We start from the raw sequence: 110,477 nt of genomic DNA on the forward strand, positions 1-110,477 counted from the left end.
ACTTATCACGTGCCTCCCGGTCGTTGGGGCCGGGAAACGCAGCTTGACCACCGTCCATCTGAACGAAGCCGGCGATAACGTTCGTAGCGCCCTGCTCGGCCATTACGTTCGCGCGCTGCTGAGCACCCGTGAGCTTCGCAGGTGTTCCGGCCGCAAGCCAGCCCGCATCAACCTTGAGAATTTCGGCCAGTGGGATGAGCAATTTCGCTCGCGGCACCGTCATGCCGGCGAACCACTTCCGGATGGTCTCCATGGAAACCTTGTGTCCGCGCTGCTCGAACTGCTCTGAGAACCAGCGGAGGCGACCTTCGTTGGGTGCCGGAACCTGGTAATTGCTGTCAGCAGCCTGTACCATTCGACGGGCAAACTCAGGATGCACCTGTTTGTCAGGTGTCCGGAAGGGAACGCTCACAGTGAATCCTTTCAAAACGGAATATCAAGACGTCAAGCGCCCCGATTCACCGTCATGAAATGTCACATCTAATGTGAAAGTCAAGGTTTCATTGCAAATGTTTGAATGATGTGGTCTTGCGTCGATTCCTTGCGGCTAAGGACTGAGAGCGCTCTTTCATCATATGTCCCGCGTGCAATTATCGGATAAATCAAGACTTGGCGCGTCTGACCGGGTCGCGGAAGGCGCATGTTCGCCTGCTGCCAAAGCTCGAGGGAGAATGTCAGACCATACCAGGCGGCGATATGCCCACCGTACTGAAGGTTGGTACCATGTCCGATCGACGCTGGATGCGCCAGCAGCTTCCGGATCTTTCCCTTGTTCCAGTCGCCGACGAGGTCACCCTTATAGTCGTTGGCGACCACCGCATCAGGATACCGGGTCTTGATTTTATCCTTGTCGAATTTGAAGCTGTAGAAAATAAGCAGGTTCTCGCCGTGTGCGGTTTCGACGAGTTCTTCCAATGCCGCCAGCTTGGCGTCATGAATTTCCACAACGCTGCGGTCTTCGCGGTAGAGACTGCCGTTAGCAAATTGCAAGAGTTTGTTCGCGAGGACACCGCTCGAAACTGCCTCCACGTCGTAAGGCTCGGTGTAAAGCGTTCTCTCGAAGTCTTTGTATTCTTCGAACGCTTTCGCCGGCAGGTCGACCGGCATCGGAATGAACTGAGGTTCCTCCGTCACTTTCTCCTGCGGGATCGTGACGATGAGATGGTCGATCTTCGAAAGGATCTTCTCCTCGGCTCCGGGCTTGATCGTCACGGCATGCGTGAACCGGTCTTTGTCAAAATACTCTTTCTCGAAATCGGACTTGCTGCGGCCGAGGGCTTTCCCTTGGTCGAGCAGATATGACTGCGCCCATAGGTCTATAACACCCTGCGGTGCAGGCGTGCCGGTCAAAAGGAAAATCCGTTCGATCTTTCTGCGCGCCGTCGTCATGATCCCAAACCGGGTCATGTTGCCACCCTTTGAGGCGCGAACAGTCCCATCAGCACGCTTGGTCTTGGTGGCCTTAGTTCGCGCTTCACCTGCCTTGAATCGGCTGGACTCGTCGATGATGACCGTGTCCCAAATCCAGTTCTCGACCGTGCGAATATGCTTCGCCAACCATGACAGGTTCTCCGGATTGATGGTCGTAATCTCGGCACCCTGCGCGATTGCGGCGGCACGCTCGGAAGCGTCGCCCACGGCGATAGCGCAGGAGATGGCCTGCGTGTGCGCCCACGCCTTAACCTCGTCGTGCCACGTGTTCAGAGCTACATAGCGAGGGGCGATGACAAGGACGTGCTGAACGTCGAAACGGTTCAGCAGGTAGGTCAATCCATCAAGCGTGGCGCCAGTCTTGCCAGAGCCCATGCCGCTGATGATCAGTTTGGCCTTTTCGGTGCGAACGATGCGGCTAATAGCCTGCTGGCCGGCACGCAAGGCTGAGCGGGTGCGGAGAGACATCAAAGGCCGTCGAGCAAGTCCGATGCTGCATTAGTCGGAGTGCTCCAACCCGCAGACGACGACGGCAGAGAGGTTTGCACCTGTGAACGACGACGTAACCCTTGCCAGTAAACGGAAACCCATTTCGCCTGATGCTTGGCGTCATCGAGAGCTGTATGTGCGGTCCCCTCGAGTTTTTCGTCGAAAGTAACTATGCCGTCAGCCAATCGCTTGATCGTCCGGCAGTCGCACACATTCCAGAATTTCCACGGAGCGGGGCGCTCAATGATCCGTCCGAACGCATATTCGAGGATCGAGATGTCGAACGAAGCGCCGTTGCCCCACGGCTTCACGTTATCGCCGTGCTTCAAACAGAACTCATGGAACTTCGTGAAAACGAGGTGTGACGGATGCTTGCCGCGAACGACCTTCTGGCGCGCTGCATCGCCCTGCCCGAGCCACCAGCGAATGGTCGAGCCCGACGCCTTGCCGTAGCGCATTGCGTCTTCGACATCGATCGCTGCATCGAAGGTCTCGCCGAGTTCACCGGTCTCAGGATTGAAGAAAACGGCGCCGATCGCAACGACAGGTGCGTTCACGGCGGTTCCAAGGGTTTCAAGGTCGATCATGAGGTCGGTGAATTTCATAGGAGGTCTCCTAGCAGGTCGGCGATGGGTTCGAGGTCGGGTTCGATTCCCCACTCGATGCAGCTTTTCAGATATTCGTGCCGGTCAACCTCCATGCAGAGGCCGTCTCCGGATGCCAAAACCACCTCTGGAGGGACTTCCGAGGAGAAAGCGCACCCACTCTCGGGATGAACGTAGTAAAAGCGGCTCACAGCAGGTCTCCGATCAATTCTGCCGTCACGCGGCGAGCATCCAAATGAGCAAAGAAGTCGGCACAGGCTTGGATGAAGACGCGCGTCGCTTCCGCGTCGACGGCGTTCCCGTAACCTTTGAGCATTCCTTGGCGCGACTTGCCTTCAAAGGCGCTGCCTGATCCCACTCGGGAGGCAGCGCCATGAGCCAGCGGGAATGTGCCGGGTTCAACTGGCCGCCACTTTCCATCCCGGCAAAAGAGCCAATCAGCATCTCGCCAGAAACCGTTAGTCGGGCTGGTTCCGACAAATTCTGCATCAGTTGCTGTGGACCCATTTCGTCTTTGCGATCCCCGCCACGGGACCGAAAGTTGTCCGTCGTCGGCGTCTGCCATCCCGCCAAATTCGCCTGACGCGGGAGTTGGTCGAATCGATCTTTCCCCGTGTCGGATCGAGGCTTGATGTCCGCCCCTGAATCCTTCCAGTCCCTCGTCGTCGTCGTCGTCGTCCATCCAGACAGACTGACCGCGTCCGCCAGATTGAGGCCAAACCCCTTCGCCTTGCGCGCTTCCGGTGTCTCGCCCTTGCCGTGGTTCGTGACTGTCGCAGTCGGCCGGCCGGCGAGCGATGTCACTGTCACCAAGTCGGAATTGTGGGAATCGTGATCCCTTCGTTTCAAATCCGCTCCCCGGCCGGCGTCCGACGCTCTCGGCGAGGGAAACCCTGCTTGCGGCAGATCGTAGATCGTAGGCATGGAACCGGAGTCTTTGCCGGATGTGCGGTGCGCCGACGCTCGCACTGCAGGTATCAACCGCCCCAAAGGCGTAGTCCGATCCTTCCATGTCATTCGATACAATGTCGAGCCAAGTAAGTCCGTCCTTGCTTGCAACCTGCTCGCCATAGACTTTTGCAGGGCGGCACTCTCGGATGAGATGGTGGGCGTGCGGCCAAAGGTGCCGCTCGTCATCCACCCCTGCTCCTTTGCCTGCCGCGGAGAAAGGTTGGCAGGGACATGAGAGGGACCAAATTGCAGTGTCATCCGAGACGCCAGCGCGACGGAAGGCGTAACTCCAAACTCCGATGCCAGCAAAAAGATGAACCTGTCGAAATCCTCTAAGGTCATCCCCACGCAAATCTTCAACGCTTCGTCGATCGACAATGCCCGGCGCAATGACTCCAAGGGCAATAAGGTTTTCGAGCCAGTCGGCGGCGTATTCGTCAATTTCATTGTAGAGGGCATACGGCTTCGCACCCATGGCTCAAGGAATTCCTCTCAAAAGTTGAAACTGGCGACACAGTAATGCCGCCAGTTCCGCTGGATCAGAAGTCGAGGAGATCGTCGTCAGACGAGGACTTGGTCTCTTTTTCCGAGGAGGTCGACGGGCCGCTATCGAAGCTGTCGTCTTCTTCAAGATCATCGAAGTCGTCGGCGTCGACGTAGATGCCGCCGCCCATGCGCTCGCCTTCTTCGTGAGAGCGGATAGCTTCCGCCGAAGCGAAGATGCCGCGAGAACCCTTGTCCGTGCCGAAAAACGATACGATCACGTCCGCGTAAACGCCGCCATAGAAGATATCGAGGATTTCAGCCTCCTCAAACACCTTGTCGGCCTTGACCTGTTCCGCGGAAGCCTGATCGCGCAGACCACGTTTGCGACGATCGAGAAGCTTCGGGCGTTTCTGCCCTGCCGAAGGACCAGACGCCGAGAAGGCGTAGTTGCCCTCGTAACCAGCGTAAGGTTTGCCCTCTTTGTTCTTGAACTTCTCGCCTTTGCGGAAGCAAACCCGCTTCGGATTGTCTTCGAGAATATCCTTATAGGCGTCGGGATTCTTCCACTGCTTCTCACCGGCCGCACGAATAGCTGCCATGATTTTCTTGTGGTTCTCCTCATAGTGAGGCGAATCCTTTTCATTGATGATATTCAAGCCGTGTTTCGGCTTCGCGTTGGGATCGTCGCTCGTCTTCTTTTTTTCCTTCAACGAGTCGGTGAAGGACAGACGAACGCGCTTCAACTGGACGGTGCGACCGTCGGATTTTTCTTCGATTGCCATTTGTCGGTTTCCTTTTTCTCGGTAGTTCGGTTGCAGCGGCTGTGGTTAGTCGAGGTCTTCAAATTGATCCGCAATCGGCGTGACCTCTAACGCCGGCTTTGGGTGGTCTACGGGAACCAGTTTCGGTTTCCCGTCTGGTCGGTCGACCAGTTCCTGCAGAGCGTCCCACGGTTCGGGCATACCCTTCTTTCGCTTGCCCGGCTTCATGAGCCGGTCGATGTCCGTGAAGCCGATGAGTTGGCGTGGCTTGTAGGCCTTCTCACCCAGTGCCCCGACCAAAATGGCCTCTGCCTCGGCAGGCGCGGTGAAGTATCTGTTTCCGAGCCCGCCATCGATGGCCTTGGAACCGGGGTCGGGGTCGCCATCCAGCGCCGCCTGCAGCGACTGCTGGTGCAGCTCGGTGAGCCAGGCACGTGCGGCCTTGGAATGATTGACGATGTAGAAGCGCAGGGCGCGCGGCATCTGCGCGGGGTCCGTGAACTTCGGCTCAGGCTCGCTCGGGTCGAGCAATGCACTGCCAAACATCTGCATGAGCCACTGATTGCGCGCCGCACAACCGCGCTTCGTCTTGCGCACGGGGCACCAGCGGCAGCCCTTCGTCGACGGAACGAATTCCACGTCGCCCCGCTCGATCCGCGAGAACACCCGTTTCACTTCCTCGCCAAACTCCAGCAGCTCGGCGAGCGTGATTTCCCAAAACTTCATCCCACCCGCGCGGGGCTGGTCGATATTCAGAACGACATCCTCGACCTGCGGGCGACCAAGGTGCTCCCAAGCGCCGAGGGCGTAGAGACGGAGCTGCCTCGTGCCGACAACCTCGACTGGCTCCCCTGCCCCATCCTTGTAGTCGCTGACGCCGAGCATCTTTCGGTACAGGAATGCAGTGTCGCAGGTGCCAAACTGACCGGGCAGCCAATGCGACAGGTCAACTCGTATCTCAACGAGCGGATTGTTTGTGTGCTGGCGGATCCAGTCGATACCCGCAACGAGACGATCAGCCATATGGTCGTCAATCTTGAACGAATGACCGTCGGCTGTCAGCGTGGCGCCGACGAAATGATGCGGGTCGCATCCAAGATCAAGGCAATGCTCCCTGATCTCATGCATAACGGTCCCTTCGGCCGAATAGGCGGTGGAGTCCCTGCTCAGGTCAAGCGTCTCGCCCTCATAGGCCGAATAATCCTGCTCATCCTCATCGTCGACGACGGGCGCATCGCAATCTTCATCAAGATCGCTTTCGCTCAACTCACCCTTGGCGACCAAATGGTCGATCAGCGCGACCGAAGCCGTGCAGGTCATCCACCGATCCGCCGATGAGGGTGATAATCGAGCGTGCGCCTTCATGGACGTATCTCCAAAGCACGGCCAACAGGCCAGCCATCACGCAAGCGTCGGCGAAGTCGCGTATAAGGTATACCTGTACGTCGGCTCCATCCGGCCATGCTGTCGCTGATGCCGTTGCATTCAATGTTGCAGACTGTAGATCGGTTAGCTGCTTGGACAGCAGGCAACGCCCACTCGCAGTTTCCTGGACGATAACCCTCGTCGTTGTCCTTTCGCTCGATCGAGTGACGCTTGCTCGGGCGAGGTCCCATATCGCGATAGAACGTTTCGAAGCTCTCTTGCCACTCGGCGCAGATCGTAATCCCTCTACCACCATATCGATGGTAGAAACGGTTCTTTGGATTAAGGCAGCGGGTTTTCATCTGCGTCCAGGCGCGATACTCCGCGCTGCCTTTCAGACCATGTTTTGTGAATTGTGAGACTGCAAATTCCCGCCGAAAACACCCGCAGGATTTGACCATGTTTCGTCGTAATGCCTGAGCATCGACAGTCACGGAACCGCCACAGTCACATCGGCAAACAAACCGCGCCCGACCGTGGCGATTATTCTCGGCGCGTTCAACGGCAACAAGCCTCTCAAAACGCTCACCGGTGATGTCGATAAATTTGACCATCGTACTAACTGTCAATCCATCTTCGAGCGAACAAAACAGTCCTTTGCCTGCAACAGGAGTCGCAGGCCGGCAGACTTCTCCGGGCCGTCAGGAAGTTCTTCTTCCATCGCGCGTGCGAGAGACGCGCATTGACGCGAGACCTCCTTGAGACCCGGGTCGCGAAGATGCTCGAACGTGAAATACTTCATAATGGGGGAAGGCATGTCTTTCTCCTAAAGGCGTTTGGGGAGGAAGCGCAGAGGTGGGAGGCGGTGGGAACCTGGACCACTCTGTCGGGAGGAGGAGAACATTGCAGTCCTACTCTGCGCTTCCCGCCGAAACGCCCCCGACCGAAGTCGGAGAGCGTTGGCGCCGGATCAGTCCAGGAGGTCGTCTTCAGCCTTTTTCGGCGTCGTGATGTCGCCCTTTTCCTTGAGCTTCGCGATCTGAGACTTGAAGAGATCGTGAGCTTCGGGCTGGATTGTGCTGAAGAGGCCCTTGCCGGCTTCAACCTTCGGATCGCGGATTTTTTCGTGGTTGAGAAGCGCCTTGACCTTCTCCTTACGGGCAGCGCGCTCTTCTTCGCGATCGCTGGCGCCGATATAGTCGCTGGCGGCATCGGTCAGCGCCTCGATCGGATTAACACGGTCCTCGGGGCTCTCGCTGATCGCACCCTTGTCGGCGGCGGGCTTTTCAGCCTCTTTGGTCTTCGTCGCCGACTTGGACCCGGTCGCGGCGGCTGCCGTGGTCTTTTCGATGGCGTCGGCGCGCAGATCATGCAGTGCCTGGGTAATAACGGTCAGCTTGCTGACGGCAGCAGTCAGTTCGGAAATGGTTGCTTCTAAGCTCATTGATGTCTCCATTGGTTCGGCGGTCAATTACACTTCTCTCGTGTAATTTCGATTTTTATGGCACGACACCGGGCAACTTGCAACACTTTGTTGGAATTATTTCTCACCTATGTTGAAATTTAGAAATGAGGCGACTAAGGTGCCTCCATGTTTCATTAGGGGTTCGAATATGGATCAGCCTGCCAATACCAAAGAGCTGTATGAGGGTGAGCTTTACAGCCTCCTGCGCGATAAGCTGCCGTCGGAGTATGTTCACGACGGCAAGGTAAACACGCGCCTTTTAAGCGAAGCCACTGAAAACGCTCGCTTCACCATTTATCGCTGGTTCCACGAGAACAAGTTATCTCCGAAGGCGATCAAGTCGCTTCTCGAAGTTTCAGCGAAGGCCGATCGACCGGACGAAAAGGACCGACTCACCAAGAATGACCTGATTCCGTTCCTCCCCATCCCCTGATCGAACGGGACAGTAATCCATGCTCACCGAAAACCTCGCTCTCATCGAAGCGGGCGCCGCGCTGCATTGGCTGCGACCTCGCGACAAGATGCCGATCGAAGATCACTGGTCCTCCGCACCGCGCTACTCGGCCGAGCAGCTTCGAAACAGCTACCGTCAGGGCAACAACGTAGGTCTTAGAACCGGCGAACCGTCTCGGATTGACGGGTTGTATCTGCATGTCATCGACCTGGACATTCGCAAGCCTGAAAAAGCGAGTGAGGCATGGGCAGCGCTGGTCGAAATGATGCCGGCAGCTAAATCCCTGCCACGGGTCATCTCAGGATCAGGAGGCGAAAGCCGTCACATCTATTTCCTCTCGACCGAGGCGCTCGCCAGCAAAAAGCTGCACAAATCCGACGGTTTCGAGATGGTGTTCGATCCAAAGAAGGGTCGCGACGTAAAGAAGAACGACTGGGAAATCGACCTCAAGGGCACGGGCACCCAAGTCGCCATCCCACCTTCCATCCACCCCGACACCGGGAAACCGTATCGATGGGAACGCCCGCTTGATCTGGATTTCACCGAGCTTATGGTCGCGAAGATCAGCGGCGCGCGCGCTGTTGCAGCGGAACCTGATGACGACGACCTGTTCGCGATCGTCCGCGCCGACCCGCTCGACATCGACGATGAGGAAATTCAAGCCATCCTCGACGACCTTCCCGAAGACTGGGTCGAGGATCGCGACTACTGGCTCACCGTCGGCATGGCCTTCCATCACCAGTTCCGTGGCGAAGATGAAGGGTTCGAGGCCTGGTGCGACTGGTCAGAGCAATCGGCCAAGTTCGACCGCAAATATTCCGAGGTCAGGTGGAATTCCTTCAAGGGCAAACCGCACCCAGTCACCTTCCGCACGCTGATCCAGGCCGCCAACAGCAACCGCATGTCACAGGATCTCGATCTCGACATCGAAACTGACTTTGACAAGCCTGCCGTCGATCTGTCCGACCTCTTAGGCGACGCGCCCTCCCCAATTCCCGCGAAAGCGGAGATTGTCGACGAGATCGACCCCAACTGGATGCAGCGCTTCCATCGCAATGAAGAAGGCGAGTTAAAAACCACTCTTCCGAACATCAATCTGATTGTCGAAAACGACCTCCGCGTCCGCGGTATCGCCCATTTTAACGAGTTTTCACAGGAAGTGGTGCTCCGGGCTTCGCCGAAGCGCGCGAAAAAGAAACGCGACGCGGCCTACGAGCCGGTCAATCTGGACAGTTCGATCTGGAAGGTGAAGGACGAGCTGAACGGCGACAACTGGACCGATAGCCATGATATCGCCATCCGATCGCTGATCGAGACCAAAACTCAGCTCCAAGGCTACGGCATCAAGGTCTCCGACCGCGACTTACGTGGCGCGATCGACATGGCCGCCCACAAAAGGACGTTCCACCCGGTTAAGGAAGTCATCACGTCAGTTGAATGGGACGGGGTGCCGCGAGCAGAGACGATGTTCGTCGACTATCTCGGCTGCGAGGACAACACCTATAACCGACAAGCCGCCCTTCTCACCCTCGTTGGCGCGGTGGCGCGCATATTTCAGCCCGGCCACAAGTTCGATTTCGTCCCGATTCTTGAAGGTGTCCAGGGTAAGGGTAAATCCACCTTCATCGAGGTCCTCGGGCTCCAATGGTACGGTGAACTGACAGGTGATGTCGGTGATCCGAAGCAGATGATCGAGGTGATGCAGGGCAAATGGATCCTCGAATTGGGCGAGCTTTCAGCCATGCAGCGGTCAGAGGTCAACGACCTGAAGGCGTTCGTCAGCCGCACGCACGACAAGGCTCGTCTTGCATGGGAGAAGCGCGCGAAAGAGTTCGGCCGTCAGTGCATTTTCATCGGTTCGACCAATGATCGCGAGTACCTGCGAGACCAGACCGGTGGCCGGCGTTTCTGGCCGATTGTCTGCAACCTCCCCGGTGACAAGCAGATCGACAACCTGAAATTCCGCGCCAACGTCATGCAGATTTGGGCGGAAGCGGTATCGATTTATCAGCAGATGATGAAGCAATACGCCTATCTGCCGACCCTACCGCTCTACATGCAGGACGAAGCTGCTCAGATAGCCCACGAGATGCAGGAAAGCCGTCGTGTCGAGACTTCCGAAGAGACACTGGCTGGCGAAATTGCCGCCTGGCTGGACACTCCGCTAGGGGCCGAATTCGAAGACCTGGACGACGATCTGCCAAAGATCTACCGCGAAGATACCTGCATCGCCCAGATATGGCGAGAGATGATGGGACGCGACGGTTCCGTTCCTCATACCGAAACGATCAAGATCGGCCGCGCGATGCAGATCGTAGGTTGGGACAGATCAAAGGGAATGGTGACAGGTCTCGAGATCAATAAAAAATACGGAAAATGCCGCGTTTATACGCGACCCGACGAAATTGATTAGGATCGAACTTCGATTTTATCGCATTTGACCCCGCTACGGCGGGGTTTTTGCTGAGATGCGCTGTATCCTATTTCCTCGACAAATGCGCTGTATCGCATCCTTAAACGACCGATACAGTAGGGGCTAAGGCAACTGTATCGGGCAACTGTATCGCAAATACGCATTAAAAATCAGTATGTTATCTCGTCTGATACAGTTGATACAGTCAATACATACGGATTCCTATATCTTTTCCTTATTTACCCCTTTTTGCTTTTACCACTGGTTCGTGCTCCGCACTGATTATACCTCTCTATAAACAACTATATAGAATCCTACTGTATCAACTGACTCACTGTATCAACCATTGATTTTAAAGGGAAATTTCCGATACAGTTGCCCGATACAGTCTAAATCCAACTGTATCAGCCGCTTCATCGATCGATTTTATCCCATTTTCTCGCCTGAACGTTACAACATTACGCCTCAAAAGTCGTTTCGTTGCCGAAATTTTCAAATTGCGCGTGAATCGCGGTCGGTGCCTCCCGCCCCCTCGGCGCCACCCCCAGGAAGGACCCAAAGCCACTATGTCATTGTTTTAATTGATCTTTTAGCGATAATCGATCCTATCACATGATGCGATACAGCCCATTTGCACCTTACCGAGACGCATTGAGACACGCTGCTCCGCTGCAGTAACGATGAGACGCACAGAGACAATGACGACAGCTCAACACACGCACAGACGCATTGAGACGCAGCGACACGGTTTCGTCGATGATGTAAGCAGGAAGGCGGGCAACAATGGCCCTCAATGTATCCGGCAGCCGTGAACTAGGCCGAACAAACTAACTTTCACTTTTAATGTGAATGTCTCTTGCACTTCGCATATTTCACGTTTAGATTGGAATTATCGAAACGAATACGAAACGGAGACGCACCAATGACCGATTTCTGGACACGCTTTAATGAAATGGCCGCTGCAGCCGAATTGACGGATACGGGCAAGCTATTTGCAGATTCTAATTTCCATGTCGGTCACAATGGTGGCGGCACGTCCGCATGGGAACGGCAGGTAGGTGAAACCGGCTGGAAAGTGCTTATGACTGACATAGGTGGTTGCGACCATGTATCAGAGGACGGCACATGGATTGTCGGCGCGCATAATGACAATGGTGACTATGTGGATCGTTGTGTAGAGGCCGCAACTGTTGCCGAAGCCTTGGCAGCGGCGGACGCTTTTGACCTTGCGTTGGGTGGTCACGTCGTGACACCTGCCGCCACAATCGGCGAGAAGATTATCCTAGCCCGCGAATTCGGCAGCAAGGTGCAAGAGGAATTGAGCCGTGCGGACTTCCGCTCCGTTCTGGAATTGAACCGCAACGACTCTGCCGCATGCCACACGCATGACTTTTGTGACGCTAACATGCTGATGCTTGAAGCGTTCAAAGTCACTTTCGAACGTGATCCGGTATTCCTTACCAATCCCGAAGATGTGGCAGATTTGGCCCTTTGGAATGACGCATGGCAGATTGCCAAGGCGGCTGAATTCTTCGCTTAGGCGCTGCCATGATCCACCCGCTTTTATTACCCTTCACCCTCCCTGCAGTCCTGTTGGCCGGTCTCCAGTTTGGCCAGCTCATAGCACCGCTCTTTCTGTAACCACACTTTCAACTTAAAAGAGGAATTCAACCATGAACGAGTTATTATTATCGGCGTATCGCTTTCACCGTTCGGACATGCTTTCGCGTTGGAACCCTACCCGCCACGGGCTGAAGGGTATTCCGACGACGTTTGCTGTTGCTGCCCTTGATAAGGCGCGCCGTGATGCTGTGAATTCGGTACGCCGTTATGCAGCAAGCCCTTGGGCAAAGCCCGTCACCAACGGCAGCACGGACAACGGCTGCAGGTGGATCGAAAACCCGGCTGCCATGGGTCTCCGTTTCGTCGGATATTGCGACGTTCTCAGCGACTCCATTCGCCACACGGGATGGTTCACAGACCCGCATCAGGACGGCAAGATTCGCGGTTGCGTCTACCGGTTGCCCGGACGCGGCGGCAAGGCGCGCTTTGTGGCCGCCCATGACAATGAGGACAATGGCGCGGCAGATTGCGGCGGTCCTGCATATGTCGACTTTTCCACGGTTTACCGGTCCGACTTCGTGGCTGAAATGCGTTCAGCATTGCGCGACATCGGCAAGTGTTACCAAACCTCCGCCATGCTGAACCCCAGTTACTGGGCGGAAGCCGCGCATGAGACGGCGAAGAAAGAAGCCGCACGCGCCGCAAATGACTTTGCAGAGTCAGAGGCCGAAAAGGAACGGGAATATCAGACCGCATGGCAGGCCGGTTCTCAATATGCCGATTGCCTTCAGAAACTGGCCGCAATCCGTGAATCGGTTCGCCAGACTATCCGCGACATGAAAGGTGCATGCGCCACGTTGCGCGCCCTGCCTGATAGCCTGAAAGCCCGGCTGCGTTCGTCCATCAAAGCGGAATTGCGGCAACGGGAAACCATTTTCCAGCGGATGGAACGCCTCAAAGGTGGCGAAGCGGACTCGCTCTATTTCTGGCCGGGCGATGAACGCCTTCAGGCTGCTTTCAACGAAGGCGCCGATTGCGTCGTTTTGCGCTAATTTTCACGTTTTAAGAGGAATTCGAGATATGACTTACGCAATCGGAACCCCTGTTATCGACCCTTACGGCACGCGCGGATTCATCGGCGCGGCGCTCGAACCCGAGTCAAAGATTTTCATCATCGGCGCGGGCATGTCGGAAGTCCGAACCGAATATGAAGTTTACTTTGAGAACGGCAGGGTGTCCCGCCTGTCTGACGGCATTGTCGCGCCTTTCATCGACCGCGCTAGTCACCTGCCCAAAGTAGAAAACATCGAAGAGCGAAAAACGGAAATTCGCGCTATCGAACGCGCGGCCAAAGATGAACAGCGACGCGCCGCGGATGAGGCGACCGAGCGCCGGGCAGCCTTCAAAGCCGAAGCCCGTGAAAAGACTCCCAAGTGGGCACAAGCCGTTATCGTTGCGGAACTGCAGGCGGACCGGTCCGATAGCATGACAGATTATTTCCACTCGCAAACCATGCGCACCGTCATTCTCGGATTTTCGCGACATACCCGTGACCTGTTTCCAGAAATGCGCAAATTTGCCGCCACGTTTGAGGAAACGGCGCATCTGGCAGACGCTCCCGAGTCGGCTGAACACCGTGAAAAATGGTCTATGGGCGCGGGATACTATCTTAAGGCGGGCTATCGTCATGCTGACGGTTGGCAAGTTCGCAAGCTGCGGCTCCATAACGGCGCGGACTCCATGCCGGACTATGCCGAATGGCACATTTTTACACCTGCCGAAAACGTTGCGCCTGCTACTGAAATCGCCAACGTCAAAGGTATGCGGCTCGAAGAGCACACGCACACGACAAAGGGTTTTCAGATGTTCATTGCGATCATGCCCGGCCGCGTGGAACGCGACGAATTCAGCCGCTTGCTTGACGCCGCAAAGCTTTTGGGCGGCTGGTATTCCCGCCCATGGAACGGCACGCCGGGCGGCTTTGCCTTCAAGGATCGCGCTAAAGCGGAAACATTTGCGACAGGGCAGCCAGCCGCAGAGTCGAGCGAAGCAGCGTCGCGCGCGGTCCCCGGCATGGGTGATAAGCTGCGGGAGATGGCGGACCGCCTGCAAAGTGACATCGATCATAAATTTGCCAGCCGCCAAACAAACACCCCGAAGCGGCGGCGGGAGGCAGACTCGGCACGACTCGAAGGTAACAGACTGGAACGGACACAACAGGCATTACGCGCTCTTGCCGCTCATCATGACGCGGGCACGGTTCCGGCTATTCTCAGTAAGGTGACAAGCAAGGCGAAAGCGTTCGAGCTGATGGCGTCTGTTATAGACCGCACGAATGCCGGTTACTATGACGCCGGAATCGACACGGGTAAACCGGCGATAACGACACCCGAAGCACTCGCCTTGTGGGCTATGATCCAAGGGCAATCGGAGGAAAAGAAGCAAGCGGAAGAGTTGCGCCGCAAGGTGAATTCCCTGCAGTTTGCCAACATTCCCGGTTATTTCCCGACTCCTGTCGCCATTGTTTCCAACATGATCGAAGCTGCTGAGATTCCGCATAGCGAACCGGTCGACGTGCTCGAACCTGAAGGCGGGAGCGGCGCGATCCTGGACTGCGTTAAAGTCGCCTGCCCGATGGCCCGTCTTACGACATATGAACGGCACGAAAGCCTGCGGGAGGTTCTGAGGCTCAAAGGCTATTCGTTGGCCGGTTCCGACTTTCTCGAAGCTGAACCCGTGCGGACCTTTGACCGCGTTCTAATGAATCCTCCCTTCGAAAACGGGCAGGACATGGCGCACGTCCGACATGCGTTCGATTTCCTCAAACCGGGCGGCCGATTGGTTGCCATCATGTCGCCCGGTCCGTTTTTCCGTAAAGACCGCAAAGCCCAAGAATTCCGCGATTGGTTCGAAAACCTTGGCGGATACAAAACGGACATTCCGGCAGGGGCTTTCAAGGAAAGCGGCACGGGTATTGCAACCGTTATGATCGTGCTGGAGGCGTAAAATGGCACGTCTCACTTACTGGGAAGCGCGGGCTTTGGCGTCGACATTCGGTTTCAACCCGCTCGAAGATTTCCACGCTATGAGCACGGCTAGCAAAGACGCCGTCGTTCGCGCCGCCGACTCCGTGAAATATCGGCAGCCCAAGAATGCAAACGGGAGTCGTGGGCGGTACTTCGCCGCCTATATTCGCCGCATCATTGAAAAAGGGGATATTTAAAATGACAAGCACACTTGAAGCAATGCGCGCCGATAGGCCGGTTTCCGGTCACACCGCCGAATGGCACTTTTTCCGCTCCTATGTCGACACGGCGCTATGGTCCAGCGTCAGCGACCACGACTCGGAAGGTCCCGTTATCACAGATGAGCACGATATCCATGACGTGTTTTGCTTCACACTCGAAACCATGCTGCAGGATTGCGCCCGTTTCTATGACGCCAATAAGGAGCATATCCATTGCGACGGCGCGCCGCTTTCCCGCGAATTTGAAGGCTCGATTGCAGCACGTGAAGCCGCCATGGCAGGTCATGATTTTTGGCTAACGCGTTGCGGACATGGTGCAGGCTTTTGGGATGGCGACTGGCCGGAACCGGCTGCAACCGCGCTCGATACCGCAAGCAAGGAATTCGGCAACATCGATTTGTACGTTGGCGACGACGGGCAGATTTACGCCTAAAGTTTCACGTTTAAAGAGGAATTACACAATGTTTCGGGAAGTCGACAACACACAACGGGCAGAATGGGCGCGGGTAGCAATTGACGCCTTTATAAGGGTAACCCGCACTGATGAGGGTGACGCGATATCGGACCTGCTTTGCAACCTCATGCACTATTGCGCGGAAAGCGAAACGGACTTTCTCGCCGAATTGAATCGGGCAGCGCTGCATTTCCAGGCTGAAACCGAGATTGAGGAAAACGAAGACTCGGACCCTTCGGCCATGGCCGAAAACCCGCACCACTATCAACGCCATGACGGCATGGCCGATTGAGGGGCAACCATGAAACAGGTAACTTGGCATATCGCAAACTTCGCTATCACCTCATATGGCAATGGGCTGGCCTATGCCGTCACCAATGAAGCGGACGGACGCGAATTCTTTTTGCAGGGCGACGACGCCACCACATGGCGCGATCAATATGACGCAGCGGACGAGTCAAGCGATGAAACCGCCCTGCCCGCCTTCCTTCACCAAAGCATGAGCGACTACGCCACGGCGTGACGTTCCTTGAACGGCTGGCGCAATCCGGCCGTTGCGGGAATTTCACGCCAACGGAGTCAGAGATATAGCCTTGCCATGGTCAGATATGAAAATAGCGTTCCCCTGCAACAACCCTGAACGTCTCTGGAAAGCGACGGATACCGGTAAAGCGGTTTTCCCGTCCAACTGGGAACTATCCGAGACAGATTGTTCCGGCACCCGCTGCGTTGCCATTTTTCGTGTTGAATTGACAGGCGAACCCCTTGTTATTCAGGGCCGAGACGTTGCCGCGCAAGTCAGACGTTGGGGGCGGTAATGACTTACGCCCTTTCCATCGGACCAGGCGCACAGATTCCATATCGGTATCTGTCGCGCCATGTCGGCATTTTTGGCGCTACGGGCACGGGTAAAACCACGACACTAGGAGCGATCGCGGAACGCTGCCCGTGTCCGGTTTTGGTGCTGGACGCGAAAGGCGACTTGGAGTCGCTAGGCTCAACTCTGATATGCCCGCAAATGCGCATCGATGATTTGGGGGCGGACTTGATCGCACGTGCCCTTAATCTGTCTGAGGCGCAAGCGGGCGCGTTGGCGATTGCCCTTGCATGGGCGGAAGATATCGGCCGCGCCGTCGCCACGCTGCAGGACTTGCGCCAGCTATTGAATGACGCCACGCGGGCGAACCTTTCCGACTCCTATGGCCTGATATCGCCTGTTTCGGTTGCTGCCGTTCAACGTGCCATGTTGCGTCTCGAGCGCGGCGCTACGTGGGCGTTCGGCAATGCCCGGCATGATCCACGCGACACGAAAGCTATAACGGTCTATGCGGCCTCAGGACTAACCCACCTGCCCGGCCTCTATGGTGCATTTGTCGCGCATGTGCTGGATTCGCTCTATCGCGGCCTTGGCGAGATTGGCGACGCTGGCGCGCCTGGACTCATGGTTTTGATCGATGAAGCGCATTTGGTTTTCGACGGCGCAAGCCCGGCCATTGTGCAGCGGATAGAGCAAATCACGCGGCTAATTCGATCCAAGGGAGTCGGCCTCATTTATGTGACTCAAGCGCCGTCGGACCTGCCGCACGTCATTAGCGGGCAATTGGCGACGCGGATTCAGCACGCCTTGCGCGGCGCGACTCCGGTCCACCAAAAGGCCTTGAAGGCTGCAGCCGATACCATGCCGGGCAATATCACGGCTGCCGACATTGCAGGACTTGGAACTGGGCAAGCGATTGTGTCTGTTCCGAATGCTGCCGGCGCTCCTATGCCGGCTTGCAAGGTTGCAGTGTCGCGCGGCTCCAAGCCGCTGCACAGCGTGGGCGTGTCGCGGCCTGTCGTTCAGCCTGCAACCGCGCCAATGGTCTCGAGCGAAGCGACGTATGCGCCAGATCCAGGTCTATGGGAACGCTTGCGCGGGAAATGGTATTTCATGCCCGTGTCGATTGGCCTTGTGTTGTATGGGCTTGCGGCGCTATCGAACGCTATGAGTTAAAGAAAAGCCCGGCTTCAAAGGCCGGGCTTAGTCTATTTTGATTGGTCCGTGGTTTCAGCAATCCATTTCTCAATGTCGCTGCTTTTCCAGACTGCAAACCGCCACGAGATGCGGGTTTGTTTGGGAAAGGTTCCCGCACGAATGCGACGGTAAATCTCGGCGCGGGATAACGTGGTGACTTTCGACACGTCGCCGACTCGCAATAGGCTCGTCTCCATTAGTAGCCCCTGATGTGACCCGTGGGCACAATCTGCCGTGCGTTCTGAGGTTCGCCAAAGGCCGCTATTTCCAGATTTTGCAGCCGCGTCATGAGCCCGGCCATGAGTTCTTCGGTGGATTGAGTGCTGGCGTAAACCGTCTCCAAGTTCTCCTCAAATGAGAATTGGATTTGATTCCGTCGCCGTTGCGGCAATGAACGGCGATGTTCTTTGACGTGAACAAGTTTGCCCTGCCGGTATGCCATGAAAACGTCAATCAGGAGCTTGCGGACTTGCGCGGCCTTCGGCGTGCGGGATAGTGCGCATATTACAAGCGCCTGCCCTTCGTTTAGATAATAGGCCGTGAATGCTTGCCCTCTAGACTGCCCGCGCCGTACGGGTAGTGGGCCGTACATCCCAAGCTCCTCTCGATTGCGGTTGATTAGTTCCCGGATATCGTACGAACGTTTGAATTCGAGATGGGAAGCCAATTCGGTATCGAGAAGACGCGGCTCATCGTCAAAATCAATGAGGGACTCTGCAGGGATAAGAACGTTTTGCATAGTGAGTTCTCCAATTGAGGTGAACCCGGTTCCACGCTCTCAATCGTGGTGGCCGGGCGTCAACGGGTTGAGAGACCGGAATTGGAGTACCGGCAAGCCTCACGGCTTCCCATTGCGCCCGACCATAGAAAAAGCGCCCGTAGACGGTTCTCTAAGGCGCTTGTGCGCTCCAATTTGGCGGCTCTCAACCCGCACCGCGACTCCGTCACGGCACGATTAGGGAAACGCAAATCGGCGCATATTACAAGCCCTATCATCTAAGAAAATAAATTTCAACTCTATCGTGAAATTTTTATTTCATGTGTTATGTTATCACATATCATGGCGGATTTCGTCGCGAAAAACCGGTCGCTCTACAACACCTGTATCCGACTACGTTAAAACGCCCTCGGAGAAATCTGCACCTAGGAGAAATCTACATATCACTCGAAAGCTGTTTCCAGTCTCTTCACCAAGAGACCTAGGGCCAACCTTTTTGCGCCTTGTATCGCGCCGGCGTCTTCCAGTTTTTTCATTTCGGTGTACTGGTCGGCCGTCAAGAAATTCAGTTCGTCATCCAGCGCCCTCACGCCATCCACGTCACCGGAAAACGCTTTCGCAACACGGCGCGACGCCGTTCTCGTGGAGGTTCGGTCCATTGCACTTAGCAGTCCCGAGGCAAGTACGAGGTTGCTCATATCTGCCGGATCAAAAGGAAGAAGTGTTTTAATGGTCGCATATGCGTCGTCCTCGGTGGCCCCATACTTCACGAGAATGTTCGCCATCTTTGAAAGGAAGGCAGGATCATGAGCGGGACCGTCCACCGAAAATTTGACCATGGGCGAAAAATCTGATGCCGAGAATGGCTCCGCCGCCAAGGCGGAAGTGGAAACAACTGTTGCCAGAAAAACCCCTCGGAGAAATCTCATCATTGGGCCAAGGCCTCCTGAAACACCGATGCAGGCATTTTAGCCACAAAGCTGCGGTTTTTGCCGACTAGTTTGAATTCGAAACCTGTCTTAGCGGCTTGCTCGAACTGGTCCTTGGTCAATTCGATCGACCCCTCTTCAATGATCGAACAATTTCCACCGCCGCAGCCAGCCAACTGCTCGCGTACTACAGCATAGGGTAACTTTTCACCGAAGGACCAGGCTTCATGGAAGGATGCCCATCCGACGCCGGTTGACGTGTAGCGGACGGCGATCCCGTATTTGGTAACACCTTTCTGAGTGCCTATAATTGCCGCTGCGTTCAGGTTGTCCAGAAGGCCTGTATGAACGGAATAGAAAGCGGAGTGCTTGCCCTTCATACCGGTGTGGACATCATCCACGGTGCCCGGCGTTGACGTGCAACTTGCGAGAAGTGCGACAACAAGCGCACCTCGGAGAAATCTGATCATCCCTGTCTCCCTGCCCTCGGAGAAATAGGGATACCGGGGCCTCGGAGAAATATCAATTATTTTCACTTCTCGATTGACTTCCTGCAATATCGTGCAATATTGCTCATTAAACGTGAAATTCAAAGGAGACGTGACCATGATGAGACGATCGATTTTTTCCGCAGCAACCGCCCTCCTCGCCTCGTTGGGCTCCACTATCGACTTGGCGCGCGGCATGCAGGTCGTTCCACTGCACCGGGCAGCCGATTTCAGCCGCCCGAAAACCCGTCGCACGGGTCGAAAGTATCCGCATTCGTCAACGAGGCAGAATAGCCGCATTGCTCGTCAGCTTGCAGCCGGGCGGCTCAATTTCGCGCCCTGACTTTCACGTTTTACGAGGAATTCGAAATGAGCATGCTTCTTTACGCATTCGCAACCGGCGCTCTGACCGCATTCCTCTTTGGCGTGCTCAGCGGCCGTTTCGAGAGGGATCAGTGATGAGCCTTAAACGCGATGTCCGCGACGCACAGTTACTTCTCGAACGTGCGACCGCCTGTTTCGACCGTCATCGGGGCGCAGCAGATCGCATCAACGCGGTGATCGAAAGCACGGTGACGTTACTCCTCACCCTCTCCGTCGCCTCGGCTGCCTCGATCATGGGGCTGCTATGAGCCCTGAACCAAAAACAGCCGAGGAGCTGCTGGCGCGCTATGCCGATGTCCGTCGGCGCATCTACGGCGCACCCAAGGTCGTCAACATAGCCGCGAAACCGAAGTTGGCCGCACCCGTCGTCGAGCCTACGCGCCTGATGACGACGAAGGAACGCATCCTCGCACTGTTCTGCAGGCGTACAGGGCTTTCTGCCGACCTGATAACGAGCGACCGCATGCAAAGGCACGTCGTCCTCGTGCGGCAGGCCTGCTGCTATTGGATGGTCCGCAGAACCACGTCGAGCCTTGTCGAGATCGGCGCCTACCTCGGCAGTCGTGACCATACCACCGTTCGTCATGCAATCCGCAGCTATCCCGCCAAGCGCGGGGCGACCGGCCGCAACCTCAGACCGGTGCGGAGCATACGATGACTTCCAACCGACAATTCAACCCAACAGGAGACAACATGAGGAAGCTTTTCATCGGAGCGGCGCTCGCGCTCGCTTGCATGTTCACCAGTCCGGCCGCCGCACTTACGCTTTGCACTGGCGCCGCCGACCAGCCCTATGCCGCAGCGGGTGAAATGATCCGCGCCGAAGCGAAAGGAGCAGGCCTGACCGTTGACGTTGTCAAAGACACGGGTGGTACCTGGGGCAACATCCAGCTCAGCCTTCAGGGCAAATGCGATGCCTTCGTTGGTCAGCCTGACGGACTGGCCTATCTCAAGCGCACCGAGCCGGCCAATGCTGCCAAGTTCGTACCCGTCGCCGATCTTCACCGTGAATATCTGCACGCGCTCTGCGGCAAGAACTCAGGAGTCGACGACATAGGCGACCTCGAGAGCGACCCGAAGAAGTATTCGATTACACTCGGCGAACGTGGGTCGGGCGCTTGGCTCATCTGGCAGAACTTCATTTCGGAAGACGCTGATTATGCTCCGGTCCGTCAGACTGACGAGTCCGGTGATATTGCACTATCCTCGGTGAGCAACGAGCAGACGACCTGCATGTTGGTGCCGGCAGCACTCGGCAACACACTGGTTCGATCGGCTGACGAGTTCTACGGCGAAAGCTTGTCACTGGTCGGCGTCAACGACCGGGACTTCGACGATGCTGTCGATCCGCAGGGCAAGCCGCTCTACGCCTACGCTGAAATCCCGAGCAAGACCTACAAGAAGAACCTGCAGGGTTGGTTCTCCGACAAGTCGACGCTGACATGGCTGGCGAAGGTCTACGTCAACAAGGACGCTGTCGCTGACCAGGCCGAACTGAAGACATTCATCCGCTCGGTCATGAAGGCGCGCGGCGGCATCGTCTCCAACTTCGGGAGCTGACCGTGGTCATCGCCCTCCTCAACAATCTTCCCGATCTGATCCTCGGTTTCTGCTGGAGCAGCGTCCTCTTCTACGTCGGCCGGCGCTTTGAGCGCTGGATGGCGAAATGAGCCTCTTTGGTTTCCGGCAGGTCAGAGATGCCGGTTTCCCAACAGGTTCGTTCAACGGAGAATTTTCATGCCAACTGGATTCACTGCTGCCGTTGAAAGCGGCGAAATCACCACCTTGAAGCAGTTCGCTCTCCAATGTGCCAGAGGTATGGGAGCATGCATTACGATGCGTGACGCTCCTTTTGATGCGCCAATTCCAGATCAGTTTGAGCCGGAAGTCGAGTTTTATCAGACACGTCTTACGGCAGCACACGAGCTTCTCAAAGTGTTGGAAAATCTGACGCCTGAGCAGTGCGACTCGCGGGCCGCCAATGATTTCAGAGAACTCACAGCTAATTTTGAACAGCGGGAAGCTGAGCGGAAGGAACGTAACGCTCGTTACGAGAGCATGTTGCAAAAGGTCCGCGGCTGGACAACAGAAGCCGAAGGCATTCGCGATTTCATGCTCCAGCAGCTCACCATCTCGATTGACACATACGCTGGTGAGCCACCGGTCGAACTTACCGGAGCCCAATGGTTGGTAAAAACACGAAAAGAAGCGCTTCGCGACATCAGTTACTACGAAACACACATCGCCGACGAAATCCATCGTGTCGCACTACGGAACCGGTGGCTGGCCGATCTCCGCCGCAGTCTTGCAGATGTCAGGGGATAGGATTCGTTGATGATCCCCGACAAACAAGTCAAAGCGAAAGAACTCGACGAGGTGCCGGCAGGCTATCGCGGCCTCGGCCCGTGCCTCAACGAGACGCACCGAGCATACCTCTTCCAGTATTACGGCCACGAGGTCTGGATCCCGAAGAAGGTGCTCGTGAAAGCCGAAGGCGGCTTTTGGGCGCCAGCGTGGTCGATCGAGAGCAGCAAGAAATTCAAATCAGGATCAACGGTGGACTATGACAAACAGAGACGAAATCTCGAAAGACGTGGATGAACTGCTGGCAGGCTGGTTTGATGGCGAACGCTATGCTGTCGACAAGAATGACATCGTCGAGCTGGTGTTGAAGCACAGCGCTGTAGCAGCACAATCTAACACAACTCTCGTTGACCGAGTGGGGCGAGCGATAGCTAAAGCTGATCCTGAATTGCGCGGTCAATTCGATGAATCCGAGATGGGCGATTACTTTTGGGAGAAATGGTCACACGCCTATCGACCTCAAGCCGAAGCGGCCATCGTCGAAGTCAGCAAAGCGGCTCCCCCAACTCATCGACACAAGAAGCGCGGCACCGAATACGTGCTGCTCGGCGTCGGAAAGATGCAGGCGGAGAAGTGGTTCGAGTACGATACCGGCGCATCTGCTGACATGCGCGAGGTCGCAGTCTATCGCAGCATTGATGACGGCTCTTTGTGGGTGAGGCCGGTTGAGGAATTCAACGACGGACGCTTTGAGCCCCTCACCTCTCTCCTCCCAACTGTCTGGATAATGAGAACGGCTGACGGCGGGTTCTATCCGATCCAGCCGAGCGACAAATGCAAACCTGAGGACCACGGCCGGCTGAATGACCACGTCGTCAGCATTGAGGACTTGGAAGGCAACGTTCTTTGGAAAAGGAGCGCGCTATGAACCGCAACAAGCTACAGATTGCCGATTTGCGGAGACCGGAACGATGATGACCACCGAAACGCAAGCATCAGAAACGACCGTTGACGATCATCTTCGAAACCTCATTCAGCTTATGAAGCGTGGCGCGCGCCTAAAGCTATTTGATCTCCCTGACGATCCATCGTTTCTTAGCTCGAATATCGGTGGCGGTATGTCGCAGGCCATTGCCGACCGCCTCGAAGCCGCCCTGTCCGCTGCGGAGCCCGTGGGTTGGCAGTGGCGAAACCCGCGATGGACGGTCGGCGACCAGTGGCAGCATTGCCCCGATGGGCCAAGAGAGGACAAGCTTCCTGGCACCGAGTATCGCCCAGTCTACGCCGCCCCAACCGCGCCATCCGTGGCTGTGAAAGCCATTCTTGCGGAGTTGGACAATGTTCTGGTTAACGACGAGCAGGACCGGGAAACCCTCGCCAAAATTCGAACGATGGTTTCCGCCCTCTCCGCACAGGTGCAGGACGTGGCGGAAGGTTGGCAGGTGGCGTCAAATAGCGGTTCTGTTCTCATCTACTGCTTGAAGCAGGACGGATGGCGTAAAGGCGAGCCGGTGATGGTGAATGACATCATGATCCGCGTTGAAAACGCTAATAGGTCATCTAACGAATTGCAGCCTATTGTTGACGCCATTATGCGCGCTCTCCCCGCAGCACCCGCAAAGCAGGAGGGCTAGATATGAGCGAGATTTTAAATCAGATTTTGTTTCCGCTCGGCCTGTTGGCAGGTTTCCTCGGATACAGAATCTTGTCCTATTACCTCAGGACAAAGGAGATTGAAGGCGACAAGTCTGCGTCTTACGGCACCGTCTATAAAATCGATGGTCCGATACAATACGTGGAAACAGCACATCACGAGGAGATTCCTCCCCGCATTCTCCACAAACACACCAACATCAGGAGTGGGGAATGAAGTTCCATCCTGATGTCCTAAAAGCACATGCTCAGTTCGGCGGCGACCTGCGATCGATGCAAAAGTGCTACGAGCATTCTGATCTCGTTGCGGAAGTGGAACTGCTTCGGGAAGCATTGGGACCGTTGGCAGCGGTCGTTTCCGATATCCCTGCGTCTTGGGATGACGACCATCAATGCGTCACCGCGTGCGGGCATTTCCGCCGCGCAGCCAGCGCTCTCGAGGAGTCTGTTTTACGGGGAACCTGCCGATGACCTCCGTTCTCCTCTGCATTATTTACGCCGGCATCGCTGACGGCTTCGCCGAAAAACACGGTTTCTGGAAATCACTCGTTTGGCCCTATTTCGCAGGCTCTCTGCTGGCAGACGCATTTGAACGGAAGAAACTCGATGACCTTTAAACTGACGCCGGAAGCGCAGGCACGAGCGCAACAATACGAAGACTGGTCACGCAGGAAACGAGGTGAGATGCGCGCGCTGTCAGACGAGAACCTGGTTGCGACCGCGAAATTCTACATGTCGCACATGGCGCCGATGCAATTCGCACCGGGTGAACCGGTCTACGACGCCACGATGTGGCACATCATCTTGCCCGAGTTAATGGCCCGTGTCGCCAGCCGTTGACTAATCCCTCGCCAGCTTCCCGATGATCCAGTTGTTGTTGCCCTTATTCCCGCACTTCATGCAGCGCAGCTTCGGACGCAGCTGGTTGAGGAACACGTTGTTACCGAAGCGCCGAACCAACTCCCGGCGATCGAGCCACCCTTCCCGCTCACAACGGGAGCATCGGCCTCCGAACACGTACCACTCCGGATAGGCATTGAGCGTCGGATACAGATCACGACTCACCGTCCCTTCGTAGATCACCCGAAAGGAATCCGGAACCAGGTTTATGCCGCGACGGTGTTTCATGTTCCTATTTTGTTCACGTTGAATGTGACAGTCAAGAGGACGCTCGGATGAGCCCACAGAAACAGTTCTGGTTTGCCGTCGGTCGCAGTCGCAAGACATTCGAGGTCTCAGCGCCGAGCGCTTATGCCGCCAAGAACGTCATGTCCAAGTTCATCGCCGATCCAAAGAATGGACTTGGCTGGAATACCCAGTTTGAGCGGTTGCCCGCCTGCCCCGTCAAAAGGCCTCAGAAGATCAGTTCAAACGCATAGAATTTCACTTTTAATGAGAATTACAGTTGACGCGATTTAATTTCACTTTTATCGTGCAATTCTGTTTAGGAGACGATGAAAATGTTTACCGTCCACAAGGCCACGATTAATTTCGAAGATATTGCCGACTGCGTAGAACTCGATTGCCCGGCTCAATCCGAAATCCTCAGCGCCGCCGTTCAATACCCTGGGCAGATTGCGATTTGGTATCGATGCGATCCGGGTCGTCCCAAAACCCGCCGCACTATCCACGTCGTGGGAACCGGATTTCCAGCGCTTGCTGACGCTCGCTTCATTTCGACACTTCTTCTGCGGAACGGCACCCTCGTATTTCATCTGTTTGATGGGGGAGAAGCGTGATGAAAAAGGTCACCATTTCCCAAGCCTACGAAGTATGGAACGATCGCGCAAATGGTGCGGACGAAGGACGCAGTACCAGCAAGGGCGGCCGAGCATGGCTGTCAGACGAGTTCCAGCTTTGTGAGCTTGAAGCCCTTTGCATGATCCTGCGACACGAAGCCGGAAAGCTCGCCGAAGGGCTGCCTGAGTTGCTTCGAAACATGGAGTCCGTTCCAAACCTCGCCTCCCTGTCAAAGCGCCAGCAGGACATCGCCGTGACACTCTATGCCCTCGACCCCGACTTCGCTGTCACCTTCAAGTGGATATCCAGCGAGGCTGGCATCCACAACGACGAAACCGCTCGCAGCATCACCCGCGCATTGGCACGCAAAGGTATCACCGAGCATGTGCGCGGTTTGATGACTGATGAAGGTGAGGTCTGCGGGTCGGGTTACCGTTTGACCAACATGGGTCGACAGATGGTCAAAATCGCAGAAGGCGGTGTGTGATGGCTGATAGTTTCCTTGGCTTTCACACCATCTATGGCGATGAAGGTGAACGGCGAACCTCGTACATGACACGGGTTTGGATCGGGCGACTGCGCTTTCACGTATTCCATCGCGGCGACGCCGACCCCGACTGCCACGACCACCCGTGGGACTTCTGGACGTTCCCACTCACCAGTTATGTGGAAGAAGTAGCCGAGCCGATATGGATGAGCGGCCCGCTCCCCATGCAATATCACCTTCGCCGTCAACTAGTCCGAGCCTTTCGGCTCCATTACAGACCTGCGACCCATTGCCACCGCGTTGTCGGACGCTCAAGCGGTCAAGGCCTCCAAACCGAAAACGGACGGATTTACACCCTCGTGTGGCGGGGCAGCTCCGGGCGCGCGTGGGGCTTCCTGAAAAACCGGGATGGGCAATGGTGTTGGACGCCATGGCGCGACTACATACTCAGCAGCGGGAAAAACGTGCCGTGCGCACCGAGCGAAGGCGGTGACGCATGATGACCGAAGCCGACATCGCTCGTAGCGCTCGAGATATTTGCACCCATTCTAGACGTAACCCCGCTTACCGCCAGTGGATACATGAAACCGCCGTTCCAATGCGGGATGAAGTCGCCCCTGGCACACCTCTGTCCGAGTTCCGTGGCGAGCTTCTCGAACGCTTCGTCGACGGCAGCATTCGTTGTTTAGTCGAGGAGACCGGTTTACGGGCAAACCAGCAATCGAGGTACGCGCGATGAGGGCTTTTCTCGTTTGCGCAGCGCTTGGGCTCGCCGCGTGGTTCCTGCTGCTGTCAACGCTTCGGATCCTTTTACTGATCGGGGTCTTGTGATGGCAGCCGAAAACCGCCCCAACACACTATGGCCGGTCGGCACCAAGGTCACCTACCTTAACGCCTACGGGCTGGAACCTATCGATGGCGTCGTGATCAAACACTACGGCGAAACCAATGTGCTCGTCGAGGATCCTCGGGGCGTCAGGCATTTCGGAGCCACATGGCGGATCTTCACCGCGCCACCTTCCCCTAAGCGGACCGTCGATTTGGATGACCTGATCGACTCTCCCCCTGTCAAACCGAAGCCGGTCGATCTCGGCGACCTGCTCGTGTGAGGAAACACGCATGACCGCTGCATCAAACCAAGGCGTCATCAAATCGCTCGCCGTCGGCCGCTCCGACATCTACCGCATGGACCCGCACGACCTGAACGTGAAGGTCGATTGGAATTGCCGCTCGATCAACTTCAATGCCGATGATCCCGAAGACTTGGCGCTGGCGGAATCCATCTCGCAGGTCGGCATCAAACAGCCGCTCACCGTCTACACGGAAGATGGCAAGGCTTTCATTTCCGACGGTCATCGCCGCCACGGCGCCACCATGTACGCGATCGAGCATCTCGGAGCCGAGATCAAAAGCGTACCGGTGCAGACGGAGGATCGGTATTCGAGCGAGGCTGATCGTGTATTCAGCCAGATCGTCCGCAATTCCGGCAAACCGCTGACACCGATCGAACAGGCGCGCGTCTTCAAGCGTCTCATCGACCTCGGCTGGACGGAAAAAGACATCCAGCAGAAGACCGGGCTTGCTCGCCAGTGGATCGTCGAACTTCTCGAACTGCAGGCCGCGCCGGCTGCCGTCACCAACCTGGTGGCCACAGGCCAAGTCGCCGCGACGCTCGCCATGGCCACGTTGAAGAAGCACGGCGGCGACGGTGTTAAAGCCGCTGGCGATCTGACGCGTGCAGTCGACAAGGCGCAGGCGGAAGGGAAAAAGCGCGCCACCGCGAAGCACCTGGATGCCGGCGAAAAGCCAAAAACCCTCAAGGACCGGCTGACGACGTTGTTCGAAGCCGCTGAAATTTTCCATGTCGAAGAAGGTCCGTACACGATCAGCCTCACACCCGACCAGTACGCCGAGCTGCGCAGCGCGCTCGATCTTTAGGAATCCGACATGAGGTCAACACCTGTCGACGATTGGCATGAAGTCATTTGTAAACTGGGTAGGCTCGGCATTCCGTTCGTGGTCCGCAACGGGGGTACTCATATCAAGTGCAGAACTGTCAACTACTACCCAACTACGGGGCGGGTCCAAATCGACAACGCGAGAGCATTTAACCAGATCGGGTTCGACTTTCTACTCGAGGTCCTGATCGAAGAAGGAATCCATCAATTATGACCACCATCTCCGCCAAGACTATTCTGCGATCACGTAATGCCAGTGCGCCTGACAAGGTGCTCTCGACGCTTCTCTTGCGCTACCCTCGGTTCATCCATGCCGAATTCCTCACTCATCGCGTGTTCAGCCGGAATGCTGCCAGCAGTCGCGCTATCCCCGTGAAGAAAATGATCGACGACATCCTCGCCGACACCGCCATGCCCATCCATTGGGGAGCGGCGCAGAAGGGTATGCAGGCTGACCAGGAATGTGATGCACGATTGCGTCTCATTGTGCCGGGAGGCGTTTCGCGCGAACGGGCATGGCTATGGGCACGTGATGAAGCGATCCGTATTGCCCGTGCCTTCGAAGCAGCCGGCTACCACAAGCAGGTCATCAACCGCCTGCTCGAACCGTTCCTCCATATCACTGTGCTCGTGTCGTCGACGGAATGGGACAACTTCCTCGAATTGCGCGACCACAAGGACGCCGAGCCGCATATCCAGATGCTCGCTCGCGAAATCCGGAAGTGCCTTGAAGACGAGTCGACGGTGCAGACGCTTAATCCTGGTAAATGGCATCTGCCGTTCATCACCAGCTTCGACGAAGATCTCCTCTATGAGGCAAGTGGTGGGGATCACAACATCGGCGTCGAGATCCTGCAAAAACTCTCCGTCGCCCGCTGCGCCAGCACGTCCTATAAAACCACCGACGGCTTCGATATGACCTTCGACCGCGCCGTCGCGATCTACGACAAGCTGCACACAAAACCATTCCATGCCAGCCCGTTCGAGCACGTCGCGCAGGCTGATGAATTCGAAGACCTGGCTTATCATTTCGAGCGACCGGCATTCAAAACCGCCGCCTGCTGGAAGCACAGCGAAGAACACGGCAACTTCGTCGGCTTCCGCCAGCGCCGCCGTCAACTGGAGTTGCAGGCATGATCGACTTCCATCGCCAGAACCGAAACCTTCACATCATCCTCGATTGCGACGACGTGCTCTTAGACTGGCTCGGCGCGTTCAGACGGTTTGTTTCAGCCGTCGAGAACCGTCCTATCGAAGGATTGCCGGATTCGTGGGACATGAGCGGATGGCTCGGCCTGACGCCGGCAGCGTCGCGCGAGATGGTCGTCGGCTTCAATCACAGCTCCCAGTTCCAGTATCTCGAAGCATGCCCGCATGCCGTAGAGAACGTCACAGCGCTCAAGGAGATGGGCCACAGGCTGACAGTGTTGACCAGTTGCTCGGACAACCCCCTCATCGTCGCCAGGCGGAAGCTCAACCTCGATCTGATATTCGGCGACATCTTCGAACAGGTGATTTGCCTGCCGCTCGGCGAAAGCAAAAAGAAGTGGCTCGGTATCCTCGAGCGCGGTGTCTGGATCGAAGACAACTACAACCACGCCGTCTCCGGTCACGATTGCGGCCACAAGTCTTTTATGGTTCGACGATCACACAATCGATCCCACGAGACGCCCGGCGATCCCTTGGTCACGTGGATAGACGATCTGCGGCCAATCGTTTCACTTTTATCTTGACTTTCACTTTTAAGGTGGAAATATGAATGTAAGTGAAGATGAAGACTGGGAGTCGGCGTGTCAGGGGAAAGAGCGGTTCGCCGCGAAAGTCGTAGCCTCGGTGCGCAAGCGATATCCGAAGGCTGAACCTTACAAATGCAAATTCTGCGGCTTTTTCCACCTCGGACGCCAAACGGCAAAGCGCAAAAGAAGGAGAAACTGGAAATGACAGACTTAAACACCCTCGCTGCCGCAATCCATGCCTCCAATGCCCACTGGTGGCGTGACCCGGCGACAGGCGAGCGCCTCAATCGGAACAAGGGCGAAATGCTGATGCTCGTTGTCAGCGAACTTTCCGAAGCCATGGAAGGCGAGCGGAAAGACCTGATGGATGACCACCTGCCCAATCGCAAGATGGCGGAAGTCGAACTGGCTGACGCCAAGATCAGGCTCTTCGATTTTGCTGGCGGCTGCGGATACAGGCTCGTCAATCCGGAAGGGCTTGCGATCGACCTGACCGACAATCGCGCCGAAGCGCTGTTTGCAATTACCCGCCTCATTACAGGGATCGGCAATCTGATCGAGTCGAACTGGCACGTTCGTGTCGGCATCGAGATCACGCGCGTCCTTGCTACGATCGATGCTTACGCTGCCAAGTTCGGCTACGATGTCGACGGCGCCGTTGCTGAAAAGCGAGCTTACAATGCCGTCCGCGCCGATCACAAGAATGAAGCCAGGCTTGCTGCAAACGGCAAGAAGTGGTGATTTCCATGGCGCTCGTCGAGATTACGAAAACCACCAGCGTCAATCCCCGTTACGTCCAGAGCATCCAGTGCTACTATAGCTCCGGGCACGTTACCGTACGCATGCGCGATGGTGTTGAGCACAACGTCCAGCCGGTGCACAACGAGAGTGTGTGGGAAGCCTACGATCGCGTCCGCGAGGCAATGGTTGCGGAGGCCTGCTCATGAGCACGAAGGAAACGAACCCCAAGGACGGCATCGGTATCAAGAAATGGCGCCAGTTTGCCACTATTCCAATGACTGTCATGGCCGAAGTCGGCATCGCTATGCTGGAAGGCGCGGCGAAATACGGCCGGCACAACTACCGGGTTTCCGGCGTCAAGGCATCGGTCTACGTCGACGCTGCAACGGGTCACATCATGCAGTGGTGGGAAGGCGAAGACATCGATGCCGATAGCCAACTCTCCCACATCACCAAAGCGATCAGCAGCCTCGTGGTTCTGCGCGACGCGATGATCCAGCAGCAGTTGAACGACGACCGTCCGCCGAAAGCCAATCTGGAAGCGATTCGTACCGAACTTCAGCGCGTTGTTGACGAGATGTTTGAGAAGTACCCGGAAGGCGTGGAGCCTTACACAGAAGCAAAGCATTCTCGTCTACCAACGTTGACAGATGTGGTTATCGCAGAAGCTCAATGCTTTACCGCTGGGGCACTGTCGGCGAAATTGGAGGATCTCGGGCAAAAACCTGCACACTTCCAATCCGCCAAATCGTTCATCGACGGTGGCCTTGCAGGCGACGAGGAAGCATCCGACGAGTTCGCGATGCTTTCTACAATGGAATACGCTATGGCCACGTAGGGCTGCTTGACGCGCTTATATTTCACGTTTAACGTGACTTTCAATAATTAGGAGTCGAAATGTCTATCGGACACAACAGCGGCGACACGGTCGCTTCCGCAGAATTGCGCCAGATTATCGAGCGCGTAGAGCGGCTTGAGGAAGAAAAGGCGGCGATCCAGGGCGACATCAAAGACGTGATGGGTGAGGCCAAGGGTCGCGGTTACGACACCAAGGCAATCCGCACCATCATCCGCCTTCGAAAGAAGGACGCCAACGAGCGTCTCGAAGAAGAAACCATTCTGCAGACGTACATGGCCGCGCTCGGCATGACGATGCTCGACCCCTGATCCCAACAACGGAGACAACAAATGAAACTCGGCGAACTGCGCGGCGCAATCCGCAAGACGAAGGGTAGCCCCTTCACCATCGTAACCATCGGCGGCGAGGCTGTTACGCTCGTGCTGCAAAAGACCCCTCTCCTCGAAGAACTTGACCGCGTGTTTCCGGGCGGCAAGGCTGCTGAAACCGGCCTGACGTTCGACGCGGCCACCGGCAAACTTGAAGGCTTCGACACCGCCGCTCAGGCGTCCGTCACAGCAGTTGTCATCAACGACGATATCGATCTTGACCTTGCTGAGATCGCACACGGCACTTTGGTTACGGCAGACGCGATGCTTCGCAACGCGGATTCCGACGACCTGCTGGTGTGAACCATGGCCGCCAGCGACAACTACATCCAAGTTGCTTTTCTGCGCGGCCAACTGGACGCCGCCTATGAGGCGATTGCCACCCTGTGGGCAATCTCTCAGGACACATCCCAAACCGACACCCAACATGTCACCGACCTCGATCAGGCAATCTTCGAAGCGATCAAGCTGCTTCCGCCGAACCATCGAACAGACGACATGCCGGCTTTCGTTGCACCTGCCGATCCCTCTGATGACGAGTTGCTCGTATGATCGAAGATATGTCTCTCGAAGAACTGATCGATCTCGCCATGTCCAACGGCGAATGGCACTCGATCCGCATTTTCAACGGCAAAATGAGCGGCGGCGGCAATATGGTCAGCATGGGCCGCGATCACAGCAGCTTCGTTGTCGACGCTCTTGTGCCCGAGTCCGCGCCTTCGGAGAAGTTGCGCCACGTCCTGCTTCAGGTTCTGCGAAACAAAGCGCCAACCGACACATCCGACGATCTTCTGGTCTGAAAGTATTCCTATGACGAACATCACGCTGCATCCCGGCGACAACCGCGCCTCGTTACGACGCCTGATTGCACAGGGCGTGCGCGTCCATTCTGTTGTGACAGACCCACCGTATGGACTGGTTTCGATCCAGAAGCGTTTCGGCAAGGAAGGTTCGGCCCCTGCCCGTCGTGAGAAGAACGATGGGAGCTTCGCGCGCCTGTCTGGCGGCTTCATGGGCCGCGCGTGGGATGGAACAGGTATCGAGCGTGATCCCGAGTTCTGGAAGCTGATTTACGACATCTTGTTACCGGGCGGCTATGTCTTCGCTTTCAGCGGGAGCCGCACCGGTCACTGGCAGGCCTGCGCCATGGAGATGGCCGGCTTCATCATGCACCCGATGCACGGTTGGTGCTTTGGCTCGGGTTTTCCGAAGGCCAGCAATGCCGAAAGAGCGATCGACGCGCATAGATGTGACCGCCCGGGCCGTCATTATGAGTCCGCCCTTCCAAGCGATCCTCGACCAGATGATCACGTTTGCGACTCTTGCGAAGAAGGTGATCCTTGGGTGGGTTGGGGTTACGGAACCCAGTCGCAGAAACCTGCACTCGAGCCGGTTTTCCTTGGGCAGAAACCATTCACTGAAAAGAATGGCGCTGCAAACCTGCAGATGCATGGTGTTGGAGCTGTAAACATAGATGGTTGTCGTGTGAACGGTCGTCATCCCGCCAACCTGATCCTCGACGGTTCACCGGAAGTTGTCGCGATGTTCCCGGCAAAAGCTGGTGCTGCGGCGCCAGATAAAGGGACCGAGCCATCAGGTGTGACTAAGGACATTTACGGCAAGTTCAACGGTCGGACTCCCGGCACGTTCTTCAATGATGAAGGTTCTGCTGCTCGTTTCTTTCACCAGTTTCCACTTAGCGACGAAGATTACGCGCATGCGATAGCCGTGGGTGTCATCGGCGAAGACCGCGGTGCTGCTCTCATCTACAATGGGAAAGCGGGCAAAGCAGATCGCGCTGGCAGCAGCCACCCCACCGTAAAACCCATCGCCCTGATGCAGAATTTGATCCGGCACATCACGCCACCGGGCGGCATCGTGCTCGATCCATTTGCCGGCTCCGGAACAACCGCTGAGGCAGCTCGGCGCGAGGGGTTTGACTGCATTCTCATGGAAGCCGAAACTGAATACGTCGAATTTTTAGGACGCAGGTTTCCAGAGATTAACGATTGCAACCAAAAAATGTTGCTTTCAGATGAACTACTTGATGAAAACTTGTTCACGGTATGTTCACATCCTAAAAGAAAAGGATTAAATTCCTACTTGTCAGATTTGATCGGTGAAAACGTCGACCTGAGCGACTTAATGTGAGAGTGGAACAATGAATGTAATGAGTTTTGAACAGCTTCCTTTTGTCGTCTCAAACGCAGGCCGGCTGCATCCATGGACGCCGGTTCGCACCAACGATTATCAGGCTGACTGCGACGCTGGTCGCTTATATTTCACGCAGCTTCATTCTGTGATGATGGCTACGGAAAATCCGCTCCACCTTTCTCGCGTGTTACAAGCGCAGGTCGAAGCCGGCAAATGGGAAGGTGTTGAGATCGGCTTTGCCCAGGCTATGGCCGAGGCCCTGTGCTAGTCTAGCCGATACACGTCAGCGTTATCCTGACGCTCGCGCAGGCCCTTGTAGGCAGCATGCCGAAGCTTTTTGTCCGGCGTTATTTGGCGGAATTCGATTTCGGCAATTAAAGTGGGTTGCAACCAAACGACTTTCCGTCGGCCGCTGTACGATACCGGAGGCGTTTTCTTTCGCCACGGAAGTTTCCCCATCAGTTTTTGCAACTCCGCGGCACTTCGGGCTTTGAATCCGGTGCCAACACTACCGACATAGCGCAGGTCATCTCCATCGTAACCAGCCAGCAGCAAGGATGAGAAACCGCCTAAAGAGTCCGGTTCGTAGCCAACTATAAAGAAGGCTTCCGACTGAACGCATTTCAGTTTCACCCAGTCGCCGGTTCGGCCGCTGCGGTAGGCGGCCGTGCGATCTTTGCCGACAATCCCTTCCAACCCATGGCCGCACGCATGGCGTAAAAGGTCGGAGGGATCAACATCGAGCAATTCTTCGGAAATCCGGATCGCTCCCTCGTAGCCTTGCAACATCTCTTCGAGCAGATGCCGCCGCACGCTGTAAGGCTCGTCACGAAGGTCTTTGCCGTCAAGATAGAGAATATCAAACGCGTAAAGGATCGCATGGTCTGCGTTCTTGCCCCCACTCCGAGCACCCGAAGCACCGAGGTTGTTCTGCAACGCGTTGAAGTCCGAGCGTCCCTGTTCGTCAAGGACGACGCCTTCACCGTCGATTATGAATGATGCCGGGCCCAAATCCTTAGCCGCTTCGGCAATCGCGGGGAACCTGACCGCCCAGTCGTAGCCGCCTCGCGTAAATATCCTGACGCCACCGGGTTCATTGTGAACCGCCAGACGATACCCGTCCCACTTGATCTCCCATCCCCACTTGTCACCGCGAGGCGGCTTCTGTTTCAGCAGCGCAAGAGCGGGGTCGACACGCCCTGGCATCGGATCGAGCGGCAATGCCGGCTGCGACTTGTTACGCTTGCGGATCGGACGCGACGCGACTGGCTTCACGTCGTTGCGGAGGAGAGGTTTGGATCGAGAGCGTGGCGTTTTCGTCATTGGCGAGAGCCTGCGCCAGAAACATTGACTCTTCGTTACACCGGAGCGGCGGCGGAGAAGGCGTTGCGCCCGGCCTCACATGCCGCGAATATCTTCCAGAATGGAAAGCACCATCTGCTTCTTGTCGAGATTATAGGCCTGTGCCACGCTGATGCGTTCCGAAAGCGCCGAGGAAAGCCGCGCATGCTTTTCCGCCGCCGCGATATCGCCTGCCACCGCCGCTGCCCGTGCGCGCTCCATCAGCTCTTCCGTCACATGCTCCATGAAGAAGCCGAGGACGATGTCGCCGTCCTTCTGCGCGAGAATCTCGGCAAGCTTGTGCATCTGCTTGCGCGCGCCCGGCCCTTCGGCTCCCATGACCTCGGCAAAGGCCTCGACGATGTCCGAGCCGCCGTAATTCAGCAGCTTGAGCGCCTGCGCGACGCTGCCCTTGGAGGCGGCAAGCAGGGCGTCGCGTTTTTCACCCGATGGGCTGATGCCGAGATGATCGAGCGATTGCACCATGGCCGCGTCGGAAAGCGGCAGGAGCCTGAGCGGCATGCAGCGCGAGCGGATGGTCGGCAGCAATTTTCCCGGCGCGTGCGACAGGACGAGGAACATCGCCCGCTTTGGCGGCTCCTCCAGTATTTTGAGGATCGCATTCGCGGCATTGCGGTTGAGATCGTCGGCGGGATCGATGATGACGATGCGCCAGTTGCCGGTGCCCGAGGTCTGCGAAAAGAAGTGCCCTGCCCGCCGCACCTCGTCCACGGTGATGGCTGATTTCACGCGGCCGGTCTTTTCGTCCACCGGACGGGTGAGATGCAGGAGATTATGCGAGGCGCCTGCGGTGATCTGCCGGCTGACCAGCGATTGCGGATCGGGATCGGCAAGAAAATCCGGCGCCAGCAACGGATCGGGATGGCTGAGCACATGATTGGCAAAACGGAAGGCAAGCGTCGCCTTGCCGATCCCCTCCGGCCCCTCGATCAGAATGGCGTGATGGCCCTTGCCGGAGCGATAGGATTGCGTGAGAAACGCTTCCGCCTCGTCATGGCCAAAAAGCTTCGTGTTCTGCTGCGGTGCAATCGCGCCGTCGAGAACGCCCTGAACCTCACTCATGCGCCGCGCCCGCTGCTGTTCCCAGCTGTTCAAGCAAAGGCTCGACGAAGGACAGGACATCCTCCGCCACCTTTCCTTCCGGCTGGTCGGCATTGACAATTCGGCAGCGACGCGGTTCGGCGAGCGCAATATCCAGATAGGCTTCCCGCCGCTTCTCGTGGGTTTCGATTTCCTCTTTCTCGAACCGATCAGGCGCAGCGCCCTCATCCGCACGCTTTCTGGCGCGGGCGAGCCCCTTTTCGGCGGCGATATCGAAAATCAGTGTCAGTTCGGGCACGACGCCGTCAATCGCGATGCGTTGCAGGGTTTCGATGAAGTCCGGCTCCAGATTGCCGGTCGTGCCCTGATAAACGCGAGAAGAATCGAGAAACCGGTCGCAGAGGACGATCTCGCCGCGCGCGAGCGCCGGGCGAATGACCTCTTCGACATGGTCGTTGCGGGCAGCCGCAAACAGGATTGCTTCCATGCGCACGCCGAAGGATTCGGCCGCACCCGACAGGATCACATGCCGGACAGCCTCCGCACCCGGCGAGCCACCCGGCTCACGCGTCACGACCACCTCGAAACCACGGCCGCGAAGCGCCTCTGCAAGCATGCGAATCTGCGTCGACTTGCCGGCGCCTTCGCCGCCTTCGAAGCTGATGAACAATCCGGTCTTTTCGGCCAATGTCACGTCCTGCACAGGTTTTCTGGAATTCGAAATGCCTGTTTACAGCATCGAACCGAAATGTGTGAAGCGCATTTAGGAAAATCGGATATCTGAGCGTGACCTACGTGCGGCGTGCCAGTTCCCGGTGAATTCGCAACTCTTCGCGAATGCGATCCATCTCAGTTGCCATGTGGCCCCAGTGGCGGCCGGCTTCTTTCATTACTTCAGTCATGTCCGTGATTGCGTCGGTGTGCGCCTCGAGCGCTTTCGTCGCGTTGTTAAGCGCGGTGGGATCGACGATAACCGCAGCAACCTGCGCTGCGGCCTGAGATTTCTCGGGAGTAGCTTTCGCGCCGGCAAGAATGCCTAGATGACGCACGGCGAAAATGATCGCCAGCGTAGCGCCAAAGACGACGAGAGCGAGCGGAGGAAGCTCAGCCAATCTTTCCATTGGGAACCTCTCCCTGGTCATGCGCTGCACGATGGATGTTGACCAGCTCTCCTACAGCGAAGAGCGGATAGATGGCGATCCACGTACTGATGACCCCGGAAGATGCAAAAGCGTATGCGATGCCAGCCCAAACTAGACAACCGGCTCCGGCTGAAATCTGCCGGATCTGCGGTGTGACGGTCTTTCTGGCTCCGTTAATCACCAAACCGATGATACGGAGGCAGCCGATAACGAACATGATCCAGCCAAGGAAATTCTCTGACGGGACAATCTCATTGAAGCCCATGAAAGCCGGCTGGTTGAAGGTTTGCGACGGAAGCAACAGGACCCACCCGAAGGCAATCAAGTGGCCTGCCATGAACCACTCCATCATCCGTGGCCCGAAGCGATGTTGAATTCTCACCCACATCCCGGTGCCATGATAACCAGGTTCCATGTTCACTCCCCTGCCCTTATTTGCGGCAGGCAGCGTCTTGGCTGCACTGGCGGTTGTTGGAGTAGATAGCGGGGCCGGCCGTCGGATCCTGCGACGCGAGACGTGCTGCCTCTGGATCGGAAAAGCCGATGTGCTGATACCCGCTTCCATTAATCGCAGTTGCTGTCTGGCAACTTGCTGTCACGCATGAAAGCAAGACAACGCTCGCGAGACGAAAGCTTGCGGAACGAAGCATCGTTTTTCTCCAGTTTGGTGATGCGGTTGAGAGCCTCTTTTGCAGCCTCGAGCTTGGCATTTTCCCGTTCGCGGAATGAACCGTAAGAGCAAGCCGGGACAACCATCAACGCTGCGCCTACGACGGCACCGATGCCCAGTTTGAAATAGTCGGTGAGTCCGAACATCAGCACGATCTCCAAACGCCGTCAGTGAGAAAGCCATGCCAGTGGCCGACATGGTGGACGCTCGGCGTCAGGGTCGGCTTTTCACGATCGCCATTCCACTGCCACGAAGGCGACGGATGCGGTCGGAAATTCAGCGCTCCGGTTCGGCCGCACCCGCACGGGCAGGAGTAAACCAGTCCTGCGATCTTCTGATCGCGATCGACGAAGAACTCGAAAGCACCTGCGGTGGCCTTCACATCCTCGATATCTTCGCAGTAGGTGGCCGTAACCGGAGCAGTTCTGACTTCCGCCATCACGCCATCCCCCGCACCTGTTCAGATACAACTTTGGCATCCGACTTCTTGCGCCAGAGCAGGAAAGCGCCAGCAAGCCCGAACGCGAGGAGGATCAGCGCGAGGTTCTGCCACGGCATCGAGCCGACCGCTGCCAAAACAGAAGAGAGACCGCTGCCTGTTACAACAGGCACGATGACTTCCTTCGACTTCCACCACGGCGCATCAAGGCTCGGCGGTGTGACCGGAACCGGCTTTTCCTCGACGACGGGAGCCGCTTTGACCTGCACAACCTCCGACTTCGGCGACAGGTCGACGAGCATCAGGTGGATGGCAGCACGCGTCTGCGGACCGTCGAGGCCGTCAAGCTTGCCCTTGTAGTGGCCCGTCTTCTGCCCGGCGTTCTGCAGGCCGATGATATCGGTGACTTTGAACCCGAGCACGACAAGGCCGAGGCGCGTGTAATAGTCGAGGCGATCCGCGAAGCCGTTCAGGCCGCCGTTGATGCGGCGGGTGATCATTTCGGGATCGTTACGATCTGCGTAGCGATTGAGGCTCTTGCCGTCGGGGTTACCTTCGTCCCAGTACCAGATCGCCGAAAGCCCTTCCCACGGATCGGTATTGATCAGGTCGGGGTTCTTCACGAAGTCGGGCGGGTTGAAGCCCTTCCGCTTGCACCACTGGTAGAACGCGCGGATGTTGCGGGCTCCGGTCACCTGGATCGGGCCGCGACCACGGTTCTTGTAGCCGTCGCCGTCCTTCTGTGGCGTGTTGCCGAGGTCCGTTCGGGTGTCGTAGCGCTCCTGTGCCGGCGTCGGGCCCCAAATCTCGCGGTCATAGCGGAACGATCCGCTTTCATGCATCAACTGGGAAAGGTAGGGAACCGTTCGGTGTGGAAGGTCCAAACCGGCACTTGGGCCGTATTTCGACAGCGCCATCATGACAGAATTCAGGTTGCTTTCGTCAACGCGCCCCTTTGCTGCGGCGCGGACCTGAGAGACGGACACTGCTGTCATGGATTAATCCTCGGGAACGGAAGTGGACCCGATGAGAAATACACAACATCACCCTAAATTACAACTTTTATGAGGAATTTTGAGCATCAAAAGGAAGCTCCGTCTGATCGTTCAGCATGTCTTCGAGCTGCTTTTGAAGCGCGTCGCGCTGGCGGCTCGCCAGTTCCAGTTCGGACGCAAGAGCATCGCACGCGTTCGCATGACGCTCGATTTCCGACTGCAGGAAGGTGTTCTGTCGTTTCAATGAGTCGATGTAGGAAGCCATGTTTATCTCTCAGGAGTCTCAGGGGATGGAAGGCGCGAGGATCTCGGCTGCGCGGTCTGCGCCGAAAAGCGTGGTAGCGATCTGCACCAGGAGCGGCCACATCTCGTGGTCACTGCGGTACGAATTCGCGGTTTCGAAGATTTTGCGAATGCGGATTGGTTGCTGCTCCATGGCGGCGAGAACCTGCGCGACTTCGCCGCTGTTGCCATCCGCGCCGCCATCTAGGCGGGTCCAGAAGTCGACGCTGTATACCACCGTGACAGGTGCGATTTCTATCGGTGTATAAGAGCGCAGTTCGGCAATTTCATCCGATGTCATCGCAACCGTTTTTCCATCGACAACTTTCTTCATTGCTATCCCCTTATTCCAAACAACTGAGCCGATCCGGTAACGAAAGCGTTGCCAGTGCAAGCAAACCTGAAAGCATTTTTAGAAGCCGCCACGCCACAGTAACCGGAATTGAAGTCCTGACGATTTGATCCTGATAGGCGGGCATAAGCAGTTTCGCTTTTAAACATGGACGAAGACGCTTTATTGAAGTTTCCGATCTTGAATGAAAGCGTAAACAAGCTCGCCAATGCCAAACTGTCTCGGCTCAAGGCCATAAAGGGGTTGGATGTAGTGGCATAACCGGTTATCGCGCTATCTTCCTGCGATTGTCCAAAAAACGGGTAATCATTTGCACCTGAGAGCCAACTCGAACCGTTATCGGAACTCGCCTGAGCTAGCAGGATTCCCGACGATACGGCGGTATTACCCCTACCCTCGACCTCTAGATAAATTGCAACAAATGGGGCCAAACCTGTCCATATGGCCTGCCCTATACCGATCAAGCTCACACGCTCCCCGATGGGTTCGAGACCGCCTATACCCTGTCGCGCCTGAGACGGGGTAAGATACTCAGGTGGGCCATTGCCAGCGGACATCCGACCGATAAAGACATTCGTTGGGATGACGGCAGCTTTTGCTTTACGTCCATCCACCCCATCGAACTGGACGAATACACTGTCAGTGACAGTGCCAGCGGGGCCTTCAACTTTCAAATCAAGCGCAGCCTGTTGCGTAGTGCTGACAGGCTTATCCTCATCCGACGTGTTATCGACGTTTCCGAGATCGACATCAGCCTTCGTGAGCTGTTCGAACGCCGTTGCCACGTCTTGTGCCGAGGCGAAGAATGCAGGCAAGTGTCCGCCGAGTCTGTCTGCGTTTTCGGCTTCTGGCGCCGCGCCGATAGCCTCGTAAACGTCCTCCGCACTCTGCGCCGACAGAAGCGTCTGAATGAACGCCGGATAGTTCCCGTTCACAAAGTCAGCAATCTGCTGCGCCGTGACCTTTCGACTATTCCCTTGCTGCACAGTGTGAAACAGCGCCGCCGCAAGCAGCGCTTCGATCGGCGATAATGCTCCAAGTTCCTTGTCGGCCATCAGGCGTCTCCTGAAAGTAGAATGCGTCCGCTCTCGTCGCCCGACAGGCGGAGATAGCCGCTCTCGTCACCGGACAATATGATCGCATCGCGAGGTGTGATTTGAACCGCCAGCGTGTGTGCCTGGAGGGAACGATATCCGTCACGCTCGGCCGATACTGTGATCGTCGAGTTGACGTTTGTGCCGAGTTCGCTGAGCGGAATGGAGAAACTGTTGCCCGTCAAACCGGGATAGCTGACGATCAGAGTTCCGGTCGTCGTTCGAACATCGATGCGCGTCGTCTGACCGTCTTCGCCGCCAACGTCAGCCTCGTTCCATTTCAGAGCCTGCGTCGACTCAAGAATACGGTTACGGTTCGACCAGGTTACCGACAACTCGGATGCGGCTCGCGCATCGACCGCGCCGAAACCCACACCGTTGATCTTGACGTTGGCAGGCCGGTTGGGGCGATACGGGCGCGGTGTGATCGAGATATTCAACTGCGGAGCATCCGCCAGCGGAAGAGCGCCGGCTGTCGTTCTGGTCAGCAGCCAGTAGGCCGTGCTCTCGAACACCGATCTCACAGTCGGGTCGACCATGATGGAGTCGGCCGGAATGATGAAGCAGCGTGTTCCGACAGGCCACGCCTTCGGGATGGTATCGAGCATTCCACGGTTCAAGAGATATCCGAGCGCGTCCGCAGTCTGAACCGTGCAGATTTCCGTGTATTCGTCGTTCCCGGTCCCAATGAGAATAAAATCGCCAGCCGATGGAACGCCGCCGCGCAATCCCGGCAACGAGGTCAACTGGCTTTGCGACTCGGCAACGAGCGGAGTGGTGAGCGCAAAAGTGCCGAAGAACGGCCGGGTGCCGATCGATGAACGTTTGGTCGTGCCGTTCACGTCCGTGACGTAGGTCACAAGATCGTAGTTCACGTCATCATCGCTGTCGGCACCGACCGTGACGGCGGCGAGCGCCTCCGGATATTCCAGTTCGGAAGGATCGTTGAGTTTCAGTGCGGCGGCGGCCATGAACGCTGGAGCCGTGCCGATCTGGTAGTAGGAAGCAGGTGTCGGCGGTTGCGACGGGTTTACCCAAGCCGTGTCGTCAGACTCAAGGTAGCTGGCAAGATCGAGACCGAAGATGTCTTCGTAAAGATCGAGCGTAACGACGTTACTGTCTTTCTGGACCTCGGAAACCCGGAAGACGATCCGCTCGATGTCGTATTCGGGCCACGACAAAACCACCACGTCACTGCTGACCGAGTCCCAAAACTGCCGCGTCACCTGAGCCTGACATGTGGCGATCGGATTCACAGACGCAGCAAGGTCACGCTCGGCCACATACTGCGCCGCCGTTCTCGAGGTGAAACCGTAGTAGTTTCTCGATGAACTTACGATTCCGCCTTCTGCTGCGATGCCGGCAAGATCCTGAACGGTAATCGTTTCAGTCTTTCCAGTTTCGGCGTTCGTCATCGTGACGACGATCTCGTTCGCCAGTTCGCCCCATGCCTTGCGGGCAAAACTGGAAAGATCGGCGTTGCTCGGGTCAATCACAGGCAGCAAGTCGACATCGTAGTCGCCGCGAAGCGCCTTGATGGTATGCTTGCCGGTCGAGGGCTTCACGAACACTGCGGCCTGAACATGGTTGCAGACCTCGCCGATGAATTTTTCGATCTCGCTCTGACGCGTCCAGATCAAACTCATGCCGAGCTTTTCATTGTGAAAAAGTTGGGCGGCTGCCTCGAAAGACGGCTTGTCGATAACGCCAGGCGACTCGCCCATTCCCCAGTCCTGATTCGTCAGGCATTCGTAAATGATGTGAGCTGGATTGGCGGCAAACTGGGGATTTCCAAGGGAATCATTGTCGACCTGGATCAATGCGAGGGCCGGATTGAGACCGATCGGAGCGCGACGGACACGGAAAGAAAAGGCACGCAGATACGGGTTATTTGCCGCCAGATAGAAGCCGCGTTTGAATGCCGACGGCTGATTGTTCAACGCGTTGACAAGCCCTTGATAAGCGCCTTCCCATACATCAGCGATACCGGTAAGAAAGACGCTGGCGAGCCCGCGGAAACCGGGGCATGTCGCGCTCGTTAACCCGAGACGCGCTGCCAGCGACTCCGGCATGACCTGAGTCGCTTTGCCGGGCAGCCACCATAAAAGGCCTTTGACGCCGCCCTCTTTTTTCACATCCCCGAAAAGATCGGGCCGGTTCACCGGCACTGTACCCTCGTCAACCAGTCCGCCGCGCCAGATTTCCTTGTCGTTGTATTTTGCGGCGACCAGTGTCAGGCCGTCACCATAGGCGCAAATACCCATGTGGAGGCCCATGGTGTATTCGAAGATTTCAACTTTACCTTCGCCCTTGCCGCCCATTCCCATCAGGACGACCTCGCTCGGATGGCGTCGAGCACGCGATCAAGCTGAGCGTCGAAACCTTTACCGCGCAGTTGTGATGCCGGCATGCCATTTTTCAGGAAGTGCTCGAAATCGCCGCCGCCCGTCACGAACGCCTTGCGAACCCCTTTCACGCAGAAGAAGGGTCGCATGTCGCTAATCGTGACGATGGGGTCCGACTCGCTCAAGCTGAGACCTTTCTGCTGGTCGTCGCCTTATCGCCCCACCACAGCACGTTAGGGGCGACATCAAGTTCACCGAACACCACAGGTATGGGACGGCTTTCGGCCGTCGGCTCATCCATGTCCCGAAGTTCATCAGGTTGCGAGGTGGCAGCTTTCGGCATCATCAGGTAGCCGATCACCATCGAGCCTACGCCGATGAGAAGCTGGACCAGAAATGATGCCAGGAAAGGAAGGGGCATGGCTCACTTTTCGCGCGTTTCACGTTTAGTGAGCAATTCTAGTAGAACTGGTTCTTGGAGGAAAGCGGATTTTCAAGCGGAATGAATGGTTGGCCGCCATAGTTATGAATATTGTTGTGCTGATTGCACCCGCTCATTTGCCGATTGCATCCCCTGATGACAGAGAGTTGGGTTCCGACAGCGAGCCCTCGGGCAATGCCACGAACGATGATTACACTGGTCCCGCTGTCGTTAATCACGTTCGCAATGGTGCGCAGTTCTCGAACGCCGGTATCCGAGTTCGTCCATTCCAGCAGCCCGCCGATGTAAAGTCCAAACTGGGCACCCAACCACGCATCGACCATGACCTGGTTGCGAGTCACGTTTGTTACCGAGCGGGTGACCGTGGCGGTTGCGCGACTCGCTCGGCACTGCGAACCGTAGAGGACATGAGGGCAGCCGATCTGATAATTTCGACGGAGCCCCGGTCGCTTCAACGAGGTTGAGACGGGCTGGCAGGAAAGTTCGATCTCGTTCTTCTTGTAGGTGCTACCGAGGATGCGACCAAGCCAAAGAGCCGGGTAGTTTTCTTCGGTCACGGGATCGCCTACGTGCCCCTCGAAAATCGTCAGGTTGACCACCTGCGACGGGGGATATGCCAGAAACAACTGGTCGATTTCGCTGCCGAGTGACATGGAGATCGTGACATCTGATTTGTCCAGCGTGCCGTCATGGGTGATCGCGCTGTTTTTGATCGGCCAAGGGTAGAACGGGAGAATGATATCCTGACCGAGATCGTTTACGCCGATCTTCCGGTTGATGATCGTTTCACCATTGTTGAAACCGTAAGGGCCGATCATCCCGCTCTCAGCGGAGTTTTCAGCACCCTGGATGAGATAGAGGGAGACCGGTGTGCCGCTATATCGGCTGTTCTCTCGTTGATTAAATGACATCGAATGACCTAGCTCTCATTTCTTGAACGCTTGTGCGACAATCGTTTTAGAGAAAACAGTAACCCCCGATGTATCTGATGCCGCGAACCTAAAGCGCGTTGTTGAGCGACCTGCAGGAGGGGTGTAGAGGTACGTTCTTGATGCGGGAACGGTCGTTCCTCCGATGTTCTGAATACGGAATTGCTCGACGCGGGCTCCATCGCTATCGATCCAAAATTCGTAACTCGTGTAGTTCGTGGAATTTGAATCAGTTCGCACCACAAGGCCTGTGTCTATTCTCACCGTCGGCGAATTCAGCCCGTGGGTGAGATCCACGACATCTACCCCGGCCGCGACTGCAGTGATTGCACCAGTTGCAATGTTGTGCTCTTGAACCACCAACCTGGTTATGTTCGCGTCACCAATGTCGACGTAGCCCAAAATGGCAGAGATGGCCGAAAGAGAACCGACGCTCATCTTTGCGGCGGTGACGGAACCTGCAGCAAGTTTATCCGTGGAGATGATGCCTGCCTGGAGATGACCTGCCTGAATAGCGTCGGCAGCAATATGCTGCGCGCGGATCGCATTGGCTGCGATCTGGTCGGCACCAACCGTTCCGGTCTTGATCCCTTGCCCGTCGATGATGGTTCGCCCATAGTCGGTGCTCAGGTTAAGACCACCCTTATACGTGGCGAGAACGATGTTGTTCGAGGCGAAAGCGGTGGAGGGTAACGTTGTCGACGATAGGGAAGACGCGCCTTTCGCCCAGTAGATGTAAATCGTCGCGTCGGTCCACATCGCCCCGATGGGGTTCTCCGACACAGCAACCTCAACCGTAGCTCCGGCGTCGTCCAGATATGTAATAGTTCCAGCGGTCCAACTGACACGGTTGGATGTCGGCGTGTTTCCTGAGAATGCGATCCCAGTTGCCGTTACCCCTCTGGCTCCGATCTCGAGCACGTTTGCGCGTACCGAGTTGGTGGCGATGTTGCCGCCGTTGATTTTGGTATTGTCGCCGCCTGAGCGCCAGTCCGCGAGCGAAGTTCCGCCAGCGATCAGGATCTTGCCGGGGTCAATTTGTGTCAGTGCCTGATTGATGCGGCCGGCAGGATCGTTCGCGTAACCCGCCACGTCGCCGAGCGCGTGCCCGCTGACCGTAATCGAGCCTGCCAAGGCAGTGTTCGCCATCAGCTTTGCTGCGCTCAATTCCACGATATGGGCGTTTTCGATGATTGCTTCAGCTATCTGTGCCGCGCCGGTAATGACGGCCTGATTGGCAACTAGCTGGTTTGCACCAATCGTCTGTGCCAGGATCGTGCCGCCATCGATGAACGCTTTGCCTTCGACGGCCTGATAGTCGGTTTCACCCTGATAGACGCCGATGAGGATTGAATCCTGTGCGTACATCGTCACGAGTGACGTGGTGACCGAAAACTTATTGTCATCGAGGATGTAATAGACGTAGACGGTCGCGCCGCTGAAATCGACATAGCCGGCAGGGATGTTTTTCGTAACAGGAATGCTGCCATCGGTGCCAAAGCTGATCTGACCTGCTGTCCACGTAAGCCGGTTTCCGTTGGGTGGATCACCCGGCTTGAAGAGGATGCCCACCAAAGTTGCTTTGACTTCGCTTCTGACTTCAGTAGTCGTCGCCGAAGCCGGCGCTGACCATGGAGATGCGTTTCCTGACGTGTCGACAGCACGCACCCAATACCAGCGCGTCACCTCCGGATCCTGACCGCCAATGACGAAAGCGTTTGTTTGAGACGTGAATGAAGGAATAGAGACTTCCGTTGGAGCAGGAAATTCCTCCAACGCCTCGAAGAGGTCATATCTGGCAAAGTCGCTTTCGGTGCTGGCCCCCCACTTCAACCAAGTGGAATTGATGCCACCCGTAGCCGTGAGGCCTACAGGCATCGCAGGCGGAATCTCGTCTGCCACGGTGGTGTGTGTGAATTCGACGCTCGGCTCAGACTTGTTTCCTGACTTGTCGATCGCATAAACGCGGCCGGTGTAGACCGTGTTTGGTATCATTGGAACCTGATACATGGTCGAACTGGTCTGGTAACCGATCCAGCTTCCGAGACCCTGCTTCAATTGCAGCTCGTAGTATGCAAAATCATCCTCGAGCGAAGGAGCCCACGTTCCGATCACCAGATTGGATGGCACCAGCGTCGAATCAAGTTTGAAGTCTTTCGGACGTGCCGGCGCGATCGTGTCGACCAGTGCATCAAGATCTTCGGGCGTGACGGAGCCGAGGGAACCGTCGATCGCTCCCTGTAACAGAAGATTGAGTTTTGAGCGAACGCTGGCGCCGGATTCGCCATTCTTGATGAGATCGACAGGACCGATAGGCATCTCAGTCCTCCCACACTGCGGAGTCGACCCACTGCCCGCGATCTCGCCAATAACCCGTCGCCAAAATCCAGTTGCTGCCGTAGGAGCTTTCGGCTGCCAGGTTTTCGAGCGTGACAAACGAGAGGCTGATGTTTGCCACCGTGTTCGTCACCCATTCGATCGTGAGGCTGTCCTGCGCGAATCGGGAGACGAACATCCACGAAATCTGCTCGATCTCCGAGGCGGCAACGCCGATATCCTCATGGAACTCGACGAAGGTGTTTCCGCCGCTCGTCGCCATCAAGGTAATCTCGCGAGGCAGAAGCTGCCCGGAGCGTGTCCGGATCAAAACCGCCGCGTGCGCGCGGTCTTCGTTGTAGGTGTCAAAGAAATCCGTCCCTGCGAACTGGATCACCTTGTCCGCCACATTCATGGCGGCAGGGAAATCACTTCCCCACGTCGGAACGTAAATCTCACCCGCCCTCCCCTTGCATCGCACGAAGATGTCCAGAATAGCCATCGCATCCGCACGGCTCATCGCCATGTAGGTGGCGGTCAGCGTTCGGGAGACAAGCGGAACAGGCGTGAAGGTTTTTACGACACCGCGCGAATAATCAACGGTCTCGAATTTGAGATTGAACTGCACCTGCGGTCGATTGAGATAATTCGGCTTGCGCAGGAGGACGTAGCGGCCGAACAGGATGGCTGCTGGCCCGAAGGATTGAACACTGTCACCCTCGGCACTTTCATCGAACGGCAGATCGTCCGGAGTCCGCACCACGGAGCCCGGCTCGACATCAAACTTGACCGGAGCCGTCGCGACCTGATTGGTGTAAAGTGAAAGCGTGTTCGAGTTGGCGAGTTGAGCGGGTAGATACGGGAGCAGATACGCGCCTGCGCCGATCGGCTTGGGTAGCGGGTTTACGAGGACGACCGTGTTGTTGTCCACGAAGTCGATCTGCACCTTGGCCGCCGTGCGTCCCGTCATCAGAACGTAGGTTCCGTCGTTGACCAGCCAGAGCGGTGTTGACTCTATCAACAGAACAGTCGCGCCGGCTGCCGTGGTGCTCTTCACCAAAGCGGGCTCCGCTGAGAAGTCAGCAATCTCGACCTTGCCGTCCCGCGCCCGGTTCACCGCATCGGCGAAATTGCGCATCCGCTCACCATCGAGAAGGATGGTTGCTTCAACAGCGCGCCGTGGCTGAATGCGAAGTGCCCGGCGCTGCTCGCTCCCGTTTCGGGTGGTGAACACGTCCGTTTTGAACTCGTAGGTATCCCGGATTCCGTTACGCCAGTTGGGCACGAAAGGGAGGAAGACTGCCATGTGTCGAACCGATCCTCGTTTGGCGGGAATTTCTCATATTAAGAGTAATTTTGCAACGAACTATCGACCGAGAGCACCGTTGACCTTGTTCTGATTTCGGGTCATCCAGTTGGTCAATATCCGTTCCCCCGCAACGCTGGACAACGCAGCTTCCAGCACCTCTTCAGGATTGAACGCGTTGACCACTTTCAGATTGACGGCTTTACCGCCGCCGCCATTCGCAGAATGACGCGGATCGTTCTCGGTCAGAACCTCTTCACCTTCGAGGGCGACGATCGGGACTTCACCCTGACGTAAGCCGTCGGTGACGATACCCCCGCCGTGATATCGCTGCGCACCGGCAAAAACCATCGGGTTAACGCGACGGGTTTGGGTCGTAGCACCGACCATACCGCCGCTATGCTTGGCGCCGAAGAGTCCTGATAGAAGCCCGCCAATACCGCCCCCTGCGCCAGCGCCTGACGACGTCCCTCCAGTCAAAGCGTTGAACAGAGCCTGTTTGATGATAGCTTTCCCGATCTCAATCAGGAACTCGGAGATTCCTTGCAGCAGCGCGTTGAAGAACGCGTCGGCGGCATTTTCACCGTTTGCTATGGCCTGCGCGAAGGCACTGAACGCATTGCCACCAATGTCGGCGAGCTTTTCGTTAATGTCTTCCGCTGTTGGGAGGAATTGCGTTTTCATGCGATCGGTCGACTGACCGATCGTAATCTGCATGTTCTGCAACTGACTAATAGCGTTGGCTGCACCCTCGCCACCCATCGCCTGCCAGAAGGCAATGGCGGAGGCGATAGCCTCGTTGAGCTTCGTGTTCACGTTATCCAGTTCGGTAGCCGTCGACGCGAATAGCGATTGGTCGCCGCTCGATTGCGCAAGATCCATGCGCTCAAGCAACAAGGAACGCTGTTCGAGAAGTTCGTTCACTTCGCGATTGACGTTGCTCCGGTCAAATTCTTCCGCAGCCAGTCGCTCCGTTTCAGCGCGTTGCTCTTTCGTCAGTTGAAGTCCAGTTTCCCGTGCCCGGTTCTCCTCATCACGAACGGCTTTGAGAATAGCAGCCTCGCGGGCGGACTTGGACATCAGGTCGAGTTCGAACTTCTGCTGCTCGACGCGCTTCTGATAATCGGTAAGATACTCCTGCTGATCGAGCGCCCGATCCTTGTCAAACTGTGCAAGTTTGGTCGCGTGTTCGACGGTTCCCGCATACGCTGCGAGCAGCCCTTGCGCCCTCGCCTCGTGACCGCCCATCTGCTCGGAGACCTTGTCGAGGACTGTACCAGGCGCGCCGCCGTTCTTGGCGTCCGAGGCATTGATGTTTTTCGCATTGCCCGCATTGATGGCCGCATAAATCTGCAGCAAGCCATCACCAGCTTTCACGCCGGCATCTGCCAGATATTTTCCGACCGCCTCGATCTGCTGCGAGATTGTGGATTCACCAGTCACTCCATATCTGGCGGCCTGAGGTTCACCCCACTGGATCAAACCGCGGTGCTGACCGTTCTGCGTCGTGGGGCCCGCTTTCCATGGGTCGAAGGTTCCGCCTGTCTCGTAGGACATAGCGGTGAGCAAATCTTTCGCGCTGACGCCCATCTGCTCGGCAAGCTTGACGGTCGCCGCAATCAGTTCCTCCATCTGCCGGCCTTGCGGCGTGCCTCGCTCCGCCGTGTACTGCGCCTCGAAGTTCCGGTTCTGCGCATCATAGAGCGCGCCGGCCTGCTGGCGGATGGCCTCGGTTTGCTCCTTTGTGAGGCCGAGGAATTCCTGATTGAGCTTTTTCGCCTGTTCCAGTGCGTCGTTGCGCGCCTTCAGCAGCTTTTCTTCAATAAAGCGCTCACGGTTGGTGAGGGTAACCGCAGAGGCCTCCTCGCGCATACTGTCGAGACCCTTTTCAACGGCAGCATTGATATCCGTCTGAGCCTTTCGCTGTGCTTCCGATTCCCTGCTCATTGCAGCAGTTTCGACATTGCGCTCACGCTCAACCTTGGCGATTTCCCGCTGAAGGCCGAGCAGGTCGTTTAGCTCCGTCTTCATTTCGGCGAGATTATCGACCCCGGTCATACCCATCGAACCGGTCGAAATGCCTCCCTCCCGAAGCTTCTCTTCCAGTGCGATGGCCTGCCGCAGTTCAGAAATACGGTCACCGACGCTCTGGTCTTCGAAGGCTCCCTGCACAACTTTGGTCGCGGCTCGGATATCGCGGGTGAAGTTTTTCACATCGCGACCGAAATAGTTAATCTCACGCGTCACGAATTGAATGATGCCGCTGTCCTCAAGCGCACCGACAAGTTCATCCCACGCGGCGCGCATCTCATTGATCGCTTTCGCCCAGTCGCTTGCCTCTGTCTTCGTTCCCTCGAGTTTGGTGCGAAGGACATCCTGCGCCATGGCCAAAGCGCCTGCGCGATTTCCGCTCGCATCCATCGCCTTGATCTGCTCATATTGCGAAGCAGTAAGGAAGTTCAGTTCCTGATCCAACGCTCGGACGTCGTCAACCGAGCCTCTGAACGCGGCGGAAACCCTCCTGCCAGCTTCGACAACCCCTTCACCGGTCACAGCATCGAGGTTCTTGGCAAGGTCCGCGAGACCTGCGAACCGGCCACCGGAAATGCCGTCGGAAGCAAAGCCGGCAACCAGCGAACGGGCGTCGTCGATCGAGACCCCCATATCCTTGATCTTGTCGGTGATTTCCGTGAGCCCCTCAGCGGTGTAACGATAGCCATCGGCTGAGAGTGCGAGCTTCTTCTGGAAATATTCGACAGAGTCGCCGGCTTCCTTCAGGCGCATCGCCGCAGAGATGAACGGGGCCAGAACAACGCCAAGCATTGCGAGCTGCGGGATAGAGCGAGCAACGCTGACCATGACGTTTGGCCAGATCTGCGCGAACTGACCGGCCTGCTGTGCCAGTACCTGCAATGGCGCCTGACCCATGGCGAGACCCGACACAACGTCGTTCACCTGATAACCAAGGTTCGTCAACTGCCACGGGCGCAAACCATAGACCAAAATATCTTCGGGATCGCCGCCTGCTCGGGAACCCTTCTTGGCTCCACCGCCCGCGTTGGCTACGGAATCCATCCGGTCACCGAGCGAACCCTGCGCGGCGGCAGCTTTCTTCGACGCCGTGGTTAGCTTGTTCAGTTCTGCTGTGGTGTTGACGAGCGAAACGCTCTCGTTCGTGGACGCCACAGCACCGCGCTGCATCTCTGTCGCAAGCCGGCTGAAACTCGCGAAGCCTACACGAGCCTCGCCGTTGATTTGCTGGAGAGCCGCGCGCTTCTGTTGCAACGCGCCCATGGCTTCACGAGAACGGTCACGCACCAGTTTGATTGTGTCGCCCAGTTCTCGCATTTCCGCCGCAGACAACGAGCCCGTGCGGGCAGCATTGGCCTGGACTGCGCGATAACGATCAACTTCGCTGTTGAGACGCCTGTAATTCGCGACAGCGGTCTCGATCTCACCTTTAGCAACACCGACGACGGCTCTACGGCCCTGAGCAGCAGCCGAAGCTGAAAGGCGCTTCTGCTGCTGCTCGAGATTCCTGAGAACTTTCGAATATTCATCGCGAGCCTTGACGGCAAATTCGACGACTCTTTCACGGCTCGCCATTGTTCAGCACCTTCAATTGCGACTGGAAAGCCTTGAGGGCTTTCTTGGTGGAGGCGGGCTTCACGCTCTGATTTGGGACTGTGGAGATCGCCATTTGCAGAAGAGCTGCTTCGCTTGCCATTTGAGCGTTGATCCTGTCGACCACGAAGCGAGCCTCTACAAAAACCTTGCTGACCGGATAGAACCAGGCTGATGGGTGTCCGTGGGCCAGCAATAAACTGACCTGGCGATGGACACCCTCTACCCAGTCCGTCAGGCTTTCGGGGATGTCAGGCTTGCCGCGCCCGCTATCGCCCGAACGACGATCTCCATGAGTTTTTCCAAGCCGCCCTCCGCGACGAGGGTGAGGTTGACAATCTTCTCGAGAGCATCGACCTGAACGCTTAGAGGCAACCGCGCGGCCATGTTGACCGCGTTAGGATTGCCCGAGCCGTAAGCGATGACCATTGCTGCAAGCGGTGCGAAATCGTCCGTCATGCTCAAGGCAATCTCTTCGACGCTTCCGCTCAGCTCGCCAGCGATAGCCTTGGTGTAAAGATCTGCACACACGCTGCGATGTTCACGAATGATGCGGGTGATATGCGCAAAGGCGAGACCGTAAACTTCGAAGGACTGGGTCCCGACTTTCACGGTCTCGCTCGGCAGTATCAGTGTCTCCAACTGATCCATGTCGATCCCTTACGCTACCGGACGACCGTCGCGATACGCGAGCGCGAGGTTGCCCTTTTTCATGACGCTGATCGAAAGCGGCAACTGCTGCCATTCGGTCGACTCGGGGTCCATGATGAGCGCGAGGTCGCCGTTCGGCGACAGACGGACACGGGGGAAGGTGATGTCGAACTGCGGGCCGATCGGGTTGTTCGAAATGAACTTGAGCGCGCCTTCAACCTGAGTTTCCCCGGCAACGATCTGATCGCGCGTGGACGCCGCCACGGAATAGTTCACTTCGATGGATCCACCGATCGCTGCGCTTCCGACGGGGATGTAAACCGTGCCGAGGTCGGCATCGAGAATGTAATCCTCATCGAGCGTGAAGGTCACCGGCGTCGTCGCAGCCCCATCGGTAATAACGACGGTTGCGACCTTTCGGGCACCGGACGGATTGGTGTCGCTGAAACCGAGCTGATAAAGATCGCCGGCTTTGACTTCTTCGAAGGTTTCTTCAACGTTCGAACTGGCGGTGACGGTGACCGTCGTCACCTCGCTCATAAAGAAGTACGCTGCATTCTCGGCCTTCATATCGTCCGTCGTTACGGAGCCGGTCAACGTCGCTTCGATGGCAACTTCTTCGTCCAGTGTGCGGAAGCCGAGCCGCGACGAATAGTGCGGCATCGTTTCAGCTTCGCGAGCCAGTGTGAATTCGGGCGTATTACCGAGTTCGCGAAAGGGACCTGGAATCTGCGTTCCGGGCTTATATTTGGCGAAAAGAGCGGTTCCGCGCGGTACAGTAAGATTGCGGGATTGCAGGTCCATTGAATTTCTCTCCTTGTGAGTATTACGACTATAACGTGATTTTATGCTACGCGAAAGGCGTCTCAAGGTTTTCGGCAAGGCCGAGGGTTACTGGTATGAGGAAATAGGCCACGCTCGAAACCTCGTCGTCCGGTGGGCGATGTACGGGCTGGCCGATCGACAACGACATCACGCATGGCGCTTTATTTCCCAGGTCGAGAATATCGAAGCGATTCGCTTTGGCGCGGACCAGCGCCCGGATGACTTCGGCGGACAATTTGTAAGCCGGATCGAGCGGATGTTCGTGATCGTCTTCGACGAAACCCTGGATGAGCACGCGGAACTGATTGACGGCTGCGGGAGAGGTTGATGTCCCGTTCACTGCGTCCACTGGCCGCGGATCTTCAAGCAACACGACCATGGGGCGAGGATCGTTGTCGCCAAACAGCGTCCTTCCACGGAACACGCGTTCTGCAGGGCGGCCGGCACTATCGACGAAATCCGACAGATCGAACTCACAGTCGTTCGCTGGATTGACCTGCTTCACATAGTGGCTCAATTGCTTCATGGCCCGCAGGCGAAAAGGATCAACCATTCAACAGCTCCAACTGCCTGAAAAACTCTTTTTCGAGGAATTCCAATGACTCAGGTGTCATCTCTTCATAAATGCCACCGCCATCGGAGGCGGAGCGAAGCGCCTGGTCGACCGACGGGCCGTACAAAAGCCATAGGTTCTTTCCCAACGACCGGGGCTTGTACGCTCCCTTGGGCAGCGACCCGTCTGTGCGGACAGCGAGTCCGACGTTGTTGTTCTTCAGGCGCATGAGAAACGCGCGGCGAATGGATCGGGTCTGACCCGGCTTGACCGTCACGTTGATCTTTCCGCCTTTGTGACGCTGTCCACCGGACAACGGTTTTTGCTTCGTGAAACGGGCCAGCGAGGTTGCGGACCCCCTACCCTCAATCACGGTCTCAAGCGAACTACGTTTCGCCTTCGTCTTCAGCCAGAGCCGCTTGCTAGAAGGAGAAACGTAAGACGCTGGAAACGCTACCTGGTTACGGGCAGCACGGGCAAACTTGGTGCGGTCGCGCGTCGCTGTCGTGTTGAGAGCACGAACCAACGCCAACTCGGTCGTGTTCGTCATTTCATTGACGAACGAAAGTTGATCGAATTCGATGGCAATTACTGCTGCGACCATGGTGGGATGCCCCTCCACTCGTCGCCCGAGGTGTCGACCTGAGAGAGCAAGCTTGCCAGTTCCGCTTTCGTGGCGGTCCTGACCTCAACCCATATGAAACCCTCTCGTTCAGGGCGGCTCGGGCCGGTCACATATGCCTCGACATCGCTGAGAATGACGAAGGCGCTGGCGACCACGTTGGCCACTTCTGCGACCTTGAAGATGACGCGATCGACGATGTCGACAATCTGCCCGGTTCCATCTTCACCCTGCGCCTCAAGGACAGCAGGGCGCTGATGCAGCCGGATGTTGACGGGCACGGGAGTTCCCGCGGCGTGGGTGAGATACACCGCGGGAATCGAGAAGGTTTCATGGACTGGAAGCAGGTGTTCTCGCTTCCTTTCCCGCCAGTTCATCAGACGAGCGCTCCGCTTTCACCTTCGCCAGCCGCAAGGGTTACACCCTCGCCCGATGCAGGAGGTTCGGTTCCGGCTGCCGAAGTCTTCGACGGCGTCGCTTTACCCTTTCCCTTGCCTTTGCCCGACTTGGTTTCGTCGGCGCCGGTCTCGTCATTGTCGAGATCGATTTCCTCGTCGGGATGGGCTAGCTTGTAAAGCTTCATCTCGTCGGTGGTCGGCTCGCGAACTGCGCCGAGACGGAGCATGTCTTTGTAGTCTTTGTCGGTGAACTGTTGCACCTGACCGACGGGAAGCTCTTCATCCTTGCGACGGATGCTATGAAGCGTAAAACCGTATTCCATTTTCTCAGTCTCCTGTTGATGGGAAAAAGCATCCCCGTGCAGGGGATGCTGTATGCTCTTTGAACCGACGCCGCCCGCTGGTTACGGTGCGATGACGTTAGCCAAGAGAGTGGCGTTCGGGTTGATCGGAACGAACAGCGGAGCCGACTTGTGGGTGATGTATTCGACTTCCAGGTCGCCCGGCTGCTCCCAGTTCTTCGGGAAGATCGGGAGAGCTTCGTAGCCAGCTTTCTTGTCGATGATCCGACCGAATGCGCGAGTACCGCTGACTGCCTCCGCGGTGCTCGTGAAGAGGATCTGGTGGTTGCCGATGTAGCGCGCTGCTGCACCGGTTTGCGGATCGATGTAGGTCGAATTGTCGACCCAAAGCTCGATCGACTGACCAGACCCGCCACCGATGGTCATTTCACCCACTTTGAACACCGGATCGCCGGAAACGAGGCCGCGTTCGTAGGTGATGTTCCCGCCCTTCAGGTTCAGGTCCAGGTGCGTCTTGAACTCTGCGTCCTTGCGCATGATGGCCCAAACACCGCCGCCCATGGTCGCACGAACCGGGACGCCGCCGAAGTCTGCCGTCGCCATCCGGTCGATCACCAACTGGAAGAAGTCGACGATCGAAACACCGGCTTCGCCGAAGCGGCTGCCGGCACCGAGCGTGATGGTGTGGTTCGCTGCGCGTTTGAAGTCGACGAGCGTGGTCGGGTAGTTTTCACCAGAGATGGTGACCTTGCCGTCGCGAAGCGCGGTCGCCGCCATCCAGTTCCAGCGGCGATTGATGGCACGAACATGGCTCTCGGCGATGGCAGCGCGGATGAGCGTGAGGCGCTGCATCGGCGTAAGCTGCACGGGCATCTGAGACATGTTTGCATCGATACCGACACGACGGCGAAGCGGCATGAGCGGGTCGACCTGATCTTCCAGTTTGATGTACGCCGGCTTGAAGCGGAACGCCGTGCCGGTGTCTTCGTAGACCGACTCGCCGCGCGCGAGCGGCATGACGAACGGAGCGAGCTTGCGGCCCTGCACCGGCATCTTTTCGAAATCGATCCACTCGTCGTTGGAGCGCAGTTCGTAGGGGAACCACTGAGTCCAGTAGAGCGGATCGGGCTTGATGTCACGGAACACGCCAAGGAAGCGGCTGGTGTCCCAGAGTTCGAGATGTTGGGTCTGAGCGACCATTGAAGCCTCCTGTTACGCGCGCTTGGCGACGATGATGGTGGTGGGAGTGGGCGCGCCACGGAAAGCCGCCTGTTTCAGCGCATCCGTGCTGAAAGAGTCGTCCCATACGAGCGCGTCCTGGTTAAAGCAGCCGGAGTAGAACACCTGACCGTTGACGGCCGGGGAACCAGCACCGCCGCGCGACACGGCGTGGGCGAGTACGCCGATAGCCTGCACGTCGTCGTCGGGGCTGGCGCTCCCGGTAACGGCCGGCACCAGTTCACCGGTTGCGTTCAGGCCGAGAACGGTGAACTGCGCGTAATTCGCGTTCAGCGGAATCGGGAACGAATAGGCAGGTGCCAGTTCCGGGTGGGAACCTGCCAACAGATGGTTCTGCAGGTAGGTGTCGAGTTCCTCGAACGCTGCGCGGCCGGGATCTGCATAGGGAGGCGTAATGTTTGCCATCGCGGTTTACTCCTTGTTGTCAGAGAAGCCGGCGAGGCCGTAGCCGCGGATCAGCGCTCGGTCCTTCTCGGCATCGGTTGCCTGGTTGTCGTCATTGGCATCGGCACCAGCAGCGATGTTCGGCTGCGTCGTGCCGTCCATGGCGGCGGTGAACATGCCGGCAGGGGCACCCGCGCCGGGCTGCGTGGCGGCGGCAGCGTCGGGTTTTGCTTCTTCCGGCAGCGATGCCAGAAACTCCGTCGCCTCATCAGCAGACATCGATGTCTTAAGGGCGGCGGTCAGCGCGGCAGTGGGACGCGCCTTGCCAGCGTCCGAGCCGATGATCGCGTTGATGCGAAAAATTGCGTTGGCGGCGCCGGTCTTTTCACCTTCTGCGACACCTTCGGCACGTGCGGCAGCGACCGCAGCTTCGTGTTCGGCCTGAGAGTTTTCGGCCATTGGTTCATCTCCTTCTTGTGAGAATGTGGCCTGTAAGGCCGATACGGCGTCTTCAAGATTTCCGATGGCATCAGCCAGTCCAATCTCGAGTGCCTGACGAGACATGAAGGTTTGAGCATCGGTCTCGTCGACCGCCTCATCACTCATGCCCCGACCCCTCGCCACCATGGCGACGAATTGCGAATGCAGTTCTTCGACCTCCGCCTGCCACTTTTCCTTCGTGGCGTTCGACAGAGGTTCGATTGAATTGCCTTGAAACTTGCCCGGCTTCGATCGAACGATCGTTGGGGTGATACCCGCCTGCTCGAGCATCTTGGAACGTTCGACATGTGTCCGGACCACGCCGATCGAACCTACGCCCCCAGTGCGAGCAACAGTGATGTGTGATGTGGCAGCGGCGATGTTGTAGGCGGCGGAGTAGGCAAACTCGGCAGCGACAGCGCGAATCTGCTTAATTGAGCGCGTCTCGTAAATGAAATCGCAGAGATCCCAGTTTCCGGAGACCATCCCGCCGCCTGAATCAATGACGAGGATGATCGACTTGACCTGACTATCGTCGCGTCCACGACGAACCGCTTCACGGATGTATTCGTAACCGGTCAGCCAATCGCCAACCTGATACGGAAAATTGTTCAGAAGAATGCCTTGAACCGGCACATAAAGAATGCCGTTCTTCACATTGTATGGACGATACCGATAACGGTAATCATCCTCGGCGTACCAGAAATCGTTTTCGTTCGCGGCCATCTTGTCGATCTCTGCGAGATGATCTGCCGCCATATGCGAATAAGTTTCGAGCCACGAACCACGGGTTTCGGCAACGAGAGCGGTGCTGTCCTGAAAACGTGCGAGGATTGCGTTCACGCCGCCTCTCCTTCTCTTGGTGTGGCGGACAGTGAGTTTTCCATGTCCTTGGTATCAGTGCTGTCGTAGATCGACGGATTGCCGTAAAAGCTGTCCAGTTCCCGCTCTCGCTGGATCTGGCGTGCGACGCGGCGATAGTCGCCGCCGCTCATTTTCGCGATCTCGGCTTCCTTCGTGGAGAACCCGCTTTTCACCTTGAGAACGGCGGCCTGAGTTTCCTTGAGCGGATCGATCTGACCCTGCCCCGCGCCGATCCATTCGCACGCGCAGTAGGCTTCGGCGTTCAATCCCTCGTAAAAGAGCGGCACGTTCTTTCTTTTGAGGCATTCGAGGTCGTTCTTGTTGATCGCTTCCTCGAGCCAGAGGCGATAGATGAAGTTGGCAACGCCATCGGCGGCAATCGCCTTCTTGGCATTCATACCCTTCTGCGTTTCGCCAATCGAAGCGCGAGCCGAGGAATAGTTCGTCTGTGTGAAATCGCGCGAGAACTGCTCGTAGGAAAGCCCGAGGGCTGCTGCGATGTAGCGCAGAAGGCTTTGTTCGTACTTGTCGCCGAGGGGGCCGGTTGCACCGGTATTTTGAAGCTTCAGCTTCGTGCCGGGCGCAAACACAGGAATTTTGGCGCCGTCCATGTGCAAGTTAGTTGCATTGGAATTGTAGGCCTCAATAGCCCCCAAGTATGCGGTCATCCATTCGACAGTGGCGTTGCCCTCAGGAGTCTGTCCGCCAAGGGCTGCCAAGACATCATCAGGAATTTCCGACTCAACCGAAGCTGCGTAGCTGGCTGCGACGACAGCGCGTTCCAGTTCCGTGCGACGAAAATGCTTCGTCATACGCATTTCGGAAAGCGCCGAAACCAAGTCAGATACGCCGCGGGACTGATCAGGGCGATCCTGCTCATAAATATGCAGGATCATTGGTCGACCCCACCGGTTGCGAGCGGGAACCCGTGTCCAGTTCATCTCGGAAAGACTGGAGAAATCGTGATAAGGGCCGTCGTTCGGATGGGAGTTCCGGATGTGATACGCAATGGGAGCACCGCGCCGATCCCGCTCAACGCCGTTTCGGATACGTGACCAATCCTGAATCAGCTTGTCCATCGGCGTGGAGAGCCTGTCCGTGTCGATCATCTGCACTGCTGACCGATAAGGGCGGCCATCGGCCGGCATCCATTCGGCGCTTGCCAGAATTTCCCCGCCGCCGAAGAACGTGCAGACACCGAGGCGAACCTGCGCGGTGAAGGTGTTGATGCGGGCGGCGTCGACCCATTTCTGCTGGCTTTCGCCCCACAGCATGAACTTGGTCTCAACCTCTTCCTGAAACGCCTCTTCCCACTTCGGGTCTTCCTTGCCCCACAGGACCTTCGTCTCAGGACGAGCATTGAGCTGGTAGCGGGAACCGACGATTGAGTCGCGGTAGATGTCAGCGCCACCAGACACGAACGCATCATTGCGAATCGTATCGCGCGACCGGGCATCAAGATTGGTTTTCTCAGGGAGAATTTCGGCGTCGGCCGAGCGAATGGCGGGCTGCCAGCGTGCAAGACGGTCGACTTTCGATGCGCCATCATAAGCGACACCGCCCGATGCTGCCGCCGTAGCACCGGGCGGTTGCACCGCATCGGCAACCGCTGTGGAGACATCAGCGGCAGTTCCGATCAGGTCTGAAAGATCAACAGCCGCTCTCATCCCCACGTCGGCCTCATGACACGATGCGGAGTTGTCGGCTGTCCAGCGATTTGAGCTTTGAGGTCTTCGATATACTGACGAAGGCGGGAGATATTTGCCATCGTGTAGCGGACGGACTCGCCGTTGCTATCACGAACCTCGGCGATGCCTTTGCCGGTCAATAGCTCGTGGAGGGCTTTTTGAGCCTCTCGTAACCAAACCTGCAATTCGGCGTTCGTCGCCATTTGTCACCCCGCAATGCGCTCTTGCAGGGTGAGTAATACCGCCGTTCATTCTTAATTACAATATTAAGTTGGAATTTTATAAACCATTTCCGTGTAGCGCCTATCACAGGCGTCGTAATAACCGCAGCGGGCGAAAATGCATAAACAAAGCAATTTCAACCACGTTAATGAGCAAGTTCATCAAGGCCTCCTTTCTTTTCAAGCGTTGTCGTTACGTGACAAATATGCACTCAAAAAGTGAAAGTCAATCTTGATGTGATTTTTATGCTAATTTTTTTGCAAGCTCCGCCAGTGCGTTAAGTCCGGTGGGTTTAACTGGGGGAGGATCGTCATCAACCTGACCGCCTGAAACGAGGTCGTTGCGATCCCACTCTTCCGCCCAAGATGGCGGGTTTTTCCAGTCGATGCGGTCGAAACCGAAGTGTGTGTAGGGCACGTTCTTCTCGATCGGCCTCAACGAAATACCCTCGGCATAGTAGGTCAGGTCGAATGCTTCGTTGCGCTTCTTCCGCGTGTTCAACCACCCCTTGGCTGTTCGTGTTTCCGAAGTGAGCTGCACAAAATACCAGTCCTCGGCCCAGTCAGGGAATCGCAGCATGCCGCCGTCGACACCCTCGTCAGCGATTCGCCGGGACATCAGCAACGAGACGGCGTCCTTGAGCTTGTTGGAATTGAGCATGACCACGGGCACGTCACCGCGTGCGATGGCAAGCGGGCCTTTCTGCGACGAGTCTGGCCATTCAGTCCGCGCCAACGGTTTCGACTTGGAAGCCTCACCCTTCACCAGGATGAAACGGCGATGCGACCCATCCTGTTTCGCCTTCAACCGACGCCAAAAATTATACGCATGGGCGGTAACCCCTTCCGCGCCACCCGAGTCGGAGGCGGTTGCGCGGATCGCCATGCGCCGGCCACTTCCGTCGCCTAGTTCGTATGTCTTGTTCATCACCTCTGGAATCAGGACATCCCAGTCCTCGCCGAATGCGGCAGGATCAATAGGCAGACGATCGGCGTTCGCATTACGGCGGTTCGACAGACGAACCTTGAACATGTCGACGACAACGCGATCACCGTCGGCCGTGTATCCCAAGACCTGAACGACAAACGCGCTCTTCTGGATATCGACCGTGGCGACAAGATAACGCACGCCTTCAGGAACAAGCGGTTCCTCTGGTGTCGACCCCCAGTCTTCACCCTTGGCTTTCAGCAGTTCTGGCGCGAAATCGGACAGGCGTGCCTGCGGGATGTAGAAACCACCTTGGTCAGTGGTTCTCGTCTTCCGTAGGGGGCCATCGTCACCGGTATCCTCAAGAGCCTTCAACGCCCGAAGTTCTTTTTCAACCAGTTGGCCCCAATCCTGATATGCGGCCGCAGGGCCTTTTAGCCAAAAAGATGCGATCGAAGACCTTGTGACCTTCATACCGGGTCTGACATCGATGTGTTTGTCTGAGCCCGGTCGGATGAATTCCCCCTCGCGAATCCAGTCGCCGAAGCTGTTCATTTCATCTTTCCATCTAGGCTCAATTATACAGCCATGTGGGCAGATCATGGTCGTGCTCTCTCGCGCTTCCATGGGATCGTCGCTCTCCCAACGAAGAAGCTTGAAATCAGGCTCAAACCAATCGTTGCATTGCGGGCAACACCACTGCCAGCGCTGACGGTCGCCCCGGTTGTGGAGTTCAAAGATACCACGGATCGGCGGAGCTTCGTGCGGCGAGGCCGGCATCCATCGCGGGTTTTCGATTTCCTTGTTCGGGTTAGGCGAAGATTCGGCGACGGTCATACCGAAGCGTTTGAACGTCGTTGTTCGCATGGCACCGAGGTCGAACGGATTACCTTCACCGTCAACATCGTCGTCCATACGGTCATAGTCTATGAACATGACCCGTGGCACGGTAATGCCTGACAGGTTCGATGCGGTGGGATACGTTAAGAGGAACCTCATCCCGCTCTTGAAAGCTTTGTCGAACGTGTTGTCGTGCTGGCGGGACGTTAACTGCTCGGCACGCACATCGGTCGACGCTAACAAATATCGTTCCAGGTCACCCTTTGACCACTTGCGCGCGTTTTCTCGGTCCATGTGGACATAGAGCATGTCGGCAGGGTCGGTTTTAACCGTGTGTGTGATCCAGTTGAGGCCCATCAACGTCTTACCGGTTCGAGCCGGACCGACAAAAACCATACCGGTGTAATCAAGCGACGTGAGCACGTCCTGCGGCTTCTTGAGATACGGCGTCTTCTCAAGTGACCAAGGCTTGCTGTACCCGCCCCCACTGCCCACGCGCGAGAACTTTTGCCCGGCCTCGGTCACGGTCATCCGGTTGGAAGGCTTCATGTCGTCGAAGGCTGACGCTATGATGTCTTCGACGGTCTTATAGCGCACGGAGTCAATTAACTCATCGATCGTGGGTGGCCGTATTTGGCGGAGCGGTGAATTCACTCATCGTCTCCCACTGGCCGGTCTGCATCATCAATCATCCGACCGCTGCTATCGAGTTCGCTCTTAATGTGAGCGGTCATAGAAAGCGTTTCGCGAGGCATCTCTACGAGCGTCTCGCGGATGTCGTCGACGAGGCGATTAGTAGCATCGACCAGTGCGCCATATTGTTTGTCGCTCAGCAGTTCCTTCTCCGGCAGGTCTTCGATCCACATCTTCACATCCTGACGGATCATCATGGCAACGCGCCCCAGTACGAGGGTCACATCTTCCGTATGCCAGAGATCGCCCGAAGCTAGCATCACCCGGTTCCGCTGGTGAGCCGAATCCCACCACATCTTGCTGACATAGGGCGGCAAGCTGGCGGCGTTCTGTTGAGCAAACCAGTCCTCAATGCTCCCGCGCGGCGGCACGAGATAAGACATGGCGGTCATGAAATCGTAGAACGGCACCTGCTTGCCGCCGTGGGTGACCCATTTGGACACTGGGCACTTTTCCAGTCGTTTCTGGATTTGCTTCGGCTGTTTGCCGACCACGTTCGCGATGAACATCACGCCGACGGGCTTGCGGAACTCGGTGTAATGCGGGAGGTCTTCCTGCATCTGCTTCTGCAGCCGGGCCTCAGCCTCGGCCTTGGTAGGCCTGCCCCGCGGGCGGCCAGCCGGTTCTCCACCCATCAAATCGCTGAGATCGACCATGGCTCACACCAGCAGGTCTGAGAGATCGACATTCGGTCGTCGGGTCGTCTTTGCGATCCACTGCTCCACGTCTCGTCTGTTCCAGGCTGAAAACCGATGCGAGATCCGCGTCTGCGCGGGGAATGTGCCGGCCTTCACACGGCGATAAATCTCGGCGCGGGATAAGGTCGTCACCTTCGACACATCGGTCACCCTCATAAGGCTGTCGTTCATTTGCGTCTCCATTCGTCTCTCATAAAGTGATATTCACTCTTTACGTGAAATTCAAGAGTCGTTATGAGTAATTTCATCAGCCGAACGCTGTTCGATGAAACCGGACAAATGGAGGTCGCCATGCAATCGGCGGCTAAAGCCCGCCACCAGTGCCCCGGCTCCGAGGGTCAAATCGGGTATCATCATTAATCGAGACGACGCTGCATGAGTGTGATTTTTACCGACATCGAGTGCTACCATGACTTCTTTTACATCGGCTTCAAGCGCGAGGAAGACGGCAAGCGCGTCGGCGTCGAACTCAGTTCGCGCTCATCAAACTATGATCGGAGATATGTTCGCTCCGTTCTGAAAAAGCACACCACGGTTGGCTACAGAAGCTTATCTTACGACGTTCCAATGATCTGGTACTCGTTGCAGGAGCACGTCACCAACGCCCACCTCAAACGTGCAAGTGATCGGCTGATCGAGGGCAACATCCAATGGTGGGAAGCTGAAGAATTTCTCGGAATAAACATCCCGTTCGAGGTCAAGAAACTCCACATCGACCTTTGCGAGCCGCAGCCCAATGCATTCGCCAGCCTGAAGTCGCTCAACGGCCGAATGATGGGCAAACAGTTACAAGACCTACCTTTCCCTCCTGACATGCGTCTGACCCACGAGCAGATGGACATCGTCGCCAATTACTGCCTTCACTCCGATCTTGATGCCACGCACAATCTCTGGAACGCCCTACGCGAACCAATGGAACTGCGTCGCGCCTTGGGAGCGGTCTACAATCGCAATTTCATGTCCAAGTCCGACAGCCAGATCGGCGAAGCGATCGTAAAAACGCGCGTCGAAGAGATCACCGGCCGCAAGGTCAAGAAGGTCGAGACGAAACCCGGAACTACCTTCAAATACCCGGTTCCCGACTGGGTATCTTTCAGGACGCCGGCTCTACAGGAACTGCTCGAGCGCGTCCGTGAAACTGAATTCGTCGTCAAATCCGACGGTAAGACAGCCTCACCGAAATGGATGGCGACCGAGGCCGCGCAGATCAAACTCGGAACCGAGACGTATCAGTTTGGCATCGGAGGCATTCACACTACCGAGTCCAACCGCGCAACCTTCTCGACAGACACCCACATCCTCATCGATGCCGACGTAGCGTCCCAGTATCCTGCAGCGATCCTAATGCTCGGGCTCTATCCTCGCTCACTAGGCCCGGAATTCCTCGAAGCCTATGACGGCATTCGCAGAGAACGCCTGGCGGCAAAGAAGCGTGCCAAGGAAATCGAAGAAGAACTACCCAAGGTCAATGACCCTGACCGCATCGCCGCCCTGAACCGGGAACTCGAAGAATGCAAAGTCAAGGACAAAGGCGGCAAAATCCAGTTGAACGGTGTCTACGGAAAGCTCGGTAGCCGATACAGCATCCTCTATGCACCACATCTGCTCCTGTCGGTAACACTGACCTGCCAGCTCGCCATTCTGATGCTAGTCGAACGCGCACTGGAAGCCGGCATCAACGTAGTCAGCGGAAACACTGACGGCGTGCTCTTCCAGTGTCCGCGCGAGATGTACGATGGGCTGGCGAAAGACCGTCTGAAGCCGTCGGCCCTGCAGCAGGTTTGCGTGCAGTGGGAGGCAGACACCGGTTTCGATCTCGAATTCGGCGAGTACAAGGCCATCTATAACCAGTCCGTCAACAGCTACTTTGCGATCAAGATGGACGGCAAGCATAAGCGCAAGGGACCGCTCGGCAACCCGTGGAACCCCGACAAGTCCGACTTCGATCCGGTGCGCGGTCAGTTGATGAAAAACCCGCAGATGACAATCTGCTCCGACGCCGCGTTGGCTCGCATCAAGCACGGCACGCCGATTGAGGAAACCATCAGGGCCTGCCGCGACATCCGCCAGTTCGTCACCGTGATCAAAGCCGCCAACGGCGCAACATGGCGCGGGCAGTATCTCGGCAAGGCGATACGCTACTACTGGTCGACTGATGGGGATGCGATCTATGACACCGTGCCTCATGAGACGACGGGCAATTTCAAGAAGATCCCGAAAACCGACGGCGCCGCAGAGTGCATGCGCCTGCCCGACGATTTTCCGGAGGACATCGATTACCGGCGCTACATCGAGGAGACTGAGACCATCCTCAGCGATCTCGGTTTCTACGGTCCAAAACCACCGAAACTGAAGCGCATCCGCCTCACCAAAGCTAATCGCGAAACGGTCTTGCGCACATGGATGGTCGCTGCATGACACGGCTCGCAGTTATCGGCAGCCGGACCTTCCGAGATTTCCCCCTGCTCTGCCGGACCATCCCCCTCTATAACCCGTCCCTGATTATCAGCGGAGGCTGCCCGCTCGGAGCGGACACCTTTGCCGAATGGTGGGCAGAACTGACCGGCGTCGACGCTCTGGTCTTCCTGCCCGACGGGAAACCAGGCGGCTATCATAGACGAGATCGCCAAATAGCCGAGGCTTGTGACCGCCTGCTAGCTTTTTGGGACGGAAGATCACCAGGTACTCGCTACACGGTGAATTACGCAAGATTAATCGAGAAACCTGTCCACGTCGTGAGGTTCAAGAGATGAAACCCCTGCCCGATTTCGATTTCACCACGCGCAAAATCGAGAAGAACGAAGAACTGGACGCTGTAGCATGGGCGGAAAACAATGGCTGGATCGTCCGCAAAATCCAGTACCAAGGTCGAGTTGGCTGCCCCGATCGTCTGTTCGCAGGATACGGAAAGCTGTACCTGATCGAGATGAAAAAGCCCGCCGCTCGCAAGCGAAAATGTGGCGGGCTTTCAGCAGGCCAAAGCGGCGAGATCAAACGGTTCGCAGAAGTCGGCGTGGAAATCAAAGTTTTTTACACAGGCCCCGAGGTGATCGAGTTCCTGCGTCGGCATATGACATCACAAAAGCCCGTCGAGCAAATCGAGTCTATTTGTGACCTTCTTTGACAACGCCAGCAGTCGATCAGTGTACCAGTTCATCATTTTAATCCGCTCAGGTAGATATAGGGCTGCGTTGTAGGCTGCGCGCACCTCGTCTTTGGGCACGTGTGCCAGTTGGCGTTCGATGCTGTCCTCTCGCCACAGTCCGCTTTCGTTCAGGATTGTACTGGCTGTCGAGCGAAATCCATGGATTGTCGCTTTCGAATGATAGCCCATACGATACAGGCCAAAGAGCATCGTATTTTCACTGATCGGTTTTAGACCGGTCCCACCTGGCACCACCAAGCGGTTGCCTTTTGAAATCTCCTTCAATTGAAGCAACAGCTCAATTACGTGATCGGTCAGTGGCACCAGATGCTCTTTCCGCATCTTCATGTGTGCCTCTGGAATCCGCCACAGCTTCCCTTTGAAATCGAACTCCGACCATTCGGCCATCCTTATTTCGTGCGTCCGAACAAACGTGTGGACAACCACCTCGATCGCCAGTCGGGTTTGAGCTTCACCGTCGTAGACCTTCAGACGATTGAAGAAGACAGGCAGATCTTCTTCCCTGAGCGCAGAGCGGTGCTGCGCAGGCGGGTTAGCCTTCATTGCGTTTACCAGAAGAGCAGCCGGATCGTTCTTTGTTTTCCCTTCTGCTATCGCATACTTAAAAACGTTGCTGACCGTTTGCCGCACGCGTTTCGCCATTTCAATAGCTCCGCGGTCTTCGATCTTCCGCAACTCCTGGAGAAGCTCTACCGGCTCAATGGTGTCCACGTCTCTTTCTGCGAACGCGGGAAAGATATCATCCTCAAGACGTGCCCATATTCGCACCGAGTACGACGTGACCCACCCCGCCGCGTTTGCCGCGAACCACGCTTTCGCAATCGCCTTGAATTTTCGGTCCTCGGGCACGTCGCTTTTACCCATTGGGTCGAGGCCCTGTTGAAGCTTTTCTTTCGCAACGTCTCGAGCAGCACGTGCTTCGGCGAGCGATACTGTCGGATAGGTGCCGATAGACAGAGTTTTCTGTTTACCATCGAACACATAATTCATGCGCCACAGTTTTGAACCGCTCGTCCTGACAAATAGATACAGCCGACCAGAGTCACTCAGCTTGTAATCTTTCTCTGCTGGTTTGGCATTTCGGCACTTCATGTCGGTGAGGCTCATGAAACTCTCCTGTGGTATTGCTTTTCTTGTACCATGTTTGATGCCACACAGTCCGACTGGATGCACGGCAACGTATTGAGACGAATGAGGACACAAACACCTGAAAACCAAGGCATTTCATGATGTTCATGAATGTACTGAGACGCATGGGGATGGGTAAATGGTGGGCCCGGAGAGACTCGAACTCCCAACCAAGCGGTTATGAGCCGCCGGCTCTAACCATTGAGCTACAGGCCCTTTCGGAAAACCGATCCGAAACACCGGCTTCGCAATGGTTCGAATCCGGTGGTCACGCTCTAACGTAATTTTTTGAGCCCGACAAGCCATTGATGCTTTCCCAAAACAGCGCCGCCGTATTAGCTACACAATCTAAGGCAATACCCTTCAAAGGGACTCAATCAACGAGGAAACACCATGAAGACAAAAACGGCCCGCCTTTTCGCACTCACCGCAATGACCGCAGCTGCCATGATGCCGCTCGCCGCCCAGGTGTCTGCGCAGGAGGCTTCCCCGCGCGAAGCCACCATCAGTGTTTCCGGTGAAGGCCAGGCGGCCATTGCCCCTGATATGGCGATCCTGTCCTTCAGCGTCGTCAAGCAGGCGGAGACTGCGGCTGCGGCTCTTACCGAAAATTCCAAGGCGCTCGCCGACGTTCTGAAAGCGCTGAAAGAGGCCGCCATTGAAGACCGCGACCTGCAGACCAGCAATTTCTCCGTGCAGCCGCTCTACAAGCACTATGAACCCAAGGACGGCGTCTATGTTGCGCCCGAGATCACCGGCTATCAGGTATCCAACGGCCTGACCGTGCGGGTGCGCGACCTGAAGAAGCTCGGCACGATCCTCGATACCTCCGTCAAGCTCGGCATCAACCAGGGCGGCGACATCACCTTCACCAATGACAAGCCCGAAGCGACGGTGACCGAGGCCCGCAAGCAGGCCGTCGCCGATGCGCTGGCCAAGGCGAAGACGCTGACGGAAGCGGCGGGCGTGAAGCTTGGCCGTGTCATTCAGATCAGCGAAAACTCGCAGCGCCCGATGCCGGTACCGGCGGGCGTGATGCGTGCTTCGATGATGAAGGAAGCCGACAGCGTGCCGATCGCGTCGGGTGAGAACAGCTACAGCGTGGTGGTCAACGTCACCTTCGCTCTCGAGCAGTAAGATCGGCGGCGGGCGGCACTCCTGTGCCGCTCCTCCTCCATCCTGAATTCAGCCATTGGCATGATGCAAAACGAAATGCCCCTCGCCTGCCTTTCCGGACAAGCGAGGGGCATTTTTTAATCGTTCTGCCCGACGGGGATATCAGCAGATCGATAAGACTGGCCGCTGTTAGCGCCGGATCACCGGGCAACCGCGCTCATTGGCGAAAACGATACGATCACGGCCGCGACGGTCAAAGCCTGCCACCACGACCCGGCGCGGCGATACATCAACCACGCGGGCGCGGCGAAGACCCATGCGGCTTGCCTTTTCTTCCGCAAGCGAAACCGAGCAGCCGCGGCGCGGGCGGTCCGGACGGCCCCAGCCGGGACGATGACCATAGCCGTCCTGAACCTGAACTCTGAACTGGACATCCGAGCCTGCGGAAGCCGCTGGCGCCGTAAAGGAAATTCCACCGAGGGCTATGAGGGTAGCCAGGCCGGCTTTTGCAAAGGTGCTGAACATGAACTTCACTCCGTTTGTTTCTTTGCCGACAGGGGAACATCCCCCGGCGATTGACGAGACCCTAGACCCGCCCGTCTGAATATCAGCAGAACCGAATGTTCAGCAGGCGTTCAGAGAGGTTAACGCGCAATACATCAATCCGGATCCAGACATCACGGCGAGATATGCAGCACGATTTCCCGCCGATGCGGCTGGTCGCGATGTTCGAAAAGATAAAGGCCCTGCCAGGTGCCGAGCACAAGCCTGCCGTCGCTGATCGGCACACCGATGGAAACCGTGGTCAGCGCCGATTTGATATGGGCGGGCATATCGTCGGGGCCTTCCAGCGTGTGGATGATCCATCGCATGGAAGGATCATCGGAAGGCGGCACGAGCCGGGAGAAAAACACCATGAGATCACGCCGCACATCGGGATCGGCATTTTCCTGAATAAGCAGCGAGCAGGATGTGTGCCTAACGAAGATTGTCAGCAGGCCTTCCTCCACCCCGGCATGATTGACGAATGCCCTGGCCTCGGATGTGAACTCGTAAAGGCCCTGTCCATGGGTGGGGACGATCATCTTCTTCTGCGGCACAATTTTTCCTTCAAATAACTTGGAACAAAATCGACGCTGCCAACGTTGCAACATGTCAAATTGTATCCGATGACATCACGGATACGACAATCGCATGACGGCGGCTCATAAAAGCACAACGGAAAACCGGCGTCACAGTTGCAAAAATCGGGGAAGGGTTGGCACTATCAGAATGGACTATTCAGGCTTTCCCATCTCACGACAACCAGATTATCTTCGGCACAGACAGACACAGGGTGCGAAAGACTGATTCATGGCACCCAGTGACTATCAAGTCGACCTGACCAATTGCGACCGCGAACCCATCCACATCCCAGGCTATATTCAACCGCATGGCTGTCTCATCGCCTGCGATAACGCCATGCGCATGGTGGTGCGGCATTCCGAAAACTGCCGCGAACTGCTGGGCATTGACGGCGATATCAATGGCAAAACCGCCGAGGACGTGCTCGGTAAAAAACTCGTCCACGATCTTCGCAATGCGCTGACCGTCACCGGCAGAACCACGCGTCCCGCCATGCTGCCGGCCATGGAAATGAGCGACGGCCGCAGCTTCGATATTTCGCTTCACCGCTACAAGTCCACCACGATCATCGAATTCGAGCCCTCCGGCAGCGAAACGCAGCCGCTCGGCACGGCGCGCAAGATGGTGGACCGCATCCGCGAGGCGGACAGCGTTGAAAGCCTGATTTCCAGAACGACGCGGCTGGTAAAGGCGACGCTCGGTTACGACCGGGTGATGATCTACCGTTTCGAGGAAGATGGCGCCGGCAAGGTCGTGTCGGAGGCGAAGCAGCCGGAACTGGAAAGCTTTCTCGGGCAATATTTCCCCGCCAGCGACATCCCGCAGCAGGCCCGTGCGCTTTATCTCAAGAATACGCTGCGCATCATCTCCGATGCCAGCGGCGCCCGCGTTCCTGTCCTGCCGGCCGTCGATGCCTCCGGCGAGCCGCTCGATCTGTCCTTCGCGCATCTGCGCAGCGTCTCGCCCATCCATTGCGAATATCTCCGCAACATGGGTGTCGGCGCTTCCATGTCCATTTCGGTGATTGTCGACGGGGCCCTGTGGGGCCTCATCGCCTGTCATCACTATTCCCCGCGCGTGCTGACCATGCCGGTCCGGATCGCCGCCGAAATGTTCGGGGAATTTTTCTCCATGCATCTGCAGGTCCTGAAACAGAAGCGCAGGCTCGATACCGTCAACCACGCCCATGCCGCGCTCGACCGCTTTCTTCGGCTTGCCGCGCATCACGCCAATATTGAAGAACTGCTGATCGACAGTTTCCAGGATTTTGCCGATCTGATGCCGTGTGACGGCGTTGGCCTGTGGGTGGGAAACAACTGGCACTGCCATGGCGCAACGCCGCCGCATGACGCCATTCCAAGGCTGGCGCGTTTCGTCGCCTCGGCTTCCGAAGGCAAGGTCTGGGCGACCCATGCGCTGTCGCAGGCGATACCGGAAGCGGAAATCTACGCCGGCACCGCGGCCGGAATGCTCGCCATTCCACTCTCGCAGGTAAAGAACGACTATCTCCTGTTTTTCCGCAAGGAGATCGTGCAGAACCTGAACTGGGCCGGCAATCCGGAAAAATCCTATGAGACCGGCCCGATGGGGGATCGTCTCACGCCGCGCAAAAGCTTTGCGATCTGGAAAGAGACGGTGCGTCTGCAGGCGCAGCCCTGGTCGGAAGCCGACCGGGAAATCGCCGAAGCCGCCAGAATTGCGCTGGTCGAGGTCGCATTCCATCACAGCGAGCTGATGGCTGGCGAAAGGGAACGCGCCGAAGTGCGCCAGCGCATGCTGAACGAGGAACTCAACCACCGCGTCAAGAATGTTCTGGCCATCATCAAATCGCTGGTCGGCAATCCCTCGCAGGAGGGCAAGACCCTGCAGGAATATGTCACCGCGCTGAAGGGCCGCATTCAGGCTCTGTCCTTTGCTCATGACCAGATCATACGCGGTGAAGGCGGCGGCGCGCTTCGCGATCTTCTGGACGCCGAATTGTCGCCCCATCGCTCGCCGGAAACGACGGTGAAACTTGAGGGGCCTCAGGTCACGCTCGATTCACGCGCTTTCTCCGTGATGGCGCTGGTTCTGCACGAACTGGCGACGAATGCCGCCAAATACGGCGCGCTTTCGCAAAATGGCGGGCAATTGCATGTGCGCTGGCAGATCAGCGAAAACCGCGATTGCGAGATTGGGTGGCGCGAAATCCTGCCCACCAAACTGCCTACCCCGTCGCGCGCCGGTTTTGGCACGGCGCTCATCAGCCGCAGCATCCCCTACGATCTCGGCGGGCGCAGCACGATGCGCTATTTGCCTGATGGGCTGGAGGCGGAAATTTTCCTGCCCGCCCGTCACGTCTCATCGGCGACGGTCGCATCCAGCGCGCAAACCGAGGATGAAACCGCACCACAGCCCAGACGCTATAACCGGGAGGAGCCGTTGAAAGTATTACTCGTTGAAGATCAGATGCTGATCGCCATGGATGTCGAGAACATGCTGGAGGATAACGGCATCAAGACCATAGAAACGGCAACCTCGTCGGCAATGGCGATTGAAAAGCTGAAGAGCTATGTGCCTGACGTGGCCATTCTCGACATCAATCTCGGCTCAGACACCTCGATCCCGGTCGCGAGAGAACTTCACCGCCGCGGCGTCCCGTTCCTCTTCGCCACCGGCTATGCGGATGGCAGCATGGTGCCGGATGAATTCGGCAATGTGCCGGTTATCCGCAAGCCCTATGATGAGGATGCGCTGATGGCGGGCATTGGGCTACTGGTGGGTGATACGGAGCGGGTGTGAGATAGCTCTCTAAGCACGCACCCCTTGCAGCCACATGGAGTACGACACGATGCTTCCCGGCTGGTGTATAGGGAGGCCGTTTTGCAGCGCACTTCCCTCCCTCATCTCTGTGCTTGTCACAGAGATCCAGCCAGCCCAAGTCCTTGGGCTGAAAGGACGTTCTTCGCCGCGCGGACGCGCGCCGGCTGGATTCCTGTGACAAGCACAGGAATGAGGGAGAAGGGATGGAATCGACGAATGGAACCTTTGTTTCACTTACCCTCGCGAGGGACAAATGGTCTGCTACCGCCCCGTGAAACCTCGTTTCTTTGCTTCAGCCGCCGTAATGACATCACCTATTTTAAATCTGAAGGCCGTCACCGCGTAATTCTCGACATCCACCTCACATTGAAACGTGACATCGCGCCAGACGTCGCCGACGTTGAATGCACCTCCGGTAGCGTCAAGTAGATTGCCGGATATGCGTCCACCGGTGTCGGAAAAGCCGTACATGCCTCGGGTGGCCGTATAAACCTCTCTTATTTGGGCCAATGCTTCCGCCTGACAAAGTTGCACGATGCGACGACGGGGCGGTAGATCGCCAAAAATCTGCCGTCGCTGCGCTGGAGTTAACACAGCAGACGACAATAAGCTTTTGGCCGCCGGAAGTTTCGCGGGCTTCTCTTCCGCCACCTCCGCAGGCTTTTCCTCAACCGGCTTTGCCTGCGGCACTGGCGGCTGATCCGGCTGCGATTCTTCCTTGATAGGTGAAACCGCGATTTCCCCCTGCGCGGCGGAAGCCTGAAGATCGCGGTTGGCGGCGGGCGGCGCGGGCTTTTCCTCGGCCGCCTTTTCAGGCTGGCTTGCGGGCTCCTCGGAAGGCTCGGTCTTTTCCGCTTCTTCCGCCTTTCCCGGCTTGTCCTCGCGATCCGCCTGCATTTCCTCAGGCCTCATGGCGATGGCCGGCAACGTCGCCTGCGGCTGCGGCAAAGGTTTTGCCTCTTCCGCCGGTGGGGCCGGCGGTGGTGGCGGAGGTTGCGGCTTTTCCTCTTTCGCCTTCTCTTCACCCGGTGGCGGCGCCTCTTCCGCCTTTTTCTCCTCGGGCGGCGGCACCAGATCGACGCTGATGCTCTCCGGCTCCTGCGGTTCGACTATCCGCTCGGGCAGTTCGAAAAGGAAGATCGCAACGACGGCAAGATGCAGGAGAACGGAGACGGGCACAGCCCATCCCTTCCACCGCCATCTGCCTGCCGAAACCTGTTGCATCTCATCGAACCAAATCGAACCGGAGCATTTCCAATAAAAGCGGAATGCCTGTTTTCACACATAAGGCTTGTCGCAGAGTTCGCCAGTGCGGGAAACAAAAAACCCGGCCAGAGGTGACTGACCGGGTTCAATTTTAAAGGAAGCAAAAGCTTAGCTGTCGAGGAAGCTGCGGAGCTTTCTGGAGCGGCTCGGATGCTTCAGCTTGCGCAGCGCCTTCGCTTCGATCTGACGGATACGTTCGCGGGTAACCGAGAACTGCTGGCCGACTTCTTCCAGCGTATGGTCGGTGTTCATGCCAATGCCGAAGCGCATGCGCAGAACACGTTCTTCACGCGGCGTCAGCGAGGCCAATACGCGGGTCGTCGTTTCGCGCAGGTTCGCCTGAATGGCGGCGTCGATCGGCAGCAGCGCATTCTTGTCCTCGATGAAGTCACCGAGATGCGAATCCTCTTCGTCACCCACGGGGGTTTCGAGCGAGATCGGCTCCTTGGCGATCTTCAGAACCTTGCGCACCTTCTCAAGCGGCATGGCCAGCTTCTCGGCCAGTTCCTCCGGGGTCGGCTCGCGGCCGATCTCGTGCAGCATCTGGCGCGAGGTACGAACGATCTTGTTGATCGTCTCGATCATGTGCACCGGAATACGGATGGTGCGCGCCTGGTCCGCGATCGAGCGGGTGATCGCCTGCCTGATCCACCATGTCGCATAGGTCGAGAACTTGTAACCGCGGCGATATTCGAATTTGTCGACCGCCTTCATCAGGCCGATATTGCCTTCCTGAATGAGATCGAGGAACTGAAGACCACGGTTAGTGTATTTCTTCGCAATCGAGATCACGAGACGCAGGTTGGCCTCAACCATCTCCTTCTTGGCGATACGCGCTTCGCGCTCACCCTTCTGCACCATCGAAACGATGCGGCGGAATTCGGCGATGGAAATGCCGGTTTCCGTGGAGAGGTTCTGGATTTCCTGACGGATTTCCCGGATCGTGTTGCTTTCCTCGCGCGCGAATTCCTTCCAGCCGCGGGCGGCCAGATTGGCGATCGACTTCATCCAGTTCGGATCAAGTTCCGCACCGTGATACTGCTCGAGGAAGCTGTCGCGCTTGACGCCGTAGGATTCGGCAAGGCGCAGCAGACGGCCTTCGTTCTGCATCAGGCGCTTGGAAATGTCGTAGAGCTGCTCGACAAGGCTGTCGATACGGTTCTGGTTCAGCGACAGCGACTTGACGGCCGTGATCAGCTGATCCTTCAGTTCCTTGTAACGACGCTCCTGGCCGGAAGACAGCGTACCGGTGCAGGCAAGACGCGCCTCGACCTGCTGATCCTGAAGCTTGCGCAGCTTCTTGTAGGTATCGGCAATGGTGTCGAGCGTTTCCATGACCTGCGGACGCAGTTCGGCTTCCATCGCGGCAAGCGAAAGATTGGACTCGTCGTCGTCCTCTTCTTCCTCTTCCGGCGGAAGGCCATCGCCGCCCACATCAGTCACATCTTCGTCACCGGTCGGCGCACGCAGCTTGCGGGTCTTTTCCTTCTCTTCGGCGGCCTTGCGGTCAGCCTCGATCTTTTCCGGGCTCTGGAACTGGGGAGCCGCCTTGGCTTCCGGACCGGAATAGGTCGTTTCGAGATCGATGATCTCGCGCAGAAGCGTCGTGCCCTCATTCAGTTCGTCGCGCCAGATGATCAGCGCCTGGAACGTCAGCGGGCTTTCGCAAAGGCCCGAAATCATCGTTTCGCGGCCGGCCTCGATACGCTTGGCGATGGCGATTTCGCCCTCGCGCGACAGAAGCTCGACGGAACCCATTTCGCGCAGATACATGCGCACCGGGTCATCGGTACGGTCGGTCGGTTCTTTCTTCTTCGCGGTCGCAAGCGCGGTGCCGCCGGAGGGGGCGAGTTCGCCACCTTCGGACTCTTCGCCATCGGAATCGTTGTCGTCGTCGCTCGCGGTTGCCTCTTCGGCATCCTCGTCCTCGATGACATTGATGCCCATGTCGGACAGCATCGCCATCGTGTCTTCGATCTGCTCGGAAGTCACCTCTTCGGACGGCAGGACGGAATTCAGCTCGTCCATCGTCACATAGCCGCGCTTCTTGGCGGCCTTGATCATTTTCTTGACCGCGTCATCCGAAAGGTCGAGAAGCGGGCCGTCCGTCGCACCGTCGCGTTCGTTTTCTGCTTCTTCGTTTTCTTTGACTTTGGTTGCCATCTATCTCGTCGCTTTCCCTGACGCTAACACCTGTTCCGCCGCATCGCCGTCCGCCCCTTGAGCATCCAGCGGTTTGCCGCGAATCACTGTCAGACACCTAACGGAGTGATCTTTAATTGCCGATTAACCACGGCAGCCTCAGGCAGAATGCAAAGACAGTGCACCCGGAAATGCTTGCTCATGCAATTTCTATCCGCCAAGGCTCATTCCACCTTACTTTTCCTGAAATGGTGATTCCCGCTATTTCCCGCCCCGTCAAGCCTTTGCGGGCGAGACAGACACGGAAATTCTTAAAAAGAGCCGCATTTTGCGGGTTATCACCAAACTATCCCCTATTTAGGACGCTTGCCGCAAAAGGCAACCCCAAACACCTTTCAATTCTGCCGACCATCATCAGCCATGGCCAACAGCCGGCCCCTTCACCCGGCCGGACATGACCCCGAAACCATCGATGATCGCTTCCTGGTTTTCCATGCGGCCGATTTCCAGCTGGACCTCGGCCAGAGCGCGCACCAGAAGTGTGCCGCGCTCATCATCCGTCGCTTCGGCTATTTCCCGCTCCAGCTCGCGTTTCTGCCAGAGCAGGGATTTTGTCCGTTTGTGGAGGGAAAGCGCCTGCACGTAACCTTCACGCGCATCCTCCATCGCCGCCTGTTCAGTCGCGGTCCACAGGCGGGCATTGCGTACCTGCTGGTCCATGGCTTTCAAAAGCACCTCGAACTCGTGCTGCGACAGCCGCTCGATCAGCCCTGCTCGCGAAATCTCCGCAGCACTTTCCGCCGCATAGGTCAGCACCGTCGACCACAGGCGCTGCAGATCGCGGTTCTCGTAATCGATGGCGGCGATCTCGTCATATTCCTCGAGCAGCAGTTCGGGATGGTTGACGATGGTGATGGCGAGAACGCTTTCCCGGAGCGAAGGCTTGGTTTGATAGCCCCTGACAAGGCCCGATTGCGCCAGGCGATCGGAAATGCTGCTGGTTGGTGCTGCCATCGCCCCGCCACGCCCTGGCGCATTGCGCTGGAAGCCACGTCCCGTCGGCTGCGCGCCATTGCGGCGGAAATTGCCGTTCTGTGTCCCGCCCTGCTGAAAACGTGGCTGGAAAAAGCCATTCAGCCTGTCACGCATATCCTGCTGGTAAAACCGCCGCACGGCCTCGTCGCCGATCACGGCAACAATCTGCCGCAGCCGGCTTTCGAGCTGGGCGCGTTTTTCCGGCGTATCAAAGGCGACGCCTGACGTCTCGCGGCTCCAGATCATCGCCGCAAGCGGCTTGGCCTCGGACAATACCCGGTCAAAAGGCGCGCGCCCCTCCAGCCGCACGAGATCGTCCGGATCCTTGCCATCGGGCAAAAGCGCAAAGCTGACGGAGCGATCCGGCTTGATATGCGGCAAAGCGAGATCGGCGGCACGGTTGGCGGCGCGAATGCCGGCACCGTCACCATCAAAGCAGAGGATCGGCTGTGGCGACATTTTCCAGAGGAGATCGAGCTGGCTTTCCGTCAGCGCCGTGCCGAGCGGCGCGACGGCATTTTCGACACCCGCCTGATAAAGCGCGATGACGTCCATATAACCTTCGACGGCAATGACAGAACCGCCTGCCGCCTGCGACGCACGCCGGGCGCGGGCGAAATTGTAGAGAACATTGCCCTTGTGAAAGAGTTCAGTCTCGTTGGAGTTCAGATATTTCGCCACGGCATCCGAAGCCATCGCGCGACCGCCAAAGGCGATCACCTTTTCCCGCGAGGACAGGATCGGGAACATGATGCGATCGCGAAACCGGTCATAGGAGACCGGTACGTTCTCATGCACCACCAGCCCGCAGGCCTCCATCTGTTCCTTCGACACGCCCTTGCTCGCCAGATGCTCTTTCAGCGCATTACGGCTATCCGGCGCATAACCGAGCCGAAAGGTCTCGATGGTGCGCCCGGTCAACCCGCGATCGCGCAGGTAAGCCCGCGCCCGCGCGCCAAGCGCCGTCTGCAGCTGGTCCTGAAAGAACAGCGTCGCCATTTCCATGACGTCCTGAAGCGAGGTCCGCTCGCGCTCGCGCTTTTCCGCCTGCGGATCGGGCTGCGGCATGGAAATGCCGGCCATATCGGCGATCTGCTGCACGGCCTCCGGAAAACTCAGCCCCTCAAGCTCCGTCAAAAAACGGAAATGGTCGCCCGAAACACCACAGCCAAAGCAATGGTAGCGGCCCTTACGGTCCTCGCAGTGAAAGCTCGGGCTTTTCTCGCCATGGAACGGGCAGCAGGCCCAATAATCCCCACGCGACGTGTTGGTCTTCTTCTTGTCCCAGGACACACGTCGGCCGATCACATCGGAGATGTGCACGCGGTCGCGTATCTCATCGAGGAAAGAATTGGAAAAGCGCATGGGTTACCTGTTCGAGGCCAGTCTTTCATATAAGCGCATAACAGCCGCAATACAAAATGGAGAGATAAACAATACCCACTATTCACAGGCGGAATTGACATCGGTGTATATACAGAAGAATATACGAGTGTATATACATACTCGGTGCATGAGTGCCTATGAACTGACATCAGGTGTAGGCAGCGCATGGAAATCGTGATGAAGGATTTCATCTCCTTTGAATGGGATGAAAACAAGCGGCGAAATAACATTCAGAAGCATGGCATCGATTTCGAGGACGCAGTCGAGGCACTGTTCGAGCCTCATATCGAAGTACCTTCTGACCAAAATGGAGAGGTTCGCATACGCGCTATTTGTCCGTTCACGGGGCGCCTTATAGCTGTCGTTTACACGATGCGGGGCGAGACATGTCGGATCATATCGGCGCGCGCGGCGCGAAAAAATGAGCAACAACTCTATTACGCGAACTACCCTGGAAGAAATTCACGCTAAGCGCGCTCGCGGCGAGAAGAGCGCGACCGACTGGGCGCGCGTCGATGCCCTGACCGACGAGGATATCGACCGCGCCACGCGCGACGATCCCGACTGGGCCGGCTTTGAGGATATCGACTGGTCGAAGGCCGAAGTGGTTTTCCCTACTCCCAAACAGTCAATTTCCATTCGCGTCGATCAGGATGTCGTGGATTTCTTCAAGGCCACCGGGAAAGGTTATCAGACCCGCATGAATGCCGTCCTGCGCCACTATGTGCATGAGCAGAAAAAGCGGCAGGGCTAAGCGTGGCAACGCCCTTTGCGCCTGCTTCGGGCAAATTTGTGGCGCCGCAACCTCACCAAAAATTATGTTTTTGTAATTTGAGTGCCACGCAGCCGCGATGTAAAAACATACTTACAGACAGAGCGATGAATTTTCGCAGAAATCTGCCGACGCCCGCAGGCACGTCCCCCGAAAAAACGCCTGCGCTTGAGAGCATTCTGATCCGCCGGAATGCGTTTTCGTCGACAGAAAAAAGGCAGGGCAGCCCACATCTGCCCTGCCTTTACTTTTTTCGGCATTGCCGATTTTACTTCAGCAAGTCCTTGACGACGCCGGAGGCTTTCGCGAAGTCGATCTGGCCCGGATAACGCTCTTTCAGCGCATTCATGCACTTGCCCATGTCGCGCAGACCGGAAGCGCCGGTCTCCGTGATGACGGCCTGGCAGAGTTCGCGCACCTTCTCGGCCGGGATTTCTTCCGGCATGAATTCCTTGATGATGACGATTTCCTCGCGCTCCTGAGCGGCAAGCTCGGGACGGCCGGCACCTTCATAGATGGTGGCGGATTCTTCCCGCTGCTTTACCATCTTGGTCAGGATCTGCATGATATCTTCATCGCTGACGGGGTCCTTGCCCACGCCGCGATTGGCGATATCGCGATCCTTGATGGCCGTCTGGATGAGACGCACGGTCGATGTACGTCGGGCGTCACGAGCCTTCAGTGCATCTTTCAAAGTATTAGCGAACACGTCGCGCAGCATTTTTCTTCTCCTTGGGAAAGCCCGTTCCGCAGCTTCCTGATCGGCAAACTTTCCGCCTTATTTTTCGCAACGACATAAACGAGCAAACACGCTCAAGCAAATCAATTGCATAAGCCCTTGAATCTACGACAGCTTAAATCCGCGTAAATCTTGGACCTGCGGTTGACCGCTTGGGCTGCTTTCGTTATTTTCCGGCACCTGCACGAGATTTTAACGAAGGGTCGGAACGCGAGCTTTATCGCGCGCCCCTTTATGTCACGAAGCCTGCGACAAAAATGGCCCCTTACCCCCTGCCTTTCAAGAGGCGGGGTGCGAAGCGGCAGAAACGGAACGAGATGACCGAGACAGCGCCCTGGACTACCCGCAAACCGACCGCAATGCTTGTTCTTGCCGATGGCACAGTGATCGAGGGAACAGGCATCGGCGCAACCGGCAAGGTTCAGGCCGAAGTCTGCTTCAACACGGCGCTCACGGGTTACGAGGAAATCCTCACCGACCCTTCCTATCTCGGCCAGATCGTCACCTTCACCTTCCCGCATATCGGCAATGTCGGCACCAATGAGGAAGACATTGAAGACCTGACGCCTGCCGCCCGCCGCGGCGCTGTCGGCGTCATCTTCAAGGCCGACATCACCGATCCCTCGAACTTCCGCGCCGCCAAGCATCTGGATGCCTGGCTGAAGGCCCGCGGCGTCATCGGCCTTTGCGGCATCGACACGCGCGCGCTGACGGCATGGATTCGCGAAAACGGCGCGCCGAACGCGGTCATCGCCCATGACCCGAACGGTGTCTTCGACATCGAAGCGCTGAAGGCGGAAGCCAAGGCGTGGAGCGGCCTCGTTGGTCTCGATCTCGCCATCGAAGCGACCTCCGGCCAGTCCTCCACCTGGACTGAAACCCCCTGGGTCTGGAACAAGGGTTACGGCACGCTCGGTGAAGCCGATGCCAAGTATCACGTCGTCTGCGTCGATTTCGGCGTCAAGCGCAACATCCTGCGCCTCTTTGCCGGTTTGGATTGCAAAGTCACCGTCGTTCCAGCCCAGACTTCGGCCGAAGACATCCTGGCGCTGAAGCCGGATGGCGTGTTCCTGTCCAACGGCCCGGGAGACCCGGCCGCGACGGGCGAATATGCCGTGCCTGTTATCCAGAACCTCATCAAAAGCGATCTGCCGATCTTCGGCATCTGCCTTGGTCACCAGATGCTCGGCCTCGCCGTCGGCGCCAAGACCGAAAAGATGCATCAGGGCCACCACGGCGCGAACCATCCGGTCAAGGACTTCACGACAGGCAAGGTGGAAATCGTCTCCATGAACCACGGCTTTGCGGTCGATACCAAGTCGCTGCCCGAAGGCGTCGAAGAGACCCATATCTCGCTGTTCGACGGCACCAATTGCGGCCTGCGCATCGTCGGCAAGCCGGTCTTTTCCGTCCAGCACCATCCGGAAGCATCGCCCGGCCCGCAGGACAGCCATTACCTCTTCCGCCGCTTCGTCAACCTGCTGCGCGAGAACAAGGGTGAGGCAGCGCTCGCCGAGCGCTGATACCTCCGGAGATCAGGAAAGATTATGCGGCCCGCTTTTCAGCGGGCCGTTTGCATTTCACGCTTCACCAGAAGCACGAAGCGAATGGTGAGCAGAACAGCCGCCGTTGAAAGGCCGATCACGAAACCGAACCAGACGCCGCGTCCGCCAAAGCCGAGCGGAAAAGCCATGATCCAGGCAAGCGCCAACCCGATCGGCCAATAGGAAATCAGCGCCAGCATCGCCGGAATGCGCGCATCCTTCAATCCGCGCAGCAGACCTGCCGTCACAGCCTGAATGCCGTCGACCAGCTGGAAGATACCGGCGATCACCACGAGGCTGCTGGCATAGGCAAGCACTTCCGCCGCCTCGGGCAATTTCGCATCCAGGAACCACTTCGCCAGAAATTCCGGCACGGCCGCAAACAGGATGCCACCGCAAATCGCAATACCGCAGGCGATCGCATAAATCATGATGGCGGCGCGGATGAGATTCTTGAAATCGCCCTGACCGCGGGCGATGCCCACCCGCACGGTCGCCGCCTGCGACAGGCCGAGCGGGATCATGAAGGCGATGGAAGCAAGCTGCAGGGCAATGCCATGCGCCGCAAGCTGCACGGTGCCGATTTGCCCCATCAGGATCGAGGCGGCGGCAAACAGCGTCACTTCGGCGAGAATGGTGATGCTGATCGGCAGACCAAGCCGCAGCACTTCAAAAAGCGCGTGCCAGTCCGGCCGCCAGAAGCGCACGAACAGCTCGTATTTCCTCGTTTCCTCGCGCGTCTGCACATAGGCGACGATGAAAATGAAGCTGAAGGCATTGACGATGACGGCAACGACAGCCGCACCATTCATGCCCATCGCCGGCAATCCGAAATGGCCGAATACCAGCATATAGGCCAGCACGCCGTTCATCACGAGCATGATGATGGTGACATAAAGAATGATGCCCGCACGCCCGATGGCGCTGACGAGACTGCGCAGCACGTAAAACAACAGCGCCGGCAGGAGGCCGAACTTGGCGATGGCGAGATAATGCCCAGTCAGCGCCGCAACATTGGGGTTCTGCCCAAGCGAAACGAGAATGCGCTCCGCATTAAAGAAGATCGGCAGGGCAAGCAGCCAGTAGGCAATCGCCACCCACATGCCCATGCGAAGTGAGCGACGGGCCGCCGTCGCATCACCCTGCCCGTAGGCCTGCGCCACCATCGGCACCACGGCGACGGAAAAACCAGAGCCGAAAATGAAGACGACAAAGAAGAACTGCCCGGCCAGCACCATCGCCGCCAGTTTTTCGGCGCCAAGCTGGCCGACGATGATCATGTCAGTGGTGTGGATGCCAAGCTGCGCGAGCTGAGCGCCGATGAGCGGAATTCCCAGCACAAGCGTAGCCTTGAAATGCGAAAACCACGACCCCGATCCGGACGGAACGGTTCCTGCAACAACCGACGAAGACATTGTAATTCACCTGAACCTTGGCCGTTGCCCGCGAATTGCGCAACGGCAGCATGGTGATGAATAAAATATTCCCTTCCTGCACGCAACCTTTGCAGATCGATGATCAAAATTTACGCAAAACGGCAATCTGGCGCGCCGCGGCCGAGCCCGACTGACATAAGACAAATTTAGCTGAATTTTACCATTTCGCTTTACTTATTAGAATATCGCGTAGTTCTTCTAAACCACAAGCTGCATGACGCAGAATATTCCCGCCTTTGAGGCATGTCTTTCCCACCATTTTCCAAGATGAACCGAACGGGTTCACCCGGTTTCAAGGACGTGTAGCTTGCCCAAGAAAACCAATCTCATGACGCGCATTCTCGTTGCGGCGTCGTCACTTGTCGTCGCCGCCTTTGCCGGTTTCTCTTTCTACATCGACAGTCTTCAGCACCGGGTCACGACGGAAGCGGTGGCGGAGAATATCGATTCTTCCGGCAAGCAGGCCGCGCAAAGCATCGCCAACTGGCTGAATGGCCGCATCATGCTGACCGAAACGGTGGCAAAGACGCTCGCCAAGCTGCCTGATGACGAGGCCAAGCTGCGGTTTCTGGAAAACGACGTTCTCACCGCCCAGTTCATGTCGACCTATTTCGGCAATGCCGACACCGGCAGCTTCACCACCTTCCCGAAAACACCACTGCCTGAGGGTTATGATCCTCGCAAACGCCCGTGGTATCTGGATGCGGTGAAAGCCGGTAAGACCGTCCTGACCGAACCCTATAATGATGCATCGACCGGCGGCCTCATCATCACCGCCGCCATTCCCGTTTCCATCGATGGCAAGCTTGGCGGCGTGACGGGCAGTGACTTCTCGCTGGATTCGCTGGTGAAGATGATCAAGTCGGTGGATGCCGGCACGGATGGATACGCTTTCCTCGTCAGCAAGGATGGCAAGATCCTCATCCATCCCGATCCGAAATTCGTCGACAAGCCGCTGGCCGACCTCTTCAAGGTCGACACACCGGCTATTTCCTCCGCCATTTCCCAGACCGAGATCGACGGCAAGGGCAAGATCACCAGCTTCATTCCGGTCGCCGGCCTGCCCTCGGTTGACTGGTATCTCGGTTTCGTCGTCGATTCCGATGTTGCCTACAGCGCAATCGGCCAGTTCCGGTTGGCGGCAACCATCGCCACGATCCTCGCAGCCACGATCATGATCGGACTTCTCGCAACCGTCCTTTCACGCTTCATCGTCCGCCCCGTCACGCAGATGACCTCGGCCATGGAAGGCCTTGCAGCCGGCAATCTCGATGTCGCCATTCCCGGTCAGGAGCGCACCGACCAGATCGGCTCGATGGCGGCAGCGGTTGCCGTGTTCCGGTCGAACGCCATGGAACGTCTGCGCCTCGAAGGCGATGCCGAGCAGAACCGCACGCTTTCCGAACAAGAACGCAGCGACCGCGAGAGACTGGCGGCAAAAGACGCGGCGGACATCCAGTTCGCGGTCGATTCGCTTGCCAAGGGACTGGCTCATCTTTCGAACGGCGATCTCAACTATCGCATCGACACGCCCTTCGTGACCCGCATCGACCGCCTGCGCGACGATTTCAACAATTCCGTCGCCAAGCTGAACGCGGCGCTCAGCACCGTCGGCCAGAATGCCCGCGCCATCGACGCCGGCGCCGGAGAAATCCGCCAGTCGGCGGATGATCTCGCACGGCGCACCGAACAGCAGGCAGCCTCCGTGGAAGAAACGGCGGCGGCGCTTGAGGAAATCACCACGACGGTGAAGGATTCCGCCCACCGTGCGGAAGAAGTCGGCCGTCTGGTCGATCGCGCCCGCAACAATGCCGAACAATCAGGCGTCATCGTGGAAGATGCCGTGCGCGCCATGGAAGGCATTGAAAAGTCATCGTCGGAGATCAGCAACATCATCGGTGTGATCGACGAGATCGCCTTCCAGACCAACCTGCTGGCGCTGAATGCCGGTGTGGAAGCCGCCCGCGCCGGTGAGGCGGGCAAGGGTTTTGCCGTCGTCGCACAGGAAGTGCGCGAGCTTGCCCAGCGCTCCGCCAATGCCGCGAAGGAAATCAAGACGCTGATCAACGCCTCGACATCGCAGGTGCAGTCCGGCGTCGATCTCGTCGGCAATGCCGGCAAGGCGCTGGAAACCATCGTCCGCGAAGTGCAGGAGATCAACCGTCATATCGACGCCATCGTGACCTCGTCGCGCGAGCAGTCGACCGGGCTTCATGAAATCAACACCGCCATCAACACCATCGATCAGGGCACGCAGCAGAATGCCGCGATGGTCGAGGAACAGACGGCGGCAAGTCATGGGCTGGCGTCCGAAGCGGCGGCGCTTAACGATCTACTCGCACAGTTCCAGCTCGCCACGGCCACGCGGCGGCAGGCGGAATATGGGCGTGCTGCTTAAGGAACCGCCTGATCGTTTGGCGGAGGCAAAGCATACAAACGCCGTCACCCCGGACTTGATCCGGGGTCCAGCGCGATCAAGTCCTTGATCGCGAAAGACTCATTCCCCACGGCGCAGACGCGCCGTGGCTGGATGCCGGATCATCCTCGGGCTTGTTCCGGGGACCGGCATGACGGAGGAGAGGTTTCAACCTCTTTCATGGCCGGAGCGATCCGGCCATTTTTATTTGCCGCGCGAACGATACCCGGTTCTCTCTACCGGCCCGATCCGCTAGAGCTTGATCGATCATGATTTGCGGAGGGATCTATGCTGGATTTGATTTGGCGCGGCATTGCCATGGGCATTGGCGGTACCGTGTTTATGGACATATGGGCAATCATACTGCACCGGTTTTTTGGCCAGTCCGCCCCCAACTGGGCGCCGGTCGGCCGCTGGTTCTGGCATGTGCCGAAGGGCAGGATATTTCACGACAGCATCGCCACGGCGGCACCTTACGAGCATGAGCTCGCGCTCGGCTGGATTTCGCATTACGCCGTCGGCATTCTCTATGGCATCATTCTTGCGCTGGTGGTCCCGGCCGCGTGGTTTGCAAACCCGTCCTTCATTGAGCCGTGGATCATCGGCATCATAACGGTGGGCGCGGGCTGGTTCCTGCTGCAGCCGGGTCTCGGCATTGGCTGGGCCGCATCGAAAACGCCGAACCCCACGAAGGTTCGCGTCCTCAACCTCGTGGCCCATACCATCTTCGCCCTCGGCATGTATGCCGTAGCGCTTTTGATGCGTTGAATGAAAAGGGGGCTGAAAAGCCCCCTCTCCTTAGATATTCGCCGAGAACGTATCGCAATCCTCGACACGGCCGCTCTGGAAACCGCGCTTGAACCATTCCGCGCGCTGTGCCGAGGTGCCGTGGTTGAAACTGTCAGGCACAACATAGCCTTGAGTCTGCTTCTGCAGCGTATCGTCGCCAATCTGGTGGGCGGCATTAAGCGCTTCCTCGAGGTCGCCGGTTTCGAGAATGCCCTTCTGTTCGGTAAACTTGCCCCAGATGCCGGCATAACAATCAGCCTGAAGCTCGACTCGCACCGACATCTTGTTCGCGTCCACCTGGCTCATGGACTGGCGGCGGCGGTTGAATTCCGGCAGAACGCCGGTCAGGTTCTGGATGTGGTGGCCCACCTCATGTGCAATCACGTAAGCCTGTGCGAAATCGCCGGCCGCACCGAAACGCTTGTCCAGTTCATTGAAGAAACTGGTGTCGAGATAGACCTTGCGGTCACCCGGGCAATAGAACGGGCCGCTGGCGGCAGAGGCATAACCACAGGCGGATGACACCTGCCCGGAGAACAGAACCAGCGTCGGTTTCTGATAGGTCTCCCCGGCGGACTGGAAGATGCCGCTCCAGGTATCTTCCGTCTCAGCCAGCACGGTGCGCACGAAAGCCGTCGTCTCGTCCGACGATTCGCCCTGCGGGCGTGTGCCGGATTGCTGGGTGCCGGATTGTTGCGTCGTGCCACCGCCGTCCATCGAGATGTCGCCACCCGTAAGCAGCGTCAGCGGGTTGATGCCAAGCACCCAGCTGATCAGCAGGATGACTACAATGCCGCCGATACCGATGCCGCCACCGCGACGCCCGATCGGCACGCGCATTCCGCCACGGGAAAAAGGATCGTTACCGCCTGGCCCCGATCCCGCCGACATGCCACGCCGATCCTCGATATTGTCCGACTGGCGGCGCCCTCTCCATTCCATGCTATTCTCCCGGCGGATACCGCCTTAACAAGCTGCCATATAACGGCACTATAATACATCTTGTTCCGGAAGAAAGCAGAGGCGGCGAACGGAGTCTCTCAAGCGGCTCTGCGTCTTTGTTTCAATACGGTCAGAAACAGGAAGGCAAACACGAGAGCGCCGGCGGAAAGGGCCGCAAAACCGGCTTTGCCATCACCAAAAGCAACCTCATGCATGAGGCGACCGGGAACGAAGGTGAAACCTCCGGCAACAACGATGCCGCCGAGATAAACGCTCTGCATGATGCGCATATGGCGTCTGATATCGCCGCGCCGGGCGAAATAGACCGATTGCAGACAGCCATAGAGGGTGAAGGCCGAGAGCAGATGGATCGGGCTGAAACCGTAAAACACCCTCAATTCATGGATGAAGAACGTCGAAACGGAAGTCGTGACCATCAGCATCACCCAGATCTTGCCGAGCAGCCGGTGGATGGCGGTTCCCTTGCGGCGCAGGAAGATGAAGGCGCCGAGAATGGCTGCGGGCACGACGGTGGCGACATGGAATTGCACGGCGAGCGGTGCGTCTAACAATGGCTGGAATGACATGGTTGCTGTTTCGGCTCGGTTGAAATCACCGGCAATTTCGGCAAAACATGCGCTCAAGAAAAACGGATTGACGCCAACCGCAGGAAAACTTCGTGGATCACCCGTATCTGCAATCCACGCTTCGTGAAATGCACGCCGTCCTGCAATCGCGCAGGCTGTGGCTGACATTTCTCGCCGTGCTGGCGATCTTCATCGTGACCGGGCCTTTCGGCACGAGCGAAACCATGAGTTTCGCCGACCGGTTGCTTTACTGGACAATCATACAGGCCGTCGCCTGGACATTCGCCATATCCTTTTCCATCATCGCCAACAGCACCCTTGCCGGCAGCATCGAAAACATGCTGACGCGCATGATGATCGGTTCGCTGACGGCCACCCTGCCGATCGGGCTCATGCTCACCGTCACGAACCGGGTATTTTCAGGTAAGGAAATGGGTTTCGGCCCCTTTTTAGAAAGCAGCCTGTCGGCCCTGCCTCTCTGTGCCATCTTCTGCCTGCTGAGTTATCTCACCACCGGCCAGTCGCTCGAAACAACGGCCAACGCCGTTACGGACACAGACGATGATACCAAGCGTGAGGTGAAAGGCGTCGCGCCGCTGCTGGAGCGGCTGCCACCGCAAAAGCGCGGAGAATTGCTGCGGCTTTCGGTGCAGGACCATTATACGCAGATCGTCACCACGCGCGGGCGTCAGCTCGTTCTGCTGCGTTTTGCCGATGCTCTGAAAGAGATTGGCGAGACGCAGGGCTTGCAGGTACACCGGTCGCACTGGATCGCCGATGCCGATGTCGTCGCGCTGCGTAAACAGGCGGGCCGTCTGCTTCTCATGACAAGGGACGGTTCGGAAATCCCCGTCAGCCGCTCTTATAATGCAGCGGTGCAGGCCCGTTTTGCGGCCCTTGCCCCAGCCCGTTAAGAGTTTCTGTCGATTCCGGAATTTATGGGGTTCCGTTCTCAAAAACATTTGCCTATAAGCCGCTTCTAGCCTGAAAACTTTGAATTGCGCGCCCCGGCCGGTGATCTTTCACCCTGGCTGGTGTTTTGCGCAACCAAAACGCGGAACGAGAGAGCCATGCCGAAGCGCCAAGATATCAAGTCCATCCTCATCATTGGCGCAGGACCGATCGTCATCGGTCAGGCATGTGAATTCGACTATTCCGGCACGCAGGCCTGCAAGGCGCTGAAGGAAGAAGGTTACCGGGTCATTCTGGTCAACTCCAACCCGGCCACCATCATGACCGACCCCGGCCTTGCCGACGCCACTTACGTTGAGCCGATCACGCCTGAAGTTGTCGCCAAGATCATCGCCAAGGAGCGCCCGGACGCGCTTCTGCCGACCATGGGCGGCCAGACCGCGCTCAACACCGCGCTTTCTCTCAAGCGCATGGGCGTTCTCGACCGCTACAATGTGGAAATGATCGGCGCGAAGCCCGAAGCCATCGACATGGCCGAAGACCGCGCCCTCTTCCGCGAGGCCATGGCTCGCATCGGCCTCGAAACGCCGAAGTCCATGCTGGCCAACGCCACTGAAATCAAGGACGCCGACCGCAAGAAGCACGAAGCTGCCCGCGCCGAACTCAAGGCGAAGCTTTCCGGTGCGGAACTGGACAAGGCGCTGGACGATCTGGAAAACCAGTGGAACCTTGGCGAGACCGACCGCAAGCAGCGTTACATGGCGCATGCGATCGCAATCGCCGCCCAGGCGATCGACCATGTCGGCCTGCCCGCCATCATCCGCCCATCCTTCACGCTCGGCGGCACCGGCGGCGGCATTGCCTATAACCGCTCCGAATTCTTCGACATCGTCTCCGGCGGCCTCGACGCTTCGCCGACCACCGAGGTGCTGGTCGAAGAATCGGTTCTCGGCTGGAAGGAATATGAGATGGAAGTGGTCCGCGACACCGCGGACAATTGCATCATCATCTGCTCCATCGAAAACATCGATCCGATGGGCGTCCACACCGGCGATTCCATCACCGTTGCGCCAGCGCTGACGCTGACCGACAAGGAATACCAGATCATGCGCAACGCCTCGATTGCGGTGCTGCGTGAGATCGGCGTGGAAACCGGCGGCTCGAACGTGCAGTTCGCCGTCAACCCGAAAGACGGCCGCCTCGTCGTCATCGAAATGAACCCGCGCGTTTCGCGCTCGTCCGCTCTCGCCTCCAAGGCAACCGGCTTCCCGATCGCCAAGATCGCCGCCAAGCTCGCCATCGGCTATACGCTCGACGAGCTGGAAAACGATATCACCGGCGGCGCGACGCCTGCCTCGTTCGAACCGTCGATCGACTACGTCGTCACCAAGATCCCGCGTTTCGCCTTCGAGAAGTTCCCGGGCGCCTCGCCGATCCTCACCACGGCCATGAAGTCCGTCGGTGAAGTCATGGCCATCGGCCGCACCTTCGCAGAATCGCTGCAGAAGGCGCTGCGCGGCATGGAAACCGGCCTCACCGGTCTCGATGAAATCGAAATCCCCGGCTTTGAGGAAGGCGAAGGCTCCAAGAACGCTATCCGCGCCGCCATCGGCACGCCAACGCCGGATCGCCTGCGCATGGTCGCACAGGCGCTGCGCATGGGCATGACAGCGGAAGAAGTTCACGAAAACTCGAAGATCGACCCCTGGTTCATCGCCCAGTTCAAGGCAATCGTGGATATGGAAGCCCGTATTCGCGAGCAGGGCCTGCCGCAGGACGCCGAGAACCTGCGCATGCTGAAGGCCATGGGCTTTTCCGACGCCCGTCTCGCAATTCTGACGGACAAGCGCCCGAAGGAAGTGGCGGAGCTGCGCAACAGCCTCAACGTCCGTCCGGTCTTCAAGCGCATCGATACCTGCGCGGCCGAGTTCGCTTCGCCCACCGCCTATATGTATTCGACCTATGAAATTCCCTTCGTCGGTGCTGCCCGCTCTGAAGCGCAGGTTTCCGACCGCAAGAAGGTCGTCATCCTCGGCGGTGGCCCGAACCGTATCGGCCAGGGCATCGAGTTCGATTATTGCTGCTGCCATGCCGCCTTCGCGCTGAAGGATGCCGGCTTCGAAGCGATCATGATCAACTGCAACCCGGAAACGGTTTCCACCGACTACGACACCTCCGACCGTCTCTATTTCGAGCCGCTGACGGCCGAAGACGTAATCGAGATCATGCGCGCCGAGCAGGAAAAGGGTGAACTGGTCGGCGTCATCGTGCAGTTCGGTGGCCAGACCCCGCTGAAGCTGGCCGAAGCGCTGGAAAAGAACGGTATCCCGATCCTCGGCACCGCGCCTGACATGATCGATCTTGCCGAAGACCGCGACCGCTTCCAGAAGCTGCTGATGAAGCTCGATCTCGCCCAGCCAAACAATGGTATTGCCTATTCGGTCGAGCAGGCACGCCTCGTCGCCTCCGAAATCGGCTTCCCGCTGGTCGTGCGTCCGTCCTACGTTCTGGGTGGCCGCGCCATGCAGATCATCCATTCGGAAGGCCAGCTGCAGACCTACCTGCTCGATACGGTTCCGGGTCTCGTGCCTGAGGACATCAAGCAGCGTTACCCGAACGACAAGACCGGCCAGATCAACACCCTGCTCGGCAAGAACCCGCTTCTGTTCGACAGCTACCTGACCAACGCCGTCGAAGTGGACGTCGATGCGCTGTGCGACGGCGAAAACGTCTTCGTTTCGGGCATCATGGAACATATCGAAGAAGCCGGCATCCACTCGGGCGACTCGGCCTGCTCGCTGCCTTCGCGTTCGCTGAGCAAGGAAACGCTCGACGAACTGGAACGCCAGACGACGGCTCTTGCCAAGGCGCTCAACGTCGGCGGCCTGATGAACGTTCAATATGCCATCAAGGATGGCACCATCTACGTTCTCGAAGTCAACCCGCGCGCCTCGCGTACCGTGCCTTTCGTCGCCAAGACCATCGGCGCGCCGATCGCCAAGATCGCCGCCCGCGTCATGGCCGGTGAGAAGCTCGATGCGGCGATTGCCGCTTATGGCAAGAAGCCGGATCCGCGCAACCTGAAGCACATCGCCGTCAAGGAAGCCGTATTCCCGTTCGCGCGCTTCCCCGGCGTCGACATTCTGCTCGGACCGGAAATGCGTTCGACCGGTGAAGTCATCGGCCTCGACACGGATTTCGCGCTGGCCTTCGCCAAGAGTCAGCTCGGCGCCGGCGTCGATCTGCCCCGCTCCGGCACGGTCTTCGTTTCCGTGCGTGACGACGACAAGGAAGGCGTTCTGCCGGCCATCCGCATTCTGGTGGAAAGCGGCTTCAAGGTTCTCGCAACCGGCGGCACCCAGCGTTTCCTTGCTGAACAGGGCATCAATGCCGAAAAGATCAATAAGGTGCAGGAAGGTCGTCCGCATATTGAGGACGCCATCCGTAACCGTCAGGTCCAGCTCGTCATCAACACCACCGACAGCAACAAGGCGATCTCCGACTCGAAGTCGCTGCGCCGCGCAACGCTGATGCAGAAGGTGCCCTACTACACCACGATGGCCGGTGCGGAAGCCGCAGCCCTCGCCATCAAGGCGCTGAAGGCCGGCAATCTGGAAGTGAAGCCGCTGCAGAGCTACTTCAACTAAGTTTCTGCGGAAAAAGTCCGCAAGATTGAAAACAAAACGCCGCGGATCGCCATGTCCGCGGCGTTTTGCATCGCGTAATCCCGCTGCAATCCGTTGCGGGTATCAAAAAGACATCATTCCCACGCGAGGCCCATGATGTCTTTTCCTACACCTGAAAAATCCGCCCCCGCCAGCGGTCGCATGATTTCCCTGAACTTGAAGCTGCAGGGTTAACTCATGGCTGGACGTCCGCCAGGCCCGGAGCGCGTGGCTTTTCCGCTGCGGATCGAACCGGCAATCTTGAATGAAATCCGCCACACCGCGAGCGATGAACTGCGCAGCATCAATGCCCAGATCGAGATATTGTTGAAAGAGGCCCTACGGCATCGCGCCGCGATGGATGCGAGTGCGCCGAGCGGCTGAGCCGCAAGCTGCCAGCCGCAGAAACGAGGATGCCCCTAGGCCGCCAGCGCCTCGCGGACGCAGTTGCGCCCTTCGGTCTTTGCCCGGTAAAGCGCACGATCCGCCATTTCGGCAAGCGTCTGGAGATCGCAGCGCATGTCGCCGGTGGCGGCAACGCCGATGCTGATCGTCACTCCGACACGCAGACCGCCGCAGTCGACCTCGCTGACCGCAATCGCATCGCGAATACGTTCGCCGATCATGCAGGCCTTGTGAACGCCGGCGCCAGGCAGATAGATGATGAATTCCTCACCACCGTAACGCGCCAGCACATCCCCACCACGAATGCTACCGCCAATGCGCTTTGCCACTTCCTGCAGCACGCTATCGCCGACGGCGTGGCCGAAACGGTCGTTGATCGACTTGAAGTGATCGATATCGAGCAACATGGCCGCGTCGGCGGGATGAGGCGTCGCGGGCATGGTCTGGAAGAAGAAGCGCCGGTTCTTAACGCCGGTCAGGGGGTCCGTATTGGCAAGAACCAGCAATTTCCGTTCCGACCGCTCGGCAACCAGCATCATCACGAACAGGGCGATCGCGAAGTTCAGCATGATGATGAAGAAAAACGCATTGACCAGATTGAGGGTGGCATAGCCGGGAAAAAGCACACTTTTCATCACCGCCAGCGAAATGAGACCGGAGACGCCGGTAATCGCACCAAGCGCCAGACGGGAAAGCAGCGGCTCCCTGCGCCATCCGGCAAAAAGCACCAACGCCCCGGCGATATAGGCCAGCGACGCGCAGCCATTGAAGAGCGCCGCGCGAAGCGCATTATTGTCCGCCACCTGATGCGCGACGACCATCGTCAGCACGGCGATAAAACATACAAAGGATAGGATTCGCCGGTCTACGGCGCGTCCATCGCTCAACGTCTTCAAGCCGAGCCAGATCAGCGCATAACCGACAACACCAAAAACGACACTGCCCAGTTGCCATAAAGCCGGCGACAATATTCCCCATTCTCCGTAACCGGCAAGCGTGGAGCCAATCGCCATCGTCGCAAAACCCGCCGCGAGAGGAATGGGACCGCGCAAATCGCGATTGGTCATTTTCAGGTAGATAAAACTCAAAAGCCCAACGATGTAGGAACACTTTTGCATCAATATGACTGTCGTAAGGTCGAGCTCACCCAACATGATTTGTCCATATAAATTCGGAGGACTTAATTATAATATTAAGTATAAAATTTTAATAAAAATAACATATAAATAATCAATAAATTATACTACTGTAAGTTAATATTCGCCCATTGAAATAAATCTCCAATCGTAGACAGAAATCTATTCGAACGTTCTAATAAAATGCATATCCTTTGTGAATCTTGCCATCTCCGCCTCTTTCGCCTGCGTATCGACAAGGCGCAGTAGATAGGACGGGTGCACAGTGACAAAAAGCGTCCGGCCCTCCTCCATTGGCAAAGGACGCCCCCGTATCTCCGTGACCTTTTCCTTGCCGCCGGTCAGCGCATAAAGCGCCGTTGCGCCCATGGCAACGATCAGTTTTGGCCGAACAAGCGCGATTTCCTGATTGAGCCACCAGCGGCATTGCTCCACTTCGCCCGCATTCGGACGCTGATGAATGCGCCGTTTGCCGCGCGTTTCGTATTTGAAGTGCTTGACGGCATTGGTGACGTAAAGCTTTTTGCGTTCGATGCCGATTTGGGCGAGAGTCCGGTCAAAGAGCTGGCCGGCCGGGCCGACGAAAGGTTTGCCGGCGAGATCCTCGTGATCGCCCGGCTGCTCGCCCACGATCATGATGTTCGCATCCTCTGGGCCAGAGCCGAAAACCGTCTGCGTGGCGTTGCAATGCAGGGGGCAGCGGGTGCAATGGCCCGCCTCCCGCGCCAGCGACGCGAGCGTACCATCCGGCACCGGTTGCGGCGTCTCCCGTGCAGCGGCCGCAGCCTGCAGGCGGTGGTGAAACGGCTGCGGCTGGCTTGCCGCTTTGGCGGCCATCTCCAGCACCCGCGCCTCTGCTCCGAGAATCAGACCGGGAATGAGATCGGCTTCCGGCAGGTTCTTCCAGTATTTCTTTGGCATCTCCGCCGTCATGGCTTTGATCTTCAGGCGGGCCGGATTGAATATATTGGCATAATAGGTCCGCCAGAGTTCATCCGTCTCGTCCGTCAGATCAGGCTTTTCCGCCGCTTCCCGCGATGTCTCCAGCGCGTTTCCGTCCCACCGTGCAGAGCCCTTCGGCGTGGCGATCAGCCAGTCCATGTCGGTAAACCGCCGCTGGAAAAACGCGGCCGTGCGCTCGACGATGAAATGGTCAGGCTCAAACCAGGCAATAAACCGCCGCCGCCCGCCCTGCCCCTGAGGCAAGGGCACTTCCTTGAAACGGACAAAAGCAGTCATCTTGTGACAATCGCGTCTGACGGATTTCTCAAGCAGCCGGACCTCTGAAACATCCGGATCGGACTTGAACTGCAACAGTGCGCGATCCTGCCTCAGCCGCCACAACAGCCGGTAAAGCAGTGCAAAACGGCCTGCATCGCTATGACAGATGACGGCCTGCGCCAGCGCCACGAACGAAGCTGGAACGGAAACCTGCCCGGACCCAGAACCGGCCGCCGGCAAGGGCTCGCCGGCAAAATCCAACAGCCCTGCCCCGTCATCCCGCAACCGCCAGTCAATCATCTCGGGTCGAATATCGGCGGCAAGCGCCGCGCGGGCGGCATCGCGCCACTCGCCGAAATCACCCCGCCCTTCCAGAACCGGGCCGTACATCACAGGAGCGACAATTGCTCGGGCTGCGGCGCAAACATCGCCCGCAAATCCGGCCGCTCGGTCAGCTTGCCCGGCGTCCAGCCCTCTGCGACGATGAAGGCCTTCACCTTTTTCAGGGAAACACCAAAGCGGGCGATATCCTCCAGCCGCAACCGCCGGAACCGTCGCGACGACAGAATGGATGCGACCGTTTTCGTACCGAAACCGGGCACGCGCAGCAGCATTTCCCGATCCGCCACGTTGACGTCCACAGGGAAACGCTCGCGATGCTTCAGCGCCCAGGCGAGCTTCGGGTCGATATCGAGATCGAGCATGCCATCGCCCCCGATCGCGGTTATCTCACCGATGTCGAAGCCATAAAAGCGATACAGCCAGTCGGCCTGATAAAGCCGGTGTTCACGCATGAGCGGCGGCTTGATGAGCGGCAGGTTCTTCGACGAATCCGGAATGGGGCTGAAGGCCGAATAATAAACGCGCCGCAAACCGTAGCTGCCATAAAGCCGGGCGCTGGTGGAGAGAATGGTGCTATCGTCTGCGCCATCGGCCCCCACGATCATCTGCGTGCTCTGACCGGCCGGCGCAAAGCGCTTGGTCTTGCGTGTCCGGACGGTCGGCTCCCCCGCCTCCTCGATCTTCAAACGGATATCGGCCATGGAGCGGCGAATATTGGCGGGCTGCTTTTCCGGCGCGAAACGGCCAATGCCGCTATCGGTCGGCAATTCGATATTGATCGAAAGACGATCCGCATAAAGCCCCGCCTCCTCGATCAGCCTGGGCGACGCTTCGGGAATGGATTTCAGGTGGATATAGCCGCGAAAACCATGGGTAACGCGCAGTTCACGCGCCACGCGCACCATCTCTTCCATCGTGTGATCGGAGGAGCGGATGATGCCGGAGGACAGGAACAGCCCCTCGATATAGTTACGCCGATAAAACTCCAGCGTCAGCCAAACCACTTCTTCTGGCGTAAACCGCGCTCGCTCGACATTGCTGGAAGAGCGGTTAATGCAATAGGCGCAATCATAGATGCAGAAATTGGTCAGCAGAATTTTCAGGAGCGAAATGCAGCGCCCGTCCGGCGCATAGGCATGGCAGATGCCCGACCCTTCCGTGGAGCCCAGACCGCCTGACACTGCGGAGTTGCGTTTTGTCGTGCCGCTCGATGCGCAGGAGGCATCATATTTCGCCGCGTCGGAGAGAATGGCCAGCCGTTGCCTGATCGACTTCTTCATAGCAATGTTCACTATATGTTCCATTGAAGAATGTCAATAATGGCAGTCAAGCCTTTGATTGAATGAGGAAATACTCACACCTCAAATTTGCTGGCATTTCGCTGTCGTCTTCTGATATAGTCGGCTCAGTTATGATTTTGGCATGGTTCCGGAGTTCCTCTCCGGAACCTGTTTCTTTTTGTGTCTGCAAGTAAAGCGACCGGAATGCGAAGGATAAAAAAATGGTAGAAAAAGTACCGATGACTCAGGGTGGATTCGTCAAGCTGCAGGAGGAGCTGCGCTTTCGCCAGCAGGAGGAGCGTCCCCGTATCATCGAGGCAATTGCGGAAGCGCGCGCCCATGGCGACCTTTCGGAAAACGCCGAGTACCATGCTGCCAAGGAAGCCCAGAGCCACAATGAAGGCCGCATCACCGAACTCGAAGACCTGACCGCACGCGCGGAAGTCATCGACCTGTCCAAGATGTCCGGTTCCAAGATCAAGTTCGGCGCCACCGTCAAGCTGATCGACGAAGATAGCGACGAGGAACGAACCTACCAGATCGTCGGCGACCAGGAAGCCGATGTGAAGGCTGGCCGCATCTCCATCTCCTCGCCGATTGCCCGCGCCCTGATCGGCAAGGAAGTCGGCGACAGCATCGAAGTCAACGCGCCCGGCGGCGCCAAGGGCTACGAGATTCTCGCGGTACAGTGGGGCTGATTGCCCCGACGTGCAATGCGCCCCACACGGGCGCATTGCTTTTTGACGTATTGAATCTCCAAACCAGCCGTAGAGACGGAAGCCCATCTTGTCCCACGTCAGTCTGAAAGATGTGCAGGTGCTTGCGCCGAACTTCAAGCGCAGGCTCTCCGGCGTCACCTCCACCATCGTCCAGCTGATACCGGTGCAGAACCGGCTGGGACAGAAGGTGGCCACCATCGGCCCCGGCCTGCCGCCGCATCTGCCGCATGTGCGTTTCCGCGATCTGTCGCGGCTCTGGCAAAACGGCCCGCAGGGTGGCCCGCGCATCTGGCATGCCCGCCGCAACCTCGAAATGCTGCCGGGTCTTCTGATGCGCGATGTGCTGCGCATGAAGGTGAAGCTGCTCTTTACCTCCGCGGCACAGAGGCGGCATTCCGCCTATACCCGTTTTCTGATTTCGAAGATGGATGCCGTGGTTGCGACCAACGCCCGCTCCGGCTCGTTCCTGGAAGTGCCCCATCGCGTCGTCATGCATGGCGTCGATACCGACCTTTTCCACCCGGCCACCGGTCCGGAAGATACGATCGCGGCAACCGGCCTGCCGGGCCAATATCTGATCGGCTGTTTCGGACGCGTGCGCCACCAGAAGGGCACCGATCTATTTGTGCGCGCCATGATCGAACTTCTGCCCAACCATCCGCAATGGACAGCTGTAGTGTCCGGCCGCGTCACGGCGGAACACAAGGCCTTCGGTGATGCGCTCAAGGCCGATGTCGCCGCAGCCGGCCTTGCCGACCGCATCGTATTTCAGGGCGAAGTTGACGACATCAAGCCCTGGTACCGGCGGCTGACGCTCTATGTCGCCCCATCCCGCAATGAAGGTTTCGGCCTGACACCGCTCGAAGCCATGGCCTCCGGGACGGCCGTTGTCGCCAGTAATGCCGGCGCTTACGAGGAAATGATCGTCACGGGCGAGACCGGGGCGGTTGTCGATGCGGGTGACTATGCCTCGCTGAGAGACGCGATAAAGACCTATCTCGCCGATCCTGCTCTGGCCAAAGCCCACGCAAGTGCCGGACTTGCGCATGTGCGCAGCACTTTTCCGCTGGAAAAAGAAGCGACAAGTCTCGGCGAAGTCTATGAGGCGTTGCGGCGGGGGTAATGCCCCCCGAAGCCGACAAAAAGCCGGCCGATCAGATTTCCACCAGACCGACGCGCTTGACCTGACGGATGGTGAGCATGGTGCGCACCGTATCGACATTTTCGTCCGCCGTCAGAACCTCGATGACGAAATCCTGAAATTCCGTCAGGTTCTTGGCGACGCAATGCAGCAGAAAGTCGCTTTCGCCCGACACCATCCAGGCCTGCCGCACCAGCGACCAGCCGGCAGTTGCCGCCGCAAAAGCCTTCAGATTGCTGTCCGACTGGCGCTTGAGACCGATCATGCAGAAGGCGACGAGGTCGAAACCGAGCTTCGGGGCGTTCAACATGGCGTGATAACCCTCGATCACGCCCGCCTCCTCCAACTTGCGGACCCGCCTCAGGCAGGGCGGCGCGGAAATACCGACCCTTTCGGCCAGTTCCACATTGGTCATACGCCCGTCGCGCTGCAATTCGCGCAGGATTTTCAGATCGATGGCATCGAGTTCGACGCTGGTCACGGAGGAGTACCTCGTTAAGCTGGAGAACTTCCTTGTACTATTCGGCGCGGGATTCGCAACATTATGCCACCTCCCGGTCACAAAATTGCGCGCGCATCCACAACTGCCTTGTTGGTAACGCAAGGCTGCCCTTGAATAAAGACACTAGACAACCTTAAATACCGGGCAATGAAGGGGTTGTGGCCTGTCCGCCGTGTTGCGGCTGGAAGGTCTTGCTGCTGAAAGGCCCCGCTACCGTAAAAAGGAATGTTTCCATGTCTGCCCGCCATACCAAGGTATTGATCATTGGCTCTGGTCCCGCCGGTTATACCGCGGCGATCTACGCGGCCCGCGCAATGCTGAAACCCGTGCTGATTGCCGGCATGGAACAGGGCGGCCAGCTGATGATCACCACCGATGTCGAGAACTATCCGGGCTTTGCCGATCCGATCCAGGGCCCTTGGCTGATGGATCAGATGCTGAAGCAGGCGACCCATGTGGGTGCGGAAATCGTCAGTGACCTCGTCACCGAAGTTGAAACCAATGTACGGCCTTTCGTGGTCAAGACCGATTCCGGTCAGGTCTGGACCGCCGACACGCTGATCATCGCAACCGGCGCCAAGGCCAAGTGGCTGGGTATCGAGAGCGAACAGCATTTCCAGGGCTTCGGCGTTTCCGCCTGCGCCACCTGCGACGGCTTCTTCTATCGCAACAAGGATGTGATCGTGGTCGGCGGCGGTAACTCCGCCGTGGAGGAAGCGCTCTATCTCGCCCATATCGCTAAATCTGTGACCGTCGTGCACCGCCGCGACAGCTTCCGCTCGGAAAAAATCCTTCAGGAACGGCTGTTCGCGAAGGAAAACGTCAAGATCCTGTGGAACACGGAAATCGCCGAAATCACCGGCGCTCCCGCCAAGCCGCCAATGCCGCCCTCCGTCTCGGGCGTGAGGTTGCGTGACACCAAGACCGGCGCGATCAGCGACACGCCGATCGACGGCGTCTTCGTCGCCATCGGCCACGCGCCGGCGGTTGAACTGTTCAAGGGCAAGGTGAAGCTCAAGGACAACGGCTATATGTGGACCGCACCCGATTCCACCGCAACCGATGTTGAGGGCATTTTCGCTGCCGGCGACGTCACCGACGACATCTACCGTCAGGCAATCACCGCCGCCGGCATGGGCTGCATGGCCGCCCTCGAAGCAGAACGGTACCTCACCGCGCAACAACCGCTCGCGGTAGCAGCGGAATAACCGAAAGGCAGGATAGGCATGGCAATGCCATTGGACTGGGATAAACTGCGCATTTTTCATGCCGCAGCCGAAGCGGGGTCTTTCACCCATGCTGCCGACAAGCTGCATTTGTCCCAGTCGGCCATCAGCCGTCAGGTCAGCGCGCTGGAACAGGATGTCGGCGTCAAGCTGTTCCATCGCCACGCCCGAGGCCTGATCCTCACCGAACAGGGCGAGCTGCTTTATCGCACCGCCCATGACGTGCTGCTGAAGCTCGAAACCGTCAAGATGCAACTGACGGAGACGACGGAGAAGCCGAGCGGCAAGCTGCGCGTGACGACGACCGTCGGTCTCGGCCAGGGCTGGCTGACGGACAAGGTGCAGGAGTTCCTGCAGCTCTACCCGGAAATGTCGATCCAGCTCATCCTCGACAATGAGGAGCTGGACGTGAACATGCGCCACGCCGATTGCGCCATCCGTCTGCGCCAGCCGCAGCAGTCGGACCTCATCCAGCGCAAGCTGTTCACGGTGCATATGCACGTCTATGCCGCGCCGTCCTACATCAACCGTCACGGAGAGCCGCAGTCGATCGAGGATCTCGACAACCACCGCATCATCTCTTTCGGCGAGCCGGCGCCCAACTATCTCCTTGATGTCAACTGGCTGGAAAATGCCGGACGGTCTTCCGACAATACGCGCACGCCGCATCTGCAGATCAACAGCCAGACATCGATCAAGCGCGCCTGCCTGTTGGGAATCGGCATCGCCTGTTTGCCTGACTATATCGTCGGGCGCGATCCCGGCCTCATCCAGCTGTCGCTCGCCGCAGATATTCCGTCATTCGATACCTACTTCTGTTATCCCGACGAGATGAAAAACGCTGCAAAGCTGAAAGCCTTCCGCGACTTCATCGTCGCCAAGGCGCGGAACTGGAACTTCTGACGTTAAAATAGACGGTGCTTGGCTATCGCGCTTTAATTTCAACAGCTTACGCAAAGCGTTGCGTGAGCGGAATGCTTGCGCTCTCCGGCAGCATTGCACATAAAATATACCGGAAATATCGAGGGCTGCGTGGTACGCATGCCTGACCTGCACAAAAAAGAGTTGTTTCGTGCACAAAAAAGCACCATATCGCTCTCAGCTGATGCACACGGTGGCTTTTCCTCCCAGTTCCACCGCATCAGCTGTTCCCCTCTGGAGGTTTTTGACCTTCACACTTAAAGGGCCCTGGATCTATCCGGCGGCCCTCTTTTTTTACCCGCAAGAATTTTCTCCAAATTGGCGAAATATCGCATGATGCAACCTTGTTTTGCATTATTGCCGCTCCCATATTTTAGTTGGCTGTCACGCTCGCCCAAGGCACGCGACAGCTGTTCCCCTCTGGAGGTTTTGACCTTCAAACTTGTCAGGCCGCGGAGACATCCAGCGGCCTTCTTTTTTGGAACCGCCTGCCCACTCCCCACGGTCCTCACAGAGACGTGACTTGTATATCGAAAATGACCGATATAAATATCGTTCATGTCAGATATTAAAGAAACCCAGATGAACCCGGAGGAAATCCTCAAGGCCCTTTCGCACCCTGCAAGGCTGAAATTTCTGGAATGGCTGAAGCGCCCGGAAAGTCACTTCTGTCAGGAGCACCCGCTCAGCATGGGGGTGTGCGCCAACCAGTTTCAGATCAGCGGCCTGTCGCAATCCACCGTCTCGTCGCATCTGGCGGTGTTGCAGACAGCCGGTCTCATCAGGTCGAAAAAGGTCGGGCAATGGGTGTTTTTCGAACGCAACGAGGAAACCATCGACGCTTTCCGCAATTATCTGCAAGCCAATCTCTGAGCCTCCCAAGCTTTGAGCCCCGGGGTGCCGGACAGGAACCGCAACGCGGGTTTCGATCCGGCACCCGACCCAGATAGCGCGCCTGCCGCGCAATTTCGCCAACCGACCAGAAAGTGAAGTCGCATGACCAGTCTTTTCGAACCGGCACAGGCCGGCGATATCGCACTCGCCAACCGTATCGTCATGGCCCCCCTCACCCGCAACCGCTCGCCGGGCGCAATTCCCAACAATCTCAACGCCACCTATTACGAGCAGCGCGCCACAGCCGGGCTGATCGTCACCGAAGGCACGCCGATTTCCCAGCAGGGTCAGGGTTATGCGGACGTTCCGGGTCTCTACAAGCGGGAAGCGATCGAAGGCTGGAAACAGGTCACCGATGGCGTGCATTCAGCCGGCGGCAAGATCGTCGCGCAAATCTGGCATGTGGGCCGCATTTCCCACACCTCGCTGCAGCCGCATGGCGGTCAGCCGGTTGCTCCTTCCGCCATTCCCGCCAAGTCGAAGACCTATATCATCAATGATGACGGCACCGGCGCCTTTGCCGAAACCTCAGAGCCCCGCGCGCTCACCATCGACGATATCGGCCTCATCCTCGAGGATTACCGCAGCGGCGCACGCGCGGCTCTGGAGGCCGGTTTCGACGGCGTCGAAATCCATGCCGCCAATGGCTACCTGATCGAGCAGTTCCTGAAATCCAGCACCAACCAGCGCACGGATGAGTATGGCGGCTCGATCGAAAACCGCGCCCGCTTCCTGCTGGAAGTTGTCGATGCGGTGGCGGAAGAGATTGGCGCGGGCCGCACCGGCATCCGCCTTTCCCCCGTTACCCCCGCCAACGATATTTTCGAGGCCGACCCGCAGCCGCTCTACAATTACGTGGCGGATCAGCTCGGCAAGCGCAATCTCGCCTTCATCCATGTGGTTGAAGGCGCAACCGGCGGTCCGCGCGATTTCAAGCAGGGCGACAAGCCTTTCGATTACGCAGCCTTCAAGGCCGCCTATCGCAATGCCGGCGGCAAGGGCCTGTGGATCGCCAATAATGGTTACAACCGCGAGAGCGCCATCGAAGCCGTCGAAAGCGGCAAAGTCGATGCCGTGGCCTTCGGCAAGGCATTCATCGCCAATCCGGATCTGGTGCGCCGCCTGAAAAACGATGCGCCGCTCAACGAGCCGAACCAGCCGACCTTCTATGGCGGCGGAGCCGAGGGTTATACCGACTATCCGGCGCTCGCCTGATAAAGGACCAAGCAAATACGCCGCACTGCTTGAGAGCGGTGCGGCGTATTTCTTTCAGCGCAGGCTTCGCGCCTGCCGTGCGGCAAAATCGGAAAACGCGCCCATGACGAAGGCGTTGGGCACATGCAGCGCCTGCAGAAAGCCATTGCCCGTTTCCCGGCCGATGCTCATCAGCGCCACCTGAAGACAATAAAGACCGAGCAGGACCAGCGCGCGGGCAAGGTTAGGCCGCAGCTCGTCATATCGCAGAGCGAGGACCATCAGCGACAGGATCGGAACGGCGATCAGGAAACCGAGCCCCTTGTGCAGCGAAAGCAGCGATCCATCATAATAGAGCGAAAGCCCGGCCAGCAGCACCTGCGCGAAGATCAGCACCGGCACGCTTGCCGAAATTACGGCAAACAGGCGACGCCGAGCCGACATTCCATTCGCAGCCGTCGCCATCACACCCTGCCCCCGGCATCCGCCGGATGAGGAAGGCTCGTCGGGTCCTGCCTCTGCTCAAGGCAGCCGAGGCTCGCCAATGTCGCGGATACCGCGACATCGATTGGTGTTTTGGGTTCCGTTCCAAGGAAATCCGTCAGCTTGCGATTGCTCATCCGGATCGGCATCTGCCAGAGATATTGCATTTCCAGCACTTCGCGGAACAGGGGAACGAAAGGGGCGGCCAATTTGATGCCCGACCAGAATAGCCGCCTCCGCTTGACCGGATGCCCCACAACCCGCTCGATCGCGTCAATCAGCTGCAGCCCATCGAAATCCCAGAAACCTTCCATGTGATAGACGGCGAAAGCCGGAAGCTCGCCTGCCCGGTCCAGCAGCCGGCCAATCGTCTCCGCCACGTCAGGCAGATAGGCCCATTGATGCCCCGCATGAGGGGCGGCGGGATTCTGGACGCTGCGGACCGGCTTTCCCGGCCTTACCAGCATCTGCGAAAACCAGTTATTTCTCGCATCCGGCCCAAAGAAATCCCCCGCCCGGACGATCAGTACCGGCACGCCACGCATCGACGCCATTTTCAGCCGCCGCTCCATTTCCACACGCAGTGTGCCCTTGCGGGTAAAGGGCTTTTGTGGGCTCTCTTCCGTCAGGAGAGGAAAAGCATCCGGGCCGAAATTATAGACGCTGCCCGGAAAGACGATCCTCGCCCCGCAGGCCTCGGCAGCGGCGATGGTATTGTCCAGCATCGGCAATACCTGCCTGTCCCAGTTGCGATATCCCGGAGGATTAACCGCATGGACGATCAGCCGCGCATCCTTTGCCGCGTCCAGAACATCCTGCCGGTTCATGGCGTCTCCGGTTACGAACTCGACATCACCATTTGTACGGGACGCCGTTTGCTGCCGTGTCATCGCCCTCACCCGCCAGCCGCGTTGCTGCAGCATCCTGGAGACCTGACTGCCGACACCGCCATTCACCCCCAAAATCAGGGCCAGAGGCCGGTCATTCGCCGCTGTATCTGCGTTGTTTTCATATATCATCGCCGTACTCCTTGTTGTGGGCTGGAGTATCGTCCCGTTCTACGATATACGAAATTATCCAAATGAGTGGAGCAGCTATACAAAATCTTATGACCAGAAGCCGTGACATCAGCTGGGATTTTTATCGCACCTTCCTCAGCGTGCTGAGCGACGGTTCGCTTTCCGCCGCCGCGCGCGAACTCGGCATCACCCAGCCGACGGCGGGACGCCACATCGGCGCTCTGGAAGAAGCCGTCGGTTTTCCGCTGTTCATTCGTTCGCCCCATGGATTGATGCCGACGGAAGCAGCGCTTGCGCTCCGTCCCTATGCGGAAAATCTAGCGGCGACGACCGCAGCCCTCATGCGCGCGGCCTCCGGTGAGGTCGGCAAGATCGAAGGCACCGTGCGCATCAGCGCCTCTGATATCATCGGCGTGGAAATGCTGCCGCCGATCATCACGGCCATGCAGGAGGTGCACCCGCGGCTTGAAATCGAGCTTTCGCTTTCCGATACGCTGGAAGACCTTTTGCGGCGTGAGGCCGATATCGCCATTCGCATGACCGAACCGCAGCAGGATGCGATCGTCATGCGTTACATCGGTAATTTCCGTCTGGGATTTCACGCGACGCGCGACTATCTCGCGAGAGCCGGCGCTCCGAAGAGCATGGAAGATTTGAACCATCACCGCATGGTCGGCTTCGACCGCAAGACGCCTTTCATCCGGGCGGCCATCCAGCGGATGCGCTCGCTCGATCCTGAAATACCCGATATTGAGGAAATTTCCTTCGAAATCCGCGCCGACAGCAACCTCGCCCAGCTTGCCATGATCCGCGCCAGCGCGGGCATCGGCGTCTGTCAGATCGGTCTGGCGCGCAAGGACCCTCGGCTTGTGCAGGTGCTTCCGAAAATCGACATCCCGCTCCACACCTGGGTCGCGATGCATGAAAATCTCAAGACTTCACCGCGATGCCGTGCCGTCTTCAGCGCCCTCGTGGAAGGCCTCAAGGGTCATCTCAAAGAAACCGATCCGGGTGCTCCGCCGAAACGGCGCTAGCGCCAGTCCAGCATCGATACCGCAAAACTCGCTCATCAAAACGGTCTGGCCGGCTGTGACGTCTTGTCGACCACCTCGGCTTCCGGCCGATCGCCGCCCTGGCTATATTCCTCATGCCAGTGGCCGCTCTCATCCTGATAGCTGATTTCCTCGTCATCGCCTCCCACCTGCTGTTCGGCGGCAACGATGCGCGCGGCCTCGACCGCATCGGCATAGGTAGGAAATGTTTCGGAATAAGCGCCGTTCATGCGGTAGGCGAAGCCTCCGTCATGTTCGACGATTTCATACACCACTTTGGTCATGCATGGTCCTCCTGTCTCGGTAGGCGACATGGCAACCACAACCGCGTTTCAAGCATTGCACCCGATGGGACAGCGCGGCATGAGCAGCATGTCCTGCGACACCACTATCCTACCAAAAGCATTCAAGCGCAAATCCTGCTTGATCTCACGGACGATACGTCACAGCCTGGGTCTGACAGGGGAAGGGAAATCAATGGCGGGTTCTATTCTGAAACAGGAGCGGATGCTGCTGCTCGCGATACCGGCGGCAATCATCGCCTATATGACCGAGCATGCCATATTCGAAGCCGGAAAAACGGCGGCGCTCATTGCCGCAATCGTGCTGATCGGACTGATCGTTCACATCTCGATGCGGGTCGCCCATCACGCCGAAATCCTCGCCGCCAAGGTCGGCGATCCCTATGGAACGATGATCCTCACCCTCTCGGCGGTCGCCGTGGAAGTGCTGATCCTCGCCATCATCATGAGCGAATCCAGTTCACCCACCCTCGTGCGCGATACGATCTATTCCGCCGTCATGATCGACATCAACGGCATTCTGGGCCTGGCCGCCCTGCTCGGCGGTCTTCGCCATGGCGAGCAGCCCTATAATGACGATTCCGGCAAGACCTATGGCGTGATGATCCTCACGGCCATGGGTATTTCGATGATCGTGCCGGAGTTCATTCCAGAGCAGAGCTGGCACGTCTATTCCGCCTTCACCATCGTCGCGATGATCGCGCTTTATGCGCTCTTCCTCAAAATGCAGGTTGGCCCTCACAGCTATTTCTTCAGCTACGCCTATCCCCGCAAGGCGCATCCGGCCGGCCAGCCGTCACACGGTCATGCCGAGGAGGAAGACGAAGGCAGCGTTCCGCTTTCCATCGGCCTCATCATCGCCGGCGTGGTGCTGATCGGCGTGCTGGCGGAATTCATGTCGACCTTCCTGAGCGAAAGCCTCGAGGGCACCAGCGCACCGCCCGCACTGATGGCGGTCGTGGTGGCAACAATCTCGGCATCACCGGAAATCCTCACCGCGCTCCGCTCCGCATTGCGCAACCGCATGCAGGCCGTGGTCAATATCGCCATGGGCGCATCGCTCTCGACTGTTATCCTGACCGTGCCTGTCATGGAGGGCATCGCGCTCTATACCGGCCAGCCCTTCATCATGGCCATGACGCCGGTTCAGACCGTCATGGTCTTCATCACCCTCATCGCCGCCGCCATCAACCTCAATGACGGTGAAACCAACGCGATCGAGGGAATGACGCATTTCATCCTTTTCGCCACCTTCATCATGCTGCTGTTTCTTGGGCTTTAAAAAACGGGCGTCGCGCCTGGATTTCAGGCATCTGACAAGGCGTAGAAACCTCTCCTCCGTCATCCTCGGATCAAGCCCAAGGATGACGTCTAGCGTGCGGAAGCCCCATCGAACAAAAAAGCCCGGCATCGCTGCCGGGCTTCTTTCAAGACTGTATCAACCGATCAGCGGCAATCGGCGCAGAAGCGCTGGATGCGCTTGCAGGCTTCTTCCAAGAGCGCTTCCGACGTGGCGTAGGAAATGCGGAAGTTCGGGCCGAGGCCGAAAGCCGATCCCTGCACGACAGCGACGCCTTCGGCTTCCAGAAGCTCGGAGACGAAATCCACATCCGACTCGATGACCTTGCCCGACGGCGCGGTCTTGCCGATCATGCCGGCGCAGGACGGGTAGACGTAGAACGCGCCTTCCGGTGCCGGGCAATTGATGCCCTTGGCCTGGTTGAGCATGGAAACGACGAGATCACGACGACCTTCGAAGATTTTCTTATTGGTCGGAATGAAATCCTGCGTGCCGTTCAGCGCTTCGACAGCTGCCCACTGTGCGATGGAGCTCGCGCCCGAGGTCTGCTGGCCCTGGATCATGTCCATGGCCTTGATCAGCGGCAGCGGGCCGGCTGCGTAGCCGATACGCCAGCCGGTCATGGCATAGGCCTTGGAGACGCCGTTCATCGTCAGCGTACGGTCATAAAGCGAAGGCTCTACTTCCACCGGGGTGACGAATTTGAAATCGCCATAGGTCAGGTGCTCATACATGTCGTCAGTCAGCACCCAGACATGCGGATGCTTGACCAGCACGTCCGTCAGCGCCTTCAGCTCGTCATGCGAATAGGCAGCGCCCGAGGGGTTGGACGGCGAATTGAAGACGAACCACTTGGTCTTCGGCGTGATCGCCTTTTCCAGCGCTTCCGGCTTCAGCTTGAAATTGTCTTCGAGCGTCGTGTCGACAAAAACCGGCGTACCACCGCAAATCGCCACCATTTCCGGGTAGCTCACCCAGTAAGGCGCGGGAATGACAACTTCATCACCCGGGTTCAGCGTGGCCATGAAGGCGTTGAAAAGGATCTGCTTGCCGCCCGTGCCGACAATCGTCTGCTCCGGCTTGTAGTCCAGGCCGTTTTCACGCTTGAACTTGTCGGCAATGGCCTTGCGCAGTTCCGGAATGCCGGAAACAGGCGTGTATTTCGTTTCACCGCGCTTGATGGCGTCGATGGCCGCTTCCTTGATATTTTCGGGCGTATCGAAATCCGGCTCGCCGGCGCCAAGGCTGATCACATCGCGGCCCTTCGCTTTCAGCTCACGGGCTTTCTGGGTAACAGCGATGGTGGCGGATGGCTTTACGCGGGAGAGAATGTCGGCAAGGAAGGCCATTTTTAATCGGTCCTATTGGGGTTGACATCAGCAGAGGTTGGAAAACTTGTCATCTGCGGCATTTTCTATGTCGAAAGACAGGCCTTCTTTCAAGGTCAAAAGCCGGCTTATGTGCCGCTGCAGAGAATTTAACCTTCCTTAACCCGGAAGTAACGCTTGATACGCTACATTCGCGAGCCTAGAGGTCGTGTCTCTATAGCTGGTTGAAAAATGGCGCTCAAAAGCATCTTTTCCAGTCTTGTCCGCGAGGTCGATGGCACATGGTCCACGGCCTATCGCACCTTTAACCTGAAATCGGCACTGCAGCCCATTTTCCGCCGCACGATGAGCGGGGTGCTCGACATCGATTCCTTCGAGGGTCTTGTGCGTCCCCACCGCAATGGCGAGCCGGTGACGCCGGGCGAATTTTTCTCGCTGGTCGCGCCGGAAGACATCGAAAATATCGACAGCATCCTGCGCACGATCCATATTCTCAACACCGGCAGGCTCAACCGTTCCCGCGCCCGCATCTTCGTCAACTTCCATCCGGGCCTGTTCCAGACGCCGGCCAAGATGCGCCAGGAAGTAGAGCGCATGCGGCTTGCCGCCCACGAGGCCGGCATGACGGCGGATCGCATCGTCTGCGAAATCTCCGAGAAAAAGGCCTCCGACACACAGATGGTCGCGGACTTCGCTTACCACATGCACGATATCGGCTTTCGCGTGGCGCTTGATGACTATGGCGCCGGCGATTCCGACATCGACCGGGTAAAACTCATCAAGCCGGATTATGTGAAATTCGAAGCGGGCTGGGTGCGCGATTTCATGCAGAATTCGGCGGGCGCCGCCCTTCTGCGCGTCATCGTCCACCAGTTCCGCGACGATGGGATTGAGCCGGTCTTCGAAGGGCTGGAAACAGGCTGGCAAGTCGATCTCTGCGAGGAACTCGGCGTCCTGCTCATGCAGGGTTACGTGCTGGCGAAGCCCGAACTTGCCCCGACCAGTTTCGACGCACGTTTCCCGGAACTCGGCAGTGAATATTTCGCCCCGTCAAGGGCGGAGAGAAACGCTGCACCACCCACATTTTCAAGGGAAGACCGCC

At 57.6% G+C, this 110,477-nt stretch carries 123 protein-coding genes and 1 tRNA gene (2 of these 124 cut by a window edge); 58 read left to right on the forward strand and 66 right to left on the reverse strand.

From position 1 onward, the window contains the following. The 9 genes from AC5I5B_RS02905 to AC5I5B_RS02945 form a co-directional block, all read right to left on the reverse strand. Positions 1-412: the 5' portion of a hypothetical protein gene (locus AC5I5B_RS02905; protein ID WP_495752297.1), read on the reverse strand. Its footprint begins 269 nt before the window's first position; only the first 412 of its 681 coding nucleotides appear in the window; the start codon lies at positions 410-412; the stop codon falls past the left edge of the window. An 80-nt stretch (positions 413-492) separates the two neighbouring features. Beyond that, a complete protein-coding gene (locus AC5I5B_RS02910; RefSeq protein WP_495752298.1) occupies positions 493-1,899 on the reverse strand; it encodes an SNF2-related protein in 1,407 nt (468 codons plus the stop codon). Further along, complete coding sequence (locus AC5I5B_RS02915; RefSeq protein WP_495752299.1) at positions 1,899-2,525, reverse strand: 3'-5' exonuclease; 627 nt, start codon at positions 2,523-2,525, stop codon at positions 1,899-1,901. Before AC5I5B_RS02915 ends, AC5I5B_RS02910 begins: the two co-directional genes overlap by 1 nt. Positions 2,526-2,712: 187 nt before the next feature. Further along, positions 2,713-3,951: a DNA cytosine methyltransferase gene (locus AC5I5B_RS02920; RefSeq protein WP_495752300.1), complete on the reverse strand. Its 1,239-nt coding sequence runs from the start codon at positions 3,949-3,951 to the stop codon at positions 2,713-2,715. 64 nt (positions 3,952-4,015) lie between these two features. After that, the gene (locus AC5I5B_RS02925) at positions 4,016-4,744 is read right to left on the reverse strand and encodes an ssDNA-binding protein (RefSeq protein ID WP_495752301.1); all 729 of its coding nucleotides are present in this window, start codon (positions 4,742-4,744) and stop codon (positions 4,016-4,018) included. Between the two features lie 45 nt (positions 4,745-4,789). Next, positions 4,790-6,088 carry a DUF2800 domain-containing protein gene (locus AC5I5B_RS02930; RefSeq protein ID WP_495752302.1) on the reverse strand — a complete coding sequence of 433 codons (1,299 nt, stop codon included), beginning with the start codon at positions 6,086-6,088 and terminating at the stop codon, positions 4,790-4,792. Then, positions 6,085-6,702: a hypothetical protein gene (locus tag AC5I5B_RS02935; RefSeq protein WP_495752303.1), complete on the reverse strand. Its 618-nt coding sequence runs from the start codon at positions 6,700-6,702 to the stop codon at positions 6,085-6,087. Before AC5I5B_RS02935 ends, AC5I5B_RS02930 begins: the two co-directional genes overlap by 4 nt. An 11-nt stretch (positions 6,703-6,713) precedes the next feature. Next, a complete protein-coding gene (locus tag AC5I5B_RS02940; protein ID WP_187772336.1) occupies positions 6,714-6,905 on the reverse strand; it encodes a hypothetical protein in 192 nt (63 codons plus the stop codon). A 153-nt stretch (positions 6,906-7,058) separates the two neighbouring features. Next, positions 7,059-7,532, reverse strand: a complete 474-nt coding sequence (locus tag AC5I5B_RS02945) for a hypothetical protein (RefSeq protein WP_334426310.1) — start codon at positions 7,530-7,532, stop codon at positions 7,059-7,061. Positions 7,533-7,701: 169 nt separating this feature from the next. On the opposite strand from AC5I5B_RS02945, the gene AC5I5B_RS02950 reads away from it, so the two are divergent. The 10 genes from AC5I5B_RS02950 to AC5I5B_RS02995 all read left to right on the forward strand — a co-directional run bounded on the left by AC5I5B_RS02950 (position 7,702) and on the right by AC5I5B_RS02995 (position 17,677). After that, positions 7,702-7,986, forward strand: coding sequence for a hypothetical protein (locus AC5I5B_RS02950; protein WP_187772338.1), 285 nt, complete (start codon positions 7,702-7,704; stop codon positions 7,984-7,986). Positions 7,987-8,005: 19 nt separating this feature from the next. After that, positions 8,006-10,420, forward strand: coding sequence for a VapE domain-containing protein (locus AC5I5B_RS02955; RefSeq protein WP_495752304.1), 2,415 nt, complete (start codon positions 8,006-8,008; stop codon positions 10,418-10,420). Positions 10,421-11,342: 922 nt separating this feature from the next. Next, complete coding sequence (locus AC5I5B_RS02960) at positions 11,343-11,960, forward strand: hypothetical protein (RefSeq protein ID WP_495752305.1); 618 nt, start codon at positions 11,343-11,345, stop codon at positions 11,958-11,960. Between the two features lie 133 nt (positions 11,961-12,093). Further along, a complete protein-coding gene (locus AC5I5B_RS02965) occupies positions 12,094-13,035 on the forward strand; it encodes a hypothetical protein (protein ID WP_495752306.1) in 942 nt (313 codons plus the stop codon). A 28-nt stretch (positions 13,036-13,063) separates the two neighbouring features. Then, entirely contained in the window at positions 13,064-14,989 is a 1,926-nt protein-coding gene (locus AC5I5B_RS02970; protein WP_495752307.1) for a DNA methyltransferase family protein, read from the forward strand. A gap of 1 nt (position 14,990) precedes the next feature. Beyond that, a complete protein-coding gene (locus AC5I5B_RS02975; RefSeq protein WP_495752308.1) occupies positions 14,991-15,206 on the forward strand; it encodes a hypothetical protein in 216 nt (71 codons plus the stop codon). A 1-nt stretch (position 15,207) separates the two neighbouring features. Then, entirely contained in the window at positions 15,208-15,663 is a 456-nt protein-coding gene (locus tag AC5I5B_RS02980) for a hypothetical protein (protein ID WP_495752309.1), read from the forward strand. A 28-nt stretch (positions 15,664-15,691) separates the two neighbouring features. Then, positions 15,692-15,976, forward strand: coding sequence for a hypothetical protein (locus tag AC5I5B_RS02985; protein WP_495752310.1), 285 nt, complete (start codon positions 15,692-15,694; stop codon positions 15,974-15,976). A 9-nt stretch (positions 15,977-15,985) separates the two neighbouring features. Next, a complete protein-coding gene (locus AC5I5B_RS02990) occupies positions 15,986-16,207 on the forward strand; it encodes a hypothetical protein (protein ID WP_495752311.1) in 222 nt (73 codons plus the stop codon). A gap of 294 nt (positions 16,208-16,501) precedes the next feature. Then, entirely contained in the window at positions 16,502-17,677 is a 1,176-nt protein-coding gene (locus AC5I5B_RS02995; protein WP_495752312.1) for a helicase HerA-like domain-containing protein, read from the forward strand. A 32-nt stretch (positions 17,678-17,709) separates the two neighbouring features. Here the strand turns inward: AC5I5B_RS02995 and AC5I5B_RS03000 are convergent, their stop codons facing one another. The 4 genes from AC5I5B_RS03000 to AC5I5B_RS03015 all read right to left on the reverse strand — a co-directional run bounded on the left by AC5I5B_RS03000 (position 17,710) and on the right by AC5I5B_RS03015 (position 20,031). Beyond that, complete coding sequence (locus AC5I5B_RS03000) at positions 17,710-17,895, reverse strand: helix-turn-helix transcriptional regulator (protein ID WP_495752313.1); 186 nt, start codon at positions 17,893-17,895, stop codon at positions 17,710-17,712. Then, the gene (locus AC5I5B_RS03005) at positions 17,895-18,437 is read right to left on the reverse strand and encodes a hypothetical protein (RefSeq protein WP_495752314.1); all 543 of its coding nucleotides are present in this window, start codon (positions 18,435-18,437) and stop codon (positions 17,895-17,897) included. Before AC5I5B_RS03005 ends, AC5I5B_RS03000 begins: the two co-directional genes overlap by 1 nt. Positions 18,438-18,859: 422 nt before the next feature. Beyond that, a complete protein-coding gene (locus AC5I5B_RS03010; RefSeq protein WP_495752315.1) occupies positions 18,860-19,348 on the reverse strand; it encodes a hypothetical protein in 489 nt (162 codons plus the stop codon). Further along, complete coding sequence (locus AC5I5B_RS03015; protein ID WP_495752316.1) at positions 19,345-20,031, reverse strand: hypothetical protein; 687 nt, start codon at positions 20,029-20,031, stop codon at positions 19,345-19,347. Before AC5I5B_RS03015 ends, AC5I5B_RS03010 begins: the two co-directional genes overlap by 4 nt. A gap of 260 nt (positions 20,032-20,291) precedes the next feature. Here AC5I5B_RS03015 and AC5I5B_RS03020 point away from each other — a divergent pair, with 260 nt between their 5' ends. The 11 genes from AC5I5B_RS03020 (at position 20,292) to AC5I5B_RS03070 (ending at position 25,014) form a co-directional block, all read left to right on the forward strand. Continuing rightward, complete coding sequence (locus AC5I5B_RS03020; RefSeq protein ID WP_495752317.1) at positions 20,292-20,465, forward strand: hypothetical protein; 174 nt, start codon at positions 20,292-20,294, stop codon at positions 20,463-20,465. Continuing rightward, positions 20,462-20,875 (forward strand): helix-turn-helix domain-containing protein, encoded by a 414-nt coding sequence (locus AC5I5B_RS03025; RefSeq protein ID WP_495752318.1) that lies wholly within the window; start codon positions 20,462-20,464, stop codon positions 20,873-20,875. The genes AC5I5B_RS03020 and AC5I5B_RS03025 overlap by 4 nt, the downstream gene beginning before the upstream one ends. A 35-nt stretch (positions 20,876-20,910) precedes the next feature. Then, a complete protein-coding gene (locus AC5I5B_RS03030) occupies positions 20,911-21,777 on the forward strand; it encodes a TAXI family TRAP transporter solute-binding subunit (RefSeq protein WP_495752319.1) in 867 nt (288 codons plus the stop codon). Between the two features lie 177 nt (positions 21,778-21,954). Further along, positions 21,955-22,542, forward strand: coding sequence for a hypothetical protein (locus tag AC5I5B_RS03035; protein ID WP_495752320.1), 588 nt, complete (start codon positions 21,955-21,957; stop codon positions 22,540-22,542). A gap of 9 nt (positions 22,543-22,551) precedes the next feature. After that, a complete protein-coding gene (locus AC5I5B_RS03040; protein ID WP_495752321.1) occupies positions 22,552-22,818 on the forward strand; it encodes a hypothetical protein in 267 nt (88 codons plus the stop codon). Next, on the forward strand, positions 22,781-23,449 hold the full coding sequence (locus tag AC5I5B_RS03045; RefSeq protein ID WP_495752322.1) for a hypothetical protein: 669 nt from the start codon (positions 22,781-22,783) through the stop codon (positions 23,447-23,449). Before AC5I5B_RS03040 ends, AC5I5B_RS03045 begins: the two co-directional genes overlap by 38 nt. 43 nt (positions 23,450-23,492) lie before the next feature. Further along, on the forward strand, positions 23,493-24,155 hold the full coding sequence (locus tag AC5I5B_RS03050) for a hypothetical protein (RefSeq protein WP_495752323.1): 663 nt from the start codon (positions 23,493-23,495) through the stop codon (positions 24,153-24,155). Between the two features lie 2 nt (positions 24,156-24,157). Beyond that, positions 24,158-24,391 carry a hypothetical protein gene (locus AC5I5B_RS03055; RefSeq protein ID WP_495752324.1) on the forward strand — a complete coding sequence of 78 codons (234 nt, stop codon included), beginning with the start codon at positions 24,158-24,160 and terminating at the stop codon, positions 24,389-24,391. Further along, positions 24,388-24,645: a hypothetical protein gene (locus AC5I5B_RS03060; protein WP_495752325.1), complete on the forward strand. Its 258-nt coding sequence runs from the start codon at positions 24,388-24,390 to the stop codon at positions 24,643-24,645. The genes AC5I5B_RS03055 and AC5I5B_RS03060 overlap by 4 nt, the downstream gene beginning before the upstream one ends. Beyond that, a complete protein-coding gene (locus tag AC5I5B_RS03065; protein WP_495752326.1) occupies positions 24,642-24,791 on the forward strand; it encodes a hypothetical protein in 150 nt (49 codons plus the stop codon). The genes AC5I5B_RS03060 and AC5I5B_RS03065 overlap by 4 nt, the downstream gene beginning before the upstream one ends. Then, positions 24,781-25,014: a hypothetical protein gene (locus AC5I5B_RS03070; protein WP_334426342.1), complete on the forward strand. Its 234-nt coding sequence runs from the start codon at positions 24,781-24,783 to the stop codon at positions 25,012-25,014. The genes AC5I5B_RS03065 and AC5I5B_RS03070 overlap by 11 nt, the downstream gene beginning before the upstream one ends. Here the strand turns inward: AC5I5B_RS03070 and AC5I5B_RS03075 are convergent, their stop codons facing one another. Continuing rightward, the gene (locus AC5I5B_RS03075) at positions 25,015-25,302 is read right to left on the reverse strand and encodes a hypothetical protein (protein WP_495752327.1); all 288 of its coding nucleotides are present in this window, start codon (positions 25,300-25,302) and stop codon (positions 25,015-25,017) included. Between the two features lie 47 nt (positions 25,303-25,349). Between AC5I5B_RS03075 and AC5I5B_RS03080 the strand changes: the two genes are divergently transcribed. The 16 genes from AC5I5B_RS03080 to AC5I5B_RS03155 all read left to right on the forward strand — a co-directional run bounded on the left by AC5I5B_RS03080 (position 25,350) and on the right by AC5I5B_RS03155 (position 34,485). Next, entirely contained in the window at positions 25,350-25,553 is a 204-nt protein-coding gene (locus AC5I5B_RS03080) for a hypothetical protein (RefSeq protein WP_495752328.1), read from the forward strand. Between the two features lie 75 nt (positions 25,554-25,628). Beyond that, the gene (locus AC5I5B_RS03085; protein WP_495752329.1) at positions 25,629-25,913 is read left to right on the forward strand and encodes a DUF7352 domain-containing protein; all 285 of its coding nucleotides are present in this window, start codon (positions 25,629-25,631) and stop codon (positions 25,911-25,913) included. Then, positions 25,913-26,401: a hypothetical protein gene (locus AC5I5B_RS03090; protein WP_495752330.1), complete on the forward strand. Its 489-nt coding sequence runs from the start codon at positions 25,913-25,915 to the stop codon at positions 26,399-26,401. The genes AC5I5B_RS03085 and AC5I5B_RS03090 overlap by 1 nt, the downstream gene beginning before the upstream one ends. Before the next feature lie 830 nt (positions 26,402-27,231). Then, positions 27,232-27,510 (forward strand): hypothetical protein, encoded by a 279-nt coding sequence (locus AC5I5B_RS03095; RefSeq protein WP_495752331.1) that lies wholly within the window; start codon positions 27,232-27,234, stop codon positions 27,508-27,510. Between the two features lie 10 nt (positions 27,511-27,520). Then, on the forward strand, positions 27,521-28,339 hold the full coding sequence (locus tag AC5I5B_RS03100; RefSeq protein WP_495752332.1) for a ParB/RepB/Spo0J family partition protein: 819 nt from the start codon (positions 27,521-27,523) through the stop codon (positions 28,337-28,339). Positions 28,340-28,569: 230 nt separating this feature from the next. After that, positions 28,570-29,496, forward strand: coding sequence for a hypothetical protein (locus tag AC5I5B_RS03105; protein WP_495752333.1), 927 nt, complete (start codon positions 28,570-28,572; stop codon positions 29,494-29,496). Continuing rightward, on the forward strand, positions 29,493-30,092 hold the full coding sequence (locus tag AC5I5B_RS03110) for an HAD family hydrolase (RefSeq protein ID WP_495752334.1): 600 nt from the start codon (positions 29,493-29,495) through the stop codon (positions 30,090-30,092). Before AC5I5B_RS03105 ends, AC5I5B_RS03110 begins: the two co-directional genes overlap by 4 nt. 204 nt (positions 30,093-30,296) lie before the next feature. After that, entirely contained in the window at positions 30,297-30,836 is a 540-nt protein-coding gene (locus AC5I5B_RS03115) for a hypothetical protein (protein WP_495752335.1), read from the forward strand. A 5-nt stretch (positions 30,837-30,841) separates the two neighbouring features. Continuing rightward, positions 30,842-31,042: a hypothetical protein gene (locus AC5I5B_RS03120; RefSeq protein ID WP_495752336.1), complete on the forward strand. Its 201-nt coding sequence runs from the start codon at positions 30,842-30,844 to the stop codon at positions 31,040-31,042. Continuing rightward, positions 31,039-31,674 (forward strand): dATP/dGTP diphosphohydrolase domain-containing protein, encoded by a 636-nt coding sequence (locus AC5I5B_RS03125; RefSeq protein WP_495752337.1) that lies wholly within the window; start codon positions 31,039-31,041, stop codon positions 31,672-31,674. Before AC5I5B_RS03120 ends, AC5I5B_RS03125 begins: the two co-directional genes overlap by 4 nt. Before the next feature lie 59 nt (positions 31,675-31,733). After that, the gene (locus AC5I5B_RS03130) at positions 31,734-32,003 is read left to right on the forward strand and encodes a DUF2312 domain-containing protein (protein ID WP_495752338.1); all 270 of its coding nucleotides are present in this window, start codon (positions 31,734-31,736) and stop codon (positions 32,001-32,003) included. 21 nt (positions 32,004-32,024) lie between these two features. Beyond that, positions 32,025-32,366 (forward strand): hypothetical protein, encoded by a 342-nt coding sequence (locus AC5I5B_RS03135; RefSeq protein WP_187772370.1) that lies wholly within the window; start codon positions 32,025-32,027, stop codon positions 32,364-32,366. A 3-nt stretch (positions 32,367-32,369) separates the two neighbouring features. Next, complete coding sequence (locus tag AC5I5B_RS03140; protein WP_187772371.1) at positions 32,370-32,615, forward strand: hypothetical protein; 246 nt, start codon at positions 32,370-32,372, stop codon at positions 32,613-32,615. Further along, entirely contained in the window at positions 32,612-32,863 is a 252-nt protein-coding gene (locus AC5I5B_RS03145; RefSeq protein WP_187772372.1) for a hypothetical protein, read from the forward strand. The genes AC5I5B_RS03140 and AC5I5B_RS03145 overlap by 4 nt, the downstream gene beginning before the upstream one ends. Positions 32,864-32,873: 10 nt before the next feature. Continuing rightward, positions 32,874-34,214 (forward strand): DNA methyltransferase, encoded by a 1,341-nt coding sequence (locus tag AC5I5B_RS03150; RefSeq protein ID WP_495752339.1) that lies wholly within the window; start codon positions 32,874-32,876, stop codon positions 34,212-34,214. 19 nt (positions 34,215-34,233) lie between these two features. After that, entirely contained in the window at positions 34,234-34,485 is a 252-nt protein-coding gene (locus AC5I5B_RS03155) for a hypothetical protein (RefSeq protein WP_334426362.1), read from the forward strand. Here AC5I5B_RS03155 and ligD read toward each other — a convergent pair. The 33 genes from ligD to AC5I5B_RS03320 all read right to left on the reverse strand — a co-directional run bounded on the left by ligD (position 34,482) and on the right by AC5I5B_RS03320 (position 64,113). Further along, positions 34,482-35,540, reverse strand: coding sequence for a non-homologous end-joining DNA ligase (gene ligD / locus AC5I5B_RS03160; RefSeq protein WP_495752340.1), 1,059 nt, complete (start codon positions 35,538-35,540; stop codon positions 34,482-34,484). The genes AC5I5B_RS03155 and ligD overlap by 4 nt on opposite strands. 75 nt (positions 35,541-35,615) lie before the next feature. Then, complete coding sequence (locus AC5I5B_RS03165) at positions 35,616-36,641, reverse strand: DNA polymerase III subunit delta' (protein ID WP_495752341.1); 1,026 nt, start codon at positions 36,639-36,641, stop codon at positions 35,616-35,618. Next, positions 36,634-37,308, reverse strand: a complete 675-nt coding sequence (gene tmk, locus AC5I5B_RS03170; protein ID WP_495752342.1) for a dTMP kinase — start codon at positions 37,306-37,308, stop codon at positions 36,634-36,636. Before tmk ends, AC5I5B_RS03165 begins: the two co-directional genes overlap by 8 nt. Positions 37,309-37,411: 103 nt before the next feature. Beyond that, a complete protein-coding gene (locus AC5I5B_RS03175; RefSeq protein ID WP_334426364.1) occupies positions 37,412-37,741 on the reverse strand; it encodes a hypothetical protein in 330 nt (109 codons plus the stop codon). Then, complete coding sequence (locus AC5I5B_RS03180) at positions 37,725-38,177, reverse strand: hypothetical protein (RefSeq protein ID WP_495752343.1); 453 nt, start codon at positions 38,175-38,177, stop codon at positions 37,725-37,727. Before AC5I5B_RS03180 ends, AC5I5B_RS03175 begins: the two co-directional genes overlap by 17 nt. Before the next feature lie 149 nt (positions 38,178-38,326). Next, complete coding sequence (locus AC5I5B_RS03185) at positions 38,327-38,578, reverse strand: hypothetical protein (RefSeq protein ID WP_495752344.1); 252 nt, start codon at positions 38,576-38,578, stop codon at positions 38,327-38,329. Beyond that, a complete protein-coding gene (locus AC5I5B_RS03190) occupies positions 38,578-38,871 on the reverse strand; it encodes a ubiquitination-like system serine protease family protein (protein ID WP_334426367.1) in 294 nt (97 codons plus the stop codon). The genes AC5I5B_RS03185 and AC5I5B_RS03190 overlap by 1 nt, the downstream gene beginning before the upstream one ends. Further along, the gene (locus tag AC5I5B_RS03195; protein WP_495752345.1) at positions 38,871-39,866 is read right to left on the reverse strand and encodes a glycoside hydrolase family 19 protein; all 996 of its coding nucleotides are present in this window, start codon (positions 39,864-39,866) and stop codon (positions 38,871-38,873) included. Before AC5I5B_RS03195 ends, AC5I5B_RS03190 begins: the two co-directional genes overlap by 1 nt. 67 nt (positions 39,867-39,933) lie before the next feature. Then, positions 39,934-40,131: a hypothetical protein gene (locus tag AC5I5B_RS03200; RefSeq protein ID WP_495752346.1), complete on the reverse strand. Its 198-nt coding sequence runs from the start codon at positions 40,129-40,131 to the stop codon at positions 39,934-39,936. A gap of 18 nt (positions 40,132-40,149) precedes the next feature. After that, positions 40,150-40,482, reverse strand: a complete 333-nt coding sequence (locus AC5I5B_RS03205) for a hypothetical protein (protein WP_495752347.1) — start codon at positions 40,480-40,482, stop codon at positions 40,150-40,152. A 2-nt stretch (positions 40,483-40,484) separates the two neighbouring features. Further along, entirely contained in the window at positions 40,485-41,555 is a 1,071-nt protein-coding gene (locus AC5I5B_RS03210) for a hypothetical protein (RefSeq protein WP_495752348.1), read from the reverse strand. Beyond that, entirely contained in the window at positions 41,555-43,921 is a 2,367-nt protein-coding gene (locus tag AC5I5B_RS03215) for a phage tail protein (protein ID WP_495752349.1), read from the reverse strand. Before AC5I5B_RS03215 ends, AC5I5B_RS03210 begins: the two co-directional genes overlap by 1 nt. After that, positions 43,921-44,124: a hypothetical protein gene (locus AC5I5B_RS03220; protein ID WP_334426378.1), complete on the reverse strand. Its 204-nt coding sequence runs from the start codon at positions 44,122-44,124 to the stop codon at positions 43,921-43,923. The genes AC5I5B_RS03215 and AC5I5B_RS03220 overlap by 1 nt, the downstream gene beginning before the upstream one ends. Beyond that, positions 44,121-44,360, reverse strand: a complete 240-nt coding sequence (locus AC5I5B_RS03225) for a hypothetical protein (RefSeq protein ID WP_334426379.1) — start codon at positions 44,358-44,360, stop codon at positions 44,121-44,123. The genes AC5I5B_RS03220 and AC5I5B_RS03225 overlap by 4 nt, the downstream gene beginning before the upstream one ends. A 38-nt stretch (positions 44,361-44,398) precedes the next feature. Continuing rightward, on the reverse strand, positions 44,399-45,292 hold the full coding sequence (locus AC5I5B_RS03230) for a phage BR0599 family protein (RefSeq protein ID WP_495752350.1): 894 nt from the start codon (positions 45,290-45,292) through the stop codon (positions 44,399-44,401). A 15-nt stretch (positions 45,293-45,307) separates the two neighbouring features. Then, a complete protein-coding gene (locus tag AC5I5B_RS03235; RefSeq protein WP_495752351.1) occupies positions 45,308-47,629 on the reverse strand; it encodes a phage tail protein in 2,322 nt (773 codons plus the stop codon). A gap of 1 nt (position 47,630) precedes the next feature. Then, complete coding sequence (locus tag AC5I5B_RS03240) at positions 47,631-48,932, reverse strand: hypothetical protein (RefSeq protein WP_495752352.1); 1,302 nt, start codon at positions 48,930-48,932, stop codon at positions 47,631-47,633. A gap of 60 nt (positions 48,933-48,992) precedes the next feature. After that, on the reverse strand, positions 48,993-52,538 hold the full coding sequence (locus tag AC5I5B_RS03245) for a phage tail length tape measure family protein (RefSeq protein WP_495752353.1): 3,546 nt from the start codon (positions 52,536-52,538) through the stop codon (positions 48,993-48,995). Then, on the reverse strand, positions 52,525-52,659 hold the full coding sequence (locus AC5I5B_RS03250) for a hypothetical protein (RefSeq protein WP_272872982.1): 135 nt from the start codon (positions 52,657-52,659) through the stop codon (positions 52,525-52,527). The genes AC5I5B_RS03245 and AC5I5B_RS03250 overlap by 14 nt, the downstream gene beginning before the upstream one ends. Positions 52,660-52,790: 131 nt before the next feature. Further along, positions 52,791-53,207 (reverse strand): phage pre-tape measure protein, encoded by a 417-nt coding sequence (locus AC5I5B_RS03255; protein WP_495752354.1) that lies wholly within the window; start codon positions 53,205-53,207, stop codon positions 52,791-52,793. A gap of 9 nt (positions 53,208-53,216) precedes the next feature. Continuing rightward, positions 53,217-54,011 carry a phage tail tube protein gene (locus tag AC5I5B_RS03260; protein ID WP_495752355.1) on the reverse strand — a complete coding sequence of 265 codons (795 nt, stop codon included), beginning with the start codon at positions 54,009-54,011 and terminating at the stop codon, positions 53,217-53,219. A 46-nt stretch (positions 54,012-54,057) separates the two neighbouring features. Next, positions 54,058-54,585, reverse strand: coding sequence for a hypothetical protein (locus AC5I5B_RS03265; RefSeq protein WP_495752356.1), 528 nt, complete (start codon positions 54,583-54,585; stop codon positions 54,058-54,060). Next, complete coding sequence (locus AC5I5B_RS03270; RefSeq protein WP_495752357.1) at positions 54,578-55,189, reverse strand: hypothetical protein; 612 nt, start codon at positions 55,187-55,189, stop codon at positions 54,578-54,580. The genes AC5I5B_RS03265 and AC5I5B_RS03270 overlap by 8 nt, the downstream gene beginning before the upstream one ends. Beyond that, positions 55,174-55,488, reverse strand: coding sequence for a hypothetical protein (locus AC5I5B_RS03275; protein ID WP_495752358.1), 315 nt, complete (start codon positions 55,486-55,488; stop codon positions 55,174-55,176). The genes AC5I5B_RS03270 and AC5I5B_RS03275 overlap by 16 nt, the downstream gene beginning before the upstream one ends. 95 nt (positions 55,489-55,583) lie before the next feature. After that, the gene (locus AC5I5B_RS03280; protein ID WP_495752359.1) at positions 55,584-55,928 is read right to left on the reverse strand and encodes a hypothetical protein; all 345 of its coding nucleotides are present in this window, start codon (positions 55,926-55,928) and stop codon (positions 55,584-55,586) included. Between the two features lie 81 nt (positions 55,929-56,009). Then, positions 56,010-57,107 carry a major capsid protein gene (locus tag AC5I5B_RS03285; RefSeq protein ID WP_495752360.1) on the reverse strand — a complete coding sequence of 366 codons (1,098 nt, stop codon included), beginning with the start codon at positions 57,105-57,107 and terminating at the stop codon, positions 56,010-56,012. Positions 57,108-57,119: 12 nt separating this feature from the next. Beyond that, a complete protein-coding gene (locus AC5I5B_RS03290) occupies positions 57,120-57,551 on the reverse strand; it encodes a head decoration protein (protein WP_092731713.1) in 432 nt (143 codons plus the stop codon). 6 nt (positions 57,552-57,557) lie between these two features. After that, positions 57,558-58,853 (reverse strand): S49 family peptidase, encoded by a 1,296-nt coding sequence (locus AC5I5B_RS03295; RefSeq protein WP_334426394.1) that lies wholly within the window; start codon positions 58,851-58,853, stop codon positions 57,558-57,560. Next, positions 58,850-60,469 carry a phage portal protein gene (locus AC5I5B_RS03300; RefSeq protein WP_495752361.1) on the reverse strand — a complete coding sequence of 540 codons (1,620 nt, stop codon included), beginning with the start codon at positions 60,467-60,469 and terminating at the stop codon, positions 58,850-58,852. The genes AC5I5B_RS03295 and AC5I5B_RS03300 overlap by 4 nt, the downstream gene beginning before the upstream one ends. A 68-nt stretch (positions 60,470-60,537) precedes the next feature. Further along, positions 60,538-60,765 (reverse strand): gpW family head-tail joining protein, encoded by a 228-nt coding sequence (gene gpW / locus AC5I5B_RS03305; protein ID WP_495752362.1) that lies wholly within the window; start codon positions 60,763-60,765, stop codon positions 60,538-60,540. A gap of 262 nt (positions 60,766-61,027) precedes the next feature. After that, positions 61,028-63,205 (reverse strand): terminase gpA endonuclease subunit, encoded by a 2,178-nt coding sequence (locus AC5I5B_RS03310; RefSeq protein WP_495752363.1) that lies wholly within the window; start codon positions 63,203-63,205, stop codon positions 61,028-61,030. After that, entirely contained in the window at positions 63,202-63,900 is a 699-nt protein-coding gene (locus AC5I5B_RS03315; RefSeq protein ID WP_495752364.1) for a DUF1441 family protein, read from the reverse strand. Before AC5I5B_RS03315 ends, AC5I5B_RS03310 begins: the two co-directional genes overlap by 4 nt. A gap of 3 nt (positions 63,901-63,903) precedes the next feature. Beyond that, the gene (locus AC5I5B_RS03320) at positions 63,904-64,113 is read right to left on the reverse strand and encodes a helix-turn-helix transcriptional regulator (RefSeq protein WP_210316676.1); all 210 of its coding nucleotides are present in this window, start codon (positions 64,111-64,113) and stop codon (positions 63,904-63,906) included. Positions 64,114-64,317: 204 nt separating this feature from the next. Between AC5I5B_RS03320 and AC5I5B_RS03325 the strand changes: the two genes are divergently transcribed. Beyond that, positions 64,318-66,360: a hypothetical protein gene (locus tag AC5I5B_RS03325; protein WP_495752365.1), complete on the forward strand. Its 2,043-nt coding sequence runs from the start codon at positions 64,318-64,320 to the stop codon at positions 66,358-66,360. Positions 66,361-66,691: 331 nt separating this feature from the next. Beyond that, positions 66,692-67,066 carry a PDDEXK family nuclease gene (locus AC5I5B_RS03330; RefSeq protein WP_495752366.1) on the forward strand — a complete coding sequence of 125 codons (375 nt, stop codon included), beginning with the start codon at positions 66,692-66,694 and terminating at the stop codon, positions 67,064-67,066. Here the strand turns inward: AC5I5B_RS03330 and AC5I5B_RS03335 are convergent. Both AC5I5B_RS03335 and AC5I5B_RS03340 read right to left on the reverse strand, forming a co-directional pair. Next, positions 67,019-68,215, reverse strand: a complete 1,197-nt coding sequence (locus tag AC5I5B_RS03335; RefSeq protein WP_495752367.1) for a tyrosine-type recombinase/integrase — start codon at positions 68,213-68,215, stop codon at positions 67,019-67,021. The genes AC5I5B_RS03330 and AC5I5B_RS03335 overlap by 48 nt on opposite strands. 161 nt (positions 68,216-68,376) lie before the next feature. Beyond that, positions 68,377-68,452, reverse strand: a tRNA-Ile gene (locus AC5I5B_RS03340). Positions 68,453-68,629: 177 nt separating this feature from the next. Here AC5I5B_RS03340 and AC5I5B_RS03345 point away from each other — a divergent pair. Beyond that, on the forward strand, positions 68,630-69,373 hold the full coding sequence (locus AC5I5B_RS03345; RefSeq protein ID WP_004430464.1) for an SIMPL domain-containing protein: 744 nt from the start codon (positions 68,630-68,632) through the stop codon (positions 69,371-69,373). Between the two features lie 168 nt (positions 69,374-69,541). Here AC5I5B_RS03345 and AC5I5B_RS03350 read toward each other — a convergent pair whose 3' ends face one another. Together AC5I5B_RS03350 and AC5I5B_RS03355 are read right to left on the reverse strand one after the other, a co-directional pair. Continuing rightward, the gene (locus AC5I5B_RS03350) at positions 69,542-69,877 is read right to left on the reverse strand and encodes a hypothetical protein (protein WP_004430463.1); all 336 of its coding nucleotides are present in this window, start codon (positions 69,875-69,877) and stop codon (positions 69,542-69,544) included. 152 nt (positions 69,878-70,029) lie between these two features. Continuing rightward, the gene (locus tag AC5I5B_RS03355; RefSeq protein ID WP_060725123.1) at positions 70,030-70,452 is read right to left on the reverse strand and encodes a secondary thiamine-phosphate synthase enzyme YjbQ; all 423 of its coding nucleotides are present in this window, start codon (positions 70,450-70,452) and stop codon (positions 70,030-70,032) included. Between the two features lie 253 nt (positions 70,453-70,705). Between AC5I5B_RS03355 and AC5I5B_RS03360 the strand changes: the two genes are divergently transcribed. Then, positions 70,706-73,258: an HWE histidine kinase domain-containing protein gene (locus AC5I5B_RS03360; RefSeq protein ID WP_111834720.1), complete on the forward strand. Its 2,553-nt coding sequence runs from the start codon at positions 70,706-70,708 to the stop codon at positions 73,256-73,258. Between the two features lie 282 nt (positions 73,259-73,540). Here AC5I5B_RS03360 and AC5I5B_RS03365 read toward each other — a convergent pair whose 3' ends face one another. The 3 genes from AC5I5B_RS03365 to dnaG all read right to left on the reverse strand — a co-directional run bounded on the left by AC5I5B_RS03365 (position 73,541) and on the right by dnaG (position 79,087). Continuing rightward, entirely contained in the window at positions 73,541-74,458 is a 918-nt protein-coding gene (locus AC5I5B_RS03365; protein ID WP_060725258.1) for a DUF930 domain-containing protein, read from the reverse strand. Between the two features lie 195 nt (positions 74,459-74,653). Then, positions 74,654-76,708, reverse strand: a complete 2,055-nt coding sequence (gene rpoD, locus AC5I5B_RS03370) for an RNA polymerase sigma factor RpoD (protein WP_060727426.1) — start codon at positions 76,706-76,708, stop codon at positions 74,654-74,656. Between the two features lie 393 nt (positions 76,709-77,101). Then, complete coding sequence (gene dnaG, locus AC5I5B_RS03375; protein WP_087744632.1) at positions 77,102-79,087, reverse strand: DNA primase; 1,986 nt, start codon at positions 79,085-79,087, stop codon at positions 77,102-77,104. A gap of 198 nt (positions 79,088-79,285) precedes the next feature. On the opposite strand from dnaG, the gene AC5I5B_RS03380 reads away from it, so the two are divergent. Beyond that, positions 79,286-79,579, forward strand: a complete 294-nt coding sequence (locus tag AC5I5B_RS03380; protein ID WP_087744634.1) for a BrnT family toxin — start codon at positions 79,286-79,288, stop codon at positions 79,577-79,579. Next, the gene (locus AC5I5B_RS03385; protein WP_099086038.1) at positions 79,530-79,862 is read left to right on the forward strand and encodes a BrnA antitoxin family protein; all 333 of its coding nucleotides are present in this window, start codon (positions 79,530-79,532) and stop codon (positions 79,860-79,862) included. Before AC5I5B_RS03380 ends, AC5I5B_RS03385 begins: the two co-directional genes overlap by 50 nt. Positions 79,863-80,148: 286 nt before the next feature. On the opposite strand, the gene AC5I5B_RS03390 is transcribed toward AC5I5B_RS03385, so the two are convergent. Further along, positions 80,149-80,601, reverse strand: coding sequence for a GatB/YqeY domain-containing protein (locus tag AC5I5B_RS03390; RefSeq protein ID WP_004430448.1), 453 nt, complete (start codon positions 80,599-80,601; stop codon positions 80,149-80,151). Between the two features lie 335 nt (positions 80,602-80,936). Here AC5I5B_RS03390 and carA point away from each other — a divergent pair, with 335 nt between their 5' ends. Beyond that, positions 80,937-82,142, forward strand: a complete 1,206-nt coding sequence (gene carA, locus AC5I5B_RS03395; RefSeq protein WP_004430447.1) for a glutamine-hydrolyzing carbamoyl-phosphate synthase small subunit — start codon at positions 80,937-80,939, stop codon at positions 82,140-82,142. A gap of 38 nt (positions 82,143-82,180) precedes the next feature. Here carA and AC5I5B_RS03400 read toward each other — a convergent pair whose 3' ends face one another. Then, positions 82,181-83,578 carry an MATE family efflux transporter gene (locus AC5I5B_RS03400; protein ID WP_020808732.1) on the reverse strand — a complete coding sequence of 466 codons (1,398 nt, stop codon included), beginning with the start codon at positions 83,576-83,578 and terminating at the stop codon, positions 82,181-82,183. A gap of 328 nt (positions 83,579-83,906) precedes the next feature. Between AC5I5B_RS03400 and mcpU the strand changes: the two genes are divergently transcribed. Beyond that, positions 83,907-85,997: a methyl-accepting chemotaxis protein McpU gene (gene mcpU, locus AC5I5B_RS03405; protein WP_495752368.1), complete on the forward strand. Its 2,091-nt coding sequence runs from the start codon at positions 83,907-83,909 to the stop codon at positions 85,995-85,997. 306 nt (positions 85,998-86,303) lie between these two features. Further along, positions 86,304-86,783 (forward strand): DUF2938 domain-containing protein, encoded by a 480-nt coding sequence (locus AC5I5B_RS03410; protein ID WP_020808734.1) that lies wholly within the window; start codon positions 86,304-86,306, stop codon positions 86,781-86,783. A gap of 30 nt (positions 86,784-86,813) precedes the next feature. Here the strand turns inward: AC5I5B_RS03410 and ypfJ are convergent, their stop codons facing one another. Together ypfJ and AC5I5B_RS03420 are read right to left on the reverse strand one after the other, a co-directional pair. Beyond that, positions 86,814-87,746, reverse strand: a complete 933-nt coding sequence (gene ypfJ, locus AC5I5B_RS03415) for a KPN_02809 family neutral zinc metallopeptidase (RefSeq protein ID WP_004430442.1) — start codon at positions 87,744-87,746, stop codon at positions 86,814-86,816. Positions 87,747-87,844: 98 nt separating this feature from the next. Continuing rightward, complete coding sequence (locus AC5I5B_RS03420) at positions 87,845-88,333, reverse strand: DUF2306 domain-containing protein (protein WP_060725259.1); 489 nt, start codon at positions 88,331-88,333, stop codon at positions 87,845-87,847. Between the two features lie 92 nt (positions 88,334-88,425). Between AC5I5B_RS03420 and AC5I5B_RS03425 the strand changes: the two genes are divergently transcribed. The 3 genes from AC5I5B_RS03425 (at position 88,426) to AC5I5B_RS03435 (ending at position 93,294) form a co-directional block, all read left to right on the forward strand. Beyond that, on the forward strand, positions 88,426-89,247 hold the full coding sequence (locus AC5I5B_RS03425) for a LytTR family transcriptional regulator DNA-binding domain-containing protein (protein ID WP_162695562.1): 822 nt from the start codon (positions 88,426-88,428) through the stop codon (positions 89,245-89,247). 156 nt (positions 89,248-89,403) lie between these two features. Then, a complete protein-coding gene (gene carB, locus AC5I5B_RS03430; RefSeq protein WP_111834773.1) occupies positions 89,404-92,892 on the forward strand; it encodes a carbamoyl-phosphate synthase large subunit in 3,489 nt (1,162 codons plus the stop codon). A 216-nt stretch (positions 92,893-93,108) separates the two neighbouring features. Continuing rightward, positions 93,109-93,294 (forward strand): type II toxin-antitoxin system antitoxin, encoded by a 186-nt coding sequence (locus AC5I5B_RS03435; RefSeq protein WP_020011319.1) that lies wholly within the window; start codon positions 93,109-93,111, stop codon positions 93,292-93,294. 35 nt (positions 93,295-93,329) lie between these two features. Here AC5I5B_RS03435 and AC5I5B_RS03440 read toward each other — a convergent pair whose 3' ends face one another. The 3 genes from AC5I5B_RS03440 to AC5I5B_RS03450 form a co-directional block, all read right to left on the reverse strand. Further along, on the reverse strand, positions 93,330-94,469 hold the full coding sequence (locus AC5I5B_RS03440) for a GGDEF domain-containing protein (RefSeq protein WP_111834718.1): 1,140 nt from the start codon (positions 94,467-94,469) through the stop codon (positions 93,330-93,332). 144 nt (positions 94,470-94,613) lie between these two features. Then, the gene (locus AC5I5B_RS03445) at positions 94,614-96,062 is read right to left on the reverse strand and encodes a UdgX family uracil-DNA binding protein (RefSeq protein WP_111834717.1); all 1,449 of its coding nucleotides are present in this window, start codon (positions 96,060-96,062) and stop codon (positions 94,614-94,616) included. After that, a complete protein-coding gene (locus tag AC5I5B_RS03450; protein ID WP_111834716.1) occupies positions 96,062-97,294 on the reverse strand; it encodes a putative DNA modification/repair radical SAM protein in 1,233 nt (410 codons plus the stop codon). Before AC5I5B_RS03450 ends, AC5I5B_RS03445 begins: the two co-directional genes overlap by 1 nt. Before the next feature lie 221 nt (positions 97,295-97,515). Here AC5I5B_RS03450 and greA point away from each other — a divergent pair, with 221 nt between their 5' ends. Next, positions 97,516-97,992, forward strand: a complete 477-nt coding sequence (gene greA, locus AC5I5B_RS03455; RefSeq protein WP_004430419.1) for a transcription elongation factor GreA — start codon at positions 97,516-97,518, stop codon at positions 97,990-97,992. 88 nt (positions 97,993-98,080) lie between these two features. Beyond that, positions 98,081-99,136, forward strand: a complete 1,056-nt coding sequence (locus AC5I5B_RS03460) for a glycosyltransferase family 4 protein (RefSeq protein WP_111834715.1) — start codon at positions 98,081-98,083, stop codon at positions 99,134-99,136. A 31-nt stretch (positions 99,137-99,167) separates the two neighbouring features. Here the strand turns inward: AC5I5B_RS03460 and AC5I5B_RS03465 are convergent, their stop codons facing one another. After that, complete coding sequence (locus tag AC5I5B_RS03465; protein ID WP_004430414.1) at positions 99,168-99,635, reverse strand: Lrp/AsnC family transcriptional regulator; 468 nt, start codon at positions 99,633-99,635, stop codon at positions 99,168-99,170. 254 nt (positions 99,636-99,889) lie between these two features. Between AC5I5B_RS03465 and trxB the strand changes: the two genes are divergently transcribed. From trxB to AC5I5B_RS03485, 4 genes are all read left to right on the forward strand, one after another. Next, positions 99,890-100,864, forward strand: coding sequence for a thioredoxin-disulfide reductase (gene trxB, locus AC5I5B_RS03470; RefSeq protein WP_004430412.1), 975 nt, complete (start codon positions 99,890-99,892; stop codon positions 100,862-100,864). A gap of 24 nt (positions 100,865-100,888) precedes the next feature. Further along, on the forward strand, positions 100,889-101,785 hold the full coding sequence (locus tag AC5I5B_RS03475; RefSeq protein WP_020011327.1) for a LysR family transcriptional regulator VtlR: 897 nt from the start codon (positions 100,889-100,891) through the stop codon (positions 101,783-101,785). A 600-nt stretch (positions 101,786-102,385) separates the two neighbouring features. Beyond that, entirely contained in the window at positions 102,386-102,676 is a 291-nt protein-coding gene (locus AC5I5B_RS03480) for an ArsR/SmtB family transcription factor (protein ID WP_004430405.1), read from the forward strand. 123 nt (positions 102,677-102,799) lie between these two features. Then, complete coding sequence (locus tag AC5I5B_RS03485) at positions 102,800-103,912, forward strand: alkene reductase (RefSeq protein ID WP_060725136.1); 1,113 nt, start codon at positions 102,800-102,802, stop codon at positions 103,910-103,912. Between the two features lie 54 nt (positions 103,913-103,966). Here AC5I5B_RS03485 and AC5I5B_RS03490 read toward each other — a convergent pair whose 3' ends face one another. Both AC5I5B_RS03490 and AC5I5B_RS03495 read right to left on the reverse strand, forming a co-directional pair. Beyond that, the gene (locus AC5I5B_RS03490; protein WP_004430402.1) at positions 103,967-104,356 is read right to left on the reverse strand and encodes a DUF6220 domain-containing protein; all 390 of its coding nucleotides are present in this window, start codon (positions 104,354-104,356) and stop codon (positions 103,967-103,969) included. After that, positions 104,356-105,393 (reverse strand): NAD-dependent epimerase/dehydratase family protein, encoded by a 1,038-nt coding sequence (locus tag AC5I5B_RS03495; protein WP_111834714.1) that lies wholly within the window; start codon positions 105,391-105,393, stop codon positions 104,356-104,358. The genes AC5I5B_RS03490 and AC5I5B_RS03495 overlap by 1 nt, the downstream gene beginning before the upstream one ends. Positions 105,394-105,482: 89 nt before the next feature. On the opposite strand from AC5I5B_RS03495, the gene AC5I5B_RS03500 reads away from it, so the two are divergent. Beyond that, complete coding sequence (locus AC5I5B_RS03500; RefSeq protein ID WP_004430398.1) at positions 105,483-106,427, forward strand: LysR family transcriptional regulator; 945 nt, start codon at positions 105,483-105,485, stop codon at positions 106,425-106,427. Between the two features lie 35 nt (positions 106,428-106,462). Here the strand turns inward: AC5I5B_RS03500 and AC5I5B_RS03505 are convergent, their stop codons facing one another. Continuing rightward, a complete protein-coding gene (locus AC5I5B_RS03505) occupies positions 106,463-106,729 on the reverse strand; it encodes a DUF2188 domain-containing protein (protein ID WP_004430396.1) in 267 nt (88 codons plus the stop codon). A gap of 193 nt (positions 106,730-106,922) precedes the next feature. On the opposite strand from AC5I5B_RS03505, the gene AC5I5B_RS03510 reads away from it, so the two are divergent. Further along, the gene (locus tag AC5I5B_RS03510; protein WP_112958660.1) at positions 106,923-108,029 is read left to right on the forward strand and encodes a calcium:cation antiporter; all 1,107 of its coding nucleotides are present in this window, start codon (positions 106,923-106,925) and stop codon (positions 108,027-108,029) included. A gap of 164 nt (positions 108,030-108,193) precedes the next feature. Here AC5I5B_RS03510 and AC5I5B_RS03515 read toward each other — a convergent pair whose 3' ends face one another. Then, positions 108,194-109,396 carry a pyridoxal phosphate-dependent aminotransferase gene (locus AC5I5B_RS03515; protein WP_004430390.1) on the reverse strand — a complete coding sequence of 401 codons (1,203 nt, stop codon included), beginning with the start codon at positions 109,394-109,396 and terminating at the stop codon, positions 108,194-108,196. A gap of 210 nt (positions 109,397-109,606) precedes the next feature. Here AC5I5B_RS03515 and AC5I5B_RS03520 point away from each other — a divergent pair, with 210 nt between their 5' ends. Beyond that, positions 109,607-110,477 carry the 5' portion of an EAL domain-containing protein gene (locus tag AC5I5B_RS03520; RefSeq protein ID WP_087744662.1) on the forward strand. It continues 56 nt past the right edge of the window, so only the first 871 of its 927 coding nucleotides appear in the window; its start codon is at positions 109,607-109,609; its stop codon lies beyond the right edge, outside the window.

Source organism: Agrobacterium sp., from assembly GCF_059499945.1.

Coding starts and splice junctions, on each gene's coding strand:
- AC5I5B_RS03185 (WP_495752344.1), bottom strand. CDS start 38,578: ATGTTCGGACTCACCGACTATTTCAAACTGGGCATCGGTGCCGTCGTA.
- AC5I5B_RS02920 (WP_495752300.1), bottom strand. CDS start 3,951: ATGGGTGCGAAGCCGTATGCCCTCTACAATGAAATTGACGAATACGCC.
- AC5I5B_RS03040 (WP_495752321.1), top strand. CDS start 22,552: ATGATCCCCGACAAACAAGTCAAAGCGAAAGAACTCGACGAGGTGCCG.
- AC5I5B_RS03090 (WP_495752330.1), top strand. CDS start 25,913: ATGAAAAAGGTCACCATTTCCCAAGCCTACGAAGTATGGAACGATCGC.
- AC5I5B_RS03145 (WP_187772372.1), top strand. CDS start 32,612: ATGATCGAAGATATGTCTCTCGAAGAACTGATCGATCTCGCCATGTCC.
- AC5I5B_RS03035 (WP_495752320.1), top strand. CDS start 21,955: ATGCCAACTGGATTCACTGCTGCCGTTGAAAGCGGCGAAATCACCACC.
- AC5I5B_RS03505 (WP_004430396.1), bottom strand. CDS start 106,729: ATGACCAAAGTGGTGTATGAAATCGTCGAACATGACGGAGGCTTCGCC.
- AC5I5B_RS03045 (WP_495752322.1), top strand. CDS start 22,781: ATGACAAACAGAGACGAAATCTCGAAAGACGTGGATGAACTGCTGGCA.
- AC5I5B_RS03240 (WP_495752352.1), bottom strand. CDS start 48,932: ATGGCAGTCTTCCTCCCTTTCGTGCCCAACTGGCGTAACGGAATCCGG.
- AC5I5B_RS03255 (WP_495752354.1), bottom strand. CDS start 53,207: ATGGATCAGTTGGAGACACTGATACTGCCGAGCGAGACCGTGAAAGTC.
- AC5I5B_RS02910 (WP_495752298.1), bottom strand. CDS start 1,899: ATGTCTCTCCGCACCCGCTCAGCCTTGCGTGCCGGCCAGCAGGCTATT.
- rpoD (WP_060727426.1), bottom strand. CDS start 76,708: ATGGCAACCAAAGTCAAAGAAAACGAAGAAGCAGAAAACGAACGCGAC.
- AC5I5B_RS02950 (WP_187772338.1), top strand. CDS start 7,702: ATGGATCAGCCTGCCAATACCAAAGAGCTGTATGAGGGTGAGCTTTAC.
- AC5I5B_RS03150 (WP_495752339.1), top strand. CDS start 32,874: ATGACGAACATCACGCTGCATCCCGGCGACAACCGCGCCTCGTTACGA.
- AC5I5B_RS03050 (WP_495752323.1), top strand. CDS start 23,493: ATGATGACCACCGAAACGCAAGCATCAGAAACGACCGTTGACGATCAT.
- carA (WP_004430447.1), top strand. CDS start 80,937: ATGACCGAGACAGCGCCCTGGACTACCCGCAAACCGACCGCAATGCTT.
- AC5I5B_RS02990 (WP_495752311.1), top strand. CDS start 15,986: ATGAAACAGGTAACTTGGCATATCGCAAACTTCGCTATCACCTCATAT.
- AC5I5B_RS03500 (WP_004430398.1), top strand. CDS start 105,483: ATGACCAGAAGCCGTGACATCAGCTGGGATTTTTATCGCACCTTCCTC.
- AC5I5B_RS03235 (WP_495752351.1), bottom strand. CDS start 47,629: ATGCCTATCGGTCCTGTCGATCTCATCAAGAATGGCGAATCCGGCGCC.
- AC5I5B_RS03360 (WP_111834720.1), top strand. CDS start 70,706: ATGGCACCCAGTGACTATCAAGTCGACCTGACCAATTGCGACCGCGAA.
- AC5I5B_RS03245 (WP_495752353.1), bottom strand. CDS start 52,538: ATGGCGAGCCGTGAAAGAGTCGTCGAATTTGCCGTCAAGGCTCGCGAT.
- AC5I5B_RS02930 (WP_495752302.1), bottom strand. CDS start 6,088: ATGAAGGCGCACGCTCGATTATCACCCTCATCGGCGGATCGGTGGATG.
- AC5I5B_RS03005 (WP_495752314.1), bottom strand. CDS start 18,437: ATGCAAAACGTTCTTATCCCTGCAGAGTCCCTCATTGATTTTGACGAT.
- AC5I5B_RS02975 (WP_495752308.1), top strand. CDS start 14,991: ATGGCACGTCTCACTTACTGGGAAGCGCGGGCTTTGGCGTCGACATTC.
- AC5I5B_RS03140 (WP_187772371.1), top strand. CDS start 32,370: ATGGCCGCCAGCGACAACTACATCCAAGTTGCTTTTCTGCGCGGCCAA.
- AC5I5B_RS03120 (WP_495752336.1), top strand. CDS start 30,842: ATGGCGCTCGTCGAGATTACGAAAACCACCAGCGTCAATCCCCGTTAC.
- AC5I5B_RS03290 (WP_092731713.1), bottom strand. CDS start 57,551: ATGGCAAACATTACGCCTCCCTATGCAGATCCCGGCCGCGCAGCGTTC.
- AC5I5B_RS03190 (WP_334426367.1), bottom strand. CDS start 38,871: ATGGCGGAAGTCAGAACTGCTCCGGTTACGGCCACCTACTGCGAAGAT.
- AC5I5B_RS02985 (WP_495752310.1), top strand. CDS start 15,692: ATGTTTCGGGAAGTCGACAACACACAACGGGCAGAATGGGCGCGGGTA.
- AC5I5B_RS03200 (WP_495752346.1), bottom strand. CDS start 40,131: ATGGCTTCCTACATCGACTCATTGAAACGACAGAACACCTTCCTGCAG.
- AC5I5B_RS03380 (WP_087744634.1), top strand. CDS start 79,286: ATGAAGGATTTCATCTCCTTTGAATGGGATGAAAACAAGCGGCGAAAT.
- greA (WP_004430419.1), top strand. CDS start 97,516: ATGGTAGAAAAAGTACCGATGACTCAGGGTGGATTCGTCAAGCTGCAG.
- AC5I5B_RS02960 (WP_495752305.1), top strand. CDS start 11,343: ATGACCGATTTCTGGACACGCTTTAATGAAATGGCCGCTGCAGCCGAA.
- AC5I5B_RS03400 (WP_020808732.1), bottom strand. CDS start 83,578: ATGTCTTCGTCGGTTGTTGCAGGAACCGTTCCGTCCGGATCGGGGTCG.
- AC5I5B_RS03325 (WP_495752365.1), top strand. CDS start 64,318: ATGAGTGTGATTTTTACCGACATCGAGTGCTACCATGACTTCTTTTAC.
- AC5I5B_RS03480 (WP_004430405.1), top strand. CDS start 102,386: ATGAACCCGGAGGAAATCCTCAAGGCCCTTTCGCACCCTGCAAGGCTG.
- AC5I5B_RS03130 (WP_495752338.1), top strand. CDS start 31,734: ATGTCTATCGGACACAACAGCGGCGACACGGTCGCTTCCGCAGAATTG.
- AC5I5B_RS03435 (WP_020011319.1), top strand. CDS start 93,109: ATGGCTGGACGTCCGCCAGGCCCGGAGCGCGTGGCTTTTCCGCTGCGG.
- AC5I5B_RS03485 (WP_060725136.1), top strand. CDS start 102,800: ATGACCAGTCTTTTCGAACCGGCACAGGCCGGCGATATCGCACTCGCC.
- AC5I5B_RS02935 (WP_495752303.1), bottom strand. CDS start 6,702: ATGGTCAAATTTATCGACATCACCGGTGAGCGTTTTGAGAGGCTTGTT.
- AC5I5B_RS03330 (WP_495752366.1), top strand. CDS start 66,692: ATGAAACCCCTGCCCGATTTCGATTTCACCACGCGCAAAATCGAGAAG.
- AC5I5B_RS03345 (WP_004430464.1), top strand. CDS start 68,630: ATGAAGACAAAAACGGCCCGCCTTTTCGCACTCACCGCAATGACCGCA.
- AC5I5B_RS03250 (WP_272872982.1), bottom strand. CDS start 52,659: ATGGCAAGCGAAGCAGCTCTTCTGCAAATGGCGATCTCCACAGTCCCA.
- AC5I5B_RS03450 (WP_111834716.1), bottom strand. CDS start 97,294: ATGAAGAAGTCGATCAGGCAACGGCTGGCCATTCTCTCCGACGCGGCG.
- AC5I5B_RS03230 (WP_495752350.1), bottom strand. CDS start 45,292: ATGTCATTTAATCAACGAGAGAACAGCCGATATAGCGGCACACCGGTC.
- AC5I5B_RS02995 (WP_495752312.1), top strand. CDS start 16,502: ATGACTTACGCCCTTTCCATCGGACCAGGCGCACAGATTCCATATCGG.
- AC5I5B_RS03320 (WP_210316676.1), bottom strand. CDS start 64,113: ATGAACGACAGCCTTATGAGGGTGACCGATGTGTCGAAGGTGACGACC.
- AC5I5B_RS03440 (WP_111834718.1), bottom strand. CDS start 94,469: ATGTTGGGTGAGCTCGACCTTACGACAGTCATATTGATGCAAAAGTGT.
- AC5I5B_RS03060 (WP_495752325.1), top strand. CDS start 24,388: ATGAAGTTCCATCCTGATGTCCTAAAAGCACATGCTCAGTTCGGCGGC.
- AC5I5B_RS03155 (WP_334426362.1), top strand. CDS start 34,234: ATGAGTTTTGAACAGCTTCCTTTTGTCGTCTCAAACGCAGGCCGGCTG.
- AC5I5B_RS03205 (WP_495752347.1), bottom strand. CDS start 40,482: ATGAAGAAAGTTGTCGATGGAAAAACGGTTGCGATGACATCGGATGAA.
- trxB (WP_004430412.1), top strand. CDS start 99,890: ATGTCTGCCCGCCATACCAAGGTATTGATCATTGGCTCTGGTCCCGCC.
- AC5I5B_RS02940 (WP_187772336.1), bottom strand. CDS start 6,905: ATGCCTTCCCCCATTATGAAGTATTTCACGTTCGAGCATCTTCGCGAC.
- AC5I5B_RS03315 (WP_495752364.1), bottom strand. CDS start 63,900: ATGGTCGATCTCAGCGATTTGATGGGTGGAGAACCGGCTGGCCGCCCG.
- AC5I5B_RS03385 (WP_099086038.1), top strand. CDS start 79,530: ATGAGCAACAACTCTATTACGCGAACTACCCTGGAAGAAATTCACGCT.
- AC5I5B_RS03030 (WP_495752319.1), top strand. CDS start 20,911: ATGAGGAAGCTTTTCATCGGAGCGGCGCTCGCGCTCGCTTGCATGTTC.
- AC5I5B_RS03065 (WP_495752326.1), top strand. CDS start 24,642: ATGACCTCCGTTCTCCTCTGCATTATTTACGCCGGCATCGCTGACGGC.
- AC5I5B_RS03135 (WP_187772370.1), top strand. CDS start 32,025: ATGAAACTCGGCGAACTGCGCGGCGCAATCCGCAAGACGAAGGGTAGC.
- AC5I5B_RS03110 (WP_495752334.1), top strand. CDS start 29,493: ATGATCGACTTCCATCGCCAGAACCGAAACCTTCACATCATCCTCGAT.
- AC5I5B_RS03335 (WP_495752367.1), bottom strand. CDS start 68,215: ATGAGCCTCACCGACATGAAGTGCCGAAATGCCAAACCAGCAGAGAAA.
- AC5I5B_RS02970 (WP_495752307.1), top strand. CDS start 13,064: ATGACTTACGCAATCGGAACCCCTGTTATCGACCCTTACGGCACGCGC.
- AC5I5B_RS02965 (WP_495752306.1), top strand. CDS start 12,094: ATGAACGAGTTATTATTATCGGCGTATCGCTTTCACCGTTCGGACATG.
- gpW (WP_495752362.1), bottom strand. CDS start 60,765: ATGGCGACGAACGCCGAATTGCAGGTTTGGTTACGAGAGGCTCAAAAA.
- AC5I5B_RS03490 (WP_004430402.1), bottom strand. CDS start 104,356: ATGGCGACGGCTGCGAATGGAATGTCGGCTCGGCGTCGCCTGTTTGCC.
- AC5I5B_RS02915 (WP_495752299.1), bottom strand. CDS start 2,525: ATGAAATTCACCGACCTCATGATCGACCTTGAAACCCTTGGAACCGCC.
- AC5I5B_RS03510 (WP_112958660.1), top strand. CDS start 106,923: ATGGCGGGTTCTATTCTGAAACAGGAGCGGATGCTGCTGCTCGCGATA.
- AC5I5B_RS02925 (WP_495752301.1), bottom strand. CDS start 4,744: ATGGCAATCGAAGAAAAATCCGACGGTCGCACCGTCCAGTTGAAGCGC.
- AC5I5B_RS02955 (WP_495752304.1), top strand. CDS start 8,006: ATGCTCACCGAAAACCTCGCTCTCATCGAAGCGGGCGCCGCGCTGCAT.
- AC5I5B_RS03225 (WP_334426379.1), bottom strand. CDS start 44,360: ATGCCCCTTCCTTTCCTGGCATCATTTCTGGTCCAGCTTCTCATCGGC.
- AC5I5B_RS03445 (WP_111834717.1), bottom strand. CDS start 96,062: ATGTACGGCCCGGTTCTGGAAGGGCGGGGTGATTTCGGCGAGTGGCGC.
- AC5I5B_RS03180 (WP_495752343.1), bottom strand. CDS start 38,177: ATGGAACCTGGTTATCATGGCACCGGGATGTGGGTGAGAATTCAACAT.
- AC5I5B_RS03195 (WP_495752345.1), bottom strand. CDS start 39,866: ATGACAGCAGTGTCCGTCTCTCAGGTCCGCGCCGCAGCAAAGGGGCGC.
- AC5I5B_RS03165 (WP_495752341.1), bottom strand. CDS start 36,641: ATGAGTGAGGTTCAGGGCGTTCTCGACGGCGCGATTGCACCGCAGCAG.
- AC5I5B_RS02980 (WP_495752309.1), top strand. CDS start 15,208: ATGACAAGCACACTTGAAGCAATGCGCGCCGATAGGCCGGTTTCCGGT.
- ypfJ (WP_004430442.1), bottom strand. CDS start 87,746: ATGGAATGGAGAGGGCGCCGCCAGTCGGACAATATCGAGGATCGGCGT.
- AC5I5B_RS03020 (WP_495752317.1), top strand. CDS start 20,292: ATGAGCCTTAAACGCGATGTCCGCGACGCACAGTTACTTCTCGAACGT.
- AC5I5B_RS03055 (WP_495752324.1), top strand. CDS start 24,158: ATGAGCGAGATTTTAAATCAGATTTTGTTTCCGCTCGGCCTGTTGGCA.
- AC5I5B_RS03075 (WP_495752327.1), bottom strand. CDS start 25,302: ATGAAACACCGTCGCGGCATAAACCTGGTTCCGGATTCCTTTCGGGTG.
- AC5I5B_RS03265 (WP_495752356.1), bottom strand. CDS start 54,585: ATGGTTGATCCTTTTCGCCTGCGGGCCATGAAGCAATTGAGCCACTAT.
- AC5I5B_RS02945 (WP_334426310.1), bottom strand. CDS start 7,532: ATGAGCTTAGAAGCAACCATTTCCGAACTGACTGCTGCCGTCAGCAAG.
- AC5I5B_RS03085 (WP_495752329.1), top strand. CDS start 25,629: ATGAAAATGTTTACCGTCCACAAGGCCACGATTAATTTCGAAGATATT.
- AC5I5B_RS03070 (WP_334426342.1), top strand. CDS start 24,781: ATGACCTTTAAACTGACGCCGGAAGCGCAGGCACGAGCGCAACAATAC.
- carB (WP_111834773.1), top strand. CDS start 89,404: ATGCCGAAGCGCCAAGATATCAAGTCCATCCTCATCATTGGCGCAGGA.
- AC5I5B_RS03410 (WP_020808734.1), top strand. CDS start 86,304: ATGCTGGATTTGATTTGGCGCGGCATTGCCATGGGCATTGGCGGTACC.
- AC5I5B_RS03125 (WP_495752337.1), top strand. CDS start 31,039: ATGAGCACGAAGGAAACGAACCCCAAGGACGGCATCGGTATCAAGAAA.
- AC5I5B_RS03100 (WP_495752332.1), top strand. CDS start 27,521: ATGACCGCTGCATCAAACCAAGGCGTCATCAAATCGCTCGCCGTCGGC.
- AC5I5B_RS03210 (WP_495752348.1), bottom strand. CDS start 41,555: ATGGCCGACAAGGAACTTGGAGCATTATCGCCGATCGAAGCGCTGCTT.
- AC5I5B_RS03390 (WP_004430448.1), bottom strand. CDS start 80,601: ATGCTGCGCGACGTGTTCGCTAATACTTTGAAAGATGCACTGAAGGCT.
- AC5I5B_RS03350 (WP_004430463.1), bottom strand. CDS start 69,877: ATGTTCAGCACCTTTGCAAAAGCCGGCCTGGCTACCCTCATAGCCCTC.
- AC5I5B_RS03175 (WP_334426364.1), bottom strand. CDS start 37,741: ATGGAAAGATTGGCTGAGCTTCCTCCGCTCGCTCTCGTCGTCTTTGGC.
- AC5I5B_RS03105 (WP_495752333.1), top strand. CDS start 28,570: ATGACCACCATCTCCGCCAAGACTATTCTGCGATCACGTAATGCCAGT.
- AC5I5B_RS03260 (WP_495752355.1), bottom strand. CDS start 54,011: ATGGACCTGCAATCCCGCAATCTTACTGTACCGCGCGGAACCGCTCTT.
- dnaG (WP_087744632.1), bottom strand. CDS start 79,087: ATGCGCTTTTCCAATTCTTTCCTCGATGAGATACGCGACCGCGTGCAC.
- AC5I5B_RS03420 (WP_060725259.1), bottom strand. CDS start 88,333: ATGTCATTCCAGCCATTGTTAGACGCACCGCTCGCCGTGCAATTCCAT.
- AC5I5B_RS03000 (WP_495752313.1), bottom strand. CDS start 17,895: ATGGAGACGAGCCTATTGCGAGTCGGCGACGTGTCGAAAGTCACCACG.
- AC5I5B_RS03495 (WP_111834714.1), bottom strand. CDS start 105,393: ATGATATATGAAAACAACGCAGATACAGCGGCGAATGACCGGCCTCTG.
- AC5I5B_RS03515 (WP_004430390.1), bottom strand. CDS start 109,396: ATGGCCTTCCTTGCCGACATTCTCTCCCGCGTAAAGCCATCCGCCACC.
- AC5I5B_RS03015 (WP_495752316.1), bottom strand. CDS start 20,031: ATGCCGCGCGCCAAGTCGATAGTGGAGCCCAACGAGGCGAGGAGGGCG.
- AC5I5B_RS03475 (WP_020011327.1), top strand. CDS start 100,889: ATGCCATTGGACTGGGATAAACTGCGCATTTTTCATGCCGCAGCCGAA.
- ligD (WP_495752340.1), bottom strand. CDS start 35,540: ATGACGAAAACGCCACGCTCTCGATCCAAACCTCTCCTCCGCAACGAC.
- AC5I5B_RS03080 (WP_495752328.1), top strand. CDS start 25,350: ATGAGCCCACAGAAACAGTTCTGGTTTGCCGTCGGTCGCAGTCGCAAG.
- AC5I5B_RS03270 (WP_495752357.1), bottom strand. CDS start 55,189: ATGGTCGCAGCAGTAATTGCCATCGAATTCGATCAACTTTCGTTCGTC.
- AC5I5B_RS03025 (WP_495752318.1), top strand. CDS start 20,462: ATGAGCCCTGAACCAAAAACAGCCGAGGAGCTGCTGGCGCGCTATGCC.
- AC5I5B_RS03115 (WP_495752335.1), top strand. CDS start 30,297: ATGACAGACTTAAACACCCTCGCTGCCGCAATCCATGCCTCCAATGCC.
- AC5I5B_RS03095 (WP_495752331.1), top strand. CDS start 27,232: ATGGCAGCCGAAAACCGCCCCAACACACTATGGCCGGTCGGCACCAAG.
- AC5I5B_RS03215 (WP_495752349.1), bottom strand. CDS start 43,921: ATGGGAATGGGCGGCAAGGGCGAAGGTAAAGTTGAAATCTTCGAATAC.
- AC5I5B_RS03280 (WP_495752359.1), bottom strand. CDS start 55,928: ATGGAATACGGTTTTACGCTTCATAGCATCCGTCGCAAGGATGAAGAG.
- AC5I5B_RS03010 (WP_495752315.1), bottom strand. CDS start 19,348: ATGATGAGATTTCTCCGAGGGGTTTTTCTGGCAACAGTTGTTTCCACT.
- AC5I5B_RS03285 (WP_495752360.1), bottom strand. CDS start 57,107: ATGGTCGCTCAGACCCAACATCTCGAACTCTGGGACACCAGCCGCTTC.